The sequence below is a fragment of the Leptolyngbya sp. ST-U4 genome (genome assembly GCF_039962215.1).
Lineage (GTDB): Bacteria > Cyanobacteriota > Cyanobacteriia > Elainellales > Elainellaceae > Leptolyngbya_A.
The window spans coordinates 57,672-173,014 of the sequence record NZ_JAMPKZ010000005.1 but is presented as its reverse complement, the minus strand read 5'-3'; the positions used below and the strand labels follow the sequence as shown (position 1 = coordinate 173,014).

The window sequence follows — 115,343 nt, the reverse complement described above, 5'->3', positions numbered from 1 at the left end:
TTTGCTTGCCGCATTTTCACCTGCACCCGTCCCTACCGAAGGCTGAGCATTGCAGGCAGCCAGAAAATTGGGCAATGCCGCACCTGCCGAAAAAAAGCTGATCCACTTCAGGAAATTTCTTCTTTGCATTGATTGACCTCAAAGACACAAGCGCAGGACGGATGAAAATGGCACTAAACCGACTGCATCCTGATTTGACGCACCTCAGACGGACATCCGGGCTGACGTTTTGCCGCCAGATATTCATCCAAAATTTGGTGATAGCGTTCTCGATTGAAGACCGTATAGTGCCCCGGATAAACCGTTTCAATCGGCAGCTTTTTCAGCCGCTCAAAAGTCGAGAGATAGGTGGACACATGGCTGCAATGAAGCTGATCGAGCAGTTCGCCATCGTAGACCACATCGCCAGAAAACAGCTCTTTTGCCTGTGGGTCGTATAGGGCGATGCAACCCGGAGAATGCCCTGGAAGATGCAGCACCTCAAACACTCGATCGCCCAAATCCAGCACGTCTCCCTCGTTTAGAATATCAGTCGGCTCAGTGCCGTGTAGTGTATATTGCTCCACGGTGAATCCGGTATGAGGCAAACAGTGAAAATCTTCCTGCCGCACCCAGCCCTGATTAGGCGTACAGAGTGCCTCATAGTCATCTCCAGTTCGCAGCGCAGAGGCTTCCGCCGCATGGATTGCCCGTCGATCGAATTCGTGCATTCCGCCTGCGTGATCAAAGTGAATGTGGGAGGCGATCGCCAGCAGCGGCTTATCGATCAGCGACGCGATGTACTGCCGCAAACTGGAAACGCCCAGCCCCGTATCAATCAGCAAGTCCTGCTTTTGTCCCTTAATCAGCCACAAATTTGCTCGATTAAACCAGTAATAGTGCGGCTCGGTGATCAGATAAAGGCGATCGGAAATTTTTTGGGTCGAGAACCAGCTTTCGCAAACAGAGGGCATAGGGGTAGGTGGGTGCGTGGATAAATAAGGGGGTAGGGAGATCAGGAAATGGAAAGATGACGAGATGAGGGGATAAGGAAAATTGGTATTGCTGAATCGGGATATGAAGGGTGCAAATTTAGCTTCTGTATCGCCCCCTAAATCCCCCAATGCTGGGGGACTTTGAATTCTGGTTCCCCCCAACTTTAGGTGGCTAGTGGGGCGTATCATACTCCGATTCAGCAACGCCGGAAAATCGTGTTCTTTTAGAACTCTGCCAGCACGGTTGGGCGATCGGCGGTCTGTTGCTTGAGTCGATTCAGGGCAACCAGCGATAGAAACTCATAGCCGACCTGAGCGGCAAGCTGAGCGGTAATCTGGGCGTGATCTTGAGCGGGAAGCACTTCTACCACGTCTGCCCCGACCCAGTTTAAGCCAACGCACGATCGCAGATAAGCAAGTCCCTGAAAGCTAGTGGGTCCGCCAACTTCAGGAGTGCCTGTGCCAGGAGCGAATGCCGGATCAAAGAAATCCACATCAAAGGAAAGAAACGCTTTCGTATCACCAACTCGATCGCGCACGATCGCCCCAATTTGCGCTGGTGTGTAGCTCAGCAGCTCCGTGGTAGACAGAGCCAGGAATCCCAACTGCGTCGACAACTGCACATCGTCTTCGTCGTAAACGGGTCCACGCATTCCAATCTGAATCGATCGCTCAGGCACAATCAAGCCTTCTTCCACCGCGCGCCGAAAGGGAGTTCCGTGGGTGTAGCGATGCCCAAAGTAGCTGTCCCACAAATCGCAGTGGGCGTCAAAATGCACCAGCGAGAGGGGTCCGTGGACGGCTGCCAGTGCCCGCAGTTCTGCTAAGGTGATGCTGTGATCGCCGCCAATGCCCAGCGGAATCACACCTGCTTCAGCGATCGGCCGAACGGTGTCTGCGATTGCCGCATAGCTATCGTGAATGTAACCCGGCACGACAGGCGCATCGCCGTAGTCAATGCAGGATAGGGTGTCAAACACATCTACCTTGAGTTCCCGATTGTAGGGACGTAAAATTGCCGACGCGCTGCGAACTGCTTCGGGTCCAAACCGTGCTCCGACCTTGTAGGTCACTCCAGTATCAAACGGCAGCCCGACGATCGCCACATCCACTGCATCCAGAGTTTGAATGTGGGGCAGACGGGCAAAGGTACGAATCCCGATAAAGCGAGCAAATTCAAGGGCATTAAGAGGCTGGTAGCGCGGCACAGCAGTTTTCCTGATTTTGAAGGTGGGATCGAAGCGAATGCCTCTAGAAAGAAGACGGCAGGGGCAAACGCTCCACTGTTCGGAGAAATGTCACTTTTACACTTTTACGATTGAGTGACATTTGAGTGACATTCAACAACTTAGTCACATTCAACAACTTAGTGACAACCGTAACCGAAAACCGTTTTAATTGATACAAAGTTAATTCATCTTTGATTTATTGTTGATATCGCAAGCATTTATGAATCACTTTGCGACTTTGGCTAATTCCGGATTGCAAGTAGGATTGCACTCATGACTCAAACCCCGTTTCCGCTAGAAGTTGTGCCGCTGGATGAGGTTGATCAAGACATTATTAATCTGCTGAAGGAGGATGGACGCAAGGCATTTACCGATATTGCCAAGCAGTTGTCCCTGCCCGAATCCACCGTCCGCTATCGGGTGCAGCGATTGCTTCAGTCGAGCGTAATGCAAATCCGTGCCCAGCTTAACCCCCGCAAGCTCGGTGTCCCTCATATTGTCACGATGCGAATCAACGTCGCCTGCGATCGCATTGATGCCGTTGCAGATTTTCTATCTACCCTGCCAGAAGTGCAGTTTGTGGCGATCGTCACCGGACACTACAACATCATTATGGATGCCTGCTTTGGCACCCACGAAGACCTGTTAGCGTTGTTTAATAAGATTCAGAGAGTTCCCGGCATTATCCACTACGATTCCTGCACGATCTTAAAGCTTTTGAAATCCGAATATCAATACTCGTTCACCGAGCATTCTTGAAACTAAGGATGTCCAAGTTCTATAGGGTGTGCGGCAAATTGTTAACAGTCCTGCAAGACATTAACCTTCTTCATGCCAGAGAGTTTGTCTTAACCTGCACCCGCTAGCAGCATTGCCGCAAAAAAATAATTGTGCATTACAGGCACTTTCATCTACTAGACGCTAAAGCCCGCAAACACAATTATTTAGAAAAATGATTATTTAGAAAAACGATCGGTCTAAGCATTGGCCGCACGATAAAGGAAAAATGCTGCTGCTCAATGTGCCACAAGTCAATTTAGATCTGGAGTTTCGGGCGATCGATTTTTTTGAAGAACGACATGCATTGTTTTCAGTAATTCCTGCGCTGTGTAGGGTTTTGCGAGAAATTCAGTCGCTCCCATATTCATCACTTCCCTCACTTTTTCACTGGAAGGTAGCCCACTCAACGCAACAATTTTGACCAGCGGGTTCATTTTTCTGAGGATCTGCATTGCTGCTGAACCCGTCATATTCGGCATCATCATATCCATTAAGACGATGTCTACCTTATCCTTGTGTTCCGCAAAGACAGCAACAGCATCAATGCCATCACTGGCAGTTAAAACCTTGTAGCCAGAGGTTTCTAGGGACGTTTTTGTCACCTCTCGAATCAGGGCTTCATCATCGACGACCAGAACGAGTTCTCCATGTCCAAGCGGTTGTTCCAGATCTGCTGCCGATTGGGCTTCCACTCCCTGAATTGCGGGGAGGTAAACCTTGAATTGGGTTCCTTGTCCAACTTCGCTGTAAACGTTTAAAAATCCCCCATGACTTCTGATAATGCTATTCACCGTTGATAGTCCGAGTCCTGTTCCTTTTCCCAATTCTTTCGTGGTGAAAAAAGGATCAAAGATTTTATCAATCGCTTCAGGCGAGATACCCATCCCCGTATCGACAACAGACATCAGCACATAAGGACCAACTTTGGCATCTAAGTGAACATGGGCATAGCTTTCGTCAATGAATAAATTTTCAGCAGAGATGCTTAAGGAACCTCCTGTGGGCATGGCATCACGAGCATTGACACAAAGGTTCATCAGCACTTGGTGCAATTGCGTTGGATCAGCAGAAATCGGATGAAGATCAGGGTCAATATGGGTATGAACTCCGATCGACTTTGGAAAAGTTCCGGCAGTAACCTGCTTCACCTCTGAAATTAAATTCTGCAATTGAAGTACTTGGCGTTGACCCTCAGACCCGCGCGCAAACGCCAGAATTTGGTTAATTAATGCGGCTCCGCGTTTCGTATTCGTTTCCTGCATCTTCAGGAATTCAAGAGTCGATGCATCCGCGTCCGTTAGTTTCATCTGAAGCAGTTGGGCGATCGCGAGAATCGGCGTCAAAATGTTGTTCAGGTCATGGGCAATGCCGCCTGCCAACGTTCCCAAGCTCTCTAATCGCTGGGCATGAAGGAGCTGTTTTTCAAGCTGTTTCTTTTGAGTAATGTCTGTATTAACGACGAGGATAGATTTTAGCTGGTTCTCTCCAAACACCGCAGTCCAGCGGCTCTCGACCAAAATCTCTTTGCCATCTTTGGTCAGTTGGCGCAGCTCTCCCTGCCACTTTCCAGTTTCAAACACTACTTTTTGGATGTCTTCAAGCTGAGGAGAACTATTCGGAGCAAGAAGATGTCTGGCACTCATGGTGAATGCCTCGGCTTTCTGCCAACCGTATAGCTGTTCAGCTCCCTGATTCCAAAATAGGATTTGGTTGTTTAGATTTAATACCCAAACTGCATCGGTTGTAATGTCCAGCAGAGCAGCCTGCTCACGAATTTTCTCCTCCGATCGCTGACGTTCAATCAGTTCGGTCTGCACCTGTTGATGCAGTTCAGACTGCTGGATGGCGATCGCTAACTGGGTGGAGAGTTGCTTGAGCAGATCAAGCTCGATCGTCTGCCATTGGCGAGCATCGATACAGCTATTTGCAACGAGCAAGCCCCAAAGCTGTTCGCCCTGCACAATCGGTACAACTAAATTTGCCCGCACCTGGAGCCGAGTCAGCAGCTCAAGATGGCATGGGGAGAGATTTGCAGCACGAACATCATCGATCGCCTGGATACGCCCTTGCTGATATAGCTTGCGGTTGCCGGGCTGGATAAAGAAAGAATCGGTAACTTTGGTTCCCTCGATCGATAAAAACTCTGGAACAACGGATTCGACCGTTACTTCACCGCTCCAATCAGGTTCAAAGCGGTAGATAAACACGCGATCCGCTTGCAGAAACTGCTGAACCTCACATACGGCAGTTCTTAAAATCTCTTCTAGATTGAGCGATCGACGAATGCGCTGAGCAATTTTCGTCATCATCCGCTCACGCTCAACCTGCTGACGCAGCATTTTTTCTCGCCATTGCTGCCTTGCAAGCTCGGCAAGCTGTTCCGCCCGGCTCTGGCGCTCTTGCTTCACCCGCTCTCGATAATTGCGAAAGAAGTCAGCCAAATTCGGCTCATCTGCGAGTAGTGCGCTCAGGTTGTCCTGCACGCGCTGGTCTGCTTCGTATGCCACCTCCGGATGAAACTCCATCCAGGTATGACAAGTTTTGACATAAGCAATAAAGGCAACCAAATGCTTATAATTTGCAGCACCTAGAAAATCCTGTAAAGCACTTCGACAATGTTCTGACTGCTCGCTGTCGAGGGCAATAAAAATTGCTGCCTGTAGCAGGCTCTCTTCCATCAATGGAGTTAAGGTTGACCAGTCCAACAGCGGATAAGTTTGGGCTGAAAGTCTTCTGAGGTGAGCTTCTAGCTCCTCTGTTGAGGGTGGGGGTGCCTCCAGTAATGCTAAAACTTGCTGTGCTGCCAGCCCCAGCGGACGCAGAGTGCAGCTATGGCAAATCATGCAGTAAGGAATGCCACAAAATCGCGAAAGGTAAGCAGAAAGCTTTTCCTTAAACAGAGCAGGTAAAGGATTATAAACGTAAGCAGTGAGCGTGTGCTGCCAAAGGTTTTCTAATACCTGAGGAGCATGCTCTGCTGGCTCAAAAAATGGAGGAATGAACCCAAATGTTGCCTCTATTTCTGCCTTAATCTGTTGAGCCGATCGACCAGCACTGATAACAGATTCTTGCTTAGAAATTGTGTTAACAGAGTGCGACATAGGGATCCTCAATGAGCTTTTATCTTCGTGGATAATGGTCAAGTTTTACTGGGGAATGATGGCAAGCCTGAAGGATTTGAGCAAGGCAATTTACGCATCGACTTCAAAATTTGAGTTGTAAAAACTAATTCATTTTCGCAAGTTCCGTTTGAAAGAGATCATGCCTTGATTACTAACCGTATCGTTGAGTAATAATTCAAGAGCTAAACCTAAATACTATAGTTTTCAAAAAGAGTTTTCGAAAAGGTTAATTACGGTTTCTGCGTGGAGTACTACTGATATTTGAAGTGTAATTAGCCCAATTAAAAAGCAGTAAGCATTTCCTGAATTAATTTCTCAAAGGGAGAGAAGTTTGATAGCAATCAATCATCAAAAGGTGCAGCACGATAAAATTGTGAACTACGTCTTGAAGCGAGATTTTGTCCAGCAATCTTAATGCTTAAAGAGCTACCAATGCACCCTAAAAGGTCACTTCAAAAGGAACAAAGAGCGTTTCTTTTACCCCATTCAATGAGCTAATTTGGTTCTTCATCTACCATTGTGCAGATGAGTAACCTTTACTTGTTATGGTAACGCATACAACAGAAAATTAGCGATTTCTTACCAAACTCGTTATGATTACGCCCAGGGAAGCTGCTACGCATCGATTTTTCCCGATTCATGCCACTTCCCAGGCTGCCTGAAAGAAGTCCAGCTCACACTGCATCGCATAGCGATAGGTCGATCGGGCAAGCGGAGAGTCTACCGTGTAGCGATCGGCAAGGGCAGCAAGCTGATCGGCAAGCGGCTCAAACTCATTGCTACTGTAGATGCGAACCCAGTCAGCGTAGGCGTGATCAGGGATGCCATTCGCGGCTAGCTTTTGTCCGAGAAACGCATAGAGCTTCATGCAGGGCAGCATCGCGGCGATCGTCACTCCCACTTCCTGGCTCCAGGCTGTTGCCAGCAAAAAATCTGTATATCGACGAGTCGCAGTTCCCGGCTGCACGTCCTGTAAATTCACGCCCCACTGCGTCGCATAACTCTGGTGAAGCTGCAATTCCTGCAATACGCCTGCTGCCAAACCGTGAAACACGCCAAATCCTTTCCAATCCGGCACTTTTGCCGCCGCAATACTGTAGGCACGGGCAAACGCCTCTAGAAAAAAAGCATCCTGTCCCACGTAATAGGCAAAGTTTGACCTCGGTAAACTGCCGTTGCCAATTCCCTGCACAAAAGCGTTATTGAGACAGCCGATCGCCAAATCCTGATTAGCTTCCCAAAGTTCCGCCGCGATGCTCATGATGATCTTGAATGAAAGTCAGATCTTAATATAGGCGGTTACTAGTTAATTGAGGCGGTTAAATCGGCAGCCGTCACAATTCATCTTCCGGCAACCAATCCTCATTGAGAACTCGCTCAATCGTGTAAGGACATTCTTCGGGAAAGGTGAAAATTGCCAGACCTGTTTGCTTCGCTGCCTGTTGTCGGGCCCGATCGTAGCTTGCCTGAAGCTGCTCTGCTGCATAGTTTTTCAGGCTGGGACTATCTTCGATCGCCAAGTTAATCTGAGTCCGCGCATCAGTAATTGAGTCGAGCCAGCTATCCGATCGTCTCTGCGGCTGATACTGCCATTTGAGTAGGTGGAGCAAAAGACGGACAAGTTGACTCGTTATTCCTCTCCGTTCCCGCTTGCCCAAATCTTCAACCTCGTCGATCAAATGCTCAATATCAATCTCATGCCAGCGGCGATCGCGCAGTTGCTGCACAGTTTGATTGATCCATTGGTTGAAGTCGATCGAGTCAGTTTCGGGCATGGCTAGTTTGCTAGATTATTCCATCCAGAATCTAAATTAAATATTCCTTGGCTCAACTTTAGCTAAAAAACTGACAAAGCCTTCAATGCTTGCCATAGGCTTATCGGGTGAGAAAGTTCAACAACTTCAACCGCAGATCTACAAGTCTGCATAACGATTGAGATGAGCGGCAACAGATAAACTTAAACTTGCTCCACGAATTCCGGGCTGTCCGCTCCATCGAGGGGTTAGCCCGTAAATTCTACGCTAGCCACCTCACGACACCAACGATGAAATCCCAACAGCATTCTCGCACAGCGAACCTCAATCACTGTATCTATCCAGTTCTGGTGACTTAGAAACTCACCGTGTCGAACAAAATCTCCCTCTACCCGGTGTACTCCAGCAAAATCTTGCAACTGTGTAGGTGCAAAGGCTGAAATGGACTTAATGCTTCCTAATATACGACCCGTTTGGGAGTAGCTGATCCCAATTGTCACCTTTGCAAACTGCCAATTGAGTGAACAACGCTGACAATCCCAGTCGCCCATAACAACCACTAAATCATCGTTGTTACTCCAAGGGTAAAGAGGTGCATAGTCATTCATCCGACTAAGTTCAACCTCTGCCGAGCTACCAACACAGTAATCTCTTGCAGAGTTCTGTCGGTCTACGGTGAATAGCTTTGTTTGAATCCTAGCTTCAGATTGAGCATGACAACGGAGGCAGTGCAGCTTTCCAACAACATAGACAAAAAGCCCCATCCTAACCCTCCAAATACTGCCTTACCCGCAACCTCAAACTAGCTCAACTTGGTGCACCAAAACAGAAGCTTCATGTATTGTTCTCACTAAAAGAATGAGATGAGGGCTCCTAAGAAATTAGATTTTTAGCGAGCATAAATACTTGTATCGCCTCACAGTAGATGATTTTGATCGATCGCGATCGCCCGCTGGAGCAACTGCATCGCCTCGCCCGAACAGTAGTATTGCGACCAAAGAAAAACTCTGATGGCGTGAAGGGTGGCTACCTACATTCTCTAATCGATCGGGGGCGATCGCTTCGCGCAGCCGCTTCGGCGGATCACTCTTCATGGATTCGGTTGCAGCTTAGTAAAACAAAAAGAGCGCAGATTGCTCTACGCCCTAATTGATTATTCAGATTACTTGAGAATAAGTTAAACCTGAACCATTCCGCCTGCTGCCTGGTATCGGGCACGAGCGCGACGAACGTTTCTTTCTGCCTGGAATTGCTCCTGGCGGGAACCGCTACCGCGCACCTGATTGAGCTTTGCCTCGGCTTCGCTGTAAGCAGTCCGGGCAGCCTCACGATCGATCCCATCCCCCCGCTCTGCAGCATTCACCAGAATCGTGACTTCATCCGATTCGACTTCAGCAAATCCGCCCATGAGTGCGATCGCAGTCCAGTCTTTGCCAGCCCGCACCCGCATTACGCCAACATCAAGCGCAGAAAGCAAGGGAGCGTGACCAGGAAGAATTCCAAGCTGTCCGGTCGTACTGGGCAAAATCACTTCTTCTGCCGTTGAATCCCAAACCGTTTTATCTGGAGCGACAACACGAACTGTTAGTGGCATAGTTTTCCTCAGCGTTCAATCGGGCAGATTCAGGCATCAGAGCTAGTGTTCCAATGCCCGAACCGTTTCACCCTTACTTCCCTTCAGACTTGAGCTTTTCACCCTTGGCGACCGCTTCATCAATGTCGCCCACCAGATAGAATGCCTGCTCTGGCAGATCATCCAACTGACCGGAGAGGATCATCTGGAAGCCCTTGATCGTTTTTTCCAGGGTGACGTACTTACCAGGCGCACCGGTAAATACTTCTGCTACGAAGAACGGCTGCGACAGGAATCGCTCGATCTTGCGGGCACGGGCCACAATCAAACGATCGTCTTCTGACAGCTCATCCAGACCCAGGATTGCGATGATGTCCTGAAGCTCTTTGTAACGCTGAAGCGTCGACTGCACCGATCGCGCCGTGTTGTAGTGCTCATCGCCTACAATGCCGGGCTGGAGCATGGTCGAGGTGGAATCGAGCGGGTCTACTGCCGGGTAGATTCCTTTTGCTGCCAGACCACGAGAGAGTACGGTGGTTCCGTCGAGGTGAGCAAAGGTGGTTGCCGGAGCGGGGTCGGTCAAGTCGTCCGCAGGCACGTAAACTGCCTGAATCGACGTAATCGAACCCTCGGTGGTGGAGGTGATGCGCTCTTGCAGGTCGCCCACATCCGTTCCCAGAGTCGGCTGGTATCCTACCGCAGAAGGCATCCGTCCGAGCAGAGCCGATACTTCGGAACCTGCCTGAACGAAGCGGAAGATGTTGTCAACGAATAGCAGTACGTCCTGCTTGTTCACGTCGCGGAAGTATTCTGCCATCGTCAGACCCGACAGACCGACGCGCATTCTAGCACCCGGCGGTTCGTTCATCTGACCGTAGACCAGCGCGATTTTCGAGTTCTCAGGGTTTTCTTTGTCGATTACCCCAGACTCGATCATTTCGTTGTAAAGGTCATTGCCTTCGCGAGTCCGCTCACCTACCCCTGCAAACACAGACACACCACCGTGCTGGGTTGCAATGTTGTTGATCAGCTCCATCATAATGACGGTCTTGCCCACGCCCGCACCGCCAAACAGACCGATCTTGCCGCCCCGACGGTAGGGGGTCAGCAGGTCGATCACTTTGATGCCTGTTTCAAACACAGAGGGCTTGGTTTCCAGGTCGGTCAGCTTGGGAGCTGCACGGTGAATCGGAGAAGTTTCTTCTGCGTTGACCGGACCTTTATTGTCTACCGGTTCGCCCAGCACGTTAAAAATTCGACCGAGGGTGGCTTTACCCACGGGCACACTAATAGGCGCACCCGTATCGTACGCTTCCATACCGCGCACCAAGCCATCGGTGGTGCTCATTGCCACTGCACGAATCTGGTTGTCGCCCAGAAGCTGCTGTACCTCGCAGGTAACGGCAACATCTGCGCCTGCGGTGTTTCTGCCCGTCACGCGCAGCGCGTTGTAGATCCGGGGCATTTGTCCCGCCGGGAACCGGACATCGACTACGGGACCAATAATTTGTGTAATGTAACCAACGTTGGTTTTTTCTGCTGTGGTGACCATGCTTGCGCCTATCGTGTGATCAGCTTAATAAAAGGTTGAAAACAGCCTGAACGTTTGAAATTCGCCAACCTCAGCTTATCACCCAAGGGATCACTAAAAAATAGTAAAAAATGTGGCAGCAGGATAAATCAGAGCTAGAGAAAATCGGCGATCGACCGCAGGTAAAGGCTTTTGGGGCGATCGGCTCTCTTAAAAAATTTTAGGTAAAAATACTCGCTGCCGTTCTGCCGTGGGTGAACCAGGAAGGCTAGCTCAAATGATAAGCTTTTTTTATGTTACTGAATTTGAAGCGATTTGAGAGGCGGGGCGGTTGCCATCTGACGCGCCATATCAAGGATATTTTGCCGCTCTGCTGCGAGGAAACTCACGGTGTAAGTCATCCCATCCTGCTGCCACATTAAAGAAGAGAAATCTGAGGGCGGCGCTTGGTTGCTTCCTTCCATTAAATATCCACGCACACCTTCTATTAGCGTAATCGGGGCTGCCATTGCCTGATGTCGGCTGAGTTCGCGCTGCGCATTAGCAGAGGTAGCCAGTTCGGCGGCAAAGCTCCCCACCAAGCAGGGAAATTGTCCCCGCTCGCAGGTGAACAGGCTAATTGTGAGGCGAGGCGGTGTTGTGGTGGGCAACACTTTCACAATTAAGGTATTTGGATCTAGCTCACCCAGACCTCCGAGCAGAATTTGGGACGGTAAACGCATTTCGGCACGGGGCGGGATTGCTTGCCGAATTTGCTCTAGATAGGGTGAAAAAAGTTCTGCGGGACGGGCGGCGGCGCGGTTAACGAATGCGGCGATCGATAAACTCAGAATCGAAACACTCAGGACAGCCCTGCTCAAACCACTTGCCCGACTTTTAAGCTGCATTCTTGCACCCCTCGTCATTGCGCTTTCTCACGATTATCTCAGAAGAAAAATAAGAAATCTGATTACACCTAGAAAAATAACAAGCTTGAATCAGCTAACGAAACGGGGTTCATCGGCAAAATGGGAAGGAGCCTCGGTTTCGTTCGTTTGAATTCCTTGCCAAGATTTTTGTATTTCTGGCGGCAATTTATCTACTTTGCTAAAGACTAAATTGTCTCTAATATTTATCCGGTTAATCTCTTCCGTAAAGATTACCGAGCCACGGAACGTTATTCCAATTTCTAAACTGTTAGCTTTATAGAATTCATAACCATCTGCAACTTTCTTTCCTATGGGTCGCACTCCTACCCTGACCTTCGATCGCGGAACGCTTATTTTACATCCGCCACCCCGTGGAAAAGCCTGGGTTGACTTTGCCACCTGGGACGATCGCATTGAGAAGTTTCGGATTCCGGCAATTCAGTATTCTGAGCTGATCGATCGCCTCAAGGCTGAAGCGGTTGCCTTTAATAATTCTGTGCCTGATTTTGCTTCGGTGAATCTGGCGGCGAAGCTCGAGCGTCAGCCCTATCCGCATCAGCAAGAGGCCCTCTCTGCCTGGATTGCGGCTCAGCGGCGAGGAGTGGTCGTGCTGCCCACAGCGGCGGGAAAAACCTATCTGGCGCAGATGGCGATGCAGGCAACGGGTTGCAGTACGCTGATCACAGTTCCAACGCTGGACTTGATGCACCAGTGGTATGCCCATCTGCTAGCGGCGTTTCCCGATGCAGAAGTCGGATTGCTGGGGGGCGGTTCCCGCGATCGATCGCCTATCCTCGTTGCCACTTATGACAGTGCTGCAATTCATGCCGAATCACTGGGAAACCGCTACGAACTGCTAATTTGCGATGAGTGCCACCATTTGCCGAGCGACTTTAATCGAGTGATTGCAGAATTTACGATCGCTCCCTATCGGCTGGGACTGACGGCAACTCCGGATCGATCAGACGGTAGACACGCGGATCTGGATCTGCTACTGGGAAAGGTAGTGTATCGCCGCACAGCCGAAGAGCTTGCTGGAAAAGCTTTGGCACACCATGAGATTGTGCAAATTAAGGTGGAACTTTCGGAGCAGGAGCGCAGCCGCTACGATACGCTGATTCAAACGCGCAACAGCTTTTTGCAGCGGATGAATGTGCGGTTGGGGTCGCTGGATGGCTGGCAGCGATTTGTGCAGGTAAGTGCCCAATCTCAGGCGGGACGGCGGGCAATGCTGGCACACCGAGAAGCGCGATCGATCGCTCTAGGAACCGAAGGCAAACTGCGCGTGTTAGCCGATTTGCTGGCGCAACACTATCCTGAGCAAACGCTGATTTTTACGAACGACAACGCGACGGTTTACCGAATCTCACAATCATTCCTGATCCCGGCAATTACGCACCAAACGCCTGTGAAAGAACGCCACGAGATTTTGCAGCACTTCCGCGAAGGAACCTATAAAACGCTGGTCGCTTCCCATGTGCTGAACGAAGGCGTAGATGTTCCTGAAGCGAGCGTTGCAATTCTGCTATCGGGAACGGGTTCAGCGCGGGAGTATATTCAGCGGTTAGGACGGATTTTGCGAAAAGGACAGGATCAAAAGCGAGCAATTCTCTATGAAGTTGTCGCGGAAGAAACCACCGAAGAAAACGTTTCTCGCCGTCGCCGTGCGCCCGCCCCGTCCTATCAGCCCAATCCACCCACACAGCTAGAGCTAGTCCCCACTCGATTACCCCAGAGGGAGAACGGCGAAGCCTCGCCCTATGAGGTTGCGCCATACCGCGCTGCGGAAACTGCTGGACAGTGGAAGGTTAACGAAGAGAACGAAGGAGACGAGTGAAGCGGTGAAGGATCAACCCTCTGGCGATCGCGACAGGATGATAGCAGGATGACGCTAACTACCTATGGAAGCCTTTGTACAGAAGTGTATGAGCTTACCAAACCTGTCACTGGGGAATATGTTGATGTTCCTTATTTCATACAGCATCTCTCCCAAATTGACGGAAGAATTTTAGAGGGAATGGTTGGTACAGGACGCTTACTCATTCCTCTACTAGAGGCGGGGCTGAATGTCGAGGGAATTGACGCATCAGCCGATATGCTTACCGCTTGCAAACGAAATTGCGCAGCCAGAGGTTTAAAGCCTGCGCTTTATCAGGGTTCGATAGAAAACCTGGATCTTCCGGGTAAGTTTAGTGCGATTGTTGTGACTTTTGGTTCGTTTATGCTGCTAGGAAATCGCACAGCAGCGATCGCGGCATTACAAGCATTTGCTAGGCATTTAGAACCTAATGGAAAAATCTTTATCGATTTAGAATTACCTGTTGGCTCTTTCAAAACAGAAAACATTGTGCAACAGCGAGAGCCCATTACTTGCTTAGATGGCGCAGTCATTGTCATGCAAACATCATCCTGGATTGATTGGATAGCGCAAGTTGAGCATACGCTCATTCGATACGAGAAATGGAAACATGGAAAGCTGATCAATACAGAATTACAGCATCTTCCGCTGCACTGGTTTGGGCGCGAAGAATTTATGATGTGTCTGCGAGAGTGTGGATACACCAATATCACGCTTTGTGCAAATTACAGAGATGGATTAGAACCGAGTTCCTACCATGACCAGCTCTGTTTCTCAGCCACTCTTGCCTAAAGTAATGCAGGAGTTCGGCAATCTCGAATAACCTGATCGGTTTGACCGTACTGCCCTCAATGAAAACACTGCCTAGAATAACAATTAAGGAACAGGTGAAACGCTTGTTCAATTACTAAACCATTGAAAAATTGATTAGAGGAAGAACCCTATGGCAATCATTCGATGGAATCCCTGGCAGGAAATTGACACGCTTCAACGTCAGTTCGACCGCCTCTTTGCGGATACGATCGCTCCCACAGTTGGTGACGACTGGAAGACATTTGGCAGAATGCCGGCGGCAGAACTGAGCGAAACCGAAGATGCAGTTCAGCTCAAGCTTGAAGTTCCGGGTGTGGATGCCAAAGACCTCAACGTTGAAGTTACTGAGGATATAGTTTCGATCAAAGGTGAGCGCAAGTCTGAGACTCGCTCTGAAGATAAAGGAATGAGCCGCAGCGAGTTCTACTATGGAACATTCCAGCGCGTGATTCCGCTGCCTGCACGAATTCAAAATACGCAGGTTCAAGCCGAATACAAAGACGGCATTCTTCACCTGACCCTGCCTAAACAGCAGGAAGAGCGCAACAAAGTCGTCAAAGTGGAACTGAACTAATCGACGAATCGACGGATGCGCTAAATGATTCGATGAGCCGCTAGAAATTGATTCAGGTCATCCTGTTTGAATCAGGGCGGTCTGCAAAATCAAGCTTTACCCGATCTGAGGCGATCGGGTTTTTTATTGCCTTGCTTTCACAATAAACTTTCCGCCCTACAAACTTCCCGAAGCAACCCCCTCACCTCTCTGATCTGCTAATCGCCGATGGGCAGTGGTAAAGTCTGCGGTGATAATTTGCAGACTGCTGGGATCGGTTTGTCCCTCGTTGCGATAGCGGCGGACTGCTTCCAGAGCTGCCTGATTGCTCAGCAGCGCGAGATCTGCCCCATTCCAGCCTTCGGTATGGGCTGCCCAGTGGTTTAACTCCACTTCTTCGGCAAGGGGGCGATCGCCGTTATGCACCTGCAAGATTGAGAGACGACTATTTTGATCGGGGAGATCGACCTTAATTTGCAGATCGAGTCGTCCTGATCGCAGTAAAGCCGGATCAAGTGCCTCTGGTCGGTTCGTTGCGCCAACGAGCAGCACATTTGGGCAATCCTGCAAGCCGTCGAGTTCAGTGAGGAGTTGTCCCACAACGCGATCGCTCACGCCGGAGTCGCTGATAAAGCTGCCCCGTGCCGGAGCCAGAGTATCAATCTCATCGACAAACACAACGCAGGGAGCCGCCTGACGCGCCCGCGTAAACAGCTCTCGCACTGCCTGTTCCGATGCACCAACCCACTTGCTCAGGAGTTCAGGACCATTGACCGCAATAAAGTTTGCCCGTGCCTGAGCCGCAACCGCTTTAGCAAGCAGGGTTTTTCCGGTTCCCGGCGGACCCCAGAGCAAAATGCCGCGTGGAGCCTTTGCCTTTGTATGGCGATACAGCTCTGGATAAAGCAGTGCCCCTTCAACGGATTCCTGAAGGGTTTGTTTGATTGTTTCTAGCCCGCCGATGTCATCCCAGGTTGTCTTCGGTGCTTCCACTTCAACCGATCGCAGTACCGCAGGCTTAATTTGCTTGATCGCCAGCATGAAATCAGCCTGGGTCACCTTCATCCAGGCAGGAACAGGACTATCAAACTCTGGCAGAAGTCGCCGCAGTGCCAAATATGCCGACTTCTGGCAGAGTGCCTTCAAATCCGCGCCCACCATGCCCACCGACAAATCAGCAATCTCTTCCAGGTTGACCGTGTCGTCTAACGGCATCGACTTCGTCAGAATTTGCAGAATTTCCATGCGTCCCCGGCGATCGGGCACTCGAAACTGCACTTCGCGATCGAATCGTCCTGGACGACGCAATGCCATATCCAGCTGATCGGGACGATTGGTAGCTGCCAGCACAATCACACCAGGGGTTTTGCCAAAGCCATCCATCAGGCTCAAGAGCTGAGCCACGACCCGTTTTTCGACTTCGCCTTCAACACTGGCGCGATCGGGCGCAAGACTATCAATTTCATCAATAAACACAATACAGGGCGCAGAGCGAGCCGCTTTCTGGAAAATGTTTCGCAGTCGTTGTTCTGCTTCGCCGTAGTATTTGCCCATTACTTCAGGACCGACGATCGCAATATAGTTCACTCCCAGTTCGGTTGCCAGGGCACGAGCCGTCAGGGTTTTTCCCGTGCCCGGTGGTCCGACGAGCAGTACGCCTGTGGTCGGTTCTAAGCCCAGCATGGACAGGAGTTCGGGACGCTTGAGCGGCAGTTCGACCAGTTCACGCAGTTCGCGTAGCACTTCAGAGAGTCCGCCAATGCCCGAAAGCGAAACGGTCGGTGACTGTGTAGGCGGAGAAAACCAGTCGCTAAAGGGGACAGGGGTTCGTTCAGTCGGCACTTGGCTCGGCGCGGTGGGGCGGGTTGTCTGCGTGTCTGGGCGAGATTGAACCTGCACATTGCTGCCATCGGGGTTGCGATCGTTTCGCACGTCGTCCGGTTCGGCTCTGCCTTCGATCACGCGAACGAACTCCAGCAATCCTTCAAATCCCTGATCGACCAGCTCTTCTAGTTCCCGAAAAAAGTCGTCCATACGGTTATTTCCTTACCCTTATTCCCTTTCCCGTGCTAGTAGGCAAAGCCGCCTTAACGCCTTAAGTAACGTCCTGAGTAATATCCTGAGTAACGTCCTCAGTAATGTCCTCAGTATAGACATTTCACTTTGCCTCCCTGAGGGTCAGTGTGTCGGAGTCGTTACACAAGAAACCCCTTGAAGGAAAAGACTGTGAGAAAAGGGGTTGGAGGAGAGGGGGAATTTTCGAGGGATTAGGGTTCCAGCCGCTCCACGAAGCCGCTCCCTGAAGCTGCTCTACAAAGCTGCCCTATAAAGCTGCTCTACAAACAAGAGAGTTCCCTGTCTTTTCCTAATCTTCGATCGCCTTCAACAGCACTTCTGCGATCGTCATCTCTTCCATTTCATCGATCGTGACGGTATCGCAGATGTCAAACTTTGCGCCAACTCCCTGCAACTGGTCATCCAGTGCTTTCAGGAAGCGGGTTGCCTGCACATCATCACCGACCTGCACAAAAGAAATGGCTAATTCCTCGTCGCGATCCATTTTGCGCGTTGCGTTAACGATTACTTCCATCACCGCTTTGCGATCGTCTGGTTCTCCATCAGTAATCACCAGAATTGTTTCTCCTCCGGGTTTTGTTTGTCCGGCAGACTTTCGCTGAAAGTAATTTTCCAGCGCATCATACAGCACTGCTGCCAGATTCGTCGTGCCCATCGGGTCATTCTCTAAGAAAACCTGCGAGACCCTGCTGGAGGTAACAGCGTCGTATCGCTTAAACCGCCCCGAAAATAGGTAAACCGTGATGCCGTCCGGGCCAAACTGTTCGCATTTGCGCGCAAGTGCTAGCGTCGATTCCTGAGCTTCTTCCCAGCGAGTTCTTCCGCCGCGCTGATCGGGTGTAGACATACTGCCGCTTTTGTCGATGAGCAGGGTGTAATCGCGATCGGTCGGGTTCACGGTTCGCACTCCTAAAGAAGGTATCGATCATTCTACTCTGAGAAAACTGGCGACTTTAGGACTGAAACGATTGTTGAAGATATAGTTGAAACTACTGTTAGAAACATTGTTGAAAGTATTACTGGAAACATTGCTGAAAGTATTACTGGAAACATTGCTGAAAGTATTGCTGAAGATATTACTGGAAACATTGCTGGAAATTACGTTTGCGGAAACTGCCGACAAAGGGCAGGCAGCACCGGACAGGGAACCTGATCCTGCAAATTATCCGGCTTGCTCCAGGTAAAGGGAGCTTTGCGGGCGGCAGACATCCACAGCAGTCGCTTAGCACGGGTCATTGCCACATAAAGCAAGCGAAATTCTTCTGCCACCTTGAGCTGTTTTGCCCGTTCCCAGGCAGCGATCGTTTCCGGCAAAGGATATTCGCCGTGGATGCTGGCGCGAATCTGCGCTCTGGCAATTTCAGGCAGGGCAAAATCTCCTAAAAACTGCGACTGGGGCAACACGCGCATACTACCGGGAATGAGCGGCTCATGCAGAAACGGAATAAACACAAAATCCCAGTCCAGACCCTTTGCCTTGTGCATTGTGATAATGGTCACCTGTTTGGCACGAATGTAGCGTTCCTCCGGGTCATCGGTTTCCACGGGCTCAAACCGCTCCGATCGCACAATTTCCCCCAATGCCTCGATCACGGCAGACAGCGAAGGATTGGCGGCGGTTTGCTGTGCCAGTCGCTCTGCAAGTTTATCGACGGTAGCGAGTTCTGCCTGCTCGTATTGCAGCGTCATCGCCAGAAACGGAATGATTTGAAAATGTGGCAGTTCCAGACGGGCCCGCAGCAGCGCAGTACAGTAGCGGCGAGCTTTCAGGACAGGTTCGGGCTGAGGGGAATCGAGCGGTCCCGGATAAAGAAACTGTTCCGGCAAACTCACCAGCAAATTGAGATCCTGCGTGGGAATCACCTGACGATCGACAAACACCTGCAACGCGGCTTTGAGGAAATCCGGCGAGTGAGGACGATCGAGAAATTGCAGCAACGCCAGAATTTCAGCAGGAATATGAGACTGTCGATCGCGATCGCCCACATCGTAAATCGTGATCCCAAGCTGCTGAAGGTCGGTGTCAATGCCAAATTCCTGCGGATAGCGCAAGCGTTCTGCAATAAACCGTCCCTGTCGATTTTCCCGTACCAGAATTGCCGCTCTTGCCGCTGGATGCTGAGTCAGCAAATCGCCGACGCGCTGCGCGATCAAATCAACCGTGTGGTAGGTGTCCGCCGGAAAGCGAATTTCGAGACCGTTCCCTTCCGGGGCAGGATTGGCATCAGGCTGCGGATCATCTGGCGGCACAGGCTGAATCTTTTGCGGACGAAAGGGAAGGCTCGGTTCGCGGGACTGCTCAACTTTGTAGCGTTGATTCGTCCAGTCGAGCATAAAGTTTGCCGCGCGAAGGATGATCGGACTACTGCGTCCGGCTTGATCCATTTCTGCCAGCGTTCCTTCTGCGCCACAGCGTTCGCAAAACTCCCGGAAAAAGAGCGGATCAGCGGGCGTAAAGGTGGAGTTGATTGCTTGATTGGGGTCGCCCACCCGCACTAGATTAAGCGGCGCATGGGGATCGATCGCATCAGCCGCCAAAATCTCCAGCAGGCGCGTTTGCAAAGGAGAAGAATCCTGCGCTTCGTCCTCAAACACCGCATAGATTTGCGATCGCCAGAACCGACAGGCACTTTCATTCTCTAAAACCCGCAGTGCTGCCAGAATCATATCGTCGTAGTCAATAAATCCGCGTAGCCGCAGCAGATCTTGATAGCGATCGTATAAGCCTGCTGCAATTTCCAGCACATTGTAGTCGTCAACTTCCCCGATCGATCGTCCCTGCTGACTTAGCTTCAGCAAATCCTGAGGCATCAGGCCAGAGCTTTTGGCTTCATGAATCACCGTAAACGCCAATTCTGGCAAAACTTCAGTTCGCAGCACAGACTGCCGCCGCAGCCGCTCGGTTTCTTCGCCGTCAAACTGTCTGCCTTCCAGAAGCCGCTGATAAAACTGAGGATTTGCACCAATCCACTGATCCACACAAATCCGAATCAAACGATTGCTCTGATTCGGCGAAATCAGCATCAGCCGTTCTAGATGGATGCCCGATAAATCAGGATGCCGCGATGCAATATTCAATGCCAATCCGTGCAGCGTATAAACCTGAAACCCCTGCGACGGCAAAGACAGTTCGCGCAAATACTGCCGAATCTTACCCTTCAAATTCGCCACCGCCGATCGCGTAAACGTCACCAGCAGCAGTTGTCCGGTGGGAAAGGGCTGCCCATTTGGTAACGGTTCGGTCGGTAGAATTCCTGCCTGAAGCGGTGCAGTGCTGCTCAACCTTAAATATCGCTCTGCCAGCAAAATCGCCGCTGCGATCGCCATCCCCGTAGACTTTCCCGATCCCGGAACCGCTGAAACTGCCAATGACCCGCTTTTCCAATCCGCCATCCGCTGCTGACCCGATCGCAGACCCGATCGCAATCGCTGAAGCATTTGCTGTTTCAGTGCCAGCGTTTGAAGCTGTTCGGAACTGAGCTTGGAATCTGATAGAGGATTTAATTGGGGATCTAATTCAGAATTGAGACCCGCCGGGTTCAAATCAAGCGACATAGGCAGATAAACGGCTTAGTGGCGATCGAATGGGATAAGGCAACTTTGGCAGGGTTCTGGTTCTGAGCAGTGAAGCAGAGCACTTAGCAAAGGAGCAGAGCATTTAGCAAATTAATGTTGCCCGAATCCTTTAGATAGATTGAGAACTAGTGTACTGCTAAGATTTAGTTTTCCCAATCGCTTTGTCAAAGACAGGCAAGGATTTGCTGTTTTAAGCATGCGGTAGCGGAGGCAGCAATGCCTATATCGGTTCCAGCAAACCTGGAAGTTTTATGGTTAAGATTCTCCAGAGTTCGGCATCATTCCGGCATCATCAAGCCGAATCGTAGTCGATATTCATGCGTTTATTTTAGAGCGAGCAACCTCACCGCAGCACTCATCCCCATACAGCCGAATTGCTCGACAAACATGGTACAACAAGGAACAGAACGGCTCTAATCCAGCCGATCGATCTGTCCCGGTGAAGGGGCATCGCTCGACACAATCGGCTAGAGTGGATCAGTTAATGAGTGTCTTCGAATGGGTGTCTTCAGATTGGTGTTTTGGAGAAGCGGCTAAAGACTCATGACGATCCAAGTCGGGCAAGCCTTACAGGGCGGTAAATATACCCTTGATCAGCCGTTAGGACAGGGCGGGTTTGGCATTACGTTCAAGGCAACCCACCACTACCTGCATCGCGTCGTGGTGATCAAAACCATGAACCCCAATCTGCGGCAGCATCCCCAGTATGCCAAGCTCGAAAAGCAGTTTCAGGACGAAGGGCGGCGGCTCGCGCTTTGTGTGCATCCGAATATCGTGCGGGTGAATGACTTTTTCATCGAGGACGAAGTGCCCTATCTGGTAATGGACTACGTGCCGGGGCGGACTCTAGATGCGATCGTCCTTCCCAATCAGCCCTTGCCCGAAACGATCGCCATTAACTACATCCGGCAGGTGGGAGCCGCCCTGGAAGCCGTGCATCAAAACGGACTGCTGCATCGAGACGTGAAGCCGCAAAACATAATTCTGCGGGAAGGAACCGATCAAGTCGTGCTGATTGATTTCGGCATTGCGCGAGAATTTACGCCAGGCGCAACTCAGGTTCACACCAGCATTATCACCGAAGGATTCGCGCCGATCGAGCAATACATGGCGCAGGCAAAACGAACTCCCGCAACTGATGTTTACGGCTTGGCAGCAACGCTCTATGCCCTGCTCACAACTCAGGTTCCGGTGTCTTCGGTGTTGCGCGATCGTCAGCCGATGCCTGCACCTCGCGATCTGCGTCCCGAAATCAGTCCGGCGACCAATCAAGCGGTGATGCGCGGCATGGCACTTGATATTCACTATCGTCCCGCATCGGTCGCAGATTGGCTGGCAATGCTGCCCCATGTAACGCAGGCAAATTCTCAAACGACTCCGCAGGCAGTCCCGCCCAGTCCTTCAACTGCGGCAACGCTAGCAGTCAGCCCTCATTATGCGGCTCCAAATCTTGCGAATCCGACCCCTGCGACTCCGACCCCGCCTGCTGCGCCCACGGCTCCTCCCTTTCCCACCTATTTCAATGCCAACGAGCCAACCGCTCCGGCTCCCATTGCCCCTTCCTCCACCCCTGTCCGTCCGGCTGCCCGTCGATTTAATCCCAGAGCGCTTGCCTTTTTGGGTTCAGTCACGATCGCCAGTATTGCGCTTGTCTCGGTGATAGCAGTAAGGAACTATTCTCCGCAAACGCCTCCAGCAAGCGAGACTGAGGTGACGACGGCTCCGGCTCCGGCCGAATCGCCTGAAGCTGCTGCTTCGGTTGAGGCTCCTGACCCGTCTCCCACACCAGAAGCTTCTCCCAGTGCCACGCCCACGGCTAACTTGCCCGGCTTGGTTCGAGACTTGTTTGAATCTGGAGAAAATTCTGACTCAGAGGCTCAAGACCAGAACGCAGACCAGCCCAGACGACTGGCATCCAACAGTGTCAGACGCGAGCAAGAATACCGGGATGCGATGAATAGCGATCGACCCGCCGCACCCGCCAATGATGCCCGCAACATTCCCGGCATTCCCGTGGGAACCGACGAGCGATCGGTTGTGCGTGAACTGGGAGAACCCACCGTGCGAAATTCTGTGGGCTATTGGGACAACACGCGAACTGCCCTTTATACCGTCGTGCCCGATCGCATCACGCTGGCGTATATCTATGACCAGGACAGCGATCGAATTCGCCAGACCGAAGCTTCTTTTGACCAGTCGATCGACCCAGAGATCATGGAGTCTACGCTTGATGGCATGCTCGATGGCAAGATGAGTTCAGAAATTGCGGCAGGACTGATGTCAGTGCGCGATCGACAAACTAATCAATATTCCTTCAAGCGCGGCAATTTAGAAGGCATTGTAGAGCGCAACGATCGCGATCGGGTTTATATTGCAGTGTGGGATAAAGATTTACACTAAACGCCGCTCAATGCCTCAGCCCATTCTCTACGCTGCCATCACGAATCACGGCTTTGGACACGCTACCCGCACCGCTGCTGTCATTGCCGCGATTCAAACCCTTTACCCAGACGTGCTGGTGATGATTGCCACCACTGCCCCGCGCTGGCTGCTGGAATGCTACATCACGCAGGATTTTATTCACCGTCCTGTCGCGCTGGATATTGGCATTATTCAATCCGACAGCCTGACAATGGACAAAGTTGCCACCCTGGAAAAGCTGCGGCAGATCCGGGCAAAGGCAAACCGGACGATCGCAGGCGAAGTGAATTTCATTAAGCAAAATCGAGTTGGTTTAGTGCTGGCAGATATTCCGCCTTTAGCAAGCGCGATCGCAAAAGCGGCTGACGTACCCTGCTGGATGATGAGCAACTTCGGCTGGGATTTTATTTATCGTGCCTGGGGCGGCGACTTTGTGGCAGAAGCCGACTGGATCGCTGAGCAGTTTAACCAGTGCGATCGACTGTTTCGCTTACCGTTTCACGAGCCAATGTCCGCTTTTCCGCACATTACTGATGTCGGATTAACAGGCGGCTCACCTCGCTTTCCGTTGGAAGACCTGCGGCAGAAATTTAACCTGACTGCCCCCAAAGAACGCACCGTTATGCTCACCTTTGGCGGACTAGGAATCGATCGTCTCCCTTACGACAGCCTGACGCGCTTTCCCGATTGGCAGTTTATTACCTTCGATCGCAATGCGCCCGCCCTGCCGAATCTGGTTGCCATTACCGAATACCAGTATCGCCCGGTAGACCTGATGCCCTGCTGCTGCTGCGTCGTCTCCAAGCCCGGATTCAGCACCTTCTCAGAAGCCTGCCGCCTGGAGCTGCCCGTCGTTACTATCACGCGACAAGACTTTGCCGAATCGCCCATTTTGCTCGATGGACTCCAGGATTACGCGACCCATCGAATTCTAGAGCCCGAAGAATTCTTTAACAGCAATTGGGATTTTCTCAACCAGCCGCTGAACCCGCCCCGCACCGGAAAAACGGTGTCCAAACACGGCAATGAGGCGATCGCGCAGGCAGTGGTCGAGCATCTGATGAGCAGGTAATCTGCATCTGGGGGCAAGGCACAAGCTGTCACGCTTTGGGCGGCTGAATTCAAGGGGAATTTACCGCTCTCTGAGCGAAAGGTAGCTCGCCTGCGGGTTTCAAAGTTCCCCAAAACTGGGGCATTCAAGGGGCAATGTAGCCCCTTTGATTTCTCAGGGAATGGATATCAAAACCCCGATCGCCCTAAGCGGGAAAGTGCTTTGCATCGCTCACAGCTAGACCGTTCTGAGCAGTTGGCGAATTTTGGACTGCTGTTGGAGGTCGAGTTGCTGGGGAAAGGTCAGTTCCAGGCGGAGTCCGGGGGTTTGCAAGCATTGGGTTGCCGGGTTGCCGCTGGGGTCGATCGCCCCGTTAAAAGCTCGATCGCTACACATGACTGATTCCACCTGAGCCACCAGACGAATCGGCTGAGCTTCAGGATTGGGAGAACCGAGCAGCAATCCGACCGCAGGCTGGTTGAGCTGAAGCAGGCTGGAATCGATCGGGGCATCGGGCAGGAGTTCCAGGCGAATCGATCGCGAGTTGACTCCGGTTGCGACAGCAGGATAAAATTGACCGCTCCAATAGATTTGTGCCAGCGTTTGAATGGATTTGAATCGGGTCGATTTTTCAGCGGGGTGGCGATCGGTCAGGGCACGCAGCGGTCCAGTGAGCAAGAACCCGAAGGAGGAAAGCGGATGATCAATAATGGTTCGCTCCTGGGCGTACCACTCTGCCACATCAGAATAAATTACGCGCACGAGGGCATCTGCCTGGGCCTGACTCAGATCGACAAACTCCACGGCAACCTTGACCTGATCCTGCGGCATGGGCGTGATGCGAGTGATGTGGGCACTGAGCGAAACCCGCGCCTCAAAATCACCCCATAGCTCCAGCTCAACAATATCCGGCAGATCCGTCCAGCGATCGAGCAGAAGATTTGCTCCCGCTTCACTGACATCGAGCGTAATGCCGCTGCAGGTAAGCTGCTCACCACAGTAAACCGCCGATCGCAACTGCCGCTGAAGTCGATGTGCCCGCCGCACCTGGGGCTGCTCAAAGCCGACCAGCAGGGCTGCACCCAGCAACGTCAGGCTGAAGAACGCCCAGAAAGCGTTGATGACGATCGCTTCTTTTGCCGCTGGATAGTCAATCAGCCAGAAGGGAACCACCAGCAGCGATAGCACCAGCAGGCCACAAACCATCAGGGGCACCCAGCTCGATCGCCAGTCAAAATGGCGGCGATTCGTCATTTGCAGGCTTTTGTCGGTGACTTTGAACGACCCCATGCGCGGATTCAGCAGTGCTAGGAAGGTGACAATTCCAGCATGGAACGCCATCGCATTCTCAAACACCTCATTCCAGAACGAGAAGCGGGTCGTTTTGTTGGTGATGTAGTTGGCGTAGAGGCCCAGCACCACATGGGGCATGGCATAGGCCAGGGTTTCCAGACCCAAGCCGCGTACCAGGCTAATGCCAAACAGCAAATACAGAATTGGCGCAAAGGCATACATCAGGCGCGGAAAGCCAAAAAAGAAGTGCGAGCAGGCGGAAAAGTAGCACAGTCTTTGCGGAACCGAGAGATTCAGCCGGGGATTCAGCAGCGGATTCTCTAGCCGTAAAATCTGCGCCATGCCCTGCGCCCAGCGTACCTGCTGCCCTACATACGCCGAGAAGGTTTCGGGAGCCAGACCTGCCACCATGATCTTGTCGTAGTAAACCGATCGATAGCCGCGATCGTGCAGCCGCAGTGAGGTGTGACAGTCTTCGGTCACGGTTTCCACGGCAATGCCGCCCACTTCCAGCAAGTGCTGCTTGCGAATCACTGCCGCCGAGCCACAGAAGAAAGCCGCATTCCAGAAGTCATTTCCTTTCTGGATCACTTTGTAAAACAGCTCATTGTGAACCGGAACCTGTCCCCCAGTAAGCAAATTGCGCTCGAAAGGGTCGGCGTTATAAAACCAGTGGGGCGTTTGCACCAGCGACACGTTGGGCTGATAGAAGAAACCGACGGTGTGCTTGAGAAACTGGCGCGATGGAACGTGATCGCAGTCGAGAATCAAAATCAGTTCGCCCGCTGTACGCCGCAGTGCCGTGTTGATGTTTCCGGCTTTGGCATGGTCGTTGTTGTCGCGAGTCAGCAGCGTGCAGCCGAGTTCCTGACACATTCGTTGCAGCTTCAGCCGCCGCTCTGGAAACTTGCGCCCGTCGTCCAACACATAAACCCGCTTTTTGTCTGCTGGATAGTCGAGTGCCATCGCTGCCAGAGCCGTTTTTCGCACGATCGCCACTTCTTCGTTATAGGTCGGGATGTACACATCCACGGTGAACCAGTCTGCTTCCGGGAAAGCAGAAAGGTCTACAGGAGATCGATCGCGCAATCGCAGCGTTTGAAAGTAGGAAATTAGCAGCGTTCCAGCGGCATAGAGTTCGGCGGCATACAGCAGGATACTAAAGGTAGCGTTAAGCCAGCCATCTAGATTCAGGGTGTAGCTGCTGCGGTAATAAAGGTAGCGGAGCGTTGTAATTACGCTGATCCAGGCGAGGAACAGGTGTAGATGCTCACTGACCCGCCGATTGATCTGCCGCTCTTCAGACTGCACGATCGTCCAGCCGATCACAATTAGAATTGCGGCAATAATGCCTTGCTGAATTGGGGCTAAAGGCGTGACAATCAGCGGCACAGATACAATCAGCAGCCCGATCACGATCGCAAACAGTGTCCATTTACCTGCGTTGGGCAATAAGCGATCGATCGCAATGGGAACGTTGAGAAATAGCCGCTTCAGCAAAGGAAAGCGAGAATTGATAAATGCTTCGGCAGCAAAATTGGGTGAATGGGTCATGACTCTGCACCTCGGTCAGCAACGCGATTCAAGAAGATTTGAGAAAAGCCGTACATCAGCAGCGGCAGCAGCACAATTCCCAGGGGCAGCAGCAGCCAGTGGTCTTGCAGGAACAGCACAATCCGTCCCATCAGGCTTGCCTGCGTCACCACTTTTTCGCGAGGAGCGCGGTTAAGAAACTCCAGACTGTAGTCATCTGGATCGAATGGAGAAGGGTTCGGCTGATTGCGGTGGATCAGAGCCGTATCGCCCTGAAGCTGCCCAAACAGACGATCGATTTCAAACAAATCCTGCACATCTCGCAAACCCTGTTCACGCTGAGCCGTGAGAGCCAGCAGCACATGGCGATCGTTCCAGGGTGACACCACTGATTTCACCACGCCTTCGCCGTCTGGCAGTGCCTGCACCTGGGTTGTGCCAAACTCCCGTAGAAAAGCCGTATTCAGGTTTAAGCCTTTGCTAGTGAGAGCTTCGGGAACTGGGAGTCGATCGCTAAGCCCGATCGCCACCAAACTCTTCTCGGCTTTCACTTCCGGCGTCACATCTTTAGCAAGATAGGTTTGAAGCTGGATTGACTCTGATTGGGTAATGCGCCCCAGTCTGCGGCTTAGCGCCAGCAGCAAATTCATTTCAGCATCCGAGGGTTGATCGGGTAAAACCACTGCGGTGGTCGAGAGATCCTGCGGCGCAGCCAGGGGAAAGCCCGCCTTTACCAAATTCAGATCGGGCAGGCGAATCACCGTATCACGCACCAGATGAACACCCGTATCGCTGTGAACTGTACCCCAAAGCTGGCGATCGGCTTCCAGTCCGCACACTTGATTGTCCTGCGGATGCAGCATAAACCGGACATACAGTTTCGAGTCAGGACGCACCCCATCATCAGGCAGATTCACCGTAAACGAATGGCGACCTCCATTTCGAGCGCGAAGCGGCTCTGCGCCCAGCGTAATATTGTCCAGCGCGACTTCCACCGTGGAATTGCGGGGGTTGACCTGAGGGCTGTAGCTGTAATTCAGCGTCACTGTACTGCCGCGCAGCACCCGATCGCCCGGTAAGGTCTGAAAAGGAATCTCGACAGGAGCCGCTCTGGTTCCCCGTACGGTTTTATCCACGAAGAATGCGTTGCGATCGATCGAGACATCGCTCAGTTTAAAGCGATCGGCGTTGGGCAAATAGCCTGCCCAATCCCTTGGTTCTGGTGATTGGGGCGACTCTAGATTGTTTACTAAGAGAGCCTGCCCGGTTCCGAGCTGACGATCTTTGGTCTGTACCAGAAATTGAACGGCTTTGTTCATTCCAGCAGTGCCGTTTCCGGCAGCCACCAGGACGGGAATCTGCTTTTCGGGCAGCGTGGTCAGCATCAACACGCCCACATCATCGGGCAGCGGCTTTTGCTCCCCGTCGAGCATACGTCCCTCTTTCAGCGTAAAAGGTAGCTTCAAGGTCACTAGCAAAGGTTGGGTTGCGGGTGTGCCCATAATCACGAGGCGTTCCTCGGTTTTAAGCTGGCTAATATTGTCTACTACGCGGGTTTTGAGCGGATGAAAGCCTATCAGCCGTCCCAGCTCTGCCTGATAGCGAGTCATCGCCGTCAACCAGTCAGACTGCATCGTTTTTGGACGCAGATAAGCAATCTGGTTTGGCTCAGGACTGAACTCATCGGCGATCGGATAAGGATAGCGGCTAAAGTCCAGCGTGACGGGCTGCGGCAAAAAGCTGAACACAATCTTCGACGTGGGCAAAATCTCTGTCCATAGCGTGGGCGTGTTGGGATTGGTACAGTTTTCGTCGGTTTGCTGCTCTGCCAGAATCGAGATCTCATTCTGGTTCTGGATTAAATTGACTGGAATGTTAAAGGCAACCTTTCCCGTCTGATTATTTGTGCGATTCAGCGGCACGGTGCCCAACGTCGTATCGTTAATCCGCACCGTCAGATTCGACTTTTTGGGCAACAGCGATGCTGACTGGCGAAACTCGATAATTGCCTTTGCGGACTGCACCTGCCAGTTGCGCGCGCGGGTAAAGCCCAGCCGCACTTCAGGATAAACGCCTTCTAGCCGCAGCCGATTTCCGGTTTCCGGGCTACGGTTAAACTCCCACACATATTCCACCGGATTTGGTTTTGCAGAAGTGTCAGCCTTTTTCACATCGCTGCTTTCCGTCCGGGCAACCGGAGCAGGCGCACTCATCGCACGACGCGGAGCTGAGTAAACAGGAGCAGGCGGTTCCGGGAAATAGGCAGGTTCGGGTGAGTAGCGAGGGGAATACACCGGAGCTGGGGCAGGACGATATACCGGAGCCGGGGCAGGATCTTCAGGCAGAGCAAATTTGCGAATCACTTGTTCTTCTGCTTGCTGAAGTGGCTGAGTTGCTTGGGCGCGATCGCCAACCGCAACTAAGCTCACAGCGATCGTGCTACAGCAAAATAACAGCAGCAAAATTGCAAACCGGAATGATTTTCGAGAGAACCAGAATCGAAACAAATTAAACCAGTCAGACATCATAGATTTTAGGAAGGGTAAATGAATGATGCACTTACCATCGAATCAAACAGTAAATGCACAGTGACTTGGAAAGTGCAAAAATCAACTACAGGCTTGAACTAATTAACTGACATTCGATTCGTTGATAAAGTCGTGAAAAAACCAGAAACCGACACACCACAAGCGGATTACAAACTAGAGAACAAGCTGAAGAACAAAACTAAACACCTGAAGTCAGAGCCTGAGTGAAACCATGCTGCGCCTTGCGCCAATCGACCGTTAAACCATAGGGAAACGCCAGCCCAAACCAGGCAAGATTCTGCGTGTAATAAGCGATATCGTTATCCCAAAAACCGTTTTGATAAGTGGGAATTAGCTTTTGCTGCTCAATCTGGGATGCGATCGATGAATCAATGGCAGTAAAAGCGGCATACAGCATGGCATACTGTGCGGTCGATTCATAAGAGACGATCGCTTGTCCCTCAAGATCAATCCGCGCCAGAATTTTTTGCTCGGTCTGCCACTGTTTTTTCAAGGGTTCTAGATGGGTTTGCAGAAATCTTTGGGCAAGCGGCTCCTGATACCAGACCGCATCAAGCGCAACGCGCCACCACACCCGGTAGGCATCAAAGCTATAAAGCGATCGCAGGGAAAAATTGGGCGGGGCGGGTTCTAGCCTTCGCGTACTCAGGTTCAACACAATCCAGTCGCTCGGTAGTCCAAGTTTCGAGATCGCTGCCCCATCGTTGAGAATTTCGTAGCTACTGTTTACCAGACTCATCCAGTCCCGTTCCGGGTCAATCCCGGCAAATAGCCGAAACGCAGCCGGAGCAAAATAAGACGGATTCAGCACCAAGCGATCGGGCGCAGTAGACCCTGTAGGATCATCCGACCGCAGAAAGGCGGCGATCGGTCCCGGCAGCAGATAGCGACGACCAGATTGATTGAAAGAAGCCGCAGGCACGTAGAAGGTCGAAACTTCCCACAAATCCTCTAGCTTGGTACGGGCAAGACCCAAATATTCAGGACGGTTCCACCGCCGCGCCGCCAAAATCAGCGCAGTAATCGCATCAATATCCGCATCACTGGCAAAATTTCCGTCGATCGTCCCCCAGCTGCCCTGATCCGTCTTGCCCCATTTCCATGCCCACAGCGAATCGGTGGGACGACCCTGAGCATCCCGACGCTGCAAGTTGGACTCCGCCCAGGCAAGGGTTTGCTCAAACGTAGGGCGATCGTCCATCATCACCGCTCGCAGCATGGCATATGCCTGTCCTTCAGACACCGTGCGATCGTTTGCTTCGCGATCGATGACTCTGCCATCTGCCTGAATAAATCGCTGCTTATAGGTTTGCCAGCTTTGCGACAAAATTTCTGCCCGTTTCGCAGACGCATCGGGTTCGCCAGCAGGCGAGACAATCAGAATCGGCGAAGGGGCTGCCACAGGTGGAGCAGCGGGCGTACATCCACCCAGCACCAGCGCGGTCATTCCTGTTAGGAAAAGCAGCAGTTTTGTCATGCGTGAATCGCCAAATGAATCAGCAATGAAGTAACAGGTGAATTAACAGACCAATCAACAGCGAATCAACAGATCAATCAAGAGCGGCTTTCCCACGGCAGCGGCGTATCTTCCTGCGGCTGAAATTCGGCGGAGGGTAGCGGAGTCGGCACAGGACTGACAGGGATTTGATTTTCTGCCTGACGCCTTTGCTGAGCCTGCCGGAGTGCCGGAATGCTGCGCTTCAAAACGCCTTCCAGGCTGGAGAGGGCATTGCGGGCGATCGTGTGATTGGGTCGGATTGCCAGCACTTCACTGTAGAGATCCACGGCGGCATAATAGCGTCGCTGCTGAAATCTCACCCCGCCCAGGGCAGACAGAGCGTCCACATTTTGAGGCTCCCGCTTGAGAATCTCCTCATAGGCGGCGGCTGCCTGGTTCAAATCATCGACCTGCTGAGCAATCTGACCCTTGAGAAAGTAACCGGTCAAATCATCAGGGTCGCGGGCAATTAGCTGATCGACGTATGCCATTGCCGCCGTTTGATTTTGCTTTGCAATGACTTCCGCCAACCGCACCTGTACCCCAATTTGGGTTGGGTCTGCCTGGACCAAAGCCCGATAGAGCATTTCGTAAGCCGGGTTCGCGGGCAGCGCGGCAACCAGACTATACAGCTCTGGCGGAGTATTCGTGAGCGGCTGACTGGTTAACCAGCTCCGCAGAATCGCTTCTGCCTCCGATCGCGACAGCATATTTGCCTGATATTGCAGGCTGGCTTGTCCAAGCTGCTGGGCTGGGTCTTGAGGATTGAGAGCGATCGCCTGGTTATAAAGCAGCAGTGCCTCCCGGTACGCTCCCTCTGCCTGCCGCACTCCGGCTAACCCTTGCAGTGCCCCACCCAGAATGTCCGGGTTCTGGGGTTTGCTATCAATAATGGCTTGATAGCGGCGAATACTGTCTTCCAGATTGCCCTCGCGCTGATCGATCGCCGCCAGCAGCAGTTCTGCGACCAGATTGGGCTGCTCAGGGGATGCCTGCTTATAGGTCGCCAGCACCGATCGCGCCGTGTCGTATTTGCCCTGCCGCAGATACATCTGAGCAATTCGGAAATAGAGCATTGGCTGAGCCACGCCCGATCGCACCAGGTTTTCGTAAAGCGGCAGCAGCATCGGGTTGGGCTGCTTAATCTGGATTAATGCGTCAGCGATCGTCTGCTGTTGGTCTGCTTCTGGGGGCAGCGTTTGCAATAGCTGAGTCAGCCGCGTCAGCAGATCCGCCTCGGAACGTTTGCTGCTCTCATACTCCAGCACCGCAAGCCGAGTTTGCAAGCCGCGATCATCCGGCTGAATTTGTCCCAATCGCTGATAAACCGCAAGGGCAATGGATTGGGACTGAGGAACACCTGCCAGCACGTCCGCAATTTCTCGCTGCGTCTGGACTGACACTTCTGGATCTGTCAGCACCGACTGAAACAGCGCAATTCCCTCATTCAAGAACGCTTCTCGATTCCTAATCGGCGCAGTCGGGATTTGTCCGATCGCCATCAAAGTCCGCCCTAGTATCATGCGCGAATCCGATCGTTCCCGCAGAGGGGCCAGCGCAGTTGTAGCGCGATCGAACCGTTGCAGGGCGGCATAGGTTAAAGCAAGCTCTGCCCGCATACGAATGGCATCCGGCGTGAGCCTGCGCTGCGATCGAAGCTGATTTTCTAGCACCTGAACGGCAGCGGTCGGTTCTCCGGTCAAGCGCAAAACCCTGGCATAGGCAATCGCAGGATCGCCCTGAAGCGGTTTACCCGTCTGTCGATAACGATCGAACAGCGTAAGACTCTGAGTAAAGTTACCTTGATAGCCGTATGCCTGCGCCGCTCCCAGCAGCACTTCGGGAGTGGGGTCTTTTTGCAGCACTTTTTCGTAGTCTGCGACGGCAGCGTCAAACTGTCCCTGGTAGATATATAGCAAAGCACGCTGGGCAAGGGCTTCCGCGTCTTCTGCATTGCGCTGAATCAGTTCGCTCAGGGCAGCGATGCCGCGCTCGTGCCATTCAGGACGATAGCCGCCTAACGTTCCCAGGCTCAGCCGGGCTAAGCGGTTATTGGGATCGATCGCCAAGACTCGCTCGTATGCCTGAAACGCATCAGCATCCCGTCCGGCACGACGATAGGCGATCGCTAAACCCAAACGTGCTTCAAGCGACTGGGGCATTTGCTGAAGTAGCTGTTCAAACCGGGCAATTGCCTGATTCACTAAGCCCTGATCCAGCAGCGTATAGGCATTGAGCACAGAAGAAGGAACAGTTTGGGCAGAGGCACTGAGCAAAGCAAGGGTCGAGCTTCCCATACTCCAGAGTCCCAGACTCAAAACCGCACTCCAGGCGAGGCGATAGGACAGGCGATGGGGCAGACTTGAGGCGAAGCGGTTCCCCTTCCGGGGTAGTCGCGGACGAAAGGGAAGAGAGGAATTCATACGGCTAATTCCAGTTGGAATAAATTTCCAAAGACACAATTCCTGAATGGACGCAACGAATCAGTGCGAAATCTATTAATTCTGAATCACTGAAGTTTTGCAGCACACCCAGCAGGGAACCCAATTAAACCCAAAAGAATGAAATCGTTATTGAGCAACAACAGATCAATTATCAGTTATCAGTCACGAATAACCAATGACCAGCGACCAATGACCAAGACGATCGCCTCCACTTATTGTTGTCTTAACTCAAGCACATGATTTAGACATTCGCCACAAAACAGTCGAAGAATGAAACCGTGAAATCACATGAAGCAAAACAAAAACCAATCCAATAAATCGAATTAAATGGCAATTGCGAACAGAATGGAGTGTAGACCGAAGACTATCAGTAAAATCAACAGAAGTAAGCAGCAAAAATTGACGATCGCAAACCTAACTCAACGAACACAAGTAATTATTTTTCCTGACTCAAGCACGAGCCGAAGCATTGACCGAAGGATTGATCGAGTGAGCGATCGAATCTCTGGATTCAGGGTTTTGGAGCTGTTCAACCTGATTCGTTAACTGCTTTAAAGCAGTCTTTAATTCCTCGATCTGAGCAGATGCCTGATGGTGGAAACCGGACTGATGGGCGATCGAGCTGTGTGAATTGGAGCTGTGTGAGTTCGAGTTATGCGAGGCAGCATAGTGCGCCGGATTTGCATGAACCGGTGCAAAGGTAGATGCAGAATGAAGGGAGGCTGCCCCCGGCAAAACAGCATCACCCGGATCTAAAAAAAAGCTGAGTCCTTGACTTTGAAGCCTGGACTCAGAAAACTTGAGACTTTCAACCTGGTGTTCCTGCTGTCGAAGCTGCTGTTCTAGCGCAGATACCCGATCGCGGGTTTGATTCAGCGTTCGAGCCGTGTTTCGCCATTCAGTGAGCGACAGAGCAAGCAGCCCAACTCCGGCACTCAGCCCAGCCACAAGCCCCAGATAAGGGGATGCCAGGTCTTGAATTCGACCCGTCAGCAGCGGTTTTTCCTCAACTTCAACGGTAATCGGACGAGAACCCAGGAAGAGCAGGGGCAGCGTTGCAGCCGAAAAAACGAAGCCCGATAGACATACGGAAAGGAGCAAGGAGCGTGAAGTAGCCATGATTTTCAGTGAACTCGTGTAGAAACAACGAATCAGTCGATCGGCTCGGTCTACTTGTTTATACGAGAACAATCCGTAACTTCAGCACAGTACGGATCTTTTTATTCGGAATTTACATAGGTTGCGGAGTTGAATTCAAAATATCCGGCAGCAACGAGCACTTACTATAGCAGGTGAAAGCGAATAGAAGTATCTTTATAAATTTCGTTTGACTAAGTGGAAAAAGTGAAATTTTTTTCGTTCTAAATGTATCGTTTCTAACGATTTTTACGGATTGCTTCCACGTTTTTTCTCCCTAGAATCGTTACCTCATCCTTCCTTAATAAAGCCTATATAAAGGAAAACCGTGTAAAAGAAACCATAGGGAGTTTCAATTCCGTAAGGCACAAATTACGAAGTGCAGATTCAAGCGATCGAGGGTTGGCTGTCCTCAACCGTCTACTCAACTGCTTAAAAAAGATGCCTATTTCATCAGAAAGATTGCCCTAACCAATCGATTGCGGCAGGACTCACTCTGAGGGCTCAGGCGATCGCACCGCTGCAAACAGAACCTCGCGGCATCATCCAGACTATCTCATCATCCAGGCTATCTAAAGTGCCATCCCAAATCGCCCATTGAGAGTTGCCATTTTGAAACTCATCGACCCGAACTCCTTCAATCGCACGAACCGTTCCGCAGAAATCCGCAGAAATGAGGAAGAATCAGGAACAGACCTGGTTAAGGCAGCCCCTTCTGCAACGCTTTCCCAAATTCCTGTGCCGCAATTCCAGAACTGTGGCAAACTAGGTTCGTTTCATTTCCTTCTATTCCCCGATTATCTCTGCTTATGTCCGTTATTCACATGATTGATCATTTGATCGACCCACTCCTGCTCTGGTTGCCTGATGCTTCGTGGAGCGATGCTAGCCATCACCTGCTCGGACAGGTTTCGATCGATTTCCACCATCCCTTCGATGCCATGCAGACACTCCTGGCGGAGCAGTTTGAAACCGATGTGTTTAAGGGAACGCGTACCACTTTGAATAACTTTGTCAAATCGGGTCAAGCCTGGGCAATGCTCGCCGGGTTTGTGATTGGCTATATCGTCCGGGGACTCACCACCTACGGCTAAAAGTCCCACTTCGTCAGCATCAGGTTGAGCAAAACTACGATTGGGCAGCATTCTGGTTGGGCAAAACTACAGTTGGGCAGCATTAAGAAATTGTTTTTCGCAGTTAGGCGCAATACAAGGTTCTAATCTGCTCGTTTCCCAGCGAACAGTTCTCGCAAAACCGATCGCGGTACAATCGCTAGGATTTCGCAATGAACGCGATTTGAACGCACCCTGAATGCGATGATTGACCCGCTCTTGATTGGAGATTCGCGCTTTGAGTAATCTATCTTCTCCACCTGCAACCTGGAGCCAGCGGTTTGAGGCGGCTCTCCATCCGGCAATTGCCCGCTTTAATGCCAGTATCAGCTTTGATCTTGAGCTAATCGAGTACGACCTCACCGGGTCACAAGCACACGCTAGAATGCTGGCAAAAACAGGCATTATTTCCCCCGAGGAAGGAGAAACCCTGGTCACAGGGCTAGAGCAAATCCGGCAGGAGCATCGGCAGGGTTTTTTTAAGCCGGGAGTGGATGCTGAGGACGTTCACTTCGCAGTCGAGCGACGGCTGACCGAACTGGTGGGCGATGTGGGCAAAAAGCTGCACACGGCTCGATCGCGGAACGATCAGGTCGGAACCGACACCCGGCTGTATTTGCGCGACCAGATCCAGATCATCCGGCAGCAAATTCGCCAGTTTCAAACCGTGCTGCTCACCCTGGCAGACCAGCATATCGAAACCCTGATCCCTGGCTATACCCATCTGCAACGGGCGCAGCCCCTCAGTTTGGCGCATCACCTGTTGGCGTATGTGGAAATGACTGATCGCGACTGGGAACGGCTTGGCGATGTCTACAAGCGAGTGGATATCTCGCCTCTGGGCTGCGGAGCACTGGCGGGAACGACCTTTGCGATCGATCGCCACTACTCAGCAGAACAGCTCGGCTTTGGTCGCGTGTATGCCAACAGCCTGGACGGGGTGAGCGATCGAGATTTTGCGATCGAGTTTCTGGCGGCAGCGAGTCTGATCATGGTTCACCTGTCCCGCCTGTCGGAGGAAGTGATTCTTTGGGCATCAGAGGAGTTTCGCTTTGTCACCCTCACCGATAGCTGCGCCACAGGCTCCAGCATTATGCCGCAAAAGAAAAACCCCGATGTGCCGGAGCTGGTACGGGGCAAAACCGGGCGCGTGTTTGGGCATCTGCAAGCCATGCTCGTGCTGATGAAAGGACTGCCCCTCGCCTACAACAAAGACCTACAGGAAGACAAAGAAGCCCTCTTTGATGGGGTCAAAACGGTGCAGGCTTGCCTGGAAGCAATGACCATTCTGATGCAGGAAGGCTTAGTGTTTCGGGTCGATCGCCTCAATGGCGCTGTGGATGAAGACTTCTCCAACGCCACCGATGTCGCCGACTACCTGGCAGCCAAGGGCGTTCCCTTCCGCGAAGCCTACAATCTTGTGGGCAAAGTCGTCAAAACCTCGCTCAGCGCAGGCAAACTGCTTAAGGATCTAACGCTCGAAGAATGGCAGAGCATTCACCCCAAGTTTGAGTCGGACATTTATGAGGCGATCGCCCCGCGTCAGGTGGTTGCAGCGCGCAATAGCTACGGCGGAACGGGGTTTGAGCAGGTGAGACAGGCACTTGCAGCCGCAAAAGCGCGAGTTGGGCAGGCAAGTTAAGACAAACCAGGAATAAACCCTTCCAAAGGGGCAGTTTGAATCATCAAAATGGCTCTCAAACTGCCCCCGACCCGACGCTCAATCCAAGCCCCGAGCAATCACGCCTTCAATCACACCTTCGATCGATCGGTTAAAATCTCGTAGCCTTCTTCCGTGACCAGCACCGTATGTTCAAACTGGGCAGAGAGGCTGCGATCAACCGTGACCACCGTCCAGCGATCGGAAAGGGTGCGGGTGTGCTTGGAGCCTGCATTAATGATTGGTTCGATCGCCAGCGTCATACCGGGTTTAAGGCGGACATTGGGCATTTCGTGGGTGCGGAAGTTGAACACCGAAGGTTCTTCGTGTAGATTGCGCCCAACACCGTGCCCCGTATAGTCCTCTACGATTTTGAAGCCGTTTGCCTCGGCGTGGTCTTGCACCGCTCCGGCAATATCTAAGAGACACTTTCCGGCTTTCACTTGCTCAATGCCTTTGTAAAGCGTTGCTTCCGCCGCCTGAATTAGCTTTTGGGCAGCAGGCGTGACTTTGCCAACGGCGATCGTGATGCAGGAGTCCCCGTGAAATCCGTTAAAAAATGCCCCGGTATCGACCTTCAGCACATCCCCGCGCCGGATCACCTTCTTGGGATTGGGAATGCCGTGAACCACTTCATCGTTAATCGAGGCACAGATCGAAGCTGGAAACCCGTAATAGCCCTTAAAGCTTGGCGTTGCGCCCATTTCGCGAATTCGCTTTTCCGCATGGGCATCCAGATCCGCCGTTGTCATGCCCGGCTCGACCAGCTCAGAGATTTCTTTGAGAACTGTGGCAACGATCGCCCCCGCCTGCCGCATAATTTCAATTTCTTGAGGCGTTTTGATTTCCACCGTGCGTCGCTGCTTTTGAGGACGAACGGACAACGCGGGAGACTTGGACAGGAGATCGGTGAAAATATTCATGAACAGCGTCAGGAAAAGGAGTAAGTTGACAGGAACTCTCGCAGGCAAGGGTAGCGCGATCGATTTCAGACTTTATCCTAACAAGTTCTTTAGAGCCAGAGGACTTCTCTAGAACGATCCAGAAAGCGATCCAGGCTTTGCCCTGTTCTTTAGAATGGAAGGCAGAAGAGAATTTCAAGATAAACGTGCAGAGGCTCGCCACATCTGCCAGTTCAACCGAGTTCTTTCAGCAAAGCAATGATTCAAATTAGCCGCTACCTTCACACCGCAATTCTTGTCTCTGACCTGGAGAAAGCCGATTTCTTCTACGGCACCGTTTTGGGACTGCCTCAGGTCGATCGATCGCTTAAATTTCCAGGACGCTGGTATCAAATTGGCGACGTGCAGATTCATCTCATTGTGCATGAGGAGCTGAGCCAAACGATTCCCAACACAGAAAAATGGGGGCGGAATTCGCATCTGGCTCTAGCCGTCGCAGATCTCGAAGCCGCAAAAGCACAGCTTCAACAACACGGATACGCGCTGCAAATGAGTGCTTCCGGGCGATCGGCTGCCTTCACACAAGACCCAGATGGAAACGTCATCGAATTAACCCAGGAACTAACACCAGAACTAACACAGATTGAAAATGGAACTGAAAATGCAGCTTCAACGTGAGCCGACTTGGAATTGCCGCTCAAGCAACACCTGACAATACCATTGGTGAAATAGAATCCGCCTTTTAAAACTCAAAGTCCCCCATGAATGGGGGATTTAGGGGGGCGATGCCAGATCGCTGCTACTGCTCAAACGATGACAACGATCGCTTAGATCAGCTTTACAGCACGAAGTCCAAAATACAGTGCCAGTGCAAATCCCGTAGTACCACCCACAATCAGCAGATATGCAATTGCTCCCATTGACCTTTCTCCGTCTTTAAAGCAGTAAACATCACATCCCTATTCAAGCATTTTTCGTCCCCCTCCTTTCGCCGAACTGCCCAACAGTCCCTATCAATGTGGAGTAAGATCAGCCCACAGGCATTTGTGGAAGCAAGTCATGAAGTCGATCGTTCGAGTGGAGTTACCGCAGCAGTCTTACGAAGTCGCGATCGCGTCGGGCGGACTGGAACAGCTAGGACACTGGATGCAGCCGCTCAAGCTGGGGCAGAAAGTGCTGCTGGTATCGAATCCCATGATTTTTAAGCAGTATGGGCAGCAGGCGATCGGCTCCCTCACCGCTTCCGGGTTTGATGTAGCGACGGTGATGCTGCCTGCGGGCGAACGCTACAAAACGCTGGCATCGATTCAGAAAATTTATGACGTTGCCCTGGAAAATCGACTGGAGCGATCGTCTACAATTGTCGCCCTAGGTGGCGGGGTGATTGGCGATATGGCAGGCTTTGCGGCAGCGACCTGGATGCGGGGAATTCACTTTGTTCAGGTTCCCACGTCTTTGCTGGCAATGGTAGATGCCTCGATCGGCGGCAAAACGGGCGTGAACCATCCGCAGGGCAAGAATCTGATTGGCGCATTTTATCAGCCGCGCTTGGTGATGATCGATCCGCAAGTACTGCAAACCCTGCCGCCAAGGGAATTTCGGGCAGGCATGGCAGAAGTTATCAAATATGGCGTCATCTGGGACGCGGGGCTATTTGAGCAGCTTGAAGCCGCCGAGCGACTGGATCAGCAGCGTTATGTCAGCGAGGAACTGCTGCACCAAATTCTCTCGGCATCCTGTGAGGCAAAGGCACACGTTGTTAGCAAAGACGAAAAAGAAGCCGGACTGCGTGCCATTCTCAACTACGGACACACGATCGGTCATGCGGTCGAAAGTCTAACGGGCTACAAAGTGGTGAATCACGGCGAAGCAGTCGCGATCGGCATGGTGGCTGCCGGACAAATTGCCGTTGCCCTGGGAATGTGGGATCAGGAGTCCGCCGATCGCCAGAATGCGCTGATTCAGAAAACAGGACTGCCCACCCGATTGCCTGCCGGAATGGATCTGGAAGCGATCGTCACTGCTCTGCAAAGCGACAAAAAAGTCAAAGATGGGCGCGTTCGATTTGTGCTACCGACGGCGATCGGCTCGGTGACAGTGACCGATCAGCCCACGGCTGAGGTGATTCGGCAGGTACTTGAAGTGATGCAGTCTTGAAGCCTGGAAACCTCGTAGCGATCGATGCGAACTTCTGAACTGCTGCGCCGCTATTTGCTCTACGGATTGAGCGGTCCTGTGATCGTGCTGAATCTGTGGGTTTTGGCGCAGGTTTTTCAGTATTTTGAGGGCTTGATCACTCTGGTTGTTCTGAGTGCAGTGCTAGCACTGATTCTCAATTATCTGGTGCAGGGCTTTCAGAAACTTGGCTCCAGCCGAACCCAGGCAGTTTTTCTAGTGCTGATGCTGTTTATAGTGCTGCTGATTGTGCTGGCATCGACGCTGATTCCCATTTTGATCGATCAGACCAATCAACTCCTGCAAGGACTGCCCGACTTGTTACGGGCAAGCAATCAAAACATCACCTGGCTGGAATCGCTGATCAATCGCAACAATTTGCCGCTAGATCTCGCTCAAATTACCAATCAGCTTGCCACCCAGATTCAAGGAATTCTAGCCCGCTTGCCCGAACTTGCCCTCAACACGCTGGGACAATTGTTTGCGTCGGTATTTTGGATTGTGCTGGCGTTTTATATGCTGCTGTACGGCGATCGGTTCTGGAAAGGCTTGATCCGGCTGCTGCCTGAGAAATTTGGCGATGCGCTTAGCCACTCGCTTCAGCAACAGTTTCACCAGTTTTTCCTGAGTCAGGTCTTGCTGGCACTGATTATGGTGGCTTGTCTGATTCCAACCCTGCTGTTTTTGCAGATCAAGTTCAGCCTGCTGTTCACGCTGATTGTAGGCTTATTTGAAGTCATTCCGCTGATTGGTCCAACGATCGGCATTAGCCTGGTTTGTCTTCTGATCTGGGGACTTCAGGGCTTTGTGCCTGCGGTTCAGGTGCTCGCCGCCAGCGTCATTTATCAGCAAATTATCGACAACATTGTCGCGCCCCGGCTACGAGGTGATTTCACCGGACTCAATCCTATTTGGATTATTATTTCCCTGCTCATTGGTGGACGAGTCGCCGGATTTGTGGGCGTGGTGCTAGCAATGCCGATCGCCGCCACCATCAAAAGCACGATCGAAGCCATGCGCGTTTCAGACGAGCCACTTGCACCAGAAGCAGAACCTTAGATACGTTCTGAATTTGAAGCCTGCCCTGAACAGGTTGAATAGAAATGCAGGCAGGAATGGTCGTCGCTTCCAAGCTGAATTACCCAGAAAAAAAGGCGTTGCTGAATTTGAGTATGATACGCCCCCCTAGCCACCTAAAGTTGGGGGGAACCAGGATTCAAAGTCCCTCAGCATTGGGGGATTTAGGGGGCGATACAGAAGCTGAATTTGCACCCTTCATATCCCGATTCAGCAACGCCCAAAAAATGTCCCCTCACTTTATAAGCAAGAGGACAGTTCTTATCATTCAGTTGTCTTATTAAGGCATCGATCGAGCCATTCAATTCATGTTTAAATCTAGGCTTGATTGCGCCACTGGCGAGTAAATTCACTCAGCGTTGCGGCGGAGAGCTGGGTTTGCAGCCAGTTCAATGCCTGAGGCTGATGAGGATTTTGTTGCGGGTTGTAATTCGCTTTCAGATCAACAAGCATGATCGGGATAAACCGCAGCACCATCCAGGTTTTAGCACCGACAATGCCGTCTGCCTCAAGCTCATTCTTTGCTTGAAATGCCACAACTGCCGCACGAGTTGCCGGACCAAATGTACCATCTACGGTCAGACCAGAATTAAACTTATTCAGCAGCTTTTGCAGTTCGACGACGGCCGCGCCACTGCTGCCTTGCTGAAGGGTCGGATCGCTAATGGGCGGAGCATTACGCCAGCGACGAGCAAATTCTGCTAGGGTTTGCAGCGGAATCTGCGTTTGCAGCCAGAACAAGGCTTCTCTTTGATGCGGATGCTTTGCCGGGTCGTAGTAGGTTACAACATCCACCAGGCGAAGCGGCTGCACCGGAACCGATCGCAAAGCTACCCAGGTTTTTGGACCCACAATTCCGTCTGCTACCAGCTGATTGTCGCGCTGAAACTTACGAACTGCCGCATCAGTTGCCGAACCAAAATCTCCGTCTACTGCCAGCGTTGCTCCTTTCGTGTTCAGCAGTTTTTGCAGCTCGATGACTGCCGCTCCTCGATCGCCCCGACGCAAAATCGGATCGGATGCAGCGTTTGCCTGAGCCGGATTAAATGCTTTAGAAGCTGTCATAAAAACTCCCCTTTGTTGATGGATGGAAAGGATAATTGGAATTGCAAGATTTGAATTTCGGATTTGTCTAGCTTATTGACTCAATACAAAGACAAGTTCACCAATTCAAAATTCGATCGAATAAACGTCGAATTGACCTTAATGAGTTAACAAAGCGATCGGCGTGTTGATCCTTAAAGCTAGCTCAATCAATTCATAAAAGTTAACTTCACCTGAATTATCAAAACTGAAGTAATACCCTGATTAACTTGGCTTCAGGTGTTTTTCACCCTCGTTCGTGTACCAGGTTATTCGCTACGAATCCGCTAACACCTCGCCCGTTTAGGCAATTCCATCTCACCCGATCGGGCGATCCAAAAAGAGGATTAAAAACAGGACAAACGACTGAGAAATTGAGAGGACACCGCGCTAAAGAAAAGTAGCACTGGAGGGGCTAAAACGTTTATTGTCTAGCGTTTTGTAAAGTGCTTGAATCGAGCTGAAACATTAGGGGTGTACCGCTCTGACCACCGTTCAAAATCAACACTTTGGCATTGTCTGAACTTGCGAGCTGCTGCGTTGCCTCGATCGCCTTGAGTTGCAGGGTTTCACGGGTCAAACTGCGGGCAATAATCGCCTGCGCCTCAGCGATGCCGCGTGCCTCCACTTTTTTGCGTTCTGCCTCTTGCCGGGTCTGCTCTAGGGTGAAGATCATCTGTCGGCTTTGCTGTTCTGCTTTGAGTTTTTCCTGAATGGCAGCTTGCAGCGTCTCAGGTAATTTGATTTCTCGCAAAAATGCATCCTGCACGGTGTAGCCCAGCGGCGACAGTTGCTCGGTCAACCGCTCCCGAATGCGATTAGCGACCTCTTGCCGTTTATTCGAGTAGATGGCTTCTGCGGGATAGCTTGCCGTCATTTCACGCACGATCGATCGAAACTGAGAAATCAAAATTTCAGATTCATCCGTGCCAATTTTGGCAAACACATCCGATGCCTTCTGCGGATCGAGCTGATATTGCAAACTCACATCCATTGTGAATGCCAACCCTTCTTGGGATGTCGATTCGATCGTTTCTTTCACATCTTTGAGACGAGTTGATAGCTTTTCGACATCTGAAAACGGATTCAGAAGATGAACTCCTGGATTCAACGGACGCTGATCCACTTTGCCAAAAAACTGCACCACGCCCACCGACCCCGCAGGAACCACCACAAGGCTCTTGGCGATCGTCGAAAAGGCGGCAATTCCTGCAATCAAACCCGTCACAACCCGAATTGCAGTGCGGCTCTGCTTTTGCGAAATTCGGCTGCTGTTTAAGAAAAGCAGGATGGCAATTAATGTTGTGATCAGAGACGAAATGAACCCCATGTGAACTCTCCCGATAAAGGCGATCGGGCTTAGTATTCACCGTTTTGGGCAATAATGCATATCGGCATTAATATGAACTTAAACCAGTGGAAACCGTTCTACCCACGGAATGGGCAGAAATAAGGAACAATGCTTCACTTGAAACTGGCTGTAGAGATAGAGGATGCGATCGCAACGTTGGCAATGAGCAGAAGTTTCAGGAGGAATGAAGCGAAGACGGTTACTAGAATTCATTTATCATCTGAATCTGCTATATAACGATTGAGATGAGCGGCGGCAAGCAACCTTGAACTCAACACCGAGAGCTTTATTCCGTCTGCTCCATCGATTTGTTATCCTGCTGGAGCGATCACAAACAACGCTTTTACAAACGTAGCTATTGCTTTATTCTGGTTTCCACACAATACATGAACGCTTTGCTAACAGACCTGCTAACCGTTCAGTCTCAACCAAGTTATCTTCTTGATATGGCAGTCCAGTGATATTCGCGTGATTTAGGGAGCCTTGTTTTACATCTAGACCAATTTCTTTAACACGGCCGATCTCAAGACTCGCAATCCCGTAACATTTGCGAAACAACTTAGCACATTGCTCTGGAGAACACACACTTGCTAGATTAACCGAAAGCCCGGACTCGTTAGTTCAATCTCAGAAGGTTTACCTAGACAAGCCTAACATATTCCAATATCGCTCCAATCTGGGAAAGGAGATATTTCTTTACAAATAATTTTTTTTAAGTTATTAGCAGTGATATCTAAATCAATAACTTCTGATGGAATAACTGCTACTTCAAATAAATCAGTGCTCTCCCAGAATAAACGATAACTGGACAGTAATTGCTTATGAACTATCTCAAATGCTTCAACTGTAAGATTAAGTAAATTAATTTTGTTTTTTACTATAAAACCTTCAATCCAGAGGATTTCTCGACCAAAAGGATCAGTTAATGTTTCATCAGAAGCATTGGAATAAATTTCTTGCTGATTCGATTCAATAACACGAAAGACTAATATCAAATTTTCTGGTGGAATAATTTGAATTTTCCGATACACTGCATGTCCTGGTGGAGTTAATCTACCCCCTGCTGCCCTAGCAAGCTCGTGAGCAGCTCCATTGTCACACAGGAATCTGGGAGCAACTACAGTGCGATAATCAAGAGTTCGATTGCGACTAACTAAGAATGGATAAACTTGAATTTTCATTGCAAAACGCTAGTTAGCGAAAAACCAACTTAGAGAGTTTGATAATGAGAAGAACCAACAAAACCACTCCAGAAATTCCAACAAGCAGAAGAAGAGTCATTTTCTCAGACAGTAAAGACCTTAAGAAATCAAGGACATCTTTCATCTCTAACTGCTTTGATACTGATGGTTGAACAATATCGGATATTTTTGGCTCTGTAGTTGCAGGCTGTTTATTTAATTTATTTCGAAGGATAAAAGGCTCAACTTCATCTAACATTAAGATTCTTCCTGATTGGTGGTTGCCATTCAAATCTAAATGATCAACTGAAACAACAGAAGCTTCAAATAAGTTTGTGTCTTCCCAAAATGAGCGATAGCTATTTAATATTCGCTCATGGATAGAATCAAATAGTTCTTGGGTTACAACAAATTTATCAGGTCTTTCTTTAAGGACTACGCCTTCAATAAAGACAATCTCTCGCCCAAATGGATCAATCAGGACTTCATCTGCTTTGTCTGGGTAGATGTCTTTTTGATTTGCTTCAATGACGTGGAATATTAATGTAAGATCTCCAAGCTGTGTTCTTTGAATTTCTCTGCAAATCGCATACCCAGGCAACGTTAAATTCCCTCCTGCGGCTCTAGCAAGCACGCTGGAAATACCTTCATTAATCAAGAATGAAGGAGCAACTACAGTTCGATAATCTAGAGAGCGATTTCGACTTACTAAAAATGGATGGGCTTGAATTGCCACGGTTTTCTCCTTTTTAAAGTTTAGAGAGCTTAGAGGCTGGAAAATCAGTGTCTAAAGAAGATGTAATTGTCAGGAATTGATTCATTAGGTAATTCAGTGCAGTTTCTTCATTTTTCACTTCTTTTAGCAACTTGTCACGCTGCATGATCCGTTCCTGAGTTATTTGTGCAGCCTCTAACTCTCTTTGATTAATCTGATCCTGCGCTTTCTGAATCTTCTGTTCCGCCCAATTTAGTACATCTGGGCTGAATTGATAGTTGTCAGGCAAGTTGTTCTTCAGAAATCTAACAACAGTGTTAGCCAAAAATTCATCGATTACAGTTAGGAATCCACCAAATCTTGGTTTAACCGCGACAACCTTATCAGCAATTTCTTTTTCTTGCTGTTTCAGATCTACAACTCGCTTTAATAGTGCATCAGGCAAAACACAGGCTAGAGGAACCTCTACATAGAATGGGCGTGGTATTGCACCTGAATGTTTCTGCATTTTTCCGTTGGGAAGTAGTGTAGCAAAGTTAGCACCCACTGAACTAACTGGAATCAGTCGAACTGTATTATCTGTAAGCTGATTAATTAAATTTTTAAACTCCGGAATTTCTAGTAAGCGATCGCGGATTTGCCCCAGCGTATATTTTCCTTCTAGCAGATCCCATTTGCTGATTACAAAGTGAACAGGCGCTTTGCAAGATTGCATAATTCTAGTGATAGCAGGTATATCTTTAAGAAAAAGCTCGTTTCTATACTGGTCAGCGTTGTTATCCATAAAAGAATAAATTTTTCGACCATCTAGCAATCCCAAAACTGCATCTGCGGTTTCAGCTTCCGATACGAGATCTTCTCCTGCTACATTCGCATCTGTTAACTTGCCTCCTGCATAATCGAGATATGTGAATTGACAGGCTGGATGAATTGAGCGGTCTTCAATCCTTACACAACATCTAAAAGTCCATTCATATCCACTTTGACTTTGGTCAGATAGATCAGTAGGCATAGGCCACTTATCACCAGTTGCAACCTCCGCATAGATATTCTCTAAGACTTGTCGTCTCACTGGATCTTGAACTTCAATAAAAAATCCCTCTTCACCTTGAATCGATAACTTTTTATGCATACTGGCTAAAAAAACAGTTTTGCCAGCCCCGCTAGACCCTAGCATAATCACTTTGTAAGTTCTCATAACTTCATCTTTGACGAGTTCACCGAAGGAGCGAGTATCTAGACTAGAGCGTGAGTCTATGTTTTATCTATTTGAACTACTAGTTTCCTGGCAAGACCATGACAATTAGAACTGACAGCCAAGGTAGAAGAAGTCCAAAGATAAACCAAATTCCTGTTTGTCTATTCTTACCGTTTGCAATTATTACACAAGCAATCTCTGATAACACCTAGCCAATAACTAGAAAAGCTGCCAAGATGACCTCCTAAAGCCTAAATGTTTGACAAGTAAGAAAACAAAATTGCTCTAAGCTCTATAATGCGGGTACTTCCACTTGTGCATCCACACCTTGTGTTGGTGCAACCAGCTCAGAATCAGGGAAGAGATTGAGAAATTCATCCTGAATAACCAAAAAGCAATTAACAGCATGATTTAGAGCCGTTTCTTCATTTTTTACAGCCTTGAGGGTTGCTTCTCTCTCTTGTCGAAGCTTTGCAGTGGCTTGAGCATTTCTTTGAGCAGCATTTCTAGTTAAAACACCGATAACACTTTGAGTTACAAATGTCGCAATTTGAAATTCAGCAAGATCTGCTGGTAAAAGCCGTCCCGACAGATTAAGAACAAATTGTCCAAACTGTCCAAACTGGATAAATTTTGCAGCGTTTTTTTGAACAGGTTGGCTCTTTAATTTAGATTCCGCTGCCTTCAACTGATTGATCCTGGTAAGCCAACTATCTGGGAAAACACAAGCAAGGGGGACTTCAACATGAGCGGGGTGGGGCAAAGCAGCAGGATTTTTCTTCATTTTCCCGTTTTGCAGCGTAGCGAAATTAGAGCCAACTGAACTGACCGGAATTAAGCGGACAATAGTGTTGCGGCTCTCAACTATCTCTCTAAATGCTGGAATTTGCATGAGGCGCTCACGGATTTGCTCTAAAGTATGTTTGCCCTCCAACAAATCCCATTTGCTAATCACAAACTGGATAGGAGCCTTTGAGGTTTGCATGAGGCGTAGCATACTGGGCAAATCTTTTTCTAACAGGATCTTGCTCAGCATTGAATCTCCTTGGCTTAGAAGAGCATCAATCTTCTGACCATCCAACAGCCCAAGTAGTGCATCCGCTTTTCCGACTTCTTCGCCTAGCTGATTTGCATCTTGCCCTTCTATTACATCAGTTATTCTGCCGCCCGCATAATCCAAGTATGTAAAACGGCAAGCTGGATAAATAGAAATACCTACTTTCACACAGCAGGTAAACGTCCATTCAGAAAATTCGCGATACTGAGTTGCAGGAGGCCAACCCTCCGGAGCAACGACTTTTGCATAAATGTCACCTAGAGATTTTCGCTTTCGCTCGTCTTCAACTTCCACAAAGAAGCGACTTTCCCCCTGAATCATCAAATGCTTAAACAAACTGGCTAGAAATACAGTTTTACCTGCACCTGAAGATCCAAGCATCAAAATCCTGTATGTTTTCATATGTCTCTACATCGATTTTTAGTTTCTTTCAACTTGAAGCATATAAGAATGCATAACTGGTGAAGTAAGTAGAACCACACCAGTTACAGATTCTTGTTGAGTTTAGATTTCAAAACCCAAAATCATCAGCAAAATCGCTAGCAGCGTCTCCGATATTTCCGGCAGTGAATGCATTGTCACTGAAATCATTCAATGTCTCAATTCCTTCTGCCCCATCTGAAAAAGCTGTTCCTGCTGCTCCCCCAGTTACAATATTTGCACCTACGTCACCAAATACTCTGATCTCATCACGGAAAACAGCGTCTGGGTTCGTCGGATCAAATTCTGTTATCACATCGCCAACACTCTCTGAATCTAGAAGATCTTCTATGTCTTCTGGAACTTCCACAATATTCTGAAGTTCATCAGGAATGATTTCATGTATAGGTTGCACAGCTTTTGCAACTTCCTTGAATGCATCAAAAATTCCCATCGTTGAGTCTCCTACATGTAACGCTAAGTTTTAACAAATACGACTTACATTTCGCCCTTGGTTCGCAAACGTACAGGTTCTGAAAACAGACTTACCAAAGAAATTACGCAGATGAATTTGTTTATCAGGATAGAAAAAGTAAAAAGTGAGTAAAGCACTTAAATAATTTGATATGTCTTTTTGTAGCTGAAACTACCGAAAGATCTTGTGCATGTCTCTCTTTTCAATCTTTATAGATAAACCTATGGTGAGTAATTTTGAACCTAACAGACAACACCCAGGTAAATGCCCCCACCTACCACTGAAGCAGGATACAATACTCTAGCGGCAAGTTTCATTGCAAATATCCTTTGTGACCTACCTATCCATTGACGCAAAATAGGGTTTTTCTGTCACCTAATAAACGTTAGGAATTGCATTACGCAAAGTACTTGTATTATTTCTTTCATCCTGAAGGTGCCTTAGCACATGGACTGCTAACCCTTAATTAAGCTGAACTGATTCGGACTATTCACCTCATAGAGGTAATTGGACTGAATGAATTCCGTCTAATCGCTCCAATCAGACATTAGCCCGATCGCTTTTCTGCATATCCGAATAATAGTTCGATTGCCCTTCCCAAGCTAATTTTTTAGCGTTTCTTCACCTGTTTGTGCTTTCCTTTCCGTCTAATATGACAAAACGGAAACAGAAACTATCTCCAACGATCGGCTTCTAACAAAACCCTGCACAAAGTAGCCCTCTGGACAATCGCTCCAAAAACTCTCTCACTACGCTTGCGTGCAGCAAATCCTTCCTTTATGCTGAACGATACTGGTTATGCTTGTACCAGTAGATAAAGCTTAAGGTGAAACGCTGATTAGGAGTGGTGGCACACTCACTAACCAGCTAACCTAACTCCTGGAGTGAGCAGGAGGCAGGCTGTGTTGATTTTACGATCGATCGCCTTGCTGAAGCGAAACAAGTGGTTAGGACACCACGCCTTAAGCTTTTCTTCCCTTCAATTCACGCAACAGCGAGGCACAAATATCATGTCTACAGAGTTCACTGAACTACTGCCGCTTCCGCCTGACGAAAAAGGTCAGATTTGGATTATTGGTTCACGGGAATGGGTGAATCACCAGATCAACGAGTTCTACGTCAAGCGGCTTGCAACTGACCGAGTGCAATTTACGCCCATCATTCCGGCTCCGTTTGCGCGAGGGAAGTTTATGAGCGTGCTAGAACGATAGGGGTTTGCCGCGATCGTCTTCAGTTAACCTGTAAAAGCATGACTTAACTGAGGGCGATCGAATTAACCAGGAAATCGCTTAAAGAGAATTCCAGAAATCGCGGTGGAGTTCGATGATCGCATCTTCCACTTCGGCGATCGGTCCCCAAACTTGAATGGATTTCTGTCCATGTTTGAAGACCTCACGGCAGGGCAGATTCAGCGTCGGATTTTGGGCGTGGTTTCCCGTGAGCTGCAAAAGCTGCTCCTCGGCAATGCCATACACTAAGCGACCGATATTTGCCCAATAAAGTGTTGCTGCACACATTGCACAGGGTTCAACCGTAGTGTAGAGCGTACAGTCCCAGAGATATTCGGGGCTGAAGTTAGTGTAAGCACTGCGGATCAGGACAGATTCAGCATGGTTCACTGTATCCACATTGCCCTGCTCCAGCAAGATGGTTTCGTGATCCGGCGCAACGAGAATCGCCCCAAAGGGATGGTGTCCAAACTGGCGTGCTCGCCAGGCAATCTGGTTCGATCGCTGCAAATGCCGCATCATTTGTTCCATCGGGGGATTGGACTGAGATGGAGGCAGGTCGCGATACGAAGCATCTGTCACGCTAAGGTTAACATCTGCTAAATTGCCATCTATATTGGCTTTTTCTGACATGAATTAGATATTTCTAACCAATCAATTCAATTGTATTTGTATCGCAAGAGAGAGAAGAATAATACAGCTCTATCTTCGACTGGAGAAGTTTTCGCTCTAGTTTTCACTCTTTAGAGAGTCTGATTAAGAAACTCTGATTAGGTAAACTGCAATTGTACATGGGTTACATTGGTTTACAAAGCAAACACGCCAAAGCAACAATAAGCAGCTTTGAATATTGAATTAAAATCTCGTTGGAAAGGAGAATTTTCAGTATGGGTATCTTAGCTTGGATTGTGATGGGTCTACTGGCGGGTGCGATCGCAAAAGCAATCTATCCGGGCTACCAGAGCAGCAGTATCCTGGGAACCATGCTTTTAGGAATTATTGGTGCCTTTGTCGGTGGCACACTCTACACCCTGCTCACGACAGGTTCTCTCGCATTAAGCGGAGTCGGTTTCACCTTTACCGGACTGGCGATCGCTGTAATTGGTGCAGTTATTGCCCTCTGGCTGTACTACGCTTTTGCTAGCCGCAGAGTCTACTAAATCGCATTTTGTAGCTAGTTCAAACTTGGGGCACACTGCGCTTGCCCTTACGAAAAGATGTTTGAGAAGTCGCAAATAGAGGAGGCAATGCAAAACCTCTACGGCTTCTCAAACAGATATTTGACCCAAATTGGGTCATTCTGACAATGCAGCTACAGGCACAAACTCTATAGGGACAAATAGGTATAGCCGCTCAAGCTGCGCTCGTAGTTTTGCAGCAAAAGCTGTGCTTCCTGAAGGGTGATGCGGTTTTCCTGGAGAGCCTGCTCCGATCGCATCCGAATCTTTTCGACCAGATCTTCTGAGTCGTACTGAACATAGCCCAGAACTTCAGTCATCGTGTCGCCCTTCACCACATGAACAATCTGATAGCCCTTTGGCGTTAGCTTGATGTGCACTGCGTTCGTGTCGCCAAACAAGTTGTGCAGGTTGCCCATGATCTCCTGATACGCACCGCTGAGGAACATTCCCAGATAGTATGGCTCGTAGCGGGAGACGGGTTTTGTGCCGTCTGGGTGGTCGGGTTGCTCGATCAGCTCCAGGTCGTGCAGTTCCAGGACGTATTTCACGTCGCGCAGGTCGATGAACTGGTCGATTTTGCCGTCGCTGTCGCAGGTGAGATCCGCTAACGTGGCGCGCTCGGTCGGTTCTTCGTCTAAACGATGGATGGGCATGATCGGGAAAAGCTGATCGATCGCCCAACTATCGGGAGCCGACTGAAACACCGATAGGTTGACGTAGTAGATCGATGCCATGATCTTTTCCAGATCTTCCAGGTCGTCGGGCACATAGTCCTGCTGTCGGGCGATTTCCAGAATTTTGCCGCAGCATGACCAGTAAAGTCGTTCTGCCCGGGCGCGATCGGTCAGGCTGAGATAGCCAAAACCAAACAGGCTTACGGCTTCTTCCTTAAACTGGGTCGCGTCGTGATACATCTCCTGATAATTATCAGCGTTGATCGACTGATAGGTTTCGTAGAGATTGCGAATTACCAGATGGTCTTGCTCCTGCGACGGCTCTGGCTGTTCGACCACAACCTCGCTTGTACTCAGCACGTCAAATACCAATACTGACTGATGAGAGGCGATCGCCCGTCCGCTTTCGCTCACTAGGGTCGGAACCGGAATACTAGCACCTTCGCAAGCGTCCTTAATTGCTGCCACTACGTCATTCGCGTAGTTCTGCATGTTGTAGTTTTTGGAAGCGTAGAAATTGGTCTTGGAGCCGTCATAGTCCACGCCTAGACCGCCGCCCACATCCAGATACTTCATGTCTGCACCTAGGCGGGCAAGCTCGACGTAGATTTGGCTGGCTTCTCGCAGGGCGTCTTTGACGACGCTAATCGCAGAAATTTGGGAACCGATGTGGAAGTGCAGCAACTGTAGCGCATTGAGCATTCCTGCCTGACGCAGCTTTTCCACCGTCTGGATAATTTCGGGAACCGTCAAGCCAAACTTTGCCCGATCGCCTGCCGACGTTCCCCAGCGACCGATGCCCTTTGCGCTCAGTTTTGCCCGCACGCCCAGAATCGGCTGAATATTAAGTTTACGTGCCGCTTCGATCGCAAAATCAACTTCCTCGAGCTGCTCCAGCACGATAATCGGCGTATGCCCCAATCGCTGTGCCAGAATTGCCGTTTCGATATATTCGCGATCTTTGTAGCCATTGCAAATTAGCAGCGCACCGCGCGTATCCAGCGTTGCCAGGGCAATCAGCAATTCTGGTTTCGAGCCTGCCTCCAGCCCAAACTGATGGGGTTTGCCGAAGCGCACCAGATCCTCGACTAAATGCCGTTGCTGGTTACACTTGACGGGAAACACGCCGCGATACACACCCGGATAGCGATACTTGGCGATCGCCTTGGAAAAGCAGGCATTGAGCCGCTCGATCCGGTCTTCAAGAATGTCAGAAAAGCGAATCAGCAAGGGTAAACCGAGATTGCGCTGTTTCAACGCATGAACCAGATCATACAGATCCAGCGAACCGCCTCGATCGCCCCTCGGAGATACGGTGATGTGTCCGGCAGCGTTAATCGAGAAATATGGCTCGCCCCAGCCATTAATGCGATACAGTTCCTCGCTATCTTCGATCGTCCAGGTCTTCTTTGGCGCGACGGGTTTAATGTCCTGGTTCTTTTGCGGTTCCTGAGCAACAGCAATTGGGGCAACCAATGGTTCAGCTAAAATCTCACGCTGCTTCTTGCTTGCCTTGTCCGCTTTTTTTCCGTTTAGTTTGTCAACGCCAATACCTTGATCGATCGGCTTTTTGCCCATTCTCTCAATGCTCCCGCAGTTTATAGAAATTCACAAAATGACAGTCTATCCTATCTGTCTAGAAAACTGTTCACAAAAAAGCAGGAGGAATACCGATTCAATTAGTGGGAAGATCCGGTGCTTTTATTGGTGCGGCGCACGATCCAGTAGCTAATCGACAATCCAAAGATTGCTAACGCAAGTGCCATCAGCTCCAGGCCGCCAGATTTTGAGAAGTCGAAGATAATAATTTTTCGCGCAACGGCGGTTAATGATGTGATCACCACTAATTCAAGCTGAACAACGTGCTTTTTCAGATACGCCGTAATATTCTCCAGCACTTCCAGCGCGATCAGAATGTTGAGAAACAAGCCAAACACCTTGATCAGCGTCACTGTATGAAACTGCTCGGGGTCTGCCAGCTTGTCGTTAAGCAACACTTCCTTGCCAATAAACAGACACAGCTCGAGCACGCTGACAAAAATGACCACCACCATTGCCAGCGACAAAATCTTGGCGACGATCGTCTCCACGCGCTTCAGCCCAGAGAGAAAGCTATCATCGCTGGCTGCACTGCGAAAAGATTTGGCAAACTGGCGGAAGAAGTCCATGACAATGGGAATCAAAAAATGGAAATCGGTGAATGCCTGTAGCTCTGGTAGAGCTGTTTAAATGAGTAATCCTACTCAGGCTACTTCCAGGATAGCCCGATCGATTGCCTTTCCCATTCTTTCACGCCTCATTCAATCCCAGGATTCTGTAATGATTTGCATTGATAGCGACACAATCAAGCAAAAAGCTTTAGAAATTGGCTTTCACAAAGCAGGAATTGCCTCTGCTGATGCCGTAGAGCCTCATCCTCCTGCGCTGCAACAGTGGCTCGATCGCGGCTATGCAGCAGATATGGAATGGATGGCAAACCCCCGACGGCAGGACGTGCGATCGCTGTTGCCCTCGGTGCGATCGGTCATTTGCGTCGCGTTGAACTATTACACCCCCCAGCAGCGACCCGAAGGCGAACAGTACGCCAAAATCTCGCGCTACGGCTGGGGACGAGACTACCACCGCATTCTGCACAAAAAACTCAAGGCATTTTCTCAGTGGCTTCAGGCGCAGGGCGAAGGCATTGAGGCGCGATACTACGCCGATACAGGACCAATTCAGGATAAGGTCTGGGCAGAGCAGGCGGGCATCGGCTGGATTGCCAAAAACAGCAATGTGATCACCCGCGAGTATGGCTCCTGGGTATTTCTGGGCGAGGTTTTAACCAATCTGGAACTGCCGCCCGATCGCCCCCATACGCAGCACTGCGGCTCCTGTACCCGCTGTCTAGAAGCCTGCCCGACTGGAGCAATTACGCAACCCTTTGTCGTAGACGCGAATCGCTGCATCGCCTATCACACGATCGAAAATCGCGCCGACACCCTCCCACCCGAAATCGCTAGCAAAATGCAGGGCTGGATTGCCGGATGCGATATCTGCCAGGATGTCTGTCCCTGGAATCAGCGTTTCGCCCAGGAAACCGACGTTGCAGAGTTTCAGCCCTATCCCTGGAACGTGGCTCCCGAATTAGAGACGATCGCCCACCTCTCAGACGAAGAATGGGATCAACGCTTTCCGGCTTCTGCACTGCGGCGAATTAAACCCGAAATGCTGAGGCGCAATGCTGAGGCAAATCGATCGTCATCCTAAAATCCATGAGCGGTTAGGCTGCCCGTTTTATAGGCAGAAATGTAGTGAGCCAGCAGTTTTCGCGCATCTGCTTCAGAAGGCAATCGATATTTCACCATATATAGAAAAGGCTTGACCCGCGTGTCGTTTCTCGCGGCGGGTTCCCAAATGCTAAGCAACACGCCCTCTTCCAAAGCCGTAATGTTGTACTTCAGAACATGGAGAATCTCGGTCGAACCGGTCGGGGAAGTCGTGGGGGCGGGACGATTGCCGGGAACTGGCTTTCCCAGGGGTAGATGATTCATTCTGCTGATAATCAAGCCGCGTCAGCTGCAACCCAGAAATTTGCATATAGAAGGAATATCCCACAAATACACCGAATCGCAGCCGATCGCTAGTGCTTAACCGCCTAAGGCAAAAATGCCCATCACCAGGATCGACAGCAGTAGCCCTGGAGTCAGCATCAGTGCCAGCGTAATCAGTTCGTGCATTTCCATAGGAAATAACCTTTCAATTTCATCTCGATCGAGGCTTAACCCTTCTATTGTGGCGTATTCTTCTCGATGCCGTTTTCTCTCAAGGAATGCTTAACAAAAGGGGAACTGCTTCACATCGCCAGATCCACCGAAACGGGCTATGATCGGGCGGAAGATTCGGCCACGTGATTCGCCAGCTTGATTCGCCAACTTAATCTTATCGCCCCTTATCTGTCGCCCCTTTAATCGATCGACGCCTGCCTCCTATGTTGAAATCCTGGAGTGCCTTTTCGTCCAAACCGTCCTGGCATCGTCTCACGCCCTATTTGTTTTTGCTGCCTGCGCTGCTGCTGCTGGGGCTGACGGTGTTTTATCCGGCACTGCAAGCGTTTTTTCTCAGCTTCACCCGCTACGAGTACGACATTACCGAGCCGCCAATCTGGATTGGCTTCGAGAATTTTCAGCGACTTCTGACCGATCCTATCTTTTGGAAAACCCTGAGAAATACGATCGTCTATCTGGTCGGCGTTGTCCCAATCCTGGTGATGCTGCCCCTCGGTTTAGCCATTTTGGTGAATCAGCCAATCAAAGGCATTCGCTGGTTTCGTGCCGCCTACTATACTCCTGTGGTGATCTCGATGGTGGTAGCAGGAATTGCGTGGCGATGGCTCTATGCTGAGAACGGCTTGTTCAATCAGTTTTTGCAGTGGCTCAACCTCTCTCAGGACGGCATTCCCTGGCTCACCAGTCCTCGGTTTGCCCTAATCAGCGTCATGATCGTCACGATCTGGAAAGGCTTGGGCTACTACATGGTGATCTATCTGGCGGGACTTCAAAGCATTCCGGGTGATTTGTATGAAGCAGCGGCGATCGACGGCTCCGACGGCTGGCGCAAACATTGGGATATTACGGTTCCCCTGATGCGTCCCTATCTGCTGCTCGTGGGGGTCATCTCAGCCATTTCTGCCACCAAAGTCTTTGAAGAAGTGTTTATCATGACCCAGGGCGGACCACGCAGCAGCTCTAAAACCCTGGTTTACTACGTCTACGAGAAAGCCTTTCAGGATCTCGAAATTAGCTATGCCTGCACGATCGGTTTAGCGATGTTTTTGCTGATTCTCACCTTGTCGATCGTCCGTCTCACGATTAACCGCCAGCCCACCACCGACCTGACGTTCTAAGAGATTAACCCTTGCCAAAACAACGTCTTGATGCGCTTTTAGTTGAACTGAATCTCTGCACTTCTCGACAGCAGGCACAGCGGCTGATTCGGGCGGGAGAAGTGATGGTCAATCAGCAGCGAGTGGATAAGCCAGGAACCGAAGTTGACACCGCAGCCCAGATTCAGGTCAAGCAAAAATCGCCCTACGTGTCGCGGGGGGGTGAAAAGCTGGCAAAAGCACTGCGGGTTTTTCAAGTTCCGATCGCCGATCGCGTTTGTTTGGATGGCGGCATTTCGACCGGGGGCTTCACCGACTGTTTGCTGCAAGCGGGGGCAAAACAGGTTTACGGCATTGATGTGGGCTATGGACAGGTCGCCTGGAGGCTGCGGCAAGATCCGCGGGTGATTTTGAAAGAACGCACCAACCTGCGCTATCTGAAACCGGAAGAGTTATATGGGGACGATTACCCCGAAGGGGGAACTGCTTCGCATCGCCCCTACCCGGATCTGGGCGTGATCGATGTCTCGTTTATTTCCCTGACCAAGGTGCTGCCCGCTTTCTGGGATTTGCTGCAAGCCCCACGCGAAGCCATTTTGCTGGTGAAGCCTCAGTTTGAAGTGGGCAAAGAGAAAATTGGCAAAAAAGGCGTTGTGCGCGATCTCAAGGATCAGGCAGGGGCGATCGAGCAAGTGTTGCAGTGTGCGGAAGCTCTGGGATGGCACGATCGCGGGCTTACCTGGTCGCCCCTACTCGGACCCGCCGGAAACATTGAATATCTGCTTTGGCTCAGCGCAGAACCTTCAGAGACATCCAGAAATCGCCTCCGTGACGACCCTGCCTCCACTCGCCAATCCTTACAGGACTTGACTCAAGCTGCCTATCAGGATCTCAACGCCGCAGACGCTCCCACAGCAGACTAAACCTCTCGTCCCATTCGCCGCAGCAGCTCTTGCACCACGACTGCATCCTGAGCATCGGGAGTTTGCAGCAGATAGTCTTCGAGATCTTGGCTGGCTTCAGTCCAGCGTCCGGTTTGGTAATACAGCAAGCCTCGATCGCGCTGATCGGTCGGTGAGTCAGGAAACAGCAGCAAAATTCGCTCAATAGTTGCCAGCGATCGCGGAATGTCGCTTCGGGTCAGGTAGATGGCTTTCAGGTTGTTCAGCATGCGCGCCAAAAAATAGCGGGCAGTCACAGGCTCCAGGAATTCGGGACGGAGTTCGATCGGTCTGCCGTAAATTTCGCTGAGCCGCTGCTGACAGTCCTCCGCAAACATGACTTCGCCCTGCCGAAACGGATCGACAAAAATCTGCATTTCACCCACCACGGGACGAATCAAAAAATGCCCTGGCATGCCCACGCCGACCATCGGAAACCCTAGCCGCCTCGCCACTTCCAGGTAGACCAGCGACAGCGTGATCGGAATTCCCGCCCGGCGATCGATCACTTGATTCAGGTAACTGTTATCCGGGTCATAGTAATCGTCTGTATTGCCGTGAAACTTGAGGTCTTCGTAAAGGTACTGGTTGATAGTTTTAATCGTGCGAAGCGGGTAAGCCTCTTGAGGCAGCCGTTCAGTGATTTCTGATGCCATCGTATCCAGCGCGTTCAGGTATTCCTCAACGTCCAGATCCGGGTATTCCTCTTGCGCCAGATAAAGGGCAGCACGCGCCAGATTAATCTCTTCATCAGGCTGATGGATTTCCTGGTAAAATCGCTGCCGCGCCAGGGGAAAGTCCATGCGGGTATCCTTTCAAAACGTATCTCACCTATTCAGTTTAACCGGTCTTTAATAATCCTTTCCTGAGCCATATTTCCAGGCATCCTGCCAGCGATCGAGCCGATATTGCCACGCCTCAGACTGAGTTTTTTCGAGGGGAGTCGCGGAAATCAGGGGGTTTGCAGGGAGAGAAGACAGAAGATGATACAGTCCCAGATTAGCGAAGTGTTTTGTCCACTCCAGTAGGGCAGCGACTCCCACCTGGGAAATAATTTTAAGCACGATCGCCGGGTGCTTGATCCCAACCTGCATCAGCGTTTGAAACAGCGCAGGAAACTGCACCACATCCTGAAGAAACGGCTTCAGCACCGGGTCGCCAAGCTGCTGCATTTCCTCAAAGACGGCAGACAGCAGCCTATTAATTTGGTTGGGATCGATCGTCTGCTCCACGCCCACGCTCATTGCCCGCTGAAAGAGCCAGGTGACGGTGAGGCTGGGCTGATAGGGTTGCAGCAGATTTAACGATCGGCGATCGAGCTGATTGCTTCGCAGGGCGGCATCGGTTCCCGCTGTTAATCGCTGCAAATGCCGAATCATCGCACCAAATCCGCCAAAGCTCAAAGGCGACTGTGCCCCGCTGCTATCCCCGATCGCCAGAAACCGGTCCCAGGGCGACTGTAGCGGACTCTCCCGATAGCAGGGAAAAAAGCCGAACAAAGCCCGCTTGAACTGAAGCTGCGCCAGATCCACCTGTTGATAGTTCGGTAGCAAAGTGAAGTAATCCTCAAAAAGCTGCTCTAAGCTGGGGCGATCGGGATGAGCATCCAGATAGGTAAACAAATAAGTTGTGCGTCCATCTCGCGCCGGAAACGCTTCCCAAAAATACTGGCACTGATTCTGAATGGGTGTCATCGAAGCAAACAGATCGCCCGTCTGGTTTTCCACAAAGCCATCCGCGCAGGTTCCCACCACCAGACAAACCGCATCCGGCTTAGACCCGCTGCGAACCTGACGGACGATCGGCGAAAAGTGCCCCATCGCATCGATCAGTAAACGCGCTGTCAAACTGGAATTCCCACCTGCATGATTTTCGAATTCAGTCCGAGATTCGGTTTCGGATTTGCTTTGAAATTTATCTTGAGATTCAACGGAAATCTTTACCCCGTTTTTGTGAACGATCGCCCCTATGAAAGCAGTATTCTCCAGCAAATATCCCCCGGCTTCCAGAAATCGCTGCTTGAGTCGCTCCAGCAAATACACCGGATCAACGCCCACGTTCAGCACGTCGTTCACTGCAAGATTAACGCCTTGATGAAAGCGAATGTTTACCGGATTAAATTCTGTAGCGATCGTTTGTTCTAATTCTGCTGCGGTCAGCAGTTCCATTTCCGTCAGAACGTGCAGCTCTTTGCGCGAAATATTCCATTCCTGGTCGCGTCCCCGCAGTGTTCCCCGTTCGATCAGCGCAACCTTCCACCCCTGTTGTGCCAGTGCTGCTCCCAGCAAAATTCCCAGCGTCCCCCCACAAATCACTACATCCCACGCTGTCGCCTCCAGAGCACTCGCATTGACGCGCACAACTTCGGTTACGGGCAACACGGTTTGATTAGATTTGTAGGACTGCCACAGGAGATCGGCCTGCCGCAACCCCGCTAAAACATTGCCAGGAATCTGCGACAAAACTTGCTCAGTCAGGCTCATGCGCTGCTCCTCTATGCCCATTCAAGATGGCTCACAATTCACAATGGTTCACAAAGCGACCCTATCGGATTTCTCACCGATCGCCCGATGGTAATGCCTTTAACTCATTGTCTGGTATCGCTGTCTGGTATCGCTCGATCACCGCCGCCATTTCACCCATCCAGGAAAGCATTCAGGTCGGGCACGACAAGGTTAGACAGCAACAGCGAATCCCCCCGCAAAAACCGAACATCCCCCAACTCGCCCCACCGAAACCCGACAAATCACAGTCAGATTAACCCCCTGACGCGCTTTCTCAACCCACCGATAAATCAACGTAGATCCCTCAATCTTCAATCATCCTAAACACCAATCCCAGTTCCTTCACCCACTTTCCTCAAACCCAAACCAACTGCCCACTCCCTCATCCCCCTGTTTCCTCCCCTTCTCATCTCTTTAGAGATCGAATTTGAAGCTTGGAAAAACTTTAGTTCAGGCTGAAGTAAACCCTCAAGGTTACCCCTCAGGATTCGGTAGAATGTTTGGGGCTAACTGTTTTAATCAGGCTTTTGATCAGTTCGATTAGTGCTGCGCGCAACTTCAAAGGAACCGCAGCCACCCATATTCATCTGCTCTTGCGAACCGCGACCCTATGAGTTGACCATGCACAAAATCTTTGATTTGCACGTCGTTGAAACCCGCCCGTTGATCAGTCCTGCGATGCTCCATCACGAGCTACCCATTACTGAAACCGCTGCCACCCTGGTTGCCGAAACCCGCGATCGAATCCGTCATATTTTGCAGGCAGAAGATCGACGACTGCTGGTGATTGTCGGACCCTGCTCGGTGCACGACGTGAATGCTGCGCTGGAATATGGCGAAAAGCTAGCAGTGCTGCGAAAGGAACTCGAAGACGATCTAGAAATTGTCATGCGAGTCTATTTTGAAAAGCCGCGCACAACGATCGGCTGGAAAGGCTTGATCAACGATCCTCACCTAAACGGCAGCTACGACATCAACACTGGACTGCGTGTTGCCCGCAAACTCCTGCTCGACCTGGCACAGCTCGGACTCCCCGCTGCAACCGAACTGCTCGACCCCATTATTCCGCAGTATATTGCAGACGTGATTTCCTGGACGGCGATTGGCGCACGCACCACCGAAAGCCAGACTCACCGCGAAATGGCATCGGGGCTATCCATGCCGATCGGCTTTAAAAACAATACCGATGGCAGTCTCTCAGCGGCGGCAAATGCGATGCTGGCAGCCAGTCAGCCCCATCGTTTCCTGGGAATCAATCTAGACGGCTTGGCAAGCATTGTCACGACCACGGGCAATCCTGATGGGCATCTGGTGCTGCGCGGCGGCAAGCACGGTCCCAACTACGACACCGATCACGTTCAGCACGCGGCGAAGGAACTGGCACGCCTGAAGCTCAACACCCGCATGATGATCGATTGCAGCCATGACAACGCTGGAAAAGACCACCAACGCCAGCCCCTCGTCCTAGAAAACATTGCCGAACAGCTTACCGCGGGCTCAAAGCACATTATGGGCGTCATGGTTGAAAGTCATCTGGTGGAGGGCAAGCAGTCGATTCCGCAAGACCTCAGCCAGTTGACCTATGGGCAAAGCATTACCGATGCCTGCGTCAATTGGAGCGCGACGACCGAAATGCTGCGATCCCTGGCAAAGTCGGTGACGAAACAGTGTTTGCAGCTCAAGTAGCGCAAAGCGGTTTTGCAGAACTAATCTGCATTCATCCGCGTTCATAAACGAAACAAGAGCAGCGATCGAAGCAGGAATACGCCGCTAGAGAAGCACTGCCTTCACCAAGGGAGCAGCCCTCTGCGCTCCGTCCTACCGGGAACTGATGAATAAACGATCGCGCTCAATTAAATCGTGATAAGCTAAAAAATAAGGGGCATCAGCCCCTTTCCGTTTTAGTATTGTGTAGTGAAGAAAATACAGCCCTAGCAGGTTTCGGTGATTTTTACCCTGAGCCGCTCAGTTCCGAAAATGCTCTTCGGGATGGGAGCTGAACCAGCAACGCTCCAAATGGTGGATATGATGCCGTCTCCAGAAGCGGTGAGGGCTCAAGATAAGCGGACGGTTGCTATCAAAGACGTGCTGGTTGAGATACTGCCAAATCGGGAAGTTGAAATTGCGGCTCTTGAAAGTCATGATGAATTGCGTGTAAGGATGACGAAAACGGAACGGGGATTCGGTCTATACGAGCTTAACATCTATCCTAAGGTAGATTCCGATCGCTCTCTTAATAGCTTGCCCAAAACTACCCCCGATTTCCCATCCTTTTACAAAGAATGTATTGAAATTTTGCACTTTGTTGAAGTTATCCCTGCATTCGGCGCATTCCGCTTGCCGCTGCCTGATCTTTGAACTATATTTGATGGTTTTCTCAAGCGGTGAGTTCCCAGAAGGCTTGTAGACCTAGAAACATAAAAACAGCACGGGCAAAGGATTGAGGTCATCCTACCCGTGCTATTGCTGAATTTTGCTGTGAAACGACGCTGAGCCGACACTCATCCGACTCCGAACCCAACAGTTAGCTTTTCTGCGAATCCCTAACCCTGCGCGAATCCATCAGCTTTCAATATCCAGATCAAATATCCAGATCCATCAGGTTGATCTTCGAACCGTGGGTTTCGATGAACTCGCGTCTGGGAGCCACCCGATCGCCCATTAGTACGGTAAAGATTCGGTCTGCTTCGGCGGCGTCTTCAATTTCGACTCGCTTCAGGGTACGCGTCTCCGGGTTCATTGTGGTATCCCAGAGTTGCTGCGGCATCATTTCACCCAGACCCTTAAATCGCTGAATTTCGTACTTGGCGTTTTCTGGGAATCCGGCAATGATTTGATCTCGCTCTCGATCGCTGTAGCAGTAGTAATGGTTGCGTCCCCGCTCCACCTTATAAAGCGGCGGGCAGGCAATGTAGACATAGCCCTGATCGACCATCGATCGCTGATAGCGGTAGAAGAAGGTCAAGAGCAGGGTGCGAATGTGGGCGCCGTCTACGTCCGCATCGGTCATAATCACAATGCGGTGATAGCGCAACTGGGAAGCGTCAAACTCTTCGCCCTTGATGCCCAGACCGAGCGCGGTAATCAGTGCCTGAATTTCGGCATTTTTATAGATCTTCGCGTCGTCGGTTTTCTCGATGTTGAGGATCTTGCCGCGCAAAGGGAGGATTGCCTGAAAGCGTCGATCGCGCCCTTGCTTTGCCGAGCCGCCTGCGGAGTCACCTTCTACGATGAAGATTTCAGATTCACTGGGATCGCGAGAGCTACAGTCTGCCAGTTTTCCGGGCAGCGTCGAGGATTCCAGCACCGACTTACGCCGCACCAGTTCACGGGCACGCCGCGCCGCCTCTGCCGCATTAAACGCCTGAATCGCCTTTTCCAGAATCGAATCTGCTACACCGGGGCGGAACTCCAGATACTCGGTCAGGGTTTCACCCACGAGCGAATCGACAATGCCACGCACTTCGGTATTGCCCAGTTTGGTCTTGGTTTGTCCCTCAAATTCGGGGTCAGGCACTTTCACCGAGATCACGCCCGTTAGACCTTCCCGGATATTTTCGCCTGCCAGATTGGACTCGTTTTCTTTGAGCTTGTTGCGCTTGCGGGCGATCGCATTCATGGTACGAGTCAGGACGGCTTTCAGTCCTTCTAGGTGTGTGCCACCGTCGATCGTGCGAATGTTGTTCGCAAAGCCCAGCAGATTATCGGTGTAGGCATCGGCGCACCACTGCAACGCCACCTCGATCTGCACGTTATTGCGCTCGCCGCTCACGTAGACCACTTCTTCGTGGATGGCTTGCTTGTCGTGGTTCATGTAGGTGACATACTCGCGGATGCCGCCTGCATAGAAATAGGTTTCGATCCGCGTCTCGCCGTCTTTTTGCAGTTCCAGGCGATCGTCCCTGAATGTAATCTTGACTCCGGCATTCAGATATGCCAGCTCCCGCAAACGACCCGCCAGCGTGTTGTAGTCAAACTCGATGCCCGTGGTAAAGATATCAGTATCAGGCTTGAACGTCACCGATGTTCCCGTGCGGCTTTCTTGGGTCGGCTGCACCTGCATCTCGCCTGCGGTGATGCCCCGCTCAAACCGCATCTTGTGCTGTTTTTTGTCGCGCCAAACGGTGACTTCGACCCATTCCGACAGCGCGTTTACGACCGAAATCCCCACGCCGTGCAGACCACCAGACACCTTATAGCCGCCGCCGCCAAACTTACCGCCTGCGTGCAGAATGGTGAGTACGGTTTCGAGGGCTGATTTGCCTGTGCGAGCGACGACATCGGTGGGAATGCCGCGTCCATCGTCTGTAACGGTGACGGAGCCATCGGCATTAATGCTGACTTCAATCTGTTTACAGTAGCCTGCCAACGCCTCATCAACGGAGTTATCCACAACTTCGTAGACTAGATGATGCAGACCTCGCGGACCTGTGCTGCCGATATACATGCCCGGACGCTTGCGGACTGCTTCCAAGCCCTCCAGGACTTGAATCTGATCAGCACCATAATTTGTCGTCATGAATGAAGTGCTCCTAAAATTGCTTGAGGCCCACTTTTACCTCAAAACATCAGATCATACAGAAATTCTAGCACAAAAGGGTTTCAGACGGTTTCTGAGCGGTCTGAGGCGAACTTTTAAAAGGGGATCGAATCTCCTTCTAATCACCCCACTTGCGCTGCTGTCCCTGTGACCCCCCTGAACAAGCCAGAATGAGTCAGAGAAATACAGATGTACTAAACGCTTCTGTCCCTATTTTAATCGCGATCGGTGGGGCAACGGCAACCGGAAAATCAAGTTTGGCGATCGATTTAGCCCAAAAGCTTCCGGGCGTGATTTTGAGTGCCGATTCGCGGCAGATTTACCGGGAGTTTGACATCGGCACTGCCAAGCCCACGATCGCCGAACGTCAGCAGGCTCTCCATCACCTGATCGACCTTTGTGACCCCACCGAAACGCTGACTCTGGCAGATTATCAAACCCTGGCACAGCAACAAATCGATCGTCTGCACCAGTCGCAAACCGCGATTCCTCTACTGGTGGGCGGTACGGGGCTCTATATTAAATCAATCGTGCGCGGCTTAAAAATTCCCAGAGTAGCTCCGCAGCCCGAACTTCGATCGCAGCTTCAGGCGTTAGGTCAACCTCAGTGCTATGCGATGCTGCGGCAGGTTGATCCGGTTTCGACCGAAAAGATTCACTGCAACGATCGGGTCAGAACTTTGCGGGCATTAGAAGTGTTTTATGTCACGGGTCGTCCGATTTCGCAGCAGCAGGGCGAACAACCGCCCCCGTATCCGATTTTGCAGATTGGGCTGGATGCGAACTGGGAGCAGCTCACGCGACGCATTGAGCAGCGTACTGCTCAGATGATTACCAATGGCTTTGTCGAAGAAGTCGATCGCCTTTGCCAGAAATATGGAGCCGATTTACCGTTGCTCAACACCCTGGGCTATCAGGAAATCAGGCAGTTTCTTTCCGGTGAAATCTCCCTGACAGAGGCACAATCGCGCGTCGTTTTGCATACCCGACAATTTGCCAAGCAGCAGCGTACCTGGTTTCACGCCGATCGATCGATCGAATGGTTTGATGCGGATGCGCCAGATTTAAGCGATCGAGTCATGAAGCGAGTAAAGGAGTTTGTGCAGATCGCCGCAGGAAATTTTCCCCCGTTCGATAGGAGGACGTTTAAAATCAGCTAGCGGTGAACTGTCCCCCCAGAATGTGCTGTAAAAGCGCTCGGATCAGTCACTTACCATCGGTAAGTAAACCACCATTAGAAAGCGTTAAAGCACGTCCTAGAGGGACGAGTCAGAGCAGGAACGCTAAATTGGAGTCACCGTCACTGTCGATCGCTCTACCAACAATTGATAGGGTTCGTTGCGTCCCTGTTCGCTCTGCACCCGCACATAGTACGTTCCCGAAGCCAGGGTGGGCGCAAACAGCGTGTCACTATCACCGCCTTCCACGTTACTAAACAAAAATCTGCCGCTCTCGGTCATTACCGTACGTCGCTGGCTGTCTAGAATCGAGAAGGCGATCGGGTCTGCGTTGAAATCTGAGCTACTGAGACGGGCAGAAATGCGGCTGGTGTTGTCTACGCTGAAGCGGTAAAAGTCAACGTCGCTGCCGCCCACCGTTCCCGATTCAGAGAAAAGATCGCCCGGTCGCAGCGTACCGAGATTGACCGACTGATCAAATCCCGGGGTCGGTGAGGAAGAGCCAGACTGGGATAAGTTCAGATCATAGTCTTCGTCCCGTCCGTTTTCGCTCTGAATGCGGAGAAAATAAGTTCCTTTTGCCAGTCCTCTCACGGAGATCGTCTGGCTCTCCCCTGCTTCAACGTTGGCAAACAGAAAGTTATCTTGGGCTTTCACCACTTTGCCCTGACGATTTAGCAGGCTAATGGCGATCGGTTCATCGCGATCGCTTTTGTTATTGAGCGTCGCAAAGATTTTGCCCCGGCGATCGAGCTTAAATTTAAAGAAATCGAGATCGTCACCGCCTACGTCCCCGGAATAGTCGTAGCTTTTGCCGCGCTTGATGCTGCCAATATTTTCGGCATTCTTCAGGCTGTCACCATAGTCAGATAAGAAGTTAAACAAGCGGGTGCGATTGGCAAATGGGTTGTCCTGATTAGCGGGACGAGACGAAGAGTTGAACAGCATGGGTCAACAGCCTCAAATGAGTGCAGAATCACAGTGATTCTGTAGGTTCCATCGTGTATTGACGGTGCTGTTTGTAATAAAGTTCCTGAGTTAAGACGACGGCTGGTTAAATCGACCTTTTTGTCGGGTCTGGCAAATATTTAAATTGAATCTCGCGTAATAACGTCTAAATCTCGCGTAATAACGTCCCGATCGCTGACGCTCCTTTTTAAGGTTCTGAAATTCGCAGTCATCTCGCTGAATTTGGGTCGTCTCCAAGCATTTACAGCTTGAAAAGCCATTGTGCGATCGAGCAGACGATGAAAGAAAAACGTTTGAGAATCGGTGATGCCACAATGAATTAAAACTGTAAATTGTTAAAAAATCTCAACACTAGCGCAAACGAGTTGAAGTGTATCGCTAGATAGTGTACCGCTAGATCAAAAACAAGCAAAAGGGACATGGCTTCATGACACTGCTGGATAGGACCTGCTGGATAAGACGCTAAGAATCAGTGAAGCCCACCAGAATATCGAAATGAAGCAAGATGAGCAGCGGAAATTTTACAATAAAGACAGACAACAAAAATAGAAACAGGTTCTTAACACCCCGCTATGTCTCACTATCAGCAAGCGATTACCATTCAGACCAACGGCAAATCTCTCCATAAAATCACCTCAAAAGTTGCGGCGATCGTTGCTGATGCGGGAATTCAAACCGGGCTTTGTACGCTGTTTCTTCGCCATACCTCTGCCAGTTTGATTATTCAAGAAAATGCTGATCCAGACGTGTTAAAAGATTTGTCTAACTTTCTGGCGAAACTGGTGCCCGACGGGTACAACTACATTCACAGCACCGAAGGACCGGATGATATGCCTGCCCATATTCGCACCGTCCTGACTCACACTTCAGAGCAAATTCCGATCGCAAACGGTCGTCTTGTACTGGGAACCTGGCAGGGTATTTATGTGTGGGAGCATCGAGATCACGGCCACCGCAGGGAACTGGTTGTTCATCTTTCAGGAGATTAGGCAGGATTTTTTCGGTTTGCCCCAGTCGTTTTGCTCCAATCGTTTTGCCCTAATGCTCTCGCTGCTGAGAACGATCGCTGGAACGATTACGTTTCAGTTTGTGAAGTTCAGGTCGCAGTAAGCGCGTTTGATCAAGGCTATCTTTACGGTTTGTAACTCCCGTAGAGGTAAGGGGGGCGTTCAGGTTCTAAACTTTTAAGAATCAGCAAGCAGACTCCTTTTAGTAAATCTATGTTTCCGACCCATCGCCCCCGTCGCCTTCGTAGCCATCCGCAGCTCCGCCGCATGGTGCAGGAAAACGTTTTGACGACCAGCGATCTGATTTATCCGCTTTTTGCGGTTCCGGGTGAGTCGATTGCTAACGAGGTGCGATCGATGCCGGGCGTTTATCAGCTTTCGGTTGACAAAATTGTCGAAGAAGCAAAAGAAGTTTACGACCTGGGAATTCCCGCGATTATTCTGTTTGGCATTCCCGCCGACAAAGACACCGATGCCACCGACGCATGGCATGAGTGCGGCATTGTTCAACGCGCAACCACTGCGGTAAAGGAAGCCGTCCCTGATCTGATCGTCATCAACGACACTTGCCTGTGTGAATATACCTCCCACGGTCACTGCGGCTATTTGCAAGTGGGCGACCTGACCGGGCGCGTGCTGAATGATCCCACGCTAGAACTGCTGAAAAAAACGGCTGTGGCGCAGGCAAAAGCAGGAGCTGATATTATTGCGCCCTCCGGGATGATGGATGGCTTTGTGCAGGCAATTCGATCGGGTCTGGATGAAGCAGGCTATCAGGATATTCCGATCATGTCCTACGCTGCAAAATATGCTTCGGCATACTATGGTCCGTTCCGCGATGCAGCAGAGTCTACTCCACAGTTTGGCGATCGTCGCACCTATCAGATGGACCCGGCAAATGGCAAGGAGGCCCTGAAGGAAATCGAACTCGACATTGCTGAAGGTGCAGATATGCTCATGGTGAAGCCTGCTCTGGCGTATATGGACATTATCTGGCGCGTGAAGCAGGCAACCAATCTGCCTGTCGCTGCCTACAATGTCTCTGGCGAGTATGCAATGGTGAAAGCGGCGGCGCTAAACGGCTGGGTCGATGAACAGCGCGTCGTGATGGAAACGCTAACTGGCTTCAAGCGATCGGGCGCAGACCTGATTCTCACCTACCACGCGAAGGATGCAGCTCGCTGGCTCAACGGCTAGTCGCTCAACTCATTCGCCCCCTTGCAGAGATTCGTTACTTTGTAGATTCCTAAACAGCCCCTTCCCAGCCCGGTGAGGGGTTATTTTTCATCACCTGTTTGTTGAGGGCGTGGTTTTGTCAACATCCTTACTAAGGCGACAGAGAGAAGCAACAGAGAGAAGCAACAGAGAGAAGCAACAGAGAGAAGCAACAGAGAGATAGGTCAGGCCGCGATCGTGACTTCTCAAACATCCCTTTAGAATTAAAGGCAGGGCGATTCTGCTATGGCACTCAGTAGGGCACGAAGCGAGACATGAAACGAATTGTTCTAATTGCGGGGTTTGAATCTTTTAACGCTGATTTATACCGTCAGGCAGCACAGCAGGCGCAGTCTCGCTGTTCCGATCTGGAGATTCAGGTCTTTAGCGATCGAGATCTCACGTCTCAGGCAGCGCAAGTCGAACAGGCATTACAAAGCGCAGATGTCTTTTTTGGCAGTTTGCTGTTTGATTATGATCAGGTCTTGTGGCTACGCGATCGAATTGCATCCATTCCGATTCGGCTCGTGTTTGAGTCTGCGCTGGAGCTGATGAGCCTGACGCAAATCGGCAAATTCAGCATTGGCGACAAACCGAAGGGAATGCCAAAACCTGTACAGTTTATCCTCAGCAAATTTGGCGGCACGCAGCGCGAAGAAGATAAACTTGCCGGATATCTCAGCTTTTTAAAGGTGGGACCGAAACTGCTCAAGTATGTACCAATCGGCAAAGTGCAGGATCTTCGCAACTGGCTAATTATCTACGGCTATTGGAATGCCGGTGGTTCTGGGAACGTTGCGGCTCTGTTCTGGTTTCTGGCGGAGCGATATCTGGGGCTTTCGGTGGGAGAAATTCCAGAAACCATTGAAACGCCGAATATGGGTTTGCTTCACCCGGATTATTCAGGCTATTTTGCATCACCGCAGGCGTATCTAAACTGGTACTTTCAGGATAATTTAGGGCGATCGAGTTCGGTTCAACCAGGAATTCACCCAGAGGTTCACAAAAATATTCATTCAGAGATTCCTGAAAATATTTGCGCTGGTTCTCCGATCGTTGCCATTTTGCTTTATCGCAAGCACGTTATTACAAAGCAGCCCTATATTCCCCAGTTGATTCGGCACTTTGAAGCGGCCGGTTTAATTCCCTTACCGATTTTTATCAACGGGGTCGAGGGCCATGTGGCAGTGCGGGATTGGCTCACGACCGATGATGAGCAACGGCAACAACAGCAGGGAAATCGGGAAATTCTATCGCTGATGCCAGAAGCCGCCAGAATTGACGCGATCGTTTCAACCATTGGATTTCCGCTGGTAGGAGGTCCGGCAGGCTCGATGGAGGCGGGTCGGCAGGTAGAGGTGGCAAAGCGAATTCTCAGCGCGAAGAACGTGCCTTATTTTGTCGCGGCTCCCTTGCTGATTCAGGATATTCATTCCTGGACAAGGCAGGGAATTGGCGGTTTGCAGAGTGTGGTATTGTACGCGCTGCCAGAGCTGGATGGAGCGATCGATACCGTGCCCTTGGGCGGATTGGTGGGGGATGAAATTTATCTAATTCCAGAGCGAGTTAAGCGGCTCACCGGACGGGTCAAAAACTGGATCGCGCTGCGACAAAAAACCGCCGCAGAACGCAAGATTGCCATTATTCTCTACGGCTTTCCGCCCGGATACGGCGCAGCGGGAACGGCAGCCCTGCTGAATGTGCCAAAGTCGCTGATCAAGCTGCTGCAGGCCCTGAAAACCGAAGGCTACTGGCTTGGTGACAGCCGATTGCCCGAAGACGGAGAGGAATTAATTCGCCAGGTCAAACAGGCCGATGAAGCGTTTGCCTCTGAGCAGGAGGATACAGTTCAAGTTAATGCCAGAACGCTGGAAAAATGGCTCGGCTATCTGTTCACAAGCCGGATTGAAAAACAGTGGCAGTCTTTAATCGCAAGTGGCATTAAAACAAGCGGCGATCGCTTTCAGATTGGCGGCATTCAGTTAGGAAATCTGTGGATTGGCGTGCAGCCTCCCTTAGGATTGCAGGGTGATCCAATGCGGCTGATGTTTGAGCGAGATCTTACGCCTCATCCTCAATATGCTGCCTATTATAAATGGCTCCAAAATGAGTTTAGGGCAGATGCGATCGTTCATTTTGGAATGCACGGCACGGTCGAATGGCTTCCTGGTTCTCCGCTGGGCAATACAGGCTATTCCTGGTCGGATATTTTGTTAGGAAATCTGCCAAATCTCTATCTTTATGCTGCGAATAATCCTTCAGAGTCGATTCTGGCAAAGCGGCGTGGCTATGGAGTTTTAGTGTCTTACAACGTGCCACCCTATGGTCGAGCCGGATTGTATAAGGAGCTGGTTGCGCTGCGAGATTTCATTGCAGAGTATCGCGAAGATCCAGAAAAGAATTATCTGCTGAAGGAGGCAATCTGCAAGAAGATTCTGGATTCAGGGTTGGATACAGATTGTCCTTTTACAGAAGCCAAGCGATCGGGAATTGAATTCACGCCAGAAAATATTCGGCTGTTTAGCAATCATGCGTTTGATGATTACCTGATTCGGCTTTATGAATATTTGCAGGTGTTAGAAAATCGGCTCTTTTCTTCTGGTCTACACATCTTGGGGGAAACTCCTGGTGCTGAAGAATTGCAAAGCTATCTCCAAGCTTATTTTGGCGATCGACTACCCGATGAGATCATTCATGCCGTTTGCACAGATTCACTTAACCCAACTCAAGCTCAATTGACTGATTCTGAAATTCAAATCGCTCTCCAGATCAAAACTCTGCTGAGCCAAACCACCGACGAACTCACAAATCTGCTGCGCGGACTCAACGGCGAATACATTCCTCCGGCTCCGGGCGGTGATTTGCTGCGAGATGGAATCGGCGTTTTGCCCACCGGACGCAACATTCATGCGCTTGATCCCTACCGGATGCCCTCAGCCGCCGCCTACGAGCGGGGACGAAAAATCGCCCAAACGCTCATCGCTCAGCATTTGCAAGAGCACGGCACTTACCCTGAAACGATCGCCGTCATGCTCTGGGGATTGGACGCAATCAAAACAAAAGGAGAATCGATCGGCATTCTTCTCGAACTGGTAGGGGCGGAGCCTGTGAAAGAAGGAACCGGGCGGGTTGTGCGCTATGAGCTAAAGCCGCTTTCAGAACTGAACCATCCCCGAATCGATGTGCTGGGAAACCTCTCTGGGATCTTTCGCGATAGCTTTGTGAATGTGATTGAGCTATTAGACGATCTGTTCCTCAGAGCATCCACGATCGAGGAACCGATCGACCAAAATTTTATTCGTAAACACGCTCTTGCTCTGCAAGCCAAGGGCATCGATAACGCATCTGCAAGACTGTTCTCAAACCCTTCCGGTGATTTTGGTTCACTTGTGAACGATCGCATTACAGATTCTAACTGGGAATCGGGCGATGAATTGGGGCAAACCTGGACAGGGCGCAATACCTTTAGCTACGGACGCCAAGACAAAGGGCAGGCTCGTCCAGAAATTCTGGAAACGCTGCTGAAAACCACCGATCGCATTGTGCAGCAGATTGACTCAATCGAGTATGGCTTGACCGACATTCAGGAATACTACGCGAACACGGGCGGACTAAAAAAAGCGGCTGAGATGCAGGGCGATCGAAACGTGACCGCCAGCTTTGTGGAAAGTTTCTCGAACGACACCACCCCCCGAAAGCTGGAAGACTTGCTGCGAATGGAATATCGCACGAAACTGCTCAATCCCAAATGGGCAGAAGCAATGATCGCTCAGGGTTCGGGCGGGGCGTATGAAATTTCTCAGCGCATGACAGCTTTGATAGGCTGGGCAGGAACCACTGACTTTCAGGAAACCTGGGTCTACGATCAGGCAGCCGCAACCTACGCGCTCGATGCTCAAATGGTAGAACGGCTGCGGCAGGCAAATCCAGAAGCGTTTCGCAACATCGTCGGACGAATGCTAGAGGCACAGGGACGCGGATTCTGGCAACCCGACCCCGAAACTCTGGCACACCTGCGGCAGCTTTACCAGCAAACCGACGAAGAGTTAGAAGGCGTAGTGACTCAATCGTCGTGACTCAATCCATGACCTGACTTCAGCAGATCGATTAGACTTACATTGAATTACGTGTAAACTTACAGCTGCCAGAAACCAATCTGCAAAGATTTTTGCGGCACGACGATCGCCCCGACATACCCCGCAGCAGGCACGAATTGATGCAGCTTCCATTGTTTGACCGAATGGTCGGCAGGAAGTCCCAGCAGTTCGGCAGGTTGACCGGGTAACAGGGTGATTGCCACCTGATCCAACGGCAACGATAAACCGCTCCCGATCGCCTTCAAAAATGCTTCTTTCCCCGTCCAGGCACGAAAAAAAGCAAGCGGCTGCTGGTTGACCGGAAGCGACTGAAAGGCCTGCCGTTCTTCGGGCGAGAAATAGCGGCTGACAATTTGTTCAATCTGCTGCACCGGACGCAACTGCTCGATATCAATGCCGATCGGGTCATGCTGGGTCACGGCATAAAGCACTCGATCGCCCGAATGCGCCAAATTAAATGACAGCAGATTAGATCCGATGAGAGTGGGTTTGCCGTATTTTCCATATTCAAAGCTGAGGGTGCTCGGATCGCACTGAAGGTACTGGCTCAAAAGGTTTCGCAGGATGCCGCGAGCGAGAATAAACTTTCTGCGATCGCGCTCAAATCGAAATCGGGCGGCACGGTGCTGTTCGTCTGCACTCAGCAAGGGAGCCAGCTTTTCCACTTCGGCATCCAAGCAAGTCAAATCCGCCTGCCAAATGTGAACCTCCCGATCGGAAAGCTGCAGATTAGAAGGCGGCACTGTCCAGGAACAAACTTCAAGCATGAATCACCGTGATATTCTGAACGAGGCTCTGACCCAGTTAGCTGACCCGATTCTAGATGAAAATTGCAATTATCACGTCTGGATTTTTGCCTGTGGTCGATGGCGTAACGGTAACGGTTTGGCAGAGGCTGCAAAAACTGAGCCGGGATAGACATCAAGTGCTGGTGCTGTGTCCCGACTATCAGCCGATCGCCACCCTATATCCCCACTGGCAGCAGTATGTGGGCAACATTCTACCGGGGGTGAAAATTGTGCCGCTCCAGAGTGAGCCGTTTCTCGATTTGCAGTTTGAGCGCAATATAAGCGGCAAGGCATATCCGGCACTGATGCGAGAACTAGAAGCGTTTCAGCCAGAAATCATTCACGTGGACGAACCCGATCGCCTGCATCTCAGTATGCAAAAAGTGGTTGGCGTTGCGTATGCAAAGCAGCACCAGATTCCCTGCGTTAGCTTCTTTCATACCAATCTGATTGAATACATCGAAGATTATTTGCCGCTTCCAAAATTCATCATCGCGATACTTCAGCGGATTTCGCGTCGGATTGTGCGGGGCATCTACAATTCCTATACTGCAACGTTAGTCAGCAGTGAAGATGCAGGTCGAAAACTGATTCAAATGGGCATCAAAAATATTGTTCGAGGTGAGTTTCTCGGAATTGATCTCTCCCAATATCGTCCTGAACTGAAACACGATCGCTTCTTTGCCGAAAAATATCATCTGCCCTCGGTCGATCGCAAAACCAAGCTCACTTTTTTAGGTCGCCTCACGCCGGACAAAGGCTGGAAATTTACGCTCAAGGCATTTGAAACGCTTGCTCCATCACTTGATCGAAGCTCGATCGCCCTGCTGATTGCCGGAGACGGACCCATGGAAGTTGAAATCCGCGATCGCCTCCGAGCGATTTTGCCCGAAGTGCATTTACTGGGACGCATTTCCCCAGAAGATGTCCCTGCTCTGCTGATCAACAGTGATCTGCACATTACCGCATCCCAGAAGGAAACCAAGGGTCTCACCGTTCTGGAAGCCGCCGCCGCAGGAATTCCAGTCCTTGCCCCTCGTGCCGGAGGCATTATCGAAAGCATTCAGCCCGGCACAACAGGCGAGCTTTTTGAACCCGATAATATCAACGATTTCAGCCAAAAACTCAAAACGCTGATCGATCGCCCTTCACTGCGTCAACAAATGGGAGAACAGGCTCGAACATTTGCAGCAGAACACTCCTGGGAACAGGCGATCGATCGATTGGTGAACGTTTGGGAAGAAAAGGCGGGAGAGGGAAGAAGGAGATAAAGGAATGAAGAAGGAAGAAAGGAGCAGAAGAGCCTTTGCTGTTTACCGTTCCCCACCTTTCCATCACCTTATTTCCCATCCACCCACCTACTCCTGCGGCAAGCGCATCAGCTCCAAAACGCGCCGCATCGGAATATCTACCCAGTCGAGGCGATTGCTCAGCTCATAGCCAAGTTCGTACACCGATTTTTCGAGCAGATAGGCATCGAGCAAAATCTGCATTTCTGAGTAGGTTCGCGGCAGGAAAGGCGCGTGATCAGTTCTTGCCAAATAGGACTTGAGGAACGTTACACTCGTCCAGGCGCAGAAGAAACGAGTCCATTCCTGCATTGCAGGCAGCGTTTCGTTGCGGATCAGTCCGGTTTCGATTTCGCGTCGCAGCGCAATTTGGGACGCATAGTAGAACGATTGCAGCATTCCGGCGATGTCGCGCAGGGGCGATCGTTTCATGCGGCGTTCGGTGAGGGGTCGGGTGGGTTCGCCCTCAAAGTCCACAATCACAAAATCTTTGCCTGTGTACAGCACCTCTTCCAGGTGATAGTTGCCGTGACAGCGCATCCGCATGGTCGCAATCGGCTGATCGATCACCGATCGGAATCGTCCTAAAAGCTGCTCCCGGTAGTTGAGAATGAACTGGGCCTGACGCTGCAAGTCTTCAGGCAACTGTCCGACGTACTTTTTCAGCTCTAGCAACACCTGTCCCGCCTGGTTTCTCATGTACTGGTAGATCGATCGCTGGTAAAACGCCGTGAAGTCTTCGGGTACAAAGCCGGAATAATCTGGCTCGGATGCGAGGGCAAGGTGCATTTCGGCGGTGCGTCGTCCCAGCAGTTCCGCTGCCAGCAGATAGCCGCTCATGGTTTTATGAGCCAGGTCGGGCACGTCTTGTTCGAGAGCCTCTTCGATCGACTCTGCTGGGAAAGTTAGCGTAATCTGTTCCAGCGGCAGCGTCAGAATGTTATCAAACCAGTCGCGCATCGAGTCGAGCGTGTAGCTCCAGGCATCTCGCGCTTCGGGAATCATTTTGAGCAGCAAGCCAATCGTCATGGGTTCAGCCCCTTTGCGCCGATATTCCAGCCAGCCTGCCACCGGAGCAAAGTTATCCGGGTTGGGCAGCCCGACCGATGCCGAACTGCGGGTAAGAAACTGCCCGATCTCCAGATCTGGGTTAATGCACTGATCCGTTTTGCGATACAGCTTCAAGATAAACCGATCGCCGTAAGACACGATCGCATTGCTTCGTTCGCCGCGCATCAGATGCGGTTCTAGATTCGAGTTCATGCCCGGATGGGTGGGAGTAGCGGCAATCTGAGCAAAGGCTTCTGCCTGCACCGCAACGATATCACCTGCACTACCGCGAAACTGCAATTTATGAGTAATTGCCGCCAGCGGAATCGAGAGAAAGTCGCGCTGGTGCATCGCGTCATACAGCACACCAGAACTAGTTTTGCCTTCCAGATAAACGATTGCCTGCCCTGGTTCATTGCCTACCCCATAGGCGACCGGCAACACGCAGATTTCGGACATTCCCTCGGTGTAGTCGATCCGCGTCAGCAGCAAATAGTAAGGTGACGGAGCAACGGGCGGATAGGGCGAGTCCGACAGTTCCAGGGGCGGCTCGATCGGCACAGCATCCACCACCGTCGCATTTTGAATTAGCCGTGCTTTGTTGCCAAACCAGTGACAGCTTCGCAGATAGGCAGGCAGAGCAGTTTCCAGAGATTTTCTGGCTTCGGCTTTCAGGAAAACATCGCGCCAGTCGCCATTCACGGCGATCGTGGTCGGCTGCTTCATGGGCTGAATCGAAGCCTGACCCTGCGGCACCTGAATCGTGAACCAGAAGAAAGCGTGGGGACCCAAACTGAGGAAATAGGGCTTGTCGTTGATCGCTGGAAACTCATTGCGTCCAAAGATTTCGACCGGAACCATGCCCTTAAAGGCAGACAGATCGAGTTCCACGGTTTGCACAAAGCGCGACAGGTTTGCCACCACCAGAATGTGCTCATCGTGATAGGTGCGCGTAAACGCCAGCACTTTGCGGTTTTCGGGATAGAGCAGCTCAAAGGTTCCCCGCCCAAAGGCACGGTAACGGCTGCGAATTGCCAGAAGCCGCTTCGTCCACCACCAGAGCGAGTTCGGGTTTGCCCGCTGTGCCTCGACGTTCACCGTTTCGTAGTGATATTCCGGGTCAACAATTACAGGCAGATACAGCTTTTGTGGATTGGTACGGCTAAATCCGGCATTGCGATCGCCGCTCCACTGCATTGGAGTTCGCACCCCGTTGCGATCGCCCAGATAGATGTTATCGCCCATGCCGATCTCATCGCCGTAGTACAACACAGGCGTACCTGGCAGTGCCATCAACAAGCAGTTCATCAGCTCAATCCGCCGTCGGTTATTGCCCAGCAGCGGAGCCAGCCGTCGCCGAATTCCTAAGTTGATCCGCGCCTGCGGGTCTTGAGCATAAACGCGATACATATAGTCACGGTCTTCGTCGCTCACCATTTCCAGCGTGAGTTCGTCGTGGTTTCGCAGGAAGAGCGCCCACTGACAGTTATCGGGAATTTGCGGCGTTTGCTGAAGAATGTCGATAATCGGGAAGCTGTCTTCCATCTGCAGCGACATAAACAAGCGCGGCATCAGCGGAAAATGGAAGTTCATGTGGCACTCGTCGCCCCGCCCATAATATTCCGCCGCATCTTCGGGCCACTGGTTTGCCTCTGCCAGCAGCATTCGATTGGGATAATTTTCGTCTACATATTTCCGCAGCCGCTTCAGAAATTCGTGGGTTTCGGGCAGGTTTTCGCAAATTGTGCCTTCTCGCTCGTACAAATAGGGAATTGCATCAAGGCGCATGCCATCCACACCCATGCTCAGCCAGAAGTCCGCCACATCGAAGAGGGCGCGTTGCAGTTCTGGATGCTCAAAGTTAAGGTCGGGCTGATGCGAATAAAAGCGATGCCAGTAGTAGGACTGAGCCACCGGGTCCCATGTCCAGTTCGAGGTTTCAAAGTCTTTGAAGATAATCCGCACCCCTTTGTATTTCTGGGGATTGTCGCTCCAGACATAGAAATCGCGCTCCGGGCTGCCGGGAGGTGCTTTGCGGGCACGCTGAAACCAAGGATGCTGATCGGAAGTGTGGTTAATAATTAGCTCGATAATTACGCGAATGCCGCGCTGGTGAGCCGCATCCAGAAATGCCTGAAAATCTTCCAGGTTGCCGTAGATCGAGTTAACACTGGTGTAGTCGGAAATGTCGTAGCCATCGTCGCGCAGGGGAGACGGAAAAAACGGCAGAATCCAAATGGCAGTTACTCCCAGATCCTGAATGTAATCCAGCTTCTCAGTTAAGCCGCGAAAATCGCCGATGCCGTCTGCGTCACTGTCACCAAAGGCACGCACGGGCACTTCGTAAATGATTGCGTCTTTAAACCAAAGGGGATCGTCGTTGAGCGGTGTCTTCTGCATAGTATGTTTCCCTAAAAACCGATCGGCTGTTCGCTGGATTCTGTCGCAAGTCCTTGGCAATCTGGTTGTGCAGCAGTTGTGCAGCCAGATCATCTGAGCAAAATGGATTGACCGTTTTTCACCTTCTCGATCGATTGTGCCAATTGCAAGCCAACTCTCTGTCTTACTGAAGGCAGAGAGCCAACCAATCAAGCGGAAATCGTAAGTCTAGAGCAGGTGGGTGACCTGGAGACGGTGGCTGAGCGGGTAGATGCGATACATTTCCGGGGTTGCGACCCTGATGGAGTGTTAATCAGACTTTTCATTCAAGCGTAGTTCACTAGCTCAAGTTGTGGTAGCCATCACTGACAATCTCAAGAAAATGACCAGAGCGGCGATCGATCGCTTGAGCCAATTCGCGATTGAAGCGATGATCTCGACTCTCCAGAAAAGAGCCGCAGATCTGATAAAAGTATTTTGTGAAATACTCTGCTTGAAATACCCTGAATCGGAAGTTTGCAGGATGTTTGAAAAATCCTAACAGTGATCCGCCTCCCTAGCCCCCGAATTCTAGGGGAACCTCTCTTCCTCTAGGTTTCAAAGTCCCCAGCGGCGGGGGCAAAAAGGGAAATAGCAGAGTCAATGTCAAACCTCAGAGACTTCTCAAATACCCGCTTAAAAGGCTGTTGCTTAACCGCGCTTTCTGGATGCGCCCATTCTAAAAATGAAAAATTCAATCCTCCTAGAGGAGGACGCCGATTTCACCGGAACTTTGCAAAGCCTTTCCGTAATATCTCGATATTCTTACAATTTTTGCCTTTACACCCGGTAAATTCACTGGTTAGGTTGGTATTTTGCCCTGGAAGAGATGCGATCGCCCTTCTGAATTCGATCGCAAATCCACTGCAAATCAACTCAGGTAAGAGGAAATTTTCGGCTCCAAACTCTACAATCTTTTGCATTCATTAATATCAGTCGCTAGCAGGAAAAAACCGTGACCTTTCAACGCGCCAGTGGCATTCTACTTCATCCCACCTGCCTTCCCGGACGATTTGGCATTGGGGATTTAGGACGATCGGCTTATGAGTTTATCGATTTTCTGGAGCGCAGCGGACAAAAGCTATGGCAGGTGTTGCCGCTGGGACCCACCGGAGACGAGCATTCGCCTTACATTATGAATTTCAGTGCCTTTGCCGGAAATCCGCTGATGATCAGCCTCGAAACCCTGGCAGAAGAAGGCTTACTGGAGGCTGACCAGCTTCAGCCGCTCCCTGAATCAGGCGAACCGGGCTATAGCCGCGTGGATTTCGATCGCGTAATTCCGGTTAAGTACGGCTACCTGAAGCAGGCATTCGATCGCTTTGCCCAAAAACTCAACAAAGAACCGAATCCCGAATACGAGCAGTTTTGCCGGGAGCAAGCCTGGTGGCTAGATGACTTTGTGCTGTTTATGGCATTGCTGGAAGAAAACGGCGGCAAGCCCTGGAGCCAGTGGGAGCGATCGATCGCCCGTCGCGAACCCAATGCCCTCGAAGCCAAACGGCAAGAACTAAAGGACAGCATTGCCTTTCAAAAATTCATGCAGTTCCAGTTCTTTGAGCAGTGGCGCAAACTGCGGGCGTATGCCAACGGCAAAGGCATTCAAATTGTGGGCGACGTGTCAATCTATGTTTGCCACAACAGCTCGGATGTCTGGTCTAGCCCCGAAACCTTTAAGCTCGATCCACAAACGCTAGAGTCTGCCTATATTGCCGGAGTGCCACCGGACTACTTCAGCGCAACGGGTCAGCTCTGGGGCAACCCGGTTTACGACTGGAATCAGATCGAAAGCACCAATTTTGCCTGGTGGATTGCGCGGTTTAAGGCAACACTGCTTTATGTCGATATTGTCCGCATCGATCACTTCCGGGGCTTCGAGGCATACTGGGAAGTTCCTGCCGGAGAAACTACGGCGATTAATGGCAAATGGGTCAAAGGCCCAGACGCAAAATTCTTTGAGGCGCTGAAGGCGGCAGTCGGTTCTCTACCGGTGATGGCAGAAGATCTGGGCATCATTACCCCCGAAGTAGAGGAACTGCGCGATCGCTTCGACTTCCCCGGAATGCGAATTCTTCAGTTCGCCTTTGGCGGCGGTTCTGATAACGCCTATCTGCCCCATCACTATATCCCCAACTGCGTCGTTTATCCTGGCACGCACGACAACGATACGACGATCGGCTGGTGGCAAAAAGCCGGCGATCACGAAAAGCAGTTTGTCACAAAATACTGGGGCTACGCGACACCAGAAGACATTCAGGAAATCAACTGGCTATTTATCTCAGCGGCTCTGTTCTCGGTCGCAGATCTAGCAATCCTGCCGCTTCAGGACGTGCTGGGACTGGACAACCGCGCCCGCATGAACGATCCCAGCACCAATGCCGGACAGTGGCGATGGCGATACACGGACTCGGGCTTGCTGACCCAGGAGATTAGCGATCGGCTGCGTCAGATGACGGAGATTTATAGCCGTTGAAGCATTCCGGTTTGCTGAGTTAACCACCTGCCGAACTGCCCCCTGCGGGTTAATTCTGGGAGGAACCGAGCGTTAAATTATCAGTTTCCTCAAGAATCATCCTTGCTTTCAAAGTCCCCCCATTAGGGGGGAATTAGGGGGGCAATGTAGAACCTATCCTATGCCTCAAGCACACTCCCACCCCAATCGCCCATTTAACCTTCTAAGGCACTTTTTAGACGTGTTAAGTTTTTCAACCCGATCGAATCACTCAAAATGGCAGCGGGAAGAATAAATTTGTGATTCTACCTGGTCTGGAGAACATTTGATGTTTGATGTACTGGATCGCATTGCTGAAATTGATGGTCGCTACGCTACAGATCAAGAGCTAGTCGAACTGGAACAGCTTTCCCAGATGACAATCGATCGCTTTCAGCTCTATAGCAAGCTCGCACAAGCAGAAGAGCGAATTCTCAACGAGCTTTATCAGCGCGTTTCTGCTTCCCATCCCCAAATTTTTCAGATGGAGGGCAGAGATGTTTCGGTGCAGTGTCGGCACGATGTCCGCTACACCTTTCATCATGCAGTGCAATCAATGCTGCTGGGTGAAGCCTGGCTTCAGGAAGATTTACTGATCTGGTTCCAGACTATTACTCGATCACGCAAAATTCAGCCCAGATGCGAGGTTGTGTACTCAGCACTGGAGAACCTGCTGCGATCGGCTCTGCCGCCCAAAGAGAGCCAGTTAATTTGCCCAATCATCCGGAAGATCAAAGAAACGCTAATCCAGCCCTGAGGCGCAACTTTACCGCTGCTCGAAACTATTGCTTGACATTATTGCTCGAAACTAATGCTCAAAAATGCCCTGGTACTGCATCAGATCCAGGGAGACGATCGTGGGTAAGCAGCGAAAGCAATCCTGCGCCAGTTCCCAGCGTCCTTCTCGCTGAAGCATCTCCTTTAATTTTTGCTGAATGTTAAGCAAATAGCGCACGTCATTCGCGGCATAGCGCAACTGCTCATCGGATAAATTTACGGCATTGCCCCAGTCGGAGCTTTGTGCCGTTTTGTCGAGTTCGACCCGCTCTAGCTCCAGCACCACATCCTTAAGTCCGTGGCGGGGGCTATAGGTGCGGGCAAGCTTGCTGGCAATCTTGGTGCAAAACACCGGAGCGACCTCGATTCCCAGGTGATAGCGAATCGTTGCCAGGTCAAATCGGGCAAAGTGAAAGGCTTTCAACACCTGCTCCGCTTCCAAAAGCCGCTTTAGATTAGGGGCTTCGGTTTGTCCCTGCTGAATTCGCAGCACTGCCACTCGTCCCTGCGGATCGCAAAGCTGCACGACGCAGAGCCGATCGCGCATCGGCAGCAGACCCATTGTTTCGGTATCCACTGCCAGTGCATCGGACTCAAGATAGCCTGCCAAAATTTCATCTGAGATGTCTCGATCGCAGACCTGAAACTCGGTGAATGTCATGCTTTAACCCAAACTCAGGTACTTGGCTACGTTCTGCATATCCTTATCGCCGCGTCCAGAGCAGTTGATCACAATCCGGGGACTGCCCGTGAGCTGGGGACAGAGTTGGTCGAGGAAGGCGATCGCGTGAGCCGTTTCCAGCGCAGGAATAATTCCCTCCAGGCAGGAAAGTCGCTTCAGTCCTTCCAGAGCTTCCTGGTCAGAAATGCTGAAATACTCAGCGCGTCCGGCATCTTTGAGGAAGCTGTGTTCGGGTCCAACGCCCGGATAATCTAGTCCGGCACTGATTGAGTATGGCTCTACGACCTGTCCATCTTCGTCTTGCAGCAAATAGCTCATCGCCCCGTGCAAAACGCCGACTCTGCCCCGCGTGAGCGTTGCTGCGTGTTTTTCAGAATCGACACCCTCTCCGCCTGCCTCAATTCCAATGAGCCGCACCGAGGGTTCATTCACAAACTCGTGAAACAGCCCCATCGCGTTTGAGCCGCCGCCCACACAAGCCAGCAGCATATCTGGCAGACCGCCCCATTTCTCCATACACTGCTGCCGCGTCTCCTGCCCGATCACTGCCTGAAAGTCGCGCACAATCATCGGATAAGGATGTGGACCCGCCACCGACCCCAAAATATAGTGCGTGCTTTCCACATTCGTTACCCAGTCCCGAATTGCCTCAGACGTGGCATCCTTCAGGGTTCCCGTCCCTGATGCCACCGGACGCACCTCTGCTCCCATCAGCCGCATCCGAAACACATTTAACGCCTGCCGCTCCATGTCATGCACGCCCATGTAGATAATGCAGTGCAGACCAAACCGAGCGCAGACCGTTGCCGTAGCGACTCCGTGCTGTCCGGCTCCCGTTTCTGCAATAATCCGCTGTTTGCCCATCCGCTTTGCCAGCAACACTTGCCCCAGAGCATTGTTGATCTTGTGTGCCCCAGTGTGGTTGAGGTCTTCCCGCTTCAGGTAAATTTGGGCGCCCGTGCCGTCGGGTTTGGCATAGTGCTGAGTCAACCGTTCCGCAAAATAGAGTGGTGTTGCTCTGCCCACATAATCCTTTAGCAAGCCTTGAAACTCTGCCTGGAATTCTGGATCATTGCGGTACTGATAAAAAGCCGTTTCCAGTTCGCTCAGGGCAGGCATTAGCGTTTCGGGGACATATTTGCCGCCAAACTTACCGAAGCGTCCCAGGGTGTCTGGGCGTTGGGTCGTGTCAAGGGGTTGGGAGGGGGGAACGGGAGTGTAGGTCACGGAATCCAATGGGATAATGGAACAGTCCTTATTATAAAGAAGTTCCGGGTCTGCAAAAAACGATCGCCTCGAAAGGGGAAACTGGGTCGCTTCGCTTCTCCCTGGTTCTTATAGAAAAGCCACCAAAAAAGCCACAGATTTCATCACGCCCATGTCATCCAAACGCAAAGATTCATCTGCTCACAGCCCTGCAACCAATCGCGTAGTTTACTCCGAGTTCGGCAACCCCAACACCGATGCCTTCGAGCGTCCGGTTCAGGAACTGCTGCCCAACCAGCAAAATCTTCGCGTGCAGGCAACCCGCAAGGGCAAAGGCGGCAAAACCGTCACCGTTATTAGCGGATTTCAAGCAAAGCCTGAAACGCTGGCAGATTTATTAAAGAAGCTCAAAGCCCAGTGCGGCACAGGCGGAACACTGAAAGACAACGAAATGGAGATTCAGGGCGACCATACTCAAAAGCTCGTCGAACTCCTGACGCAGATGGGCTACAAAGCGAAAAAAAGCGGCGGCAAGTAGGGTTCTTTAGCAGCCAGGGAGAACTCAAAGATTCCTCCGATCATGCAAAGGGCTGTTGCTTTGGAATTTCAATGCAAAATCTGGTTCCTTTTCCGGGTGTAGAATCACAGTACAGTTGCCCATTGTGTTTCTCGGTGATGATTTGGTAGCTGATGGCTAGCCCTAAGCCTGTGCCTTTGCCAACCGGCTTTGTTGTGAAAAAAGGGTCAAACAGGCGCGATCGCACGACTTCTGACATCCCGATTCCGTTATCCGCAATGGTGATTTTAACGCGATCGTTCTTCATTACTTCAGTTTGTATCCAGATGGTATTGCGCTGCTGCTCAATCGTTGTAAAGGAGCGATCGTGATTTGATTCTTCGAGTGCATCGATCGCATTACTCAAAAGATTCATAAACACTTGATTGAGCTGTCCGGCATGGCACTCAACTTTTGGCAGCGCACCATAGTGTTTAATGACTTCAATTGCAGGACGATCGGTTTTTGCTTTTAAGCGACCCTGCAAAATCATCAGCGTGCTATCAATACCCTCATGCAAATCAACGTTTTTGACTTCTGCTTCGTCCAGCCGGGAGAACAGGCGCAGCGATTTGATGATTTCTCGGATGCGTTCTGTTCCGACCTTGATCGAAGCCAGCACTCGAGTGAGATCCGTTTCGAGAAACTGAAAATCAATGTCTTTTAGTCTGTCTTGAATTTCTAAGCCGGGTTCTGGATACTGCAACTGATAAAGATGAACCAATCCCAGCAAATCCTGGGCATATTGATCAACAAAATTCACATTGCCGTGAATGAAATTGACCGGATTATTAATCTCATGGGCAATGCCCGCTACGAGCTGCCCTAAACTGGACATTTTTTCGGTTTGCACCAGTTGGGCTTGCGTCTGTTTCAGATCATCAAATGCCTGTTCGAGCTGCTGGTTTTTTTCCTGCAATTCTTGCGTTCTATCCCTGACTTCATGCTCTAAGTTGCGATTGTAATGTTCGAGCTGATCGCGGGATTCTTTGAGCGATTTTGTCATTTGATTGAAGGTCAGGGCAAGTTGTCCAATTTCATCCTGAGATTCAACGGGTGCACTCACGTCAAAATCGCCTGCTGTAATTCGACTGGTGGCTTCGGTCAATCGCTGCACGGGTTGAGCAATGTGCCGTCGAAAAAATACCGTCATGCCAACACTTAAACCTACGGCGATCAATCCGGTGAAAAGATTTTTCCATTGAGCATCGGTGAGACTGGCATTTCCGACTTCTAGTTCTTGTGTCAGTGCAGTCTGCTGATCTTGCACAATCTCATTCAGAATAGACAACATTTCAGTTGCCAGCGGCTCTGCTTCAGAATTAAACAGATATAAATCATTCCGGTAGCGATCGCTTGCTACCGCCTTGAACATCGTTTCCGGTAGATTGAGGAAGGATTGCCGCTGTTGAGCAATCTTTTGCAGCGACGCTTGCTGGCTGAGGGTCATCTCATTCTTTTTTTGGGTTAACCGCTCCCAGGCTTGTCGATTTGCTTGCAAATTCCTGCCGTATTCAAATCGAAAGGTAGGTTCACGAACTACAATATAGGTTCGCAGTGCCGACACTAAGAGCGCAAAAGAGTTGCGAAACTCCAGCATGTCCCTGAACAAAATTGCAGCTTCCGCAGAGGCTAATTGACCTTCCTGCTCTTCTAGCATCTGCTGCATTTGGTTAGAAATACCGACAATTAAAAGTTCACCTTCCTGATCTAATAACTTCAGGGCAGGCTGATTTTCGATCGTGTCGTCGTAGAGCTTAAAGAGGCGATCGGGCAGCACCGACCACTGCTGGTAAATTTGCTTCAGATTTTGCAGTTGCTGCTGATTTTTACTTGTCGCCTGGTCGCTGAGTAAATCATTCAGCATCGTCAAGTCTGTTTCAAACGACTGGCGCGTTTTTTGATAGCGAAAACGGTATTCGGAATCTCCGGTTGCCAGATATCCCCGGACATCAGAAAGCATTCTCAGCAAGTTGGTCTGCGCTGTCGCAGAAGCCAAAGCAGAAGGCATTCTAACCGTTTGCGTTTGATTGATATTGGCTGTTGCCTGAACACTGCTTAAATACGTGCGACCAACCACCAGAAAAGTGAGCACGACCAGCGTTCCAAATCCCAAATTCAGCTTTTCTCCTAACTTGAGATGCTTGATTCGATTGTTTAGGCTTGGTTTAACGCCAGTCGCTTTTTGAATCAATGCCTCAAGGGGCTGAAAATATTTGTAACGCATGAAGAGTTCTCACGATAGGCTAGAAGGCTGGTTTCGATTGATGGCAAAACTGGAGAAGCTCAATTCATTGATGCGATTCCATTGATGGATTTGCGATCGAAATTCATTCCAATTCTGGTAAATCTTTTTGAATTCTGCGTGTTCGATCGCCAGTTCTTCATAGATTTCAAAAGCAGTTTTGTGAGCCGCTTTGAGAATTTCAGAATTAAAGGGAAGGAGCTGGGTTCCCTTTGCCAGCAGTTGGTTCAACCGTTCACTATTCGCCATATCATATTGGGCGAGAACTTTTAGGTTTGCTTCAGCAGCAGCGGCTTGAAAAATCTGCTGATATCGTTGAGGCAATTGATTCCATTCCTGGAGATTGATCAGCACCGCATAATTTGTGCCGGGTTCCCACCAGCCCGGATAGTAGTAAAAAGACGCAACCCGATCCAATCCAAGGTTTTCGTCATCGTTTGGACCCTGCCATTCTGCGGCATCGATTTCGCCTTTTTCTAAAGCCGCGTAGATTTGCCCTCCTGCCAGAAGCTTCACCTCGACTCCCAGCTTGGCCAAAACTTGTCCGCCTAAGCCAGGAATCCGCATCTTTAACCCTTTCAGATCAGCGACGGTGTTGACCTGGCGGTTAAACCAACCTCCCATTTGGACTCCGGTATTGCCAGCAGGAAACCCGATTAATCCAAAGGCTGCATAGACTTGATTCAGGGCTTCCAAGCCTCCGCCTTCATACATCCAGGCATTTTGTTGATAAGCCGTAAGACCAAACGGCATCGTGGAAGCAAATGCCAGAGCCGGATTCTTTTGGGTGTAGTAGTAACTTAAGGTATGACCGCACTCTACCGTACCCGCCTGAACGGCATCCATCACTTTCAACCCGGAAACAATTTCATCGGCGGCATAAGGGGTGATGACAAACCGCCCGTTAGTCATTTCAGCCACTCGTTGAACAATAATCTCAGCACCGCTAAAGACGATCGGAATCGATTTTGTCCAGCTTGTTGCCATCCGCCAGCGGATCATAGGGGTTTCAGAAACGGCAGCCTGGGAAGAGATGGTTGGGGCAGCTTTCTGAGTACAGGCAGCTAGCGTGGCACTTGCAGTCGCGATCGCAGCCTGACGCGCAAATTGACGACGTTTCATAGCAATAGAGAAAAACGATTGGAAGAACAGAGAAGGCAGCACATTCAAAAGCGGAAATGATGAGGCTAAGCATCATGGGTGAACGCAAAATTGGCGAAGCTAAGTTCGTTGATGCGATGCCACTGATAAATTCGATCGCGGAAAGTTTTCCACGGCTGATAAACTTGACTGAACTCAGGATCCCGACTGGCAATGTCCTCGTAGAACGCGAATGTTGCTTGCTCAGCCGCTTCTAAAATCTCTGTATTCAAAGACTTTAATTGAACTCCTTCTGCTTTTAACCGCTGCAACATTTTGGTGTTTCCAGCATTGTATTTTGCTAGTGTCAAAATGTTTGCTTCGATCGCAGCAATCTCAATGACCTTTTGAAACTGCGGCGACAATTGATTCCACTGCTCCAGATTGATAATTACATCCACCGATTCACTCGGCTGCCACCAGGCAGGATAGTAGTAAAACCGAGCAGCTTTGTGCAGTCCTAATTTTGAATCGTCGTAGGGTCCAGTCAGTTCAACCGCTTCTACTTCTCCTTGAACAAAGGCTTGAACAATCTCATCAGCCGCCAACATTTTAATTTCTGCACCCAGGCGACTCATGATTTGCCCGGCTAGCCCGGAAATCCGCATCTTTAATCCTTTGAAATCCGAAGTGCGCTGAATTTCGCGTTGAAACCAGCCGCCCATCTGAGCCCCTGTATTGCCTGCCGGAAAATTGATCACGTTAAATCTTTGATAAACCCGACGAATCGCTTCTAACCCACCGCCTTCGTAGAGCCAGGCACTTTGCTGCTGCGCCGTAAAACCAAACGGAACTCCAGCACTAAATGCTAATGCAGGACTTTGTTCAATGTAATAAGTGCTAAACGTATGACCGCACTCGATCGTGCCTTGAGAAACCGCATCGAGCACCTCCAGGGCTGGAACAATATCACCCGCAGGATAGGGCGTGATCACAAAGCGTCCGTCGGTTAGTTCACTAACGCGCTGACAGAAAAGTTCGACGGCTCCATACAGCAGGTCAAGCAATTTCGGGTAGCTCGTTGCGATGCGCCAGCGAACCGTGGATGCCGGATCAGATGTTGAATCAGAAGATGTTGAATCAGAAGGTGCATCCGCAGCAGTTTGCCCCAGGGCTGAATCGGGAGCGATGCGAAGCAGTTTCCCCTGCGGGGTAATCGACCTCGTCGCAGCAACCCCGGCAACAGCAGCAGCAACCGTGTACCTTACAATTGGGCGGCGTTTCATAAACGACAACGACTAACAAAGTTTATCTATAAGTGTGCCCAGCCTTGATTTGCCCTAACAGTTGCTCACTCGGTCGCAAGGATTGCGGTACAAACATCCGTGCTGCACGACTTAAAGAAATTTCTGTAAAGACTTCTTGAACTTTTGATGAAGTTTCAGCAGAATTACGGTCAACTTTCTGAGTTACGCTTGCGGTGTCAGGAATATCACTGCTAATTTTCTCGTAGCGATCGCTTTTGCCTCCGTACTTATACTCATATACTTATGCCCCAGCAGAGCGAGCATCTACCGGGATTGCGACCCGATTCTTTGGCTAAGAATCATTTCGCTGAAGGTCATTCCGCTGAAGCATTCTATTCCGCTGATAGCCTGCTGCGCCATCCGCTCAAGCTGATCGGTGCAATGAGGCGGGATCTGCTGGCAGCGCGAGAGCTAGCATGGCGGCTGCTGGTGCGCGATATCCGTGCCCAGTATCGGCAGTCACTGCTTGGCATTTTTTGGGCGTTTGTGCCGCCGATCGCCACTGCGGCGGGTTTGACACTGGCAAACAATGCCCAAGTGCTCAACGTGGGCGCGACCGACTTGCCCTATCCAGCGTATGTGATGCTGAGTATGGCCCTCTGGCAAACCTTTGCTGAATCTGTGACCGGGCAGGTGCAAGCAATCCTGAATGCCAAGTATCTGCTGTCGCGGATTAACTTTCCTCGCGAAGCGTTGGTGCTTTCTCAACTGGGGCAAGTCGGGTTCAATTTTTTAATCAAGCTGGTGCTGATTGTGGCACTGTTCCTCTGGTTCAAAATGCCTGTTACCTGGGCGGTGATCGTCGCCCCCGTGGCACTGCTCCACCTGGTTGGCTTCGGGACAGGCATTGGGCTGCTGCTGGCTCCGTTTGGTGGACTGTATGAGGATATTTCCAGAGGTTTAACCCTGCTGCTGACGGGGTGGCTATTTATCACGCCGGTGCTGTATCCCTTGCCCCAGTCCGGTCTGTTTGCCATGCTGGTGAAGCTAAACCCTGTCACTCCCCTACTGATGACGACAAGAGAACTGGCAACGATCGGCACGGTGTCTAACCCCGGGGCTTTCTGGTTGGCAAGCCTGACCGCGCTGCTGGTGCTGCTGCTAGGCTGGCTCGTGTATCGAGTTGCGATGCCGTTTATGATCGAGCGAATTAGCGCATGATGGACTGGACTCAAAATCATTTCCAGAACGGGATACACCACGCTGGGGACACAGATGAATCGAGTGATGTCATCTTGTCGGTGCAGGGCGTGTCAAAAAAATTCTGCCGCAGCCTGAAACGATCGCTGTTTTACGGCATCCAGGACATTGGCTCCGAGCTAACCGGAACGAAAAGACCCGATCGGCTTCGCGCCGGAGAGTTTTGGGCACTGCAAGACATTAACCTGCAACTGCGACGCGGCGAGGCGTTGGGCTTGGTGGGGGCAAACGGCAGCGGCAAAACCACCCTGCTGAGAATGATTAGCGGTCTGATCAGGCCCGATACAGGTTCGATCTGGGTGCGCGGACGAGTTGCCCCACTGCTGGCACTGGGAGCGGGCTTCAGCCCTGTTCTGAGCGGGCGCGAAAATATCTATGCCAATATGTCGATTCTGGGTTTATCCACCCGCGAGATCGATGCACGATTTGAGCAGGTGGTCGAATTTGCCGAGATCGGCGAAGCCATTGACGCGCCTGTATACAGCTACAGTTCTGGCATGGCAGCGCGGTTAGGATTTGCCTGCGCGGTTCACACCAACCCCGATGTTTTGCTGATCGATGAAGTGCTGGCAGTCGGAGATGCGCGATTTCGTGCCAAGTGCGAGCGGCGGCTTGCGGATCTACTCCAGCAGGGAACGGCATTTGTTTTGGTCACCCATTTCTTCCAGGGCATTCTCAACATTTGTTCTTCTGGGATTTATCTCAACCAGGGGCGTTTAATTGCCGCCGGAAATGCCCGCGAAATCATGGATCGCTATGAGCAAGATTTGTTTTCGATTCAGCGATCGTCTGACACTTTTCCGCTGGTATTACCTGCAAGACCTGAAACCGATAGTGCCGGAGCCGATATCTTATCGATCGATTGCCGCGATGCCGCCGGAAACACGATCGCTGCGCCGATTAGCGGGGAGCCTGTATCCTTTTGTGTGCGCTGTCGCGTCGTTAAACCGATTCAAAAGCTCAGCCTTTTTCTTGCCGTCTATCAACCCGCCCGGGATAACAGCCTGGCACTTCACCTAAGCAGTGCATACGACGATGAAATGTTTGAAGTTGCGCCCGGAATTTATGAACTGCGCCTGGCACTGCCTTATCTGGGATTGCTTCCCGGTTCCTACACGCTGAATGCCTTTATTAAGGACGGTTTACTCTATCTTCTAGACTCCTACGAGTCGCTGCCGTTCACGGTCGAGAGCGCATCTCACCTGAATCGGGGGTTCTTTTATCAGCCCCGCCAGTGGCAGCTTTTGGGTCGTGGAATGCCGCAGCCCAATCCGCAGTCTCATCTGCAATCCATTGGGTTACAGGAGAATAGGCTACAAGAGGATGGTTTACAGAAGAAGGGCTTACAGGAGGACTATGAACATTTCCCCTCCCGCCGTTAGCGTGTTGATGTCGGTTTACAACAATGAGCGTTTTCTTCGGGCAGCCATCGAAAGTATTCTGAATCAAACTTTTACAGATTTTGAGTTTGTGATTATTGACGATGGTTCTACCGATCGAGCGGGAAAAATCTTAGAAAAATATGCCGCGCAAGATGCCCGAATTCGCTTAACGCGGCGGGAAAATCGGGGCGTTGCCAAAACTCGAAACGAGTTAATTGATCAGGCACGGGGCAAATTTGTGGCGGTTATGGACGGGGATGATATCGCCCTGCCCGATCGCCTGAAACAGCAGGTCGAATTTCTAACAGCTCACCCAGAGGTTGTCTGCGTAGGCGGTTCACAGGACTGGATCGACGAAGCCGGACGCTTCCTGGTTCACCGCGAGGTGCTAGAACACGATCGCGATATTCAAGCCTCCGCTTTGTCGGGCATTACCCCGATCAATCACCCCTGCGCTCTGATTCGGCGATCGGCTCTGCTTCAGGTCGGGGGCTACGATGAAACAATGGCAACGGTTGGTGATCTGGATCTGTTTTTGCGGCTGGGCGAAGTGGGGCAATTGGCGAACCTGAAGCAAACCGTGCTGCAATATCGGCTGCATCCAAAATCGATTAGCGAAAGCAATCAGCTGCGGCAAACCGACGATCGGCGAGAAGCCTGTCGGCGTGCTTGGGAGCGGCGTGGCATCAGCGGCAAGTTTAAAGAAGCTCCACCCTGGCGACCGATCGATCGTCCTTCGCGCCACGAGTTTGTGACCGACTATGGCTGGAGATTCTTTCTCCGGGGCGATCGACAGGCGGCAATCGTGTATGGCATCAAAGCAGTGCGAACGCTACCGCTCAACCTGAACGGCTGGAAGCTGCTGATCTGCGCGCTGATCAAACCACTGCCAGAGGTCGAGACAGTATGAAATCAATCGATCGCCTGCCGCAGCATCCAGAACACCAGCCAGACCACCGGGAGCAGACACGCCCGATCGTTTCGGTTCTGATGGCGGTACACAATACAGAACGCTTTGTGGGACAAGCGATCGAAAGTATCTTGCAGCAGAGCTTTCGCGATTTTGAGCTGATTGTTTTAGATGACGGCTCAACCGATCGATCGCTGCCGATTCTTCAGCACTATGCAGCACAAGATTCACGGATTCGGCTGATCAGCCGCGAAAATCGTGGAATTCCCCAGACGCGGAATGAGCTGCTGCGTGAGGCACAGGGCGAGTTCATTGCGGTGATGGACTCCGACGATGTGGCACTTCCCGATCGGCTTGCCCGCCAGGTCGCTTTTTTGCAGCAGTCGCCGGATGTCGTCTGGGTCGGGGGCGCGTTTCAGCTCATCGATCGCGAGGGACGGCTCATGACCGAGATCCCGCTGGCAGAGCGAAACAAGGAAATCAGGTCACTGCTGCAAGCGGGACAAGTGAGCTTTTTACATCCCACCGCGCTAATGCGGCGATCGGCAGTGCTTCAGGTTGGCGGCTACGACGAAAGCTTGCCCCTGGCGGAAGATCTGGATTTGTGGCTACGGCTGAGCGAAATTGGCGCACTCGCCAATCTGCCCAAAGCGGTAGTTCAGTATCGGCTGCACGGCAATTCGATTTGCGATCGGTATCAGGCTTTGCCGCCCCACGAAGTTCAAACCGTGCTCGATCGCGCCTGGCAAAAGGGACTGATTCGCGATAAACCTCAAGCTACGGTGGTTTGCGGCTGGCGACCCACGCCCGATCGCGCTTCCCGCCATGCATTTGCAGTCAAATACGGCTGGTGGGCATTTGGCAATCGACAGCGGCGGTCGGCTCTGCAATACGGCATTCAAGCCGTTGCCCTTAATCCAGGCTCATTGGAAAGCTGGAACCTGTTGGCTTGTGCCTTGATTAAACCGTTCCCAGTTGCTTGATGTTCCGCATCTTCTTGATGTTCTCCATCCTTATGTATCCCTCACCTGTAATCATGACAGCTCCCTTGGTTTCTGTGCTGATGCCCGTTTACAACGCAGAGCGATACGTCGCGCAGGCGATCGAAAGCATCCTGAATCAAACGTTCAGCAATTTTGAATTCCTGATCATTGATGATGGCTCCACCGATCGATCGCTGAAGATTTTGCAGCAGTATGCCGCCCGGGATCAGCGAATTCGCCTCCACAGCCGCCCTAATACTGGACTTGCCGTAGCACTCAACGAAATGCTGCAAACCGCCCGGGGCGAGTTGATTGCCCGCATGGATGCCGATGATATTGCCCTTCCTGATCGGTTCGAGCGGCAGGTTTCTTTCCTAGTGGATCACGCGGAGGTTGTTTGTGTGGGCGGTTCGTATGAGATGATCGACGATCGCGGACGGTTCCTGACCACGCTAAGCGTTGCCTCTGACGATCCCACAATTCAGCAGTCTGCCCTCGCCGGACATGGCAGCATCTGTCACCCCACAGCCATGATGCGGCGATCGGCACTGGTGCAAATCGGCGGCTACGACGCCAGCCTGCTGCCTGCGGAAGATGTGGATTTGTGGCTGAAGCTGGGCGAATTGGGGAAGCTTGCCAATCTCTCCGCTCCAGTTTTGAGATATCGCCTGCACCCTGGCTCAGTCAGTGCCCAAGCCTGTGCAATTCAGCGTCAGCAAGCCCGCAAAGCCTGCGAACTCGCCTGGAAACGCCGCAAGATTCAGGGCAGGTTTGAAGCAGACGATCTGTGGCGACCGGGAAAAGACCGCCGATCGCGCCATCAGTTTATGCTGCAATACGGCTGGTGGGCGTTTGAAAGCGGCAATCGATCGACGGCTGCGCTCTACGGCTTAAAAGCAGTTTGCCTGCTGCCGCACTATCTCGAAGGCTGGAAGCTGCTGGCTTGCGCCCTGCTGAAATCGCTGAAATCAAAGGAGGCATCGCTCAACCAGAACCAAACCTAGATCCACCCAACCCCGATCCCCAAGCCTTGCGCTTTGACGAACGACCTTGATAAAACAACCCTGAAGCCGAACTCGATCGTTTGCTGTGCAACGTCCGCGTGTGTTCCACAACCTGTCAGTCATTTCCCAGGATCTCAATCCCTCTCAGAGCCGCCCAATTTGAGGAAAAACCCGTGGTGCTTACCAACTCGCAGCCTGTGCTTATCAGTGTCATCCTACCGCTCTATAATGCAGAGTCCTACATCAGAGAGGCGGTGCGATCGATCTTGCAGGAAACCCGCATTCCGCTAGAGCTGATTGTCGTGGATGACGGCTCGACCGATCGATCGCTGAAAGTCCTCAAACAAATTCGGGACGATCGCCTTGTGGTGCTTTACAACCAGGGCAAAGGCATTGCAACCGCGCTGAACACTGGGCTTGCGGCAGCACGGGGCAAGTTTATCGCTCGCTGTGATGCCGATGATTACTATCCGGCCGGGCGGCTGTTTAGGCAGATCAATTGGCTGATGCAGCACCCAGAAGCAGGAGCCGTCTGTGGGGGATATCGCGTGATCGATCCCAAAGGGCTTTCCGTCACCGCGTTTAATTGGAGCCAGGAAATCGAAGACATTACGGGCGAACTGCAAGCCGGAACCGCGCGCACCCATCTCTGCACCTTTGTGATACGAACGGACATTGTGCGATCGATCGAGGGCTTCCGCTCTTATTTCGTCACGGCTGAAGATATTGATTTGCAGCTCCGGCTGGGCGATGCCACAAACGTCTGGTATCTGCCCGGAATGTGTTATCACTACCGCCTGCATGAAACTTCGATCACCCATACCCGCAGTTCAACCGAGCGCGAGTTTTTTGACCAGATTGCCCGTGAATTTCAGCGACAGCGACAGCAGCAGGGTCACGATGCGCTGCAACGAGGCTGTCCTCCTGCCTTACCCCAGAAACACGACAAGCCGCCTATGACGGCAAAGCAGCATTTGCAAAACTTTTTACTGGGGGAGGCGTGGCGCAGCTATCAAGCTGGACAACTGACAAAGGCTCTAGTTGCGGGAATGCGATCGGCGTTGGCACTGCCCAGTAATCTAACGGTTTGGCGCAGTGTGCTGTCGCTGGTGATCAAGTCGGCAACTGCGAGCAGTCAACTGATGTTTCGGCTTTATTCGCGATCGTAAGAGCAAATATCGCTAAACGTTGCTAAACAAGGTTGTATTTGAATCGAGATCAATCATCGAAAATCGTAAGGTATGAACCCCTAGACGATCGCGGTGAAAGAATTGCAAAACAGATTTGTGCCTGCTGTGGTCGCTTGATAGAGCAGTGTAGCGAAAGGTTTGCCCCCTCGATCTTTCGCATGACTGAATCAGCGTTAAAAATGGAAGAAGATATCGTTGTTTCTCTTCTCCACTATGGCAGACCCTACCTCTGATATTGCACTCCTCAAAACCCTGCTGCACCTGCGCCACCTGGAGCTAAAAGCCAGAATGGTTCCCTTTTCCGGCTGGGAAATGCCTGTGCAGTACGAGGGCATTAGCAAAGAACATCAGGCGGTCCGACAGGCGGCTGGAATGTTTGATATTTCCCACATGGGTAAGTTTGTCTTGCAGGGAAAGAGGCTGATTGAGCAATTGCAGTTGCTTGTGCCCTCTGATTTGAGTCGGCTTCAGGCGGGAGAAGCTCAATATACAGTGCTGCTGAACGATCGTGGTGGCATTATCGATGATTTGATTATCTACTACCAGGGTGAAACCCCAGACGGAGTGCAGCGCGTGACTACGATCGTCAATGCCGCAACAACCGGAAAAGACCGCAACTGGCTCAAAAGGCATCTTGACCTGAATCAGATTGAATTCATCGATTTGTCAGCTGACCAAGTGCTGGTTGCAGTGCAGGGTCCACAGGCGATCGAAAAACTGCAAGCCTTTGTGCAGGAAAACCTGTTTCAGGTAAAACGATTCGGGCATCTCGAAGGCACAGTTTTGGGACAGCCAGGATTTCTGGCACGAACAGGCTACACAGGCGAGGATGGCTACGAAGTGATGGTTGAGCCGGGCGTAGGTGAAGCACTTTGGGAAGAACTGCGATCAGTGGGTGTCGTTCCCTGTGGCTTGGGCGCAAGAGACACCCTGCGGCTAGAAGCAGCAATGGCACTCTACGGCATGGATATCGACGAAACCACCACGCCTCTAGAAGCAGGCTTAGGCTGGCTGGTGCATCTCGATCGCAAAGGGGACTTTATCGGGCGATCGGTGCTGGAGCAGCAAAAACAAAACGGACTGCAGCGGCGACTGGTCGGACTGCGAACCGAAGGACGCAATATTGCCCGTCACGGCTATCCGGTACTGTCTGAAGGCAAACCGATCGGCGAAATTACGAGCGGCACTCTTTCTCCAACGCTGGGCTATCCGATCGCGCTGGCTTATGTGGCGGCTGAACTGGCGCAACTCGATCGAGTGCTGCAAGTCGAGATTCGGGGCAAGAGCTATCCGGCAACAGTGGTGAAGCGCCCGTTCTATAAGAGTTCCTGACGATAAGAGCCATGATTTCGCTCCTGCCGTTTTCCGCCCGCTCAGACGACATATGCTGAAGAAACGATCGCTTCCCTCCCAGGAAAAACCGCACTGCCTCAAGCAATCCATTCTCACGCCAGGAAACTACCATGCTTGCCTCTACGCTGGAACTATTAGAAACCGCTCACCGCAATATTTACGCGATCGGAGCATTCAATGTTTATAACCTGGAGGGAGTACGGGCAGTGATCGGTGCGGCAGAAGCAAACCGCAGTCCAGCAATGCTGCAACTCCATCCCAGTGCGCTGAAGTATGGCGGATCGCCCCTGGTTTTACTTTGTTTAGAATCTGCCCGAACTGCCTCTGTCCCCGTCTCTGTCCATCTCGATCACAGCACTTCTGCCAGCGCGATCGAGTTTGCCCTAACGGCCGGAATGAGTTCGATCATGGCAGACGGCTCCCATCTGCCCTACGAAGAGAACCTTGCTTTTACCCGTGAAATGACTCAGCTTGCCCATGCTCAGGGCGCGATCGTTGAAGCGGAAATTGGCAGAATCAGCGGCACGGAAGATGGTTTGTCGGTTTCTGAAAAAGAAGCCAAAATGACCGACCCAACTCAGGCAGGCGAATTTGTGCGGCAAACCCAGGTCGATACATTGGCAGTCACAATTGGCAACGTCCACGGCGAATACCGCAGCGAACCCCGTCTGGACTTCGATCGCCTAATTCGCATTCGAGAAAGAGTCGGTCATGTCTTGCTGGTGCTGCACGGCGCGTCGGGACTGCCTGCCCCAATGATCAGCAAATCGATCGAACTGGGCGTTTGCAAATTCAACGTCAATACCGAAGTACGCCAGGCCTACATGACGACGATCGGCTCTGAAGCCTGCACTGCCCCCAAAGCCGACCTGCTGCCCTGCATGGAAGAATCGATCGCTGCGATGCAAGACGTGATTACCGAAAAAATGAAGCTGTTTGGCTCTGCAAACAAGGAACACCTGCACGAAACGCCATACGCGACGATGCTGGCAGCACAGCGATACCGCAAATAAGGGAATTCCCTTGAGGCTCAGGATGCCGTTCACAAAAGGAACCTTGACCAAACCGAGCCTCCGAGATCTCAAGCATGAGCTACTTTAGCAGTCTCTCTGCGATAGCTTGCCATTGGGATCGATCGTCCGGCAAATGCGAGCGGCTGCCAGATCAGTTCGCGAAAATTGGGCGCCCTTCAGGTTAGCTCCGGTGAAATCGACCGCCAACAAATCGGCTTGTCGCAAATCGGCTCGTTTTAGGTCAGCATCGCGCAGTACGACCGCCATCATCTTTGCGCCCTTTAGATTTGCGTTTTCCAGGTTGGCACGACTCAGGTTAACGCCTCTCAAATCCTCACCGCTCAGATCAACATTTTGGAGATTGCAGCCAATGCACGATCGCGTTTCAAGCAGCTGCATTTTAGGGTCAATTCGATCCGTTGGCACGACATTATCAGCAGAAACAGGAGACAAGAAACAAAAAAGTGCCAGGATTACAGTTGCGAATAGAACGGCAATTCTCATTGCGATTCCCCATTAGCAAATGAACGACAGATTTTTGTTTAGATTACCCTACGGAACGGCAAAAAATATCTCCTGTTGCAAGCGGGCTGTCTGGATGCAGTAAATGCCTGGATGCGGTAAATAACGTTTCGCGAAACGCCCCTACCGATGTGCGGCACGTCTAAAAACCCATTACCGCTTCACCTGCTCCACCTGATCGATCGCCTTTTCCGACCCGACAAGGGACACATAGGGCTGGGTGAAATAGCGGTTGGCGACTGCCTGAATGTCTTCAGCAGTGATCGTCGGGATTTGCTGCTGAAAGCGATCGTCGTAGTCGATGCCCAATTTCAGCGTTTCGTACCAGCCAGAGATTTGGGCAAGCTGAGCGTTGGTTTGTTTGCCGAGGGCGTATTGTCCCAGCAGCTTGTTTTTTGACGCCTGAAGTTCTTCGTCGGTGAGCTGAACGGTTTGCAGCCGCTCAACTTCCGATCGTAGTCCTTCCAGCGCAACGGCAGCATTATCTGGCGCAGTGCCGATATAGGCAACAAAGTGGGAGGTATCGATCCGGGTAGGATAGAAGGCAGACACTTCATAAGCCAGTCCTTGCTTTTCCCGCAGCTCGACAAATAGCCGACTCGATAGACCGCTTCCCAGATAAGTATTGAGTAGCTTCAGGGTTAAATGATCTCGATTGTGAACTTCGCTTGCTAGATAACCCAGCATCACGATCGCCTGCTGTGTGTCCTGGAGGGTTACAAGCCACTGTGGGTTTGGAGTCACGGGCGGCAGCTCCAGGGTGGGCAGGGGCAAGGGCGATCCGTCTGTTTGCAAAGGAAGTTCCCAGTCGCCCAACGTGCGATCGACCAGTGCCATTGCTTCATCGGGCTGAATGCGTCCGGCAATGCTAATCACCACATTATCGGGACGGAAGTAAGTTTTGTGATAATGATGCAGGTCTGCCGGAGTCAGGCTAGATACGGTTTCGGCGGTTCCTAATCCGGGGAGGGCATAGGGGTGCTCACCGTACATCGCCTGCCGTAACTGATTGTTTGCCACGGAAAAGGGCTGTTCCTGCATCGATCGAATTCCTTGCAGGGTGAGCCGCCGCTCTAGCTCGACTTCCATTTCGGGAAAGGCAGGCGATCGGAGTAGTTCTGCCGCCAGCTCTAGCATTTCGGGAAAGTCGCCCGACACAGTCTTGAGGCTGAGCAAACAGTAGTCTGACGCCGCATCGGTTCCCAAACTTGCCCCAACGGACTCAACCCGTTCGGCGATTTCCTGCGACGTAAGGCGATCGGTTCCTTTGGTGATCACGGCTGCCAGCAGGTGCGAAAGCCCTGCCTGAGCGATCGGCTCATAGCGTCCACCCGCCCGGATAAACACCCGCGCTGCCACAATATCGGCTGCCGCATTTTCAGTACACAAAACGGTCATCCCGTTGGGCAGGACAGCACGATGCACAATACGATTTTGCATTAAATTTCTCTCTTTCCCGACCCTAATTTTCCTGACTTTAGCAGGGCTTCAGCACCGTTACAGCATAGCGTAGCGGCGACAGGTATTGACGGGCAATGTTTCGCAGTTCCTCCGGTTGGAAGGATTGAATCACCTGCGGATATGCCGTCGCGATTTGCGGTTCGGCGATCGTGCTGTAGTAACCGTAGAGTCCGGCAAGTTGTCCTGCCGTTTCGGTTGAAAAGGCGTAGTCGTTGCAGAGCAATCGCTGATAGCGGTTTAATTCGCTGGGCGACGGGGGAACCTCAGCCAACTCTGCTAAGCGATCGCCAATAATTGCCTCGACCTGCCCCAGATGCTCCGGCTCTAACCAGGCAGTGATCGTAAACAGGCTCGAATCCTGCTGAAGCGAGAAGCTGCTCATAATGTCCTGCACCAGGTAGCGTTCTTCCCGCAGTTCGCGCACCAGTCGCGAGGTTCGCCCGCCTGCCAGCAGCACCGAAAGCAGATCCAGCCCGTAGGCACTCCGCAAATGGTCCACGCCCGGTCCTATCCAAGCCATCATCAGCCGCGCCTGCTCTAATCGAGGCAGATGAAGCTCCTGTCGGCGAATCTCAGTAATTGGCGGTTCGGCTTCGACCTCGGGCAAAGGACAGTTCGATCGCGGCGCAAACTGAGCAAAGGAACGGCTGACTATTTCCAGCGTCGGTTCCCATGCCACATCGCCGACAATCACCACTGTCATATTTTCCGGCTGATAGTGAGTGCGGTGGAAATGGCGCATTTCGTCGGGCGAGCGAGCGAGCAAAAGCTGAGCATCGCCCAGAATTGGACGCCCGTAGGGATGCCGCTGATAGATGTTTTCGACAAGCGACTGATAGCCGAGATAGTCTGGGTCGTCGAGCGATTGCCGAATTTCTTCTAAAACGACATCGCGCTCCAGATCAAACTCCTCGTCTGGAATCTGAGCATTCAGCAGCAAATCTGCCAGATGAGGCAGGGTTTCGGGCAGGTGAATCGCTGCTGTGTTAATGAAAAAATGGGCGTAGTCGTGGCTCGTTGCTGCATTGGTCATGCCGCCGCGACTTTCAATAATCTGATCAAACAAGCCGGGTGGAAGCTGATGGGTTCCCTTGAAAATCATGTGTTCTAGAAAGTGTGCCATCCCCGACCAGGGTTCCGGCTCCAAGATTGCCCCCGCCTTCACCCACACATCAACGGTAACTACTGGGGCGGCTGGCGTTTGCTGATGAATTAGCGTTAGCCCGTTACTAAATCGATACTGCTGCGCTGGAAACAAATGGGTCTGGAGCAATTCAGGAGTTAGGAGTGAAATCAAGATAGCTCAGCTTTGATTTTCAAGAGGATCGTGAACGTTCAGAAACATAGACTCCAATGGGCAATCAATCTCTTAAATAGCTAGGATAGCGTACTCTCAGGACAAGTCGGTTGATAGGATAAGAATTTATTCCTATCAGAATGGTAATTGATCGCCGTAACCCCTGTAGTTGATGAGTTTGACAAGCGATCGATCCACGAATCTCTGTCTAGCCTCTTCGAGCTTTAAAACAGCTACTAACCCTTTAGCAGCGGAATAATCCAGGCAAAAATCAGGCTAATTATTATGGCTGCCTCCAGCCCTCGATAGAGCATCGATCGCCTGACCCAAAGCAAACTGCTGGTATCACCTGACCGGATCTGAAACCACCATTTCTGAATGTGCGATCGCCACTGTTTTGGGCTTTCTTCAGGGCGAAATTTCCACTGCCAAATTGAGAGCAGTAAAGGCAAACCGCCTACTTTCGCGCTCATCAGCAGATGAATTGCCAGCGTCAGCACCATCACCACCCAGGAAATGAGGTGAACGGAGTACCAAGGATGATTCAGTTCGCCGCGAGGTAGCCAGCCTGAGTCCATCATCTTGCCGGAAAACAGCGCAAACGTGAGAGCCAGCAGCGACAGGGTATTCGCACCGCGATGCAGCGTATACCACCCAATCGGCGTATTAAATTGACTCAGTTTTGTGAGGGAATCAGGCTGAAGCAGGCGTTTTTGTCCGCGTCGCAGTGCGTAGATGGCAAACACCGGGAACAGCAGCAGCGCGTATAGTCCAAACGTGCCATGAATACCTTCGATTTCGGGAAAGTGAGGCAGTCCAATTCCGCCCCAGCGTTTGTCATAAGTGTCGTAAGTCCAGTAGGCAGTGACGATCGCCCCAATCACAAAAATTCCGATGAGTCCGTGGAGGATGCGGAGCAGGAAGGGCTGATAGGGTTGGGTGGGTTTCATAAAAAGTCGTTTGACCCGGCTTACGCACTGCACAAGCTTAAAATGCTTAAGCAGAAATCAATTGCAAATGCTTTATCCATCAATATAAATCTATCTTGCGGCGATCGTCCATGATGATTGGAATCTGAAAGCTGAACTCGCTAAAGTAGAGAACACTAGCAATCTTGATGTAATCCCTATCCTCAAATCCCATGATTACGGCAACGGAATATGCTCAGCGTCGCGCAACCCTAATGGCAAAGCTGGGAAAAGGAACGGCAGTGTTTCGCAGTGCGCCGCTGGCAACAATGCACAATGACGTAGAGTACAACTTTCGGCAGGACAGCGACTTTTATTACCTGACCGGATTCGATGAGCCGGGAGCCGTTGCCGTACTTGCGCCGCACCATGAAGAGCATCGATTTATTCTGTTTGTGCGCCCGAAGGATCTGGAGAAAGAAACCTGGTCGGGCTATCGAGTCGGAGTGGAAGCTGCCAAAGAACAGTTCGGCGCAGATATCGTGTATCCGATCGATGAACTTGAAGAAAAACTGCCCCAGTATCTCGAGCCAGCCGATCGCATCTTTTACTCGATTGGCCGCGACAAAGCATTTAACGAAACGATTCTGAAGCACTGGCAGCAGCTTTTGAGAACCTACCCCCGCAAGGGCTACGGTCCCGTTGCACTCGAAAATCCGATCGCCCTCCTCCACCCGATGCGGCAAATTAAAAGCGCAGCCGAACTGGATCTGATGCGAAAAGCGGCAGAAATTGCGATCGAGGCTCACCAGCGAGCGATGGATTTTGCGCGTCCGGGTCACTATGAATATCAGGTGCAGGCGGAAATTGAGCATACCTTTCGTTTGCAGGGGGCGATCGGTCCGGCTTATCCATCGATCGTGGCATCAGGGGAAAATGCCTGCATTCTGCACTACACCGAAAACACGCGCCAGATGCAGGACGATGACTTGCTGTTAATTGATGCAGGCTGCGCCTACGGCTACTACAACTCCGATATCACGCGCACCTTTCCGGTAAACGGCAAATTCACTGAGGAGCAAAAAGCAATTTACGAAATTGTGCTGGAGGCTCAGCGTCAATCGATCGCCCAGGTGTATCCCGGCAATCCTTACAAGCAAACCCACGATGTTGCAGTGCGAGTGATCGTAGAGGGATTAATTGATCTGGGACTGCTTCAGGGCAACATTGAGGAGATCATCCAAGAAGAGAAATACAAGCCGTTTTATATGCACCGCACCGGGCACTGGCTGGGGCTGGATGTGCATGATGTGGGCGTTTATCAGCACGGCGAAACACCCCATAGTCTAGAGCCGGGACAGGTGCTTACTGTGGAACCTGGAATTTATATCTCACCTCACATTCAACCTGCGGAAGGACAGCCTGCCGTTGATCCCCGCTGGCACGGCATTGGCATTCGCATTGAAGATGATGTGCTGGTGACACCGGAAGGATATGAGAATTTGACGGCAGGTGTGCCGAAGATGATCGAGGATTTGGAGCGTTAATTTGCACTAGCCGCCGTGCGTCCAGGCAAGCCAGCGAGACGTAATCGGCTTGAGCGACTGAAGCTGCCGGATACTGTACTCATCTGCCAGATTGCGAATGAGTTCTGCCTGCGTCGGGTAGGGATAAATCGTTTTGGCGATCGCTTTCAGTCCCAATCCATTCGTCATTGCCTGAGTGAAGAGCGTAATCAGTTCACCTGCCTGAGGACTGACAATCGTTGCGCCCAAGATGCGATCGGTTCCGCGCTTGAGATGGACTTTGGCAAAGCCGATCGTTTCACTGTCAACCACGGCGCGATCGACTTTGGTAAGAGGCTGGCACAGGGTTTCAACGGGAATATTTTGTGCCTGAATTTCTGCAAGATGCATTCCCACGTGGGCGACTTCGGGTTCAGTGTAAACGGTGTAGGGCATCACCAAAGAGTTAATATTTTTGCGTCCAATGCCGCCAACTGCGAACAGCGCATTCTGTAATAAAACTCGTGCGGCTGCGTTTGCGGCATGGGTAAATTTCCATTTCAGGCAGCTATCACCGACCGCATAAATTCTGGGATTGGTGGTTTGTAGATAATCATTCACCACAATGCCTTTATCGCTGTACTCCACATTAACGCGATCGAGGTTCATGCCGTCTACGTTGACCGATCGCCCGGTTGCCACCAGAATTTCATCAATGGTTATCTTCTGGGCTTGCTGATTTTGTTCGTATTCGATCGTCTTACCTGTGTCCGAACCATTCACACCCAAGATCTTACTGTTAAGCAGAATTTGAATTCCCGCCTGTTCAAGCTGCTGCCGAATAATCTCAGACGCATCGGGATCTTCCTGACTCAGAAGGCGATCGCCCCGCACAAACAGCGCCACCTGTGAACCTAGCCGCTGGAAGGTCTGTGCCATTTCGCAGCCGATATAGCCGCCGCCGATAATTGCCAGGTTTGCAGGGCGATCGGTGATTGAAAAGACGGTTTCGTTGGTGAGATAACCTGCGGCATCCAGTCCGGGAATCAAGGGAATTGAGGGGTAGCTTCCGGTGGCCAAGACAGCTTTTTTGAAGCACAGTGTTTTTCCGGCAACGGTGATACGGTCTGAGTCGGCAAAGCTTGCCATCCCAAAAAACACATCCACGCCAAACTCATCCTGAAAGCGACGGGCAGAATCATGCACGCTAATGTCCGATCGAATGCGCCGTAGCCGCTCCATCACTGCCGCAAAATTAACCTTTACCGCTCCGGTTTCGATGCCATAGTCTGCTGCCGATCGCGCAGTTTCTGCCACTCTTGCCGATCGAATTAGCGTTTTAGAAGGCACACAGCCCACATTAGTGCAGTCTCCGCCCAGCAAATGCTTTTCAACAAGAGCCACTTTTGCACCCAGCAAAGCCGCTCCCCCTGCCGTCACCAGTCCGGCTGCGCCTCCGCCAACTACAACCAGGTCATAGCGTCGGGCAGGTTCAGGATTGATCCAGTCCGGTGGATGCAACCGCTCAACGAGACGCTGATTGTATTGATCGAGAGGGGCAATGGGGACGGGAGAACGAAAGGAGTTAGAGACAGGGGCACTCATGATTTAAGTCCTGCGGCAGGGTTTGCAGTTGAGTCCGGCAGTCTAGGCTGTGAATGCTGATTTTGCGCCGTCACACCGTTATCGTATCGCACCGTAACTATGCACCCCTTGTTCGATAGGCTAATCCAATTGGTTGGAGTTGTCCTGATTCTAATCTCGCTGATTGATATTTATTTGATCGTGCTCTATCCCCGCAGCGGTAAGGGATGGCTGAGTACGGCGATCAGCAAAGGAACCTGGCGGCTATTTCAGCGAATTGCCAGGCTTGGAGCAGCGATTCAGCGATCGGAGCGATTCGGTGCAGCAATTTTATCGTTTTGTGGTCCAACCCTGCTGATTTTGGTGGTTTCTGCCTGGACTGTGCTTTTGATTGTAGGCTTTGCCTGCGTGTACTGGACAGAATTGGGGATGGAAATTCAGGCGAGCGAAGGTCTGACGCCGATTAGCTTTAGCACGGCGCTGTATTACAGCGGCTATGTCTTTACGACGCTAGGAGTGGGCGATTTGGTGCCGCGATCGGACTGGGTTCGGATCGTAACCGTGATCGAAGCAGGGCTGGGATTTGCCATTTTTACGCTCACTATTACCTACCTGATGGCGATTTACAGCGCGTTGAGTCAGCGAAATATCCTTGCGCTGATGCTGCACCACCGCACAATGGGAAAAGCCGATGCCGCCGAACTGGTTGCCCGCATGGGCGCAGCCGGAGACTTTAACGATGCCCGCGACGATGTGGCGAAAATTGCCGAAAGCTTGTTGACCCTGCTGGAATCACACCATGCTTATCCTGTCGTTCACTATTTTCGCTTTGAGAATGACCTGTATTCCCTCGCGCGAATTGTCTGGCTGGCAATGGATACGGTGACGCTGATTAATACGGCTCTTCATCCCGATCGCTATCGTGCCTTTATTCGTTCCACGGTTGTTGCAGGACTGGCAAACGGCGGACAGCATTTGCTGATGGAACTGTCTTATACGTTTCTGCCCCAGCGCAGCTTCAAAATGGCTGGAGAGGATGACTTTATTTTGCGACAGCGATATCTTCAGGCGATCGAGCGGCTACGCCAGGAAGACATTGAAACCGTGCCCGATGTCGAAGCAGGGGTTCAGGAATATATTAAAATGCGCCGTCGCTGGGAGCCTTACGTCATGGCGATCGCTCACTACATGGGCTACCGCTGGAATCAGGTTGCGCCCTCCGAAAGCAAAATTGTGCGCGAAACAGGCTGGACGATTGCTCCGCCGCTGATTTAATCAGAACCCGATCGGGCTGCGGTTACTGTTCAAGTTTTATCTGCTCAAGCTTTATCTGTTCAAGCTTTATATAAGGCTGGGTCTAAAATTCGCGAGAGCCTGGAACCGCATCAATAGAGCTTTAGTCATATCAATCATAGAAATTAAATAATACTAAAGAGTCTATTTTTGCCCTTGGTTCGCGAGTTACAACAGAACATAAAGGGATTAAGATTCTTCAATCTTCCTCTGCTGTTGATATTTGTTTACTGCCATTTCTTGTGAGGTTTACTGTGATCCCATCAAACCTGACTGAGCACTCTCTGCAAAAAACGCTCGATGCTGCTGCTGCCAAAACGATCGATCGCAAGCAGGAAATTGTTGCGCTGTTGAGCGATGAGCAGCCCAGGAAAAGCAGAGAAGTCGAGCAATCTTATCGTCAGTGCATCTGGTGGGAAGGCTGCTACTACTGCCAGGATGAGCAGCAAAACTGGCATCAGGTCAAGTGCTTCCTTTAAGCACCCCGAACTTCTTCCTACAATCTACTGGATTAATTGCCGCCACTCGCTCGATCGCCGGAGTTGCTGCACGTCAAACTTGCTGTGCCAGCTTTTAGAAAACTCGGCGAAGCAATTTGCCTAGTGAACGATCGCCTCTATTGGAGAATAGGCGGAATAGAAATAAGCCTGCTTAAGAAAGCGCACTGCCTCTGCCAAATGTCCGGTGTGGTAGAGATACTAGGCAAGCCAGACCAGCATGTTGTAGCACACCGAGTTCTCTAGCAGCCGAATTGATTCTGGCAGCTCACCCTGGGAAAAAAATTCAGCCAGAATGGCAGACAGAGATTCTGCCTGGAGCAGTTCTTTATGGGTGGCGTTGTCTTCGCGCTGCCGATAGCTAACCGTCACCTGCCACAGCCACTCTGCCTCACAGCGCGATCGCGCCAGCCAGAGCACCAGTTTCGTCTCTTCAGACATCGACAATCGCCGAGCGAATCCGCCTGATTGCAGCAGCCAATCTTGCCGAAACAGCATACCTGTCCTGATAATGCTGCAAAACAGCGGCTGTGTTATCCGTTGAACCATCATCAATCACAATCGCTTCATGCTGAGTCATGGTTTGCCGCAGCACGCTCTCAATCGCTTTGGGCAAGAATCGATCGCAGTTGTAGGTAGGAATGACAACGCTCACGTGGGGCTGACTCATTCTTGTTTTCCTTGTTCGATCGGCAACATCACTGAACGGGGAAAAGTCATTGCTGCTCTGGCAAGCGATTCCTCAAACCCTCTTTCCTATCCCAAGCTTCCCCACCCCAAGCCTTTGCAGTCTCTCCCCTGTAAACTGGTTTTCAGACCCCGGTTGATTCAATAGAATCGAAGGAGTCATTGCACAGTCGTTATCCCAAGCGAATTCGATCGTTTTTGAGAACCAGAGAAAATCTATGAGTGTAGCCGTTATCAAATTTTCTTCAGAAGATTGTGGACTGTGCCACAAAATGGCATTTTATGACCAGAAAGTCGTCTCAGAACTGGGTTTAGACTTTGTAGATGTCAAGATGCAGGATACTGCCACCTACCGCAAATATCGCAAAATTCTCCTGGCGCAATATCCTGATAAAGCAGAAATGGGCTGGCCCACCTACCTGATTTGTGCGTCGCCCGAAGCAGATTTCAAAATCATCGGAGAAGTGAAAGGGGCGCATCCTAAGGGTGAGTTTCGCACGAAGCTTCAGGAAGTTCTCGCTCAGAATGATTCTCCCTGAGCATTGCTCGAAATTCTGCCTGGGCGGATGGGCATCTTGGACATGTTGCCTTAGTAGGTTGCCTGATATGTTGCCTTAATCGATCGCCCGCAATGAGTTTTTGCGAAATTGATGAGAAACGTTTCCTGATCGATCTCAGTTCTTGCCCGGTCGTCTTGCCTTGGCTAATGATTTTTTGAGTCACTTTTTAATTTTTCACAGGGAAATTAGGCACCGCAAGAACTGATGATTTTCGCTATCCTAGCCCTCGCAGTACCGCAAGTTGCCTGCTAACGTAAATGCAATGTCTTCTCCCAACGATCGCCTGCTCAGAGAACCAGCTTCCTATCGTCTCACTGATCAAGCACCCTTCCGACCCGAAAGCCTTCTGTCTGATACCTGTGCGGCTGCGATTGAACTGGCAGAAATTGGCTGCTGGGAATGGCATCTCGATCGCGATCAGGTCTTGTGGAATCCTCAAGTTGCTCGCCTGCTTGGACTCTCTGCCGAAATCTCTCCCGTAATTTCCCCTGTCTCTTATTGCCAATGGCGCGATCGACTCCACCCAGACGATCAAGAACAGGTGAATCGCGCGATTAATACTGCACTCACCGATCGATCGAGCTACAGCATTGAATATCAGGTGCAGCACCTCGACAACCGAGTTCAATGGCTCTGTGAAAAAGGATGCTGGTACTACGATGCTCAATCTGTTCGTCTGGTCGGAATTTTGCAGGATATTACCGATCGCGTTCGTGCCAAAGCACAGCTTCAGCAGCAGCAAGATTTTCTTCGTACCGTCATTGATACCGATCCCAGCCTGATCTTTGTGAAAGACCTGGAAGGACGCTATGTGCTTGCGAATCAAGCCTTAGCAGATTACTACAGCACTACAGTCGAAGATTTAATCGGCAAAAAAATTGCAGATCTGGTCGAAGATCCGCACCTCGTGCAAGAATTTATGGCCCAGAATGCCGCAGTCATTCAAAACCGACAGCCCCTATTTATCGCCGAAGAGGAGATCGCGATCAATGGGCAGCAGCAATGGTATCAATGGCAAAAGCGCCCCCTTTTCCTTGCCGATCGCAACACCTATGCCGCATTAGGAATTGGCGTCAACATTACTAAAGCCAAACAGCGCGAAGCAGCCCTTGAGCAGATGCAGACCGACCTCCAGCAGCTTAATCAAGAGCTAGAACGGCGGGTTCAGGAACGCACTCACGCCCTGGAACGCTCCCAATTGACCCTTCGGCAGAGCGAGGAGCAGCTTCGCAGCATTTTTGAAAATGCCCCGATGGGAATCATAATCTTCGATGTGCAGGATCAGTACAAACTGGTGCGCTACAATCCCGCGCACCGACAGCTTCTAGGCTATGACGATGCGGAAATGTCCAGTCTTACCCTGAGGGATATTACTCACCCCGAAGATCTTGAACCGGATCTCCAGCGGGTTGATACCTTGATGAACGGCGAACAGACCAGTTTTCAAATGGAAAAACGCTTTATTCGTAAACAGGGCGAAGTCATCTGGTGCAATGTAACGGTCGCACTGATGCGTGATTCTCAAGGTCATCCACTTTACAGTCTCGGCATGTCAGAAGATATTACCGAGAAGAAGGCACTGCAATACCAGCGACAGCAGGCTGAAGAACAGCTCCGACGCGCTAATGAGCATTTAGCAGTAACCAATCTGGAACTTGCCCAAGCAACCCGCCTGAAAGATGAATTTCTCGCGAATATGAGCCATGAACTGCGAACCCCGCTCAACGCGATCATGGGCTTATCTGAAGTGCTGCAAACCGAAGTTTTTGGAGCGATTAATGACAAGCAGCGACAGTTTCTCGTCACAATTCAAAACAGCGGCAGTCACCTGCTTGAGCTGATTAACGACATTCTCGATCTGGCAAAAATCGAGGCGGGCAAGCTTGAACTTCAAATTGCTCCGGTTTCGATCGAGGAACTCTGCGAAGACAGTCTTGACTTTGTGAGGCATCAGGCACACGAGAAAAGCATTTCGCTCAACCTTGAGCTTGCTAATCCTTCTGCATCGATTCAATTAGACGAACGTCGCATACGTCAAGTGCTCATCAATCTGCTTAGTAATGCAGTCAAGTTCACACCAGAGGGCGGCTCGGTCACGCTAAAGGCCAAGGGCAGTCCAGCCACGCAGTGGTTGCAGTGCAGCGTTACCGATACAGGAATTGGCATTGCCCCTGCCGATCTCGAAAAGCTATTCCAGGCTTTTGTCCAAATTGATAGCAGCCTCTCTCGTCGCTATGAAGGAACGGGTCTGGGGCTAGTTCTGGTCAAACAAATTGTGGAACTGCATGGCGGTCAAATTTTAGTCGATAGCCAACCGGGACAAGGAAGCTGCTTCACCATTTTGTTGCCCTGGCGGTTCTCGCAATCCCATTCGTCTTCGGCTGAGCGGGCTTCGGGCTTACCTGTTTGCGCCGCCGCGACGAGTGCTCAGGGTGCAATGCAGCCCGTGATTCTGGTGGCGGAAGACCATCCCGATAATGTTATGACCCTGATGAACTATTTGCAGGCAAAGGGCTTTCACATCCTGCTGGCAAAAGACGGTATCGAGGCGATCGATCTCGCTCGATCCTATTTGCCCCACCTGATTTTGATGGATATTCAGCTTCCCCGCCTGAACGGTCTACAGGCGATCGATGCTCTGCGTCGGTATGCTGCAACCGCGAATATTCCGATATTTGCGCTGACTGCGCTGGCAATGCCGGGCGATCGCGAACGCTGTCTTACAGCCGGAGCCGATGAATACTTGACGAAGCCTGTGCAGCTCAACCATTTGTTTAACCTGATCCAAACCCGACTGAAACTCCAGAGCAGTTAATATATTGTTTCCACTTTCTCCACGCTCGCCTTTCCCGCTGTTTGTTCATCAGTCTGAGCAAGAATCACTCGCTGATACGCCTGCTGCGGATCGAACCGATCGTCGATTCCCCGCATTTGTTTAATCGCACGAATTACACTGTAGCCGAGGGCGATCGGCAAACCTGTGAATGCAGCATTTCCCAAGCCTAATCCACGTAGGATTTTGCCCAGGCGCGAGTGCGCGTCCAGCCAGGGCAGATCTTCGGCAAGCTGCGATCGATACGGGGCTGCGGCAAAGCAATAGGGCGAAATATCCATTTGCACAAAGTCTAAATAGGGCCGCAACGGCTTAAGCCCAGGTGGAATAAGCGATCGATGCCAGGGTTTTTCGCGCTGCGCGTGGATAAACGGCGGCATTCCGTCAACCAGATTTTGCAGCCGCTCGGCGATCGTATATCCGGCAAGCCCAAAGTATTGAATAATGGCTGTGCCGCGCTTTAGAATCCGCAGTGGAATATGGGCAAACTCTTGAGTGCTGAGCAGTGCAGTCAACACGTCCTGATCGCCAAACAGATGAAACGGCTTTTGACCGTAGGGCTGCTGCTGTGCCTGCTGATACACCTCGGTTTCGAGCAACTGCTGCCACTGCTGCAACAACAATCGATGCGCCTGCGTCACTCGCATCACACCCGAATTGAGATTGAAGGGCAAGCTGCGCCCGATCGCAAATCCCCACGCCCGCGCCCGATAGCCTTCATCGCGATAGTGACCGTATAACGCCTCTTCCGCAATTACCAAATCAGCGTCGGTCAGGGGGGCGATCGTTTGTCGAAAATCGCGGGTCACGATAATGTCGGAATCAATCCACCAGACTTCACGGTGTCCTTCTGTTAGCAGCTTCAGCAGCGCGTAGGGTTTAATATCCCATCCCGCAGCCGTGGCGATCGGCGTAGTTCTGAGATGAACCTGCGGCAGGGCAGCAGCCCAGGCTTTAAACGCTTCCGTAGCAGGCGGAAAGAACAGTTCAATTGGCACATGGGGACAGTGTTTTGCCAGACTGAGCAGCAGCAGCTTGACTGCAATTTCTTCGCGCTGACGATCTTCTGCAATGCAAATCACCATAGGGCTTGGAGCAGATTGAGAGAATCAGAGGATCAGGGTTAGAAGGTTCTGAAAATCGTCAGGTTGAATCAGTGATTTGAATCTAATAATTTGAATCTAATAATTTGATTCATAAATTGAGGCGATTTTAGGCAATCCTCGATCCCTCCTCCATCCCTCGAAATATAGATGATATAACTCTCATGAACAGAATTACTTGTAGAACCGGATACACTCACAGCAACGATCGAATAAAATGCACGATCGACCTGTAATTAATTCGCTATAAATTCGACTTTTGTCCGCCATAGGTTCGCTATAAATTCGCCATAATTAAAGCCTGTGCGATGGAAAGAGCCGATGACTGCTGCCCAGCCTGATTTTTCGCTGTCTAATCATTCAATTTTGCTACACGATGCGGATCGCCGTCAGTGGCTTTTGTTTCAGCAGCCGATCGCAATTTACACGACACAGGCGATCGATCAGGTCGTGCCCATGCTGCAAGACATTGAACAGCGGGTCACCCGCGAATCGCTTCACGCTGCTGGAATGATTGCCTATGAAGCCGCTCCTGCCTTTGATCTAACACTGACCGTTCACCCGGCTAATTTTCCCCTGATCTGGTTTGGGCTATTTGCTCCGCCGCAGATTGTTGAACTGCCTGCGAATCCAGTTTCTCTGTCGCCGCTCGATTGGCAGCCATCAATTGGGGATGGAGAATATCGATCGGCAATTCAGCAAATTAAGCACAGAATTCACGCCGGAGATACCTATCAGGTCAACTATACATTTCGGCTGCGATCGGCTTTCGAGAGCGATCCGTTTCAGCTTTTCTTGCAGTTAATTCAGGCGCAGGGTGCGGGCTATGGCGCGTTTTTGCAGCTTCCCGACTGGTATATCTGCTCGGCATCCCCGGAACTGTTTTTTACCCTGGAGAATCGTCGGCTGGTTTCGCGTCCGATGAAAGGTACGATCGCCCGTGGGCTATGGCATGAGCGCGACTGTCAGCAGGCGATTGAACTGACTCTGTCTGAGAAAAATCGGGCAGAAAATCTGATGATCGTAGACATGGTGCGAAACGACATGGGACAGATCGCCGAGGTTGGTTCTGTCTCAGTTCCCGGACTGTTTGACCTGGAGCAATATCCGACGCTGTGGCAAATGACCAGCACTGTGCAGTGTAATACAGCTGCGTCGATGACCGAGATTTTTCAGGCAATGTTTCCGCCTGCCTCGATTACGGGTGCGCCGAAAGCCCGCACAATGGAAATTATTACAGCACTGGAAACCGATCCTCGCAGGCTCTATACCGGAACGATCGGTTGGATTCAACCCGGAGCAGGGACATCGCTGAAAGCTCAGTTCAACGTCGCAATTCGCACCATTCTGATTGATCGCACCACACACACCGCAGAATACGGAACCGGAGGTGGCATTGTGTGGGATTCAGCCGACACTGCCGAACTGCAAGAGTGCTACACCAAAGCGCAAATTCTCACCCGATCGCAGCCCGCTTTTGATCTGCTCGAAACCATTCTCTGGACACCCACAACCGGATATTTCTTGCTCGAGCGTCACCTTCAGCGTTTGCAACAATCCGCCGATTATTTTGGCAATGCGATCGATCTTGTGACCCTTGAGCAGGCACTTCTGGAGCAAGCCGATCGAATGTTAGCGGAATGTCGGCAGTCCTCCATAGGTTCTCTCAATTCTTCAATGAAGGATGGAGAAAGCAGGTTGAGCAGAGGAGCAGGTCAGGAATATAAAGTACATCTAACCGTTTCGCGATCGGGCAAGTTTGAATTAAGCTATCGGCCTTGGGCCACTGCCCAACATACGATCAGAGCTCAGCTTGCCCCTTTTCCAATCGACTCAAATTATCCCTTCCTGTATCACAAAACCACAGAACGATCGATTTATGAACGGGTTAAGCAAGCCTGTTTTCCCGCAGAAGAAGTCTTGCTGTGGAACGATCGAGGAGAAGTTACAGAATTTTGTATTGGAAATTTAGTGATAGAAAAAGATGGACAGGCTTTTACACCGCCGATCGAATCGGGTTTATTAGCGGGAACCTATCGCGCAGAACTGCTGGCAACAAACAAGCTGAAAGAACGAAGGATTCAAATCAGCGAATTGAGTGAATGCGATCGAATCGGGTTGATTAACTCGGTGCGAAAATTTGTTGCGGTTGAACTGGTTACAGTTAAAAGTTGAACCTGTTACAGGCGAACCCAGATGGCGACAAATAAAAAATCCCCTGGGTGAACCAGGGGAACAATCAGGGTGCATCTACCAATTCCTTCTACGGATAAGCAGCAGCTCGCCCGGAATATTCAGAGAAAAATCGGCAAGTTGCTTAGTACTGATCATCAGTCAGGTCAGAGGATTGGGAATGCAGGGCAGGAAACGACCAGGAAACGAGTTCCTTATCCGCGCACTGATCAACGCCCTCTTCTATGCCAAAGGGATGCATGGCACAAATCAGCAAATTTCCGCCATAAACTTGCCCGTGGTAATGCTGACAGCCAATACAAACCGGATGTTGATTCAGCCAGGGTTCAACGGTGTGCGTCACAGGTTCAACGGCACGATCGAGCGTGGTTTCCATGCCCAGAACTATCTGAATCACGGGTTCAACCCAATCCGCAATTTGATGATCCAACTGATCGAGTTTCGGAACGATCGATCGCTCCACTTCTTCCATCACTTCTTCGGAAAACTCAATCACAG

Annotated in this window: 94 protein-coding genes (2 of these 94 cut by a window edge); 41 read left to right on the top strand and 53 right to left on the bottom strand. The window is 51.1% G+C overall.

Annotated elements, in window-relative coordinates; all coding sequences use genetic code 11:
* The 3 genes from NDA02_RS11215 to speB all read right to left on the bottom strand — a co-directional run.
* Positions 1 to 129, bottom strand: partial view of an ABC transporter substrate-binding protein gene (locus tag NDA02_RS11215; protein ID WP_190793975.1) — the 5' end (the start) only. 888 nt of this gene lie to the left of the window's left edge; 129 of the gene's 1,017 nt are visible here — the first part of the coding sequence; its start codon is at positions 127 to 129; its stop codon lies beyond the left edge, outside the window.
* A gap of 44 nt (positions 130 to 173) precedes the next feature.
* Positions 174 to 953 carry an MBL fold metallo-hydrolase gene (locus NDA02_RS11210; protein WP_190793974.1) on the bottom strand — a complete coding sequence of 260 codons (780 nt, stop codon included), beginning with the start codon at positions 951 to 953 and terminating at the stop codon, positions 174 to 176.
* Positions 954 to 1,198: 245 nt separating this feature from the next.
* On the bottom strand, positions 1,199 to 2,182 hold the full coding sequence (gene speB, locus NDA02_RS11205) for an agmatinase (RefSeq protein ID WP_190793973.1): 984 nt from the start codon (positions 2,180 to 2,182) through the stop codon (positions 1,199 to 1,201).
* Positions 2,183 to 2,476: 294 nt separating this feature from the next.
* Between speB and NDA02_RS11200 the strand changes: the two genes are divergently transcribed.
* Entirely contained in the window at positions 2,477 to 2,962 is a 486-nt protein-coding gene (locus NDA02_RS11200; protein ID WP_190793972.1) for an Lrp/AsnC family transcriptional regulator, read from the top strand.
* A 272-nt stretch (positions 2,963 to 3,234) separates the two neighbouring features.
* On the opposite strand, the gene NDA02_RS11195 is transcribed toward NDA02_RS11200, so the two are convergent.
* The 8 genes from NDA02_RS11195 to NDA02_RS11160 form a co-directional block, all read right to left on the bottom strand.
* Positions 3,235 to 6,084, bottom strand: a complete 2,850-nt coding sequence (locus NDA02_RS11195; RefSeq protein ID WP_199296786.1) for a response regulator — start codon at positions 6,082 to 6,084, stop codon at positions 3,235 to 3,237.
* Between the two features lie 658 nt (positions 6,085 to 6,742).
* Entirely contained in the window at positions 6,743 to 7,366 is a 624-nt protein-coding gene (locus NDA02_RS11190; protein WP_190793971.1) for a TenA family protein, read from the bottom strand.
* A gap of 73 nt (positions 7,367 to 7,439) precedes the next feature.
* Entirely contained in the window at positions 7,440 to 7,880 is a 441-nt protein-coding gene (locus NDA02_RS11185; protein ID WP_190793970.1) for a DUF29 domain-containing protein, read from the bottom strand.
* A gap of 227 nt (positions 7,881 to 8,107) precedes the next feature.
* On the bottom strand, positions 8,108 to 8,623 hold the full coding sequence (locus tag NDA02_RS11180; protein ID WP_348254977.1) for a hypothetical protein: 516 nt from the start codon (positions 8,621 to 8,623) through the stop codon (positions 8,108 to 8,110).
* 117 nt (positions 8,624 to 8,740) lie between these two features.
* A complete protein-coding gene (locus NDA02_RS11175) occupies positions 8,741 to 8,953 on the bottom strand; it encodes a hypothetical protein (RefSeq protein WP_190793969.1) in 213 nt (70 codons plus the stop codon).
* A gap of 83 nt (positions 8,954 to 9,036) precedes the next feature.
* A complete protein-coding gene (gene atpC / locus NDA02_RS11170) occupies positions 9,037 to 9,453 on the bottom strand; it encodes an ATP synthase F1 subunit epsilon (RefSeq protein WP_190793968.1) in 417 nt (138 codons plus the stop codon).
* Between the two features lie 73 nt (positions 9,454 to 9,526).
* Positions 9,527 to 10,984 carry a F0F1 ATP synthase subunit beta gene (atpD, locus tag NDA02_RS11165; RefSeq protein WP_190793967.1) on the bottom strand — a complete coding sequence of 486 codons (1,458 nt, stop codon included), beginning with the start codon at positions 10,982 to 10,984 and terminating at the stop codon, positions 9,527 to 9,529.
* A gap of 275 nt (positions 10,985 to 11,259) precedes the next feature.
* Positions 11,260 to 11,868, bottom strand: coding sequence for a hypothetical protein (locus NDA02_RS11160; RefSeq protein WP_348254976.1), 609 nt, complete (start codon positions 11,866 to 11,868; stop codon positions 11,260 to 11,262).
* Positions 11,869 to 12,181: 313 nt separating this feature from the next.
* On the opposite strand from NDA02_RS11160, the gene NDA02_RS11155 reads away from it, so the two are divergent.
* From NDA02_RS11155 to NDA02_RS11145, 3 genes are all read left to right on the top strand, one after another.
* Positions 12,182 to 13,708: a DEAD/DEAH box helicase family protein gene (locus tag NDA02_RS11155; protein WP_190789616.1), complete on the top strand. Its 1,527-nt coding sequence runs from the start codon at positions 12,182 to 12,184 to the stop codon at positions 13,706 to 13,708.
* Between the two features lie 84 nt (positions 13,709 to 13,792).
* The gene (locus NDA02_RS11150) at positions 13,793 to 14,521 is read left to right on the top strand and encodes a class I SAM-dependent methyltransferase (RefSeq protein WP_348254974.1); all 729 of its coding nucleotides are present in this window, start codon (positions 13,793 to 13,795) and stop codon (positions 14,519 to 14,521) included.
* Positions 14,522 to 14,672: 151 nt separating this feature from the next.
* On the top strand, positions 14,673 to 15,116 hold the full coding sequence (locus tag NDA02_RS11145; RefSeq protein ID WP_190791685.1) for an Hsp20/alpha crystallin family protein: 444 nt from the start codon (positions 14,673 to 14,675) through the stop codon (positions 15,114 to 15,116).
* 156 nt (positions 15,117 to 15,272) lie between these two features.
* On the opposite strand, the gene NDA02_RS11140 is transcribed toward NDA02_RS11145, so the two are convergent.
* The 3 genes from NDA02_RS11140 to NDA02_RS11130 form a co-directional block, all read right to left on the bottom strand.
* A complete protein-coding gene (locus tag NDA02_RS11140) occupies positions 15,273 to 17,129 on the bottom strand; it encodes an AAA family ATPase (RefSeq protein ID WP_190791686.1) in 1,857 nt (618 codons plus the stop codon).
* Positions 17,130 to 17,460: 331 nt separating this feature from the next.
* Positions 17,461 to 18,069: a VWA domain-containing protein gene (locus NDA02_RS11135; protein WP_347277866.1), complete on the bottom strand. Its 609-nt coding sequence runs from the start codon at positions 18,067 to 18,069 to the stop codon at positions 17,461 to 17,463.
* Positions 18,070 to 18,269: 200 nt separating this feature from the next.
* Positions 18,270 to 20,609, bottom strand: a complete 2,340-nt coding sequence (locus tag NDA02_RS11130; RefSeq protein ID WP_242067302.1) for an ATP-dependent helicase — start codon at positions 20,607 to 20,609, stop codon at positions 18,270 to 18,272.
* Positions 20,610 to 21,290: 681 nt separating this feature from the next.
* Here NDA02_RS11130 and NDA02_RS11125 point away from each other — a divergent pair.
* Entirely contained in the window at positions 21,291 to 23,147 is a 1,857-nt protein-coding gene (locus NDA02_RS11125; protein WP_190791688.1) for a serine/threonine-protein kinase, read from the top strand.
* Positions 23,148 to 23,157: 10 nt separating this feature from the next.
* Positions 23,158 to 24,240, top strand: a complete 1,083-nt coding sequence (locus NDA02_RS11120; protein WP_190791689.1) for a glycosyl transferase — start codon at positions 23,158 to 23,160, stop codon at positions 24,238 to 24,240.
* A gap of 216 nt (positions 24,241 to 24,456) precedes the next feature.
* Here NDA02_RS11120 and bcsA read toward each other — a convergent pair whose 3' ends face one another.
* The 5 genes from bcsA to NDA02_RS11095 form a co-directional block, all read right to left on the bottom strand.
* Positions 24,457 to 27,066 carry a UDP-forming cellulose synthase catalytic subunit gene (gene bcsA / locus NDA02_RS11115; protein ID WP_190791690.1) on the bottom strand — a complete coding sequence of 870 codons (2,610 nt, stop codon included), beginning with the start codon at positions 27,064 to 27,066 and terminating at the stop codon, positions 24,457 to 24,459.
* A complete protein-coding gene (locus NDA02_RS11110; protein ID WP_348254973.1) occupies positions 27,063 to 29,573 on the bottom strand; it encodes a cellulose biosynthesis cyclic di-GMP-binding regulatory protein BcsB in 2,511 nt (836 codons plus the stop codon). Before NDA02_RS11110 ends, bcsA begins: the two co-directional genes overlap by 4 nt.
* A gap of 199 nt (positions 29,574 to 29,772) precedes the next feature.
* Complete coding sequence (locus NDA02_RS11105; protein ID WP_190792877.1) at positions 29,773 to 31,071, bottom strand: glycosyl hydrolase family 8; 1,299 nt, start codon at positions 31,069 to 31,071, stop codon at positions 29,773 to 29,775.
* A gap of 77 nt (positions 31,072 to 31,148) precedes the next feature.
* Positions 31,149 to 33,515 carry a tetratricopeptide repeat protein gene (locus tag NDA02_RS11100; protein WP_190792878.1) on the bottom strand — a complete coding sequence of 789 codons (2,367 nt, stop codon included), beginning with the start codon at positions 33,513 to 33,515 and terminating at the stop codon, positions 31,149 to 31,151.
* Between the two features lie 471 nt (positions 33,516 to 33,986).
* Positions 33,987 to 34,655, bottom strand: a complete 669-nt coding sequence (locus NDA02_RS11095) for a hypothetical protein (protein ID WP_190792879.1) — start codon at positions 34,653 to 34,655, stop codon at positions 33,987 to 33,989.
* 827 nt (positions 34,656 to 35,482) lie between these two features.
* On the opposite strand from NDA02_RS11095, the gene NDA02_RS11090 reads away from it, so the two are divergent.
* Positions 35,483 to 35,767: a hypothetical protein gene (locus tag NDA02_RS11090; RefSeq protein WP_190792880.1), complete on the top strand. Its 285-nt coding sequence runs from the start codon at positions 35,483 to 35,485 to the stop codon at positions 35,765 to 35,767.
* 256 nt (positions 35,768 to 36,023) lie between these two features.
* Positions 36,024 to 37,427: an argininosuccinate lyase gene (gene argH / locus NDA02_RS11085; RefSeq protein WP_190792881.1), complete on the top strand. Its 1,404-nt coding sequence runs from the start codon at positions 36,024 to 36,026 to the stop codon at positions 37,425 to 37,427.
* A gap of 110 nt (positions 37,428 to 37,537) precedes the next feature.
* Here argH and map read toward each other — a convergent pair whose 3' ends face one another.
* Entirely contained in the window at positions 37,538 to 38,368 is an 831-nt protein-coding gene (gene map / locus NDA02_RS11080; protein ID WP_190792882.1) for a type I methionyl aminopeptidase, read from the bottom strand.
* Positions 38,369 to 38,608: 240 nt separating this feature from the next.
* On the opposite strand from map, the gene NDA02_RS11075 reads away from it, so the two are divergent.
* Positions 38,609 to 39,025 carry a VOC family protein gene (locus NDA02_RS11075; protein ID WP_190792886.1) on the top strand — a complete coding sequence of 139 codons (417 nt, stop codon included), beginning with the start codon at positions 38,609 to 38,611 and terminating at the stop codon, positions 39,023 to 39,025.
* Between the two features lie 149 nt (positions 39,026 to 39,174).
* On the opposite strand, the gene NDA02_RS11070 is transcribed toward NDA02_RS11075, so the two are convergent.
* Positions 39,175 to 39,267 carry a cytochrome b6-f complex subunit PetL gene (locus NDA02_RS11070; protein WP_190792883.1) on the bottom strand — a complete coding sequence of 31 codons (93 nt, stop codon included), beginning with the start codon at positions 39,265 to 39,267 and terminating at the stop codon, positions 39,175 to 39,177.
* Between the two features lie 139 nt (positions 39,268 to 39,406).
* Between NDA02_RS11070 and aroB the strand changes: the two genes are divergently transcribed.
* Both aroB and NDA02_RS11060 read left to right on the top strand, forming a co-directional pair.
* Complete coding sequence (gene aroB, locus NDA02_RS11065; protein ID WP_190792884.1) at positions 39,407 to 40,504, top strand: 3-dehydroquinate synthase; 1,098 nt, start codon at positions 39,407 to 39,409, stop codon at positions 40,502 to 40,504.
* 24 nt (positions 40,505 to 40,528) lie between these two features.
* Positions 40,529 to 41,581, top strand: a complete 1,053-nt coding sequence (locus NDA02_RS11060; RefSeq protein WP_348254971.1) for an AI-2E family transporter — start codon at positions 40,529 to 40,531, stop codon at positions 41,579 to 41,581.
* A gap of 336 nt (positions 41,582 to 41,917) precedes the next feature.
* On the opposite strand, the gene NDA02_RS11055 is transcribed toward NDA02_RS11060, so the two are convergent.
* The 8 genes from NDA02_RS11055 to NDA02_RS11020 form a co-directional block, all read right to left on the bottom strand.
* On the bottom strand, positions 41,918 to 42,664 hold the full coding sequence (locus NDA02_RS11055) for a peptidoglycan-binding protein (protein ID WP_190794840.1): 747 nt from the start codon (positions 42,662 to 42,664) through the stop codon (positions 41,918 to 41,920).
* 442 nt (positions 42,665 to 43,106) lie between these two features.
* Positions 43,107 to 44,012 (bottom strand): prohibitin family protein, encoded by a 906-nt coding sequence (locus tag NDA02_RS11050; protein ID WP_348254969.1) that lies wholly within the window; start codon positions 44,010 to 44,012, stop codon positions 43,107 to 43,109.
* Between the two features lie 78 nt (positions 44,013 to 44,090).
* Positions 44,091 to 44,246 carry a hypothetical protein gene (locus NDA02_RS11045; protein ID WP_348254967.1) on the bottom strand — a complete coding sequence of 52 codons (156 nt, stop codon included), beginning with the start codon at positions 44,244 to 44,246 and terminating at the stop codon, positions 44,091 to 44,093.
* Between the two features lie 437 nt (positions 44,247 to 44,683).
* Entirely contained in the window at positions 44,684 to 45,214 is a 531-nt protein-coding gene (locus NDA02_RS11040; protein ID WP_348254965.1) for a hypothetical protein, read from the bottom strand.
* 13 nt (positions 45,215 to 45,227) lie between these two features.
* Complete coding sequence (locus tag NDA02_RS11035) at positions 45,228 to 45,950, bottom strand: hypothetical protein (RefSeq protein WP_348254964.1); 723 nt, start codon at positions 45,948 to 45,950, stop codon at positions 45,228 to 45,230.
* Between the two features lie 13 nt (positions 45,951 to 45,963).
* Positions 45,964 to 47,127: a hypothetical protein gene (locus NDA02_RS11030; protein ID WP_348254962.1), complete on the bottom strand. Its 1,164-nt coding sequence runs from the start codon at positions 47,125 to 47,127 to the stop codon at positions 45,964 to 45,966.
* A gap of 292 nt (positions 47,128 to 47,419) precedes the next feature.
* Positions 47,420 to 48,565 (bottom strand): hypothetical protein, encoded by a 1,146-nt coding sequence (locus NDA02_RS11025; protein ID WP_348254961.1) that lies wholly within the window; start codon positions 48,563 to 48,565, stop codon positions 47,420 to 47,422.
* 130 nt (positions 48,566 to 48,695) lie between these two features.
* Entirely contained in the window at positions 48,696 to 49,058 is a 363-nt protein-coding gene (locus tag NDA02_RS11020) for a hypothetical protein (RefSeq protein WP_348254959.1), read from the bottom strand.
* A gap of 923 nt (positions 49,059 to 49,981) precedes the next feature.
* Here NDA02_RS11020 and NDA02_RS11015 point away from each other — a divergent pair.
* Positions 49,982 to 50,290, top strand: a complete 309-nt coding sequence (locus tag NDA02_RS11015; protein ID WP_348254957.1) for a hypothetical protein — start codon at positions 49,982 to 49,984, stop codon at positions 50,288 to 50,290.
* 78 nt (positions 50,291 to 50,368) lie between these two features.
* Here the strand turns inward: NDA02_RS11015 and NDA02_RS11010 are convergent, their stop codons facing one another.
* A complete protein-coding gene (locus NDA02_RS11010; protein WP_347277910.1) occupies positions 50,369 to 50,839 on the bottom strand; it encodes a nucleoside deaminase in 471 nt (156 codons plus the stop codon).
* A gap of 356 nt (positions 50,840 to 51,195) precedes the next feature.
* On the opposite strand from NDA02_RS11010, the gene NDA02_RS11005 reads away from it, so the two are divergent.
* The gene (locus NDA02_RS11005; protein ID WP_190793662.1) at positions 51,196 to 51,468 is read left to right on the top strand and encodes a GlsB/YeaQ/YmgE family stress response membrane protein; all 273 of its coding nucleotides are present in this window, start codon (positions 51,196 to 51,198) and stop codon (positions 51,466 to 51,468) included.
* Positions 51,469 to 51,635: 167 nt separating this feature from the next.
* Here the strand turns inward: NDA02_RS11005 and speA are convergent, their stop codons facing one another.
* Both speA and NDA02_RS10995 read right to left on the bottom strand, forming a co-directional pair.
* Positions 51,636 to 53,741, bottom strand: a complete 2,106-nt coding sequence (speA, locus tag NDA02_RS11000; RefSeq protein WP_199296742.1) for a biosynthetic arginine decarboxylase — start codon at positions 53,739 to 53,741, stop codon at positions 51,636 to 51,638.
* Between the two features lie 101 nt (positions 53,742 to 53,842).
* The gene (locus NDA02_RS10995) at positions 53,843 to 54,331 is read right to left on the bottom strand and encodes a phosphate-starvation-inducible PsiE family protein (protein WP_190793663.1); all 489 of its coding nucleotides are present in this window, start codon (positions 54,329 to 54,331) and stop codon (positions 53,843 to 53,845) included.
* Positions 54,332 to 54,482: 151 nt separating this feature from the next.
* Here NDA02_RS10995 and queG point away from each other — a divergent pair, with 151 nt between their 5' ends.
* On the top strand, positions 54,483 to 55,412 hold the full coding sequence (gene queG, locus NDA02_RS10990) for a tRNA epoxyqueuosine(34) reductase QueG (protein WP_348255006.1): 930 nt from the start codon (positions 54,483 to 54,485) through the stop codon (positions 55,410 to 55,412).
* On the opposite strand, the gene NDA02_RS10985 is transcribed toward queG, so the two are convergent.
* Entirely contained in the window at positions 55,409 to 55,696 is a 288-nt protein-coding gene (locus tag NDA02_RS10985) for a hypothetical protein (protein ID WP_190793664.1), read from the bottom strand. The two genes, queG and NDA02_RS10985, sit on opposite strands and share 4 nt — an antisense overlap.
* Positions 55,697 to 56,133: 437 nt before the next feature.
* On the opposite strand from NDA02_RS10985, the gene NDA02_RS10980 reads away from it, so the two are divergent.
* Both NDA02_RS10980 and NDA02_RS10975 read left to right on the top strand, forming a co-directional pair.
* On the top strand, positions 56,134 to 57,048 hold the full coding sequence (locus NDA02_RS10980; RefSeq protein WP_348254956.1) for a sugar ABC transporter permease: 915 nt from the start codon (positions 56,134 to 56,136) through the stop codon (positions 57,046 to 57,048).
* 11 nt (positions 57,049 to 57,059) lie between these two features.
* A complete protein-coding gene (locus NDA02_RS10975) occupies positions 57,060 to 57,950 on the top strand; it encodes a TlyA family RNA methyltransferase (protein WP_348254954.1) in 891 nt (296 codons plus the stop codon).
* On the opposite strand, the gene NDA02_RS10970 is transcribed toward NDA02_RS10975, so the two are convergent.
* Positions 57,947 to 58,771, bottom strand: coding sequence for a SirB1 family protein (locus NDA02_RS10970; RefSeq protein WP_348254952.1), 825 nt, complete (start codon positions 58,769 to 58,771; stop codon positions 57,947 to 57,949). The genes NDA02_RS10975 and NDA02_RS10970 overlap by 4 nt on opposite strands.
* A gap of 48 nt (positions 58,772 to 58,819) precedes the next feature.
* On the bottom strand, positions 58,820 to 60,451 hold the full coding sequence (locus NDA02_RS10965) for an FAD-binding oxidoreductase (protein ID WP_348254950.1): 1,632 nt from the start codon (positions 60,449 to 60,451) through the stop codon (positions 58,820 to 58,822).
* A gap of 26 nt (positions 60,452 to 60,477) precedes the next feature.
* Here NDA02_RS10965 and NDA02_RS10960 point away from each other — a divergent pair, with 26 nt between their 5' ends.
* From NDA02_RS10960 to NDA02_RS10950, 3 genes are all read left to right on the top strand, one after another.
* A complete protein-coding gene (locus NDA02_RS10960) occupies positions 60,478 to 60,729 on the top strand; it encodes a hypothetical protein (protein ID WP_348254948.1) in 252 nt (83 codons plus the stop codon).
* A gap of 364 nt (positions 60,730 to 61,093) precedes the next feature.
* Entirely contained in the window at positions 61,094 to 62,158 is a 1,065-nt protein-coding gene (locus tag NDA02_RS10955; RefSeq protein WP_190793670.1) for a 3-deoxy-7-phosphoheptulonate synthase, read from the top strand.
* A 258-nt stretch (positions 62,159 to 62,416) separates the two neighbouring features.
* Positions 62,417 to 62,830: a hypothetical protein gene (locus NDA02_RS10950; RefSeq protein ID WP_190793671.1), complete on the top strand. Its 414-nt coding sequence runs from the start codon at positions 62,417 to 62,419 to the stop codon at positions 62,828 to 62,830.
* A gap of 223 nt (positions 62,831 to 63,053) precedes the next feature.
* Here the strand turns inward: NDA02_RS10950 and gyrB are convergent, their stop codons facing one another.
* The gene (gyrB, locus tag NDA02_RS10945) at positions 63,054 to 64,991 is read right to left on the bottom strand and encodes a DNA topoisomerase (ATP-hydrolyzing) subunit B (protein WP_190793672.1); all 1,938 of its coding nucleotides are present in this window, start codon (positions 64,989 to 64,991) and stop codon (positions 63,054 to 63,056) included.
* 191 nt (positions 64,992 to 65,182) lie between these two features.
* Here gyrB and miaA point away from each other — a divergent pair, with 191 nt between their 5' ends.
* Positions 65,183 to 66,172, top strand: coding sequence for a tRNA (adenosine(37)-N6)-dimethylallyltransferase MiaA (miaA, locus tag NDA02_RS10940; protein WP_190793673.1), 990 nt, complete (start codon positions 65,183 to 65,185; stop codon positions 66,170 to 66,172).
* A gap of 123 nt (positions 66,173 to 66,295) precedes the next feature.
* Here the strand turns inward: miaA and NDA02_RS10935 are convergent, their stop codons facing one another.
* Positions 66,296 to 67,138, bottom strand: a complete 843-nt coding sequence (locus tag NDA02_RS10935) for a pre-peptidase C-terminal domain-containing protein (RefSeq protein ID WP_348254946.1) — start codon at positions 67,136 to 67,138, stop codon at positions 66,296 to 66,298.
* Positions 67,139 to 67,731: 593 nt separating this feature from the next.
* Between NDA02_RS10935 and NDA02_RS10930 the strand changes: the two genes are divergently transcribed.
* The 3 genes from NDA02_RS10930 (at position 67,732) to bchH (ending at position 73,457) form a co-directional block, all read left to right on the top strand.
* Positions 67,732 to 68,148, top strand: a complete 417-nt coding sequence (locus NDA02_RS10930; RefSeq protein WP_190793675.1) for a secondary thiamine-phosphate synthase enzyme YjbQ — start codon at positions 67,732 to 67,734, stop codon at positions 68,146 to 68,148.
* 231 nt (positions 68,149 to 68,379) lie between these two features.
* Positions 68,380 to 69,363 carry a porphobilinogen synthase gene (gene hemB / locus NDA02_RS10925; RefSeq protein ID WP_190793676.1) on the top strand — a complete coding sequence of 328 codons (984 nt, stop codon included), beginning with the start codon at positions 68,380 to 68,382 and terminating at the stop codon, positions 69,361 to 69,363.
* Positions 69,364 to 69,656: 293 nt separating this feature from the next.
* Positions 69,657 to 73,457 carry a magnesium chelatase subunit H gene (bchH, locus tag NDA02_RS10920; RefSeq protein WP_190793677.1) on the top strand — a complete coding sequence of 1,267 codons (3,801 nt, stop codon included), beginning with the start codon at positions 69,657 to 69,659 and terminating at the stop codon, positions 73,455 to 73,457.
* A 59-nt stretch (positions 73,458 to 73,516) separates the two neighbouring features.
* Here bchH and NDA02_RS10915 read toward each other — a convergent pair whose 3' ends face one another.
* The gene (locus NDA02_RS10915) at positions 73,517 to 74,245 is read right to left on the bottom strand and encodes a 4'-phosphopantetheinyl transferase superfamily protein (RefSeq protein ID WP_190793678.1); all 729 of its coding nucleotides are present in this window, start codon (positions 74,243 to 74,245) and stop codon (positions 73,517 to 73,519) included.
* A 56-nt stretch (positions 74,246 to 74,301) separates the two neighbouring features.
* Here NDA02_RS10915 and NDA02_RS10910 point away from each other — a divergent pair, with 56 nt between their 5' ends.
* Positions 74,302 to 75,537: a glycosyltransferase gene (locus NDA02_RS10910; protein ID WP_190793679.1), complete on the top strand. Its 1,236-nt coding sequence runs from the start codon at positions 74,302 to 74,304 to the stop codon at positions 75,535 to 75,537.
* 87 nt (positions 75,538 to 75,624) lie between these two features.
* Here NDA02_RS10910 and treS read toward each other — a convergent pair whose 3' ends face one another.
* Positions 75,625 to 79,005: a maltose alpha-D-glucosyltransferase gene (gene treS, locus NDA02_RS10905; protein WP_190793680.1), complete on the bottom strand. Its 3,381-nt coding sequence runs from the start codon at positions 79,003 to 79,005 to the stop codon at positions 75,625 to 75,627.
* Positions 79,006 to 79,978: 973 nt separating this feature from the next.
* Here treS and malQ point away from each other — a divergent pair.
* Both malQ and NDA02_RS10895 read left to right on the top strand, forming a co-directional pair.
* Complete coding sequence (malQ, locus tag NDA02_RS10900) at positions 79,979 to 81,496, top strand: 4-alpha-glucanotransferase (protein ID WP_190793681.1); 1,518 nt, start codon at positions 79,979 to 79,981, stop codon at positions 81,494 to 81,496.
* A 307-nt stretch (positions 81,497 to 81,803) separates the two neighbouring features.
* On the top strand, positions 81,804 to 82,271 hold the full coding sequence (locus NDA02_RS10895; RefSeq protein ID WP_190793682.1) for a hypothetical protein: 468 nt from the start codon (positions 81,804 to 81,806) through the stop codon (positions 82,269 to 82,271).
* 51 nt (positions 82,272 to 82,322) lie between these two features.
* On the opposite strand, the gene NDA02_RS10890 is transcribed toward NDA02_RS10895, so the two are convergent.
* Together NDA02_RS10890 and trpB are read right to left on the bottom strand one after the other, a co-directional pair.
* Complete coding sequence (locus NDA02_RS10890; protein ID WP_190793683.1) at positions 82,323 to 82,952, bottom strand: ribonuclease D; 630 nt, start codon at positions 82,950 to 82,952, stop codon at positions 82,323 to 82,325.
* A 3-nt stretch (positions 82,953 to 82,955) separates the two neighbouring features.
* Entirely contained in the window at positions 82,956 to 84,200 is a 1,245-nt protein-coding gene (gene trpB / locus NDA02_RS10885) for a tryptophan synthase subunit beta (protein WP_190793684.1), read from the bottom strand.
* A gap of 151 nt (positions 84,201 to 84,351) precedes the next feature.
* Between trpB and NDA02_RS10880 the strand changes: the two genes are divergently transcribed.
* The gene (locus NDA02_RS10880) at positions 84,352 to 84,717 is read left to right on the top strand and encodes a translation initiation factor (RefSeq protein WP_190793685.1); all 366 of its coding nucleotides are present in this window, start codon (positions 84,352 to 84,354) and stop codon (positions 84,715 to 84,717) included.
* Positions 84,718 to 84,757: 40 nt separating this feature from the next.
* Here NDA02_RS10880 and NDA02_RS10875 read toward each other — a convergent pair whose 3' ends face one another.
* The 3 genes from NDA02_RS10875 to NDA02_RS10865 form a co-directional block, all read right to left on the bottom strand.
* Positions 84,758 to 86,962 (bottom strand): ATP-binding protein, encoded by a 2,205-nt coding sequence (locus tag NDA02_RS10875; RefSeq protein WP_348254944.1) that lies wholly within the window; start codon positions 86,960 to 86,962, stop codon positions 84,758 to 84,760.
* A 9-nt stretch (positions 86,963 to 86,971) separates the two neighbouring features.
* Positions 86,972 to 88,102: an ABC transporter substrate-binding protein gene (locus NDA02_RS10870; protein ID WP_190792236.1), complete on the bottom strand. Its 1,131-nt coding sequence runs from the start codon at positions 88,100 to 88,102 to the stop codon at positions 86,972 to 86,974.
* A 65-nt stretch (positions 88,103 to 88,167) separates the two neighbouring features.
* The gene (locus NDA02_RS10865; protein WP_190792235.1) at positions 88,168 to 89,346 is read right to left on the bottom strand and encodes an ABC transporter substrate-binding protein; all 1,179 of its coding nucleotides are present in this window, start codon (positions 89,344 to 89,346) and stop codon (positions 88,168 to 88,170) included.
* 264 nt (positions 89,347 to 89,610) lie between these two features.
* Here NDA02_RS10865 and NDA02_RS10860 point away from each other — a divergent pair, with 264 nt between their 5' ends.
* From NDA02_RS10860 to NDA02_RS10825, 8 genes are all read left to right on the top strand, one after another.
* Positions 89,611 to 90,528 (top strand): ABC transporter permease, encoded by a 918-nt coding sequence (locus NDA02_RS10860; RefSeq protein ID WP_190792234.1) that lies wholly within the window; start codon positions 89,611 to 89,613, stop codon positions 90,526 to 90,528.
* Positions 90,525 to 91,949 carry an ABC transporter ATP-binding protein gene (locus NDA02_RS10855; RefSeq protein ID WP_242067365.1) on the top strand — a complete coding sequence of 475 codons (1,425 nt, stop codon included), beginning with the start codon at positions 90,525 to 90,527 and terminating at the stop codon, positions 91,947 to 91,949. The genes NDA02_RS10860 and NDA02_RS10855 overlap by 4 nt, the downstream gene beginning before the upstream one ends.
* Complete coding sequence (locus NDA02_RS10850; RefSeq protein WP_190792233.1) at positions 91,924 to 92,859, top strand: glycosyltransferase family 2 protein; 936 nt, start codon at positions 91,924 to 91,926, stop codon at positions 92,857 to 92,859. Before NDA02_RS10855 ends, NDA02_RS10850 begins: the two co-directional genes overlap by 26 nt.
* Positions 92,856 to 93,842 carry a glycosyltransferase gene (locus NDA02_RS10845; protein WP_190792232.1) on the top strand — a complete coding sequence of 329 codons (987 nt, stop codon included), beginning with the start codon at positions 92,856 to 92,858 and terminating at the stop codon, positions 93,840 to 93,842. Before NDA02_RS10850 ends, NDA02_RS10845 begins: the two co-directional genes overlap by 4 nt.
* Before the next feature lie 53 nt (positions 93,843 to 93,895).
* Positions 93,896 to 94,846, top strand: coding sequence for a glycosyltransferase (locus NDA02_RS10840; protein WP_190792231.1), 951 nt, complete (start codon positions 93,896 to 93,898; stop codon positions 94,844 to 94,846).
* Positions 94,847 to 95,019: 173 nt separating this feature from the next.
* Positions 95,020 to 96,015 (top strand): glycosyltransferase family A protein, encoded by a 996-nt coding sequence (locus NDA02_RS10835; RefSeq protein WP_190790579.1) that lies wholly within the window; start codon positions 95,020 to 95,022, stop codon positions 96,013 to 96,015.
* 234 nt (positions 96,016 to 96,249) lie between these two features.
* Complete coding sequence (gcvT, locus tag NDA02_RS10830; RefSeq protein ID WP_190790578.1) at positions 96,250 to 97,368, top strand: glycine cleavage system aminomethyltransferase GcvT; 1,119 nt, start codon at positions 96,250 to 96,252, stop codon at positions 97,366 to 97,368.
* Between the two features lie 131 nt (positions 97,369 to 97,499).
* A complete protein-coding gene (locus NDA02_RS10825) occupies positions 97,500 to 98,402 on the top strand; it encodes a class II fructose-bisphosphate aldolase (RefSeq protein ID WP_348254943.1) in 903 nt (300 codons plus the stop codon).
* Positions 98,403 to 98,486: 84 nt separating this feature from the next.
* Here the strand turns inward: NDA02_RS10825 and NDA02_RS10820 are convergent, their stop codons facing one another.
* From NDA02_RS10820 to NDA02_RS10805, 4 genes are all read right to left on the bottom strand, one after another.
* Positions 98,487 to 98,906, bottom strand: coding sequence for a pentapeptide repeat-containing protein (locus NDA02_RS10820; protein ID WP_199296679.1), 420 nt, complete (start codon positions 98,904 to 98,906; stop codon positions 98,487 to 98,489).
* Positions 98,907 to 99,077: 171 nt separating this feature from the next.
* Positions 99,078 to 100,364: a pitrilysin family protein gene (locus NDA02_RS10815; protein WP_190793060.1), complete on the bottom strand. Its 1,287-nt coding sequence runs from the start codon at positions 100,362 to 100,364 to the stop codon at positions 99,078 to 99,080.
* Between the two features lie 37 nt (positions 100,365 to 100,401).
* Positions 100,402 to 101,682 (bottom strand): pitrilysin family protein, encoded by a 1,281-nt coding sequence (locus tag NDA02_RS10810; RefSeq protein WP_242067446.1) that lies wholly within the window; start codon positions 101,680 to 101,682, stop codon positions 100,402 to 100,404.
* Positions 101,683 to 101,918: 236 nt separating this feature from the next.
* Positions 101,919 to 102,632, bottom strand: coding sequence for a cytochrome b/b6 domain-containing protein (locus tag NDA02_RS10805; protein ID WP_190793061.1), 714 nt, complete (start codon positions 102,630 to 102,632; stop codon positions 101,919 to 101,921).
* A gap of 191 nt (positions 102,633 to 102,823) precedes the next feature.
* Here NDA02_RS10805 and NDA02_RS10800 point away from each other — a divergent pair, with 191 nt between their 5' ends.
* Complete coding sequence (locus NDA02_RS10800; protein WP_190793062.1) at positions 102,824 to 104,137, top strand: aminopeptidase P N-terminal domain-containing protein; 1,314 nt, start codon at positions 102,824 to 102,826, stop codon at positions 104,135 to 104,137.
* Between the two features lie 6 nt (positions 104,138 to 104,143).
* Here NDA02_RS10800 and NDA02_RS10795 read toward each other — a convergent pair whose 3' ends face one another.
* Positions 104,144 to 105,700 carry a mercuric reductase gene (locus NDA02_RS10795; RefSeq protein WP_190793063.1) on the bottom strand — a complete coding sequence of 519 codons (1,557 nt, stop codon included), beginning with the start codon at positions 105,698 to 105,700 and terminating at the stop codon, positions 104,144 to 104,146.
* Positions 105,701 to 105,799: 99 nt separating this feature from the next.
* On the opposite strand from NDA02_RS10795, the gene NDA02_RS10790 reads away from it, so the two are divergent.
* The gene (locus NDA02_RS10790) at positions 105,800 to 106,954 is read left to right on the top strand and encodes a potassium channel family protein (RefSeq protein WP_190793064.1); all 1,155 of its coding nucleotides are present in this window, start codon (positions 105,800 to 105,802) and stop codon (positions 106,952 to 106,954) included.
* Positions 106,955 to 107,226: 272 nt separating this feature from the next.
* Positions 107,227 to 107,451, top strand: a complete 225-nt coding sequence (locus NDA02_RS10785) for a hypothetical protein (RefSeq protein WP_190793065.1) — start codon at positions 107,227 to 107,229, stop codon at positions 107,449 to 107,451.
* A 219-nt stretch (positions 107,452 to 107,670) separates the two neighbouring features.
* Here NDA02_RS10785 and NDA02_RS10780 read toward each other — a convergent pair whose 3' ends face one another.
* Together NDA02_RS10780 and NDA02_RS10775 are read right to left on the bottom strand one after the other, a co-directional pair.
* Positions 107,671 to 107,910 carry a hypothetical protein gene (locus NDA02_RS10780; protein ID WP_199296680.1) on the bottom strand — a complete coding sequence of 80 codons (240 nt, stop codon included), beginning with the start codon at positions 107,908 to 107,910 and terminating at the stop codon, positions 107,671 to 107,673.
* The gene (locus NDA02_RS10775) at positions 107,903 to 108,139 is read right to left on the bottom strand and encodes a glycosyltransferase (RefSeq protein WP_199296681.1); all 237 of its coding nucleotides are present in this window, start codon (positions 108,137 to 108,139) and stop codon (positions 107,903 to 107,905) included. The genes NDA02_RS10780 and NDA02_RS10775 overlap by 8 nt, the downstream gene beginning before the upstream one ends.
* A gap of 235 nt (positions 108,140 to 108,374) precedes the next feature.
* Here NDA02_RS10775 and NDA02_RS10770 point away from each other — a divergent pair, with 235 nt between their 5' ends.
* Complete coding sequence (locus tag NDA02_RS10770; RefSeq protein WP_190793066.1) at positions 108,375 to 108,695, top strand: thioredoxin family protein; 321 nt, start codon at positions 108,375 to 108,377, stop codon at positions 108,693 to 108,695.
* Positions 108,696 to 108,978: 283 nt separating this feature from the next.
* The gene (locus tag NDA02_RS10765; protein WP_348254941.1) at positions 108,979 to 111,531 is read left to right on the top strand and encodes a PAS domain S-box protein; all 2,553 of its coding nucleotides are present in this window, start codon (positions 108,979 to 108,981) and stop codon (positions 111,529 to 111,531) included.
* Here the strand turns inward: NDA02_RS10765 and NDA02_RS10760 are convergent.
* Complete coding sequence (locus NDA02_RS10760) at positions 111,528 to 112,634, bottom strand: nucleotide-diphospho-sugar transferase (protein WP_190789884.1); 1,107 nt, start codon at positions 112,632 to 112,634, stop codon at positions 111,528 to 111,530. The genes NDA02_RS10765 and NDA02_RS10760 overlap by 4 nt on opposite strands.
* Positions 112,635 to 112,955: 321 nt before the next feature.
* Between NDA02_RS10760 and pabB the strand changes: the two genes are divergently transcribed.
* The gene (gene pabB / locus NDA02_RS10755; RefSeq protein ID WP_206755020.1) at positions 112,956 to 114,827 is read left to right on the top strand and encodes an aminodeoxychorismate synthase component I; all 1,872 of its coding nucleotides are present in this window, start codon (positions 112,956 to 112,958) and stop codon (positions 114,825 to 114,827) included.
* Positions 114,828 to 114,969: 142 nt separating this feature from the next.
* Here the strand turns inward: pabB and NDA02_RS10750 are convergent, their stop codons facing one another.
* On the bottom strand, positions 114,970 to 115,343 hold the 3' portion of the coding sequence (locus tag NDA02_RS10750) for a hypothetical protein (RefSeq protein WP_190789886.1). It continues 106 nt past the right edge of the window; only the last 374 of its 480 coding nucleotides appear in the window; its start codon lies off the right edge, out of view — the gene reads right to left on this strand; it ends in the stop codon at positions 114,970 to 114,972.

Excerpts from the sequence above, each read along its gene's own strand:
- NDA02_RS11210 (WP_190793974.1), bottom strand. The coding sequence starts at position 953 with ATGCCCTCTGTTTGCGAAAGCTGGTTCTCGACCCAAAAAATTTCCGAT.
- NDA02_RS11200 (WP_190793972.1), top strand. The coding sequence starts at position 2,477 with ATGACTCAAACCCCGTTTCCGCTAGAAGTTGTGCCGCTGGATGAGGTT.
- NDA02_RS11195 (WP_199296786.1), bottom strand. The coding sequence starts at position 6,084 with ATGTCGCACTCTGTTAACACAATTTCTAAGCAAGAATCTGTTATCAGT.
- NDA02_RS11190 (WP_190793971.1), bottom strand. The coding sequence starts at position 7,366 with ATGAGCATCGCGGCGGAACTTTGGGAAGCTAATCAGGATTTGGCGATC.
- NDA02_RS11185 (WP_190793970.1), bottom strand. The coding sequence starts at position 7,880 with ATGCCCGAAACTGACTCGATCGACTTCAACCAATGGATCAATCAAACT.
- NDA02_RS11180 (WP_348254977.1), bottom strand. The coding sequence starts at position 8,623 with ATGGGGCTTTTTGTCTATGTTGTTGGAAAGCTGCACTGCCTCCGTTGT.
- NDA02_RS11175 (WP_190793969.1), bottom strand. The coding sequence starts at position 8,953 with ATGAAGAGTGATCCGCCGAAGCGGCTGCGCGAAGCGATCGCCCCCGAT.
- atpC (WP_190793968.1), bottom strand. The coding sequence starts at position 9,453 with ATGCCACTAACAGTTCGTGTTGTCGCTCCAGATAAAACGGTTTGGGAT.
- atpD (WP_190793967.1), bottom strand. The coding sequence starts at position 10,984 with ATGGTCACCACAGCAGAAAAAACCAACGTTGGTTACATTACACAAATT.
- NDA02_RS11160 (WP_348254976.1), bottom strand. The coding sequence starts at position 11,868 with ATGACGAGGGGTGCAAGAATGCAGCTTAAAAGTCGGGCAAGTGGTTTG.
- NDA02_RS11155 (WP_190789616.1), top strand. The coding sequence starts at position 12,182 with ATGGGTCGCACTCCTACCCTGACCTTCGATCGCGGAACGCTTATTTTA.
- NDA02_RS11145 (WP_190791685.1), top strand. The coding sequence starts at position 14,673 with ATGGCAATCATTCGATGGAATCCCTGGCAGGAAATTGACACGCTTCAA.
- NDA02_RS11140 (WP_190791686.1), bottom strand. The coding sequence starts at position 17,129 with ATGGACGACTTTTTTCGGGAACTAGAAGAGCTGGTCGATCAGGGATTT.
- NDA02_RS11130 (WP_242067302.1), bottom strand. The coding sequence starts at position 20,609 with ATGCTTCAGCGATTGCGATCGGGTCTGCGATCGGGTCAGCAGCGGATG.
- NDA02_RS11125 (WP_190791688.1), top strand. The coding sequence starts at position 21,291 with ATGACGATCCAAGTCGGGCAAGCCTTACAGGGCGGTAAATATACCCTT.
- NDA02_RS11120 (WP_190791689.1), top strand. The coding sequence starts at position 23,158 with ATGCCTCAGCCCATTCTCTACGCTGCCATCACGAATCACGGCTTTGGA.
- bcsA (WP_190791690.1), bottom strand. The coding sequence starts at position 27,066 with ATGACCCATTCACCCAATTTTGCTGCCGAAGCATTTATCAATTCTCGC.
- NDA02_RS11110 (WP_348254973.1), bottom strand. The coding sequence starts at position 29,573 with ATGATGTCTGACTGGTTTAATTTGTTTCGATTCTGGTTCTCTCGAAAA.
- NDA02_RS11105 (WP_190792877.1), bottom strand. The coding sequence starts at position 31,071 with ATGACAAAACTGCTGCTTTTCCTAACAGGAATGACCGCGCTGGTGCTG.
- NDA02_RS11100 (WP_190792878.1), bottom strand. The coding sequence starts at position 33,515 with ATGAATTCCTCTCTTCCCTTTCGTCCGCGACTACCCCGGAAGGGGAAC.
- NDA02_RS11095 (WP_190792879.1), bottom strand. The coding sequence starts at position 34,655 with ATGGCTACTTCACGCTCCTTGCTCCTTTCCGTATGTCTATCGGGCTTC.
- NDA02_RS11090 (WP_190792880.1), top strand. The coding sequence starts at position 35,483 with ATGTCCGTTATTCACATGATTGATCATTTGATCGACCCACTCCTGCTC.
- map (WP_190792882.1), bottom strand. The coding sequence starts at position 38,368 with ATGAATATTTTCACCGATCTCCTGTCCAAGTCTCCCGCGTTGTCCGTT.
- NDA02_RS11070 (WP_190792883.1), bottom strand. The coding sequence starts at position 39,267 with ATGGGAGCAATTGCATATCTGCTGATTGTGGGTGGTACTACGGGATTT.
- aroB (WP_190792884.1), top strand. The coding sequence starts at position 39,407 with ATGAAGTCGATCGTTCGAGTGGAGTTACCGCAGCAGTCTTACGAAGTC.
- NDA02_RS11060 (WP_348254971.1), top strand. The coding sequence starts at position 40,529 with ATGCGAACTTCTGAACTGCTGCGCCGCTATTTGCTCTACGGATTGAGC.
- NDA02_RS11055 (WP_190794840.1), bottom strand. The coding sequence starts at position 42,664 with ATGACAGCTTCTAAAGCATTTAATCCGGCTCAGGCAAACGCTGCATCC.
- NDA02_RS11050 (WP_348254969.1), bottom strand. The coding sequence starts at position 44,012 with ATGGGGTTCATTTCGTCTCTGATCACAACATTAATTGCCATCCTGCTT.
- NDA02_RS11045 (WP_348254967.1), bottom strand. The coding sequence starts at position 44,246 with ATGAATTCTAGTAACCGTCTTCGCTTCATTCCTCCTGAAACTTCTGCT.
- NDA02_RS11040 (WP_348254965.1), bottom strand. The coding sequence starts at position 45,214 with ATGAAAATTCAAGTTTATCCATTCTTAGTTAGTCGCAATCGAACTCTT.
- NDA02_RS11030 (WP_348254962.1), bottom strand. The coding sequence starts at position 47,127 with ATGAGAACTTACAAAGTGATTATGCTAGGGTCTAGCGGGGCTGGCAAA.
- NDA02_RS11025 (WP_348254961.1), bottom strand. The coding sequence starts at position 48,565 with ATGCTTGGATCTTCAGGTGCAGGTAAAACTGTATTTCTAGCCAGTTTG.
- NDA02_RS11020 (WP_348254959.1), bottom strand. The coding sequence starts at position 49,058 with ATGGGAATTTTTGATGCATTCAAGGAAGTTGCAAAAGCTGTGCAACCT.
- NDA02_RS11010 (WP_347277910.1), bottom strand. The coding sequence starts at position 50,839 with ATGGAACAAATGATGCGGCATTTGCAGCGATCGAACCAGATTGCCTGG.
- NDA02_RS11005 (WP_190793662.1), top strand. The coding sequence starts at position 51,196 with ATGGGTATCTTAGCTTGGATTGTGATGGGTCTACTGGCGGGTGCGATC.
- speA (WP_199296742.1), bottom strand. The coding sequence starts at position 53,741 with ATGGGCAAAAAGCCGATCGATCAAGGTATTGGCGTTGACAAACTAAAC.
- NDA02_RS10995 (WP_190793663.1), bottom strand. The coding sequence starts at position 54,331 with ATGGACTTCTTCCGCCAGTTTGCCAAATCTTTTCGCAGTGCAGCCAGC.
- queG (WP_348255006.1), top strand. The coding sequence starts at position 54,483 with ATGATTTGCATTGATAGCGACACAATCAAGCAAAAAGCTTTAGAAATT.
- NDA02_RS10985 (WP_190793664.1), bottom strand. The coding sequence starts at position 55,696 with ATGAATCATCTACCCCTGGGAAAGCCAGTTCCCGGCAATCGTCCCGCC.
- NDA02_RS10980 (WP_348254956.1), top strand. The coding sequence starts at position 56,134 with ATGTTGAAATCCTGGAGTGCCTTTTCGTCCAAACCGTCCTGGCATCGT.
- NDA02_RS10970 (WP_348254952.1), bottom strand. The coding sequence starts at position 58,771 with ATGGACTTTCCCCTGGCGCGGCAGCGATTTTACCAGGAAATCCATCAG.
- NDA02_RS10965 (WP_348254950.1), bottom strand. The coding sequence starts at position 60,451 with ATGAGCCTGACTGAGCAAGTTTTGTCGCAGATTCCTGGCAATGTTTTA.
- NDA02_RS10960 (WP_348254948.1), top strand. The coding sequence starts at position 60,478 with ATGGCTCACAATTCACAATGGTTCACAAAGCGACCCTATCGGATTTCT.
- NDA02_RS10955 (WP_190793670.1), top strand. The coding sequence starts at position 61,094 with ATGCACAAAATCTTTGATTTGCACGTCGTTGAAACCCGCCCGTTGATC.
- gyrB (WP_190793672.1), bottom strand. The coding sequence starts at position 64,991 with ATGACGACAAATTATGGTGCTGATCAGATTCAAGTCCTGGAGGGCTTG.
- miaA (WP_190793673.1), top strand. The coding sequence starts at position 65,183 with ATGAGTCAGAGAAATACAGATGTACTAAACGCTTCTGTCCCTATTTTA.
- NDA02_RS10935 (WP_348254946.1), bottom strand. The coding sequence starts at position 67,138 with ATGCTGTTCAACTCTTCGTCTCGTCCCGCTAATCAGGACAACCCATTT.
- NDA02_RS10930 (WP_190793675.1), top strand. The coding sequence starts at position 67,732 with ATGTCTCACTATCAGCAAGCGATTACCATTCAGACCAACGGCAAATCT.
- hemB (WP_190793676.1), top strand. The coding sequence starts at position 68,380 with ATGTTTCCGACCCATCGCCCCCGTCGCCTTCGTAGCCATCCGCAGCTC.
- bchH (WP_190793677.1), top strand. The coding sequence starts at position 69,657 with ATGAAACGAATTGTTCTAATTGCGGGGTTTGAATCTTTTAACGCTGAT.
- NDA02_RS10915 (WP_190793678.1), bottom strand. The coding sequence starts at position 74,245 with ATGCTTGAAGTTTGTTCCTGGACAGTGCCGCCTTCTAATCTGCAGCTT.
- NDA02_RS10910 (WP_190793679.1), top strand. The coding sequence starts at position 74,302 with ATGAAAATTGCAATTATCACGTCTGGATTTTTGCCTGTGGTCGATGGC.
- treS (WP_190793680.1), bottom strand. The coding sequence starts at position 79,005 with ATGCAGAAGACACCGCTCAACGACGATCCCCTTTGGTTTAAAGACGCA.
- NDA02_RS10895 (WP_190793682.1), top strand. The coding sequence starts at position 81,804 with ATGTTTGATGTACTGGATCGCATTGCTGAAATTGATGGTCGCTACGCT.
- NDA02_RS10890 (WP_190793683.1), bottom strand. The coding sequence starts at position 82,952 with ATGACATTCACCGAGTTTCAGGTCTGCGATCGAGACATCTCAGATGAA.
- NDA02_RS10880 (WP_190793685.1), top strand. The coding sequence starts at position 84,352 with ATGTCATCCAAACGCAAAGATTCATCTGCTCACAGCCCTGCAACCAAT.
- NDA02_RS10875 (WP_348254944.1), bottom strand. The coding sequence starts at position 86,962 with ATGCGTTACAAATATTTTCAGCCCCTTGAGGCATTGATTCAAAAAGCG.
- NDA02_RS10870 (WP_190792236.1), bottom strand. The coding sequence starts at position 88,102 with ATGAAACGTCGTCAATTTGCGCGTCAGGCTGCGATCGCGACTGCAAGT.
- NDA02_RS10865 (WP_190792235.1), bottom strand. The coding sequence starts at position 89,346 with ATGAAACGCCGCCCAATTGTAAGGTACACGGTTGCTGCTGCTGTTGCC.
- NDA02_RS10860 (WP_190792234.1), top strand. The coding sequence starts at position 89,611 with ATGCCCCAGCAGAGCGAGCATCTACCGGGATTGCGACCCGATTCTTTG.
- NDA02_RS10855 (WP_242067365.1), top strand. The coding sequence starts at position 90,525 with ATGATGGACTGGACTCAAAATCATTTCCAGAACGGGATACACCACGCT.
- NDA02_RS10850 (WP_190792233.1), top strand. The coding sequence starts at position 91,924 with ATGAACATTTCCCCTCCCGCCGTTAGCGTGTTGATGTCGGTTTACAAC.
- NDA02_RS10845 (WP_190792232.1), top strand. The coding sequence starts at position 92,856 with ATGAAATCAATCGATCGCCTGCCGCAGCATCCAGAACACCAGCCAGAC.
- NDA02_RS10840 (WP_190792231.1), top strand. The coding sequence starts at position 93,896 with ATGACAGCTCCCTTGGTTTCTGTGCTGATGCCCGTTTACAACGCAGAG.
- gcvT (WP_190790578.1), top strand. The coding sequence starts at position 96,250 with ATGGCAGACCCTACCTCTGATATTGCACTCCTCAAAACCCTGCTGCAC.
- NDA02_RS10825 (WP_348254943.1), top strand. The coding sequence starts at position 97,500 with ATGCTTGCCTCTACGCTGGAACTATTAGAAACCGCTCACCGCAATATT.
- NDA02_RS10820 (WP_199296679.1), bottom strand. The coding sequence starts at position 98,906 with ATGAGAATTGCCGTTCTATTCGCAACTGTAATCCTGGCACTTTTTTGT.
- NDA02_RS10815 (WP_190793060.1), bottom strand. The coding sequence starts at position 100,364 with ATGCAAAATCGTATTGTGCATCGTGCTGTCCTGCCCAACGGGATGACC.
- NDA02_RS10805 (WP_190793061.1), bottom strand. The coding sequence starts at position 102,632 with ATGAAACCCACCCAACCCTATCAGCCCTTCCTGCTCCGCATCCTCCAC.
- NDA02_RS10800 (WP_190793062.1), top strand. The coding sequence starts at position 102,824 with ATGATTACGGCAACGGAATATGCTCAGCGTCGCGCAACCCTAATGGCA.
- NDA02_RS10795 (WP_190793063.1), bottom strand. The coding sequence starts at position 105,700 with ATGAGTGCCCCTGTCTCTAACTCCTTTCGTTCTCCCGTCCCCATTGCC.
- NDA02_RS10790 (WP_190793064.1), top strand. The coding sequence starts at position 105,800 with ATGCACCCCTTGTTCGATAGGCTAATCCAATTGGTTGGAGTTGTCCTG.
- NDA02_RS10780 (WP_199296680.1), bottom strand. The coding sequence starts at position 107,910 with ATGTCTGAAGAGACGAAACTGGTGCTCTGGCTGGCGCGATCGCGCTGT.
- NDA02_RS10775 (WP_199296681.1), bottom strand. The coding sequence starts at position 108,139 with ATGAGTCAGCCCCACGTGAGCGTTGTCATTCCTACCTACAACTGCGAT.
- NDA02_RS10770 (WP_190793066.1), top strand. The coding sequence starts at position 108,375 with ATGAGTGTAGCCGTTATCAAATTTTCTTCAGAAGATTGTGGACTGTGC.
- NDA02_RS10765 (WP_348254941.1), top strand. The coding sequence starts at position 108,979 with ATGTCTTCTCCCAACGATCGCCTGCTCAGAGAACCAGCTTCCTATCGT.
- NDA02_RS10760 (WP_190789884.1), bottom strand. The coding sequence starts at position 112,634 with ATGGTGATTTGCATTGCAGAAGATCGTCAGCGCGAAGAAATTGCAGTC.